This is a genomic window from Chryseobacterium sp. SIMBA_029 (genome assembly GCF_046535275.1).
Lineage (GTDB): Bacteria > Bacteroidota > Bacteroidia > Flavobacteriales > Weeksellaceae > Chryseobacterium.
The window spans coordinates 57,672-173,014 of the sequence record NZ_JAWRXA010000011.1 but is presented as its reverse complement, the minus strand read 5'-3'; the positions used below and the strand labels follow the sequence as shown (position 1 = coordinate 173,014).

The window sequence follows — 115,343 nt, the reverse complement described above, 5'->3', positions numbered from 1 at the left end:
TAATTATAACGTCACGCAATTGCTTAACAATTGTCTGTTTTCTCTTCAGAAATATGTAGAAGTAGACCATGAGGTCATTATTGTTGATAATGCCTCGCCAGACGTTTCGTGGAAAAGCCTTATCACCAAGTTCCCTGAATTTCATTTTATAGCATCTACAGCGAATGAGGGATTTGCAAAAGCCAATAATAAAGCTGTCAAAAAAGCAAAAGGAGAATACCTTTTATTATTAAATCCTGATACAGAACTGGAAGGGATTTATATGAAAGATATCCTGGACTTTGCGGATGCCAAAGAGAATTTCGGATGTCTGGGTGTAAGGATGCATGATGCAAAGGGAAATTTCCTGCCGGAAAGCAAGCGTTCGGTTCCTGATATGTTCAATTCTTTTGAAAAACTGTTTACCAACTTCAAAAAGAATAATTCAAAATCTTATTATAGAAATGATATTGGCGAGTATGAAACGACATCAATTGATGTGGTTACAGGAGCATTTTTATTGATCAAAAAAGAGGTTTACGAAAAAACAGGTGCTCTTGATGAAACCTACTTTATGTATGGTGAAGATATCGACATCTGTTATACACTACTGAAAAAAGGATACAAGAACTATTATTACGGAAAAGCTTCCATTCTGCATCATAAAGGGGAGAGTACAATAAAGGATGAGGTGTATCTGGAGCGGTTCTACGGTGCTATGCAGGTCTTCATTAATAAATATTACAGGGATGCTAAACCGGTGCAGTATTCATTTTTGAAAGCAGGGTTAAGCTTAAGACATAAAATCGAGAAGATCAAACTAAAATAGAAAATAAAAAAGCAGTTCAATTTGAACTGCTTTTATTTTGTATGTAAATGAGCTATTTGCTTATTTAGCAGGTGCCGTTGCTGGCGCCTGAGCTGGTGTAGAAGAAGCAGGAGCGGATTGCTGTGCCGGAGCTTCTTTCTTAACGGGTTGTTTTGCAGCAGCTACTTGTGAAGGCTTACCTGTAATCACAACGCTTAAAAGAATAAGAACAATGATTGTTCCGCCTAGAGTCCATGTAGATTTTTCCATGAAATCATTTGTTCTCTGTACTCCAAACTGTGCAGGTGAAGCACCTCCGAAAGTACTTGATAGGCCGCCTCCTTTCGGGTTTTGAGCCATAACAACAATTACCAGTAAAACACTAGCAATCATAATAAGAACCATCAATAGTATAAATATAGTATCCATTAATTTTGATATCTTTTTGAATGGGCAAATTTAATCTTTTTTTATCGAATGACAAAAAAAAGCCCGTAAATATTACTAAAAATAAAAAACGGCAGCATTTGCTACCGTTTTTCTATCTATTAAGGTGTTCTTATTTGAAATCAGAATCCTTAGCCTGGTTTACCACATAAGATTTTACTGCAAGGTTGATATCCATTCCACCCATATTCTGGATGATCGTGAATGGTAATTTTACTCCAGATACATCTTTGTAATCAGCATAGCTTGTCGGAACTGAACCTTCTTCGCTGCCTTTTACTTCACCGGTTTTTAAGCCAGTTTTTACGCTGTAGTAGTAGGTATCTTTTGCTCCTTTTACTACGTAAGAATCTTCATTGTTATATTTTTCGATTCCGGCTAATTTATATTCTGCTGATTTAGCAAAAGTCAATTCCGGGAAAAGTTCAGGATCAGACATTTCAGCTTTCTGCTTATCGTTAAGCGGAACTTTCTGTCCTTGTGCTTCTACATATCCGTTTTTACCGTCGAAAATGATTTTTTGAACAGTGTTACCCATCATTTTCATTTCCATAGCCATTTTTCCACCTTTAGCCTGGATCAACTTCATGGTCATATCCATTCCCTGTACTTTCGTAGTGGCATCAGTGGAAATAGAAGTTACTTTCTGTACTGCGGCCAATCCTCCGATTGCGTTGATGTATTTATCAGCAACAGATCCTAAGGTAACGCTGGCGTCCACTTTTTGAGCAGCAGCTTTAGCTACAGGATTAGCATCTTTATCAAAATACTTTACCGGGTAGCCTAGTTTTTCCAGTCCTTCAGAAATATCAGATGCTTTACCAGCAATGAAAATTCTGCTTTGGTTAGGAAGGATCGTAGCTTTTACAGCATTGGTAATATCTGCAGTCGTTACTTTATCGATAGATTTCAGGTAATTTGTATAGAAATCAGAAGGAAGATCCTGAACTTTTTGATTTAGAGCAAATCTTGCAATCGTTTCAGGTTTTTCTAAAGACATAATGAAAGATCCTTTCAATTTAGCTTTAGCATTTTCCAGTTCTTCAGGTTTTACCGTAGAGATAGCGTTAAGTTCATTCATGAATTCTTTAACCGCTTTGTCTGTTACTTCGTTTCTTACGCTTGATTCAGCAGAGAATTCCGGAGAATACTTGCTTGCTGTCATACTTGAGTAGGCACCGTAAGTAAATCCGTTCTTTTCACGAAGATTCATGAAAAGTCTTGCTTCACCACCGCCACCTAGGATATAGTTGGCCATTGTTGCAGGGAAGTAATTAGGATCTTTCATTTTCAGGTTGTTCAGGTTGCTTACTGAAACCACAGACTGTACAGCGGAAGGAACGTCAACAACGTTGATCTCTGTTTTTGCTACGTTAGAAGCCGGTTCCAAAGGAGCAAAAGTTGTATTGGCTTTTTTCCAGCTGCTGAATGCTTTTTCAACCATAGTTTTTACCTGATCGAATTTCACATCTCCCACAATTACTAAATAAGCATTGTCCGGAGCGTAATATTTTTTATAAACGTTTTGTACGTCTGCCAATTGAATTTTACCGATAGATTCTACCGTTTCGAATTCTCCTCTTGAAGTGTTTTTCCCATACATCAAAGCATTGGAAACTCTTGCTGCAATAGATGAAGCATTCTTCTCATCAGATTTTAAGCCTTCAATTGTTCTTTCTTTAGAATTTTGAATTTCTTCAGCAGAGAATTTTGGATTCACGATAGCATCAGCCATTAAGCCTAATACTTCCGGGAAATATTTTGAAAGAGAGCTTGCAGAAGCACCTCCGGAAGAGAAATTTAAGTTAGCTCCTAAAAAGTCTACCTTTTTATTAAACTCATCCTTGCTCATATTGGTAGTTCCGTTTTCAAGCTGTTCTGCCATGATTTCGCTTACCCCTGTGATATTTCCTTCATAGTAAGGAGGTCTGTCCATAGAAAGGCTAGCGCTTACTCTTGGAAGTTTGTTGTTTTCAACAACCATTACTGTAAGACCGTTGTTCAGTTGGAAAGTCTTTGGTTTCGCAATGTTGATCGCTGGAGTAGGTCCCGGCTTCGGCATTGCATTAAGGTCTATTTTTTGTGCTGAAAGCATTCCTGCGAATAAAAATGCTACCGCTATATATGTTAATTGCTTTTTCATTTGTAAAAAATTGTTTTTTAATCCTGTTTTAAATAATTGATAATATGTAAGAATGACCGACTGTACGTCTTATATCTTGAATATTATATCTGTATCTATTTAGGGATTATTTCTTTTCAGGAACGTAATTAATGATTATTCTTTGGTTAGAATTCAAATACTTCTTAGCCGCATTCTGCAGATCTTGTCTGGTGATAGATCTGTAAATGTCAATTTCTTTATTGATAAGGTTGGTATTTCCCATCAATACGTGGTTGGTTGCCAATGAAGCGGCAATTCCCTGAATGCTTGAATTTTGATTTACAAACTGGTTTTCAAACTGGTTCTGAAGTTTCTGATAATCTTCCTCAGAAATTAAAGTTGTCTGAAGCTTTTTGATTTCAGCATCGATGTCAGCCTGCAGCGTTTGCTTGGTAGTCTGTCCCATTGGGATGGCGAAGAATGCGAAAATACTGTAATCTTCAAGACCCTGGTTGAAAGCAGCTACCTGAAGTGCTTTTTTCTCCTGATCTACTAATTTTTTGTATAAAACGGAAGATTTACCGCTGCTTAAATAAGAAGAAAGCATATCAAGGATGTACGCATCTTTGTCTTTATTTCCCGGTGTTCTGTAAGCAAAAACATAAGCTGGAAGCTGGATGTTCGGGTCAGTTGCTGTTACTTCTTTTTCCTGAGTGATAGGAGTGTCTTTAGGATAGTCTTTAGGGTAAAGAGTTCCTTTAGGGATTCCTCCGTAATAGTCTTCGATCCATTTTTTAGTTTCTCCAATTTTAATATCTCCAGCCACTACCAATGTAGCATTGTTTGGAACATAATATTTTTTATAGAATGCCTGGAATTCTTCTAATTTAGCAGAATTTAAATCATCCATAGAACCAATCGTCGGCCAGTTGTATGGGTGATTGGTAAACAGGTTTTTCTGAATGGTTGGGAAAAGATTTCCGTAAGGCTGGTTGTCCATTCTTAATCTTTTCTCTTCTTTCACTACCTCTCTCTGAGTATCTACCCCAATCTGGTTGATCACTGCATGACGCATTCTTTCAGCTTCCATCCAAAGACCTAACTGTTCGTTGTTAGACGGGAAAGTTTCATAGTAATACGTTCTGTCATTCGTTGTATTGGCATTGTTTTGTCCTCCGTTTGAAGAAACAATTTTAAACCAGTCGCCTCTTTTGATATTAGGGGTACCCTCGAATAAAAGGTGCTCGAAAAAGTGTGCAAAACCCGTTCTCCCTTTTACTTCATCCTTAGCACCTACGTGGTACATTACACCCGTTGTAACTACCGGTGCAGAATTGTCCTGATGAAGAATTACGTGAAGACCGTTTGGAAGGTCGTACTCTTCGAATTTAATTTGTTGCGCGTTCAGCATCATTCCGAAGAAAGCCACAGCAGCAACAGAAAGAAGTCGTTTTTTCATAAAAGTAGAAATTGTTTTAGCAATAAGTCCCCAAAATATTCTAATTGTTACAATTATGTGAATATTTTTTTAACGACTTTTGTCTATAGAAAATAATCCTGAAAACTCAATGATGAATACCTATGTACCTCTTTTTTTATTTATCTCTTTGATAGGAATAACGGCACAGGAAATTAAAGTGAAAGATCATTTTGATAAAAAGCCGTCAGTGAGCAAGAATTTTAGTAAGAATATGATATCGAAAGATTCTCTGGAGTTGCAGCAGGATCAAGGGTTGTTTTTGCAGTTCTCGGCAAATAATATATTGTATTGTAAAGATATAGAGCCGCCACTGAGTAACCCTCACAGTGCTATTGAAGCTTTTTATAAACTTTTGAAATGGAACCGAAGCAATTGCTATAATAAAAACGGAAAACTTGTGAAAAAGAAAATAGTTTTTGGTAGGAATGAAGATAATTTGCAGGAAACGTACTACCTCAATACTGGAAATACGATTGAAAAAGGCCCTTCAATAGGGGATGTTTTATTCACCTCTTCTGTGGAAGAGATATTTCATGTGCTGGAGAGTGTAGGACTTAATCCCAATGTATTGATCTCTCCGACACGGGCTCCAAGATTTTTATTTAGAAAGTTGGTTACTCCTTCCGGAGAATTTTGGGAATTTGTGGAGAAAAGTCCACTTCCATCAAGAATAGCTATTTTAATAGATGATAAAACTAAAAAAGTTATTGCTAAAACATTTGATACGTACCCATATTCGGCAGGTGATGTTCTAACAGAAGAGTATGATAATAGAAGACACAGATTGTATTATCCGGCAGGATTTCACTTTAAAATGTCAGAATCAGACGTTCGTCAGGCGGCAGTTTTGCTTGCTGAAGGGGATCGCATTATTCAGTTATATCCTCTTTCTAAAAAATTTTGGATGCTAAATTACTGGAAAGAAGAACCATCGAACTCCAGAGGCGTGATGGTACTCATTGATGATGAGACAGGCAAGATCGTTATCAATTCCGAAGAGTATTCCAGAGATTATCTTGGAGAGGAAAAATTAAAAAAAGAGGTCAATCAATTATTATCAAAACCCAAAAACGATCAGTAACAGATGCATTAGTTTTTATAAATGGATCTCATAATTTGAATTCTCCTTTTAATACATTAATTTTGTATTCCCAAATTTTTTTTGCCGTATGGATTATCTGAAAGGACTCAATGAACCACAACATGAAGCTGTTACTACGATACAAGGCCCTTTGATGGTACTTGCCGGTGCCGGTTCCGGAAAAACGCGTGTGCTTACCATGCGTATCGCCCATCTGATCCATAATGGAATAGACCCTTTCAACATTCTGGCGCTTACCTTTACCAATAAAGCGGCCCGTGAAATGAAAGACCGTATCGCAAAAGTGGTAGGGATGAGCAATGCAAGAAGCCTTTGGATGGGAACCTTTCACTCTGTTTTTGCAAGAATTCTGAGAAGTGAAGCCCATCTTCTGGGATATCCTTCCAATTTTACGATCTATGACCAGCAGGATGCCCTGAACGTCATCAGAAAAGTATTGAAAGACATGAATATCGATGCTGATCTTTATAAACCTAAAAAAGTTCAGTCAAGAATTTCTACCTATAAAAACAACCTGATTACGGTAAAAGCGTATTTCAACAACCCGGAATTGATTGAAGCAGATGAAAAAGCCAACATGAAATTCATCGGGCAGATCTATCAGAAATATGTAGATGCCTGCTACAGGAACGGAGCCATGGATTTTGATGACCTGTTGCTAAAAACCAATGAATTACTGACCCGTTTTCCTGAGGTGTTAGCAAAATATCAGGACCGTTTCAGATATATCATGGTGGATGAGTACCAGGATACCAACCATTCTCAGTATCTTATTGTAAAAGCGCTGTCTTCAAAATTTGAAAATATCTGCGTGGTGGGAGACGATGCACAGTCGATTTATTCCTTCCGTGGAGCGAACATTTACAATATCCTGAACTTTAAAAAAGATTATCCTGATGCGGTTACGGTTTCTCTGGAGCAAAATTACCGTTCTACACAGAATATCGTGAATGCTGCGAATGTTGTAATCGCTAAAAACTTACAGCAGTTCAAAAAAAATGTATTCAGTGATAATGAAGAAGGTGATAAAATTAAAGTATACCGATCACTTTCCGATGCTGATGAAGCCAATTTCGTTGCCGGAAATATCTGGGAACTTAGAAACCGTGACCAGAGAAAATACAGCGATTTCGCTATTTTATACCGAACTAACTCTCAAACGCGAGCCTTTGAAGAGGCTTTAAGACGTAAAAATATTCCGTACAAAGTATACGGCGGACTTTCTTTCTACCAAAGGAAAGAAGTAAAAGATCTTGTCGGTTATCTGCGTCTTCTGATCAATGAAAATGATTCGGAAGCACTGATGAGAATTATCAATTATCCTACAAGAGGAATTGGCGAGACCACCCAGAATAAACTGATTGTTTTTGCAGATGCGCAAAACGTTTCTGTTTCCAAAGTGCTGGATAATCTTCCAATGTATGCCCCTCAGCTGGGATTCAATAATGGAGTTCTTAATAAACTGAATGATTTCTGGTCTATGATCAAAGCATTTCAGGTCTTATTAAAAACCGAAACCGCTTATGATGTGGCTATGGAAGTGGCTAAACGAAGCGGTTTGATTAAGTTTTTGAAAGATGATCAGACTCCTGAAGGGATTTCCCGTGTAGAAAACATTCAGGAATTAATGAACTCGATGCAGGGATTCATTGAAGAGCAGATTCAGTTGGAAGACGGAGATCCAAGTCTATCCAATTTCCTTGAAAATATTGCCCTTTCTGCAGATACCCAAAATAAAGGGGATGAAGAAGATATGGTTTCTCTGATGACCATTCACCTTTCCAAAGGACTGGAATTCCCGGTGGTTCACCTGGTAGGTCTTGAAGAAAATCTGTTCCCGAGTTTTATGAGTTCTGCCACCAGAGAAGATCTGGAAGAAGAAAGACGACTATTTTATGTTGCTTTAACAAGAGCTGAAAAACAGGCGTTCTTTTCCTATGCCGTTTCCCGTTTTCAATGGGGTAAAATTACCGATGCCGAACCATCAAGATTCCTTAGTGAAGTTGATGAGCAATATATAGAATTCGTTAATCCGGTGATGGAAAAAAGATTTATCAATAATTCAGGCGTTAAATCCAATATTTTTGATGAATATCCTACGGAGGCCAGAAGTTTCAAGAAAGTGGAAAAGAAAACCATTGAAAAGAACGAAAGCTCAAAACCTATTGCCGAACCAAGAAAACTGAAACCGGTAAGCACTGCTAAAATTATTAACCCAAGTGGATCTTCCTCTCAGGATATCGAAGTTGGAGATAAAGTGAGACATGACCGTTTCGGGGTTGGACAAGTCACGTTCCTGGACGGTACAGATCCACAAAATATAAAAGCGAAAGTCGTATTTATGCATGAAGGCGAAAAGAACCTCATCCTGAAATATGCTAAACTGACAAAAATTTAATTAAAGTGAAATTTTAACTTTAATACAGAAATAATTTAGAAACGGATTCACACGAATCCGTTTTTTTTGTGATGTATATTAACAGATCAGGGTCGGTTTTAGGATCTATTATAAAAGATATGAAATAGATGATAGTGATTTTCTATCAGTTATTAGTCTATTGGTTTTGTAGACTTATAAATATGTTTTACATTTGCTCCTTCAAAAAAAACATAAATTATAATAAATTATTAGAAAGCTATGATAAATAGAAAGACTTTTTTTTCCGCATCTGTTTTATTTTTCCTGGGATCTTATGCCTACGGACAGGAGAAACAAGAGAAAAAGGATACGGTGAAATCTACTAATGTGGAGGAAGTGGTTATTTTAGGATCAAGAAGCGGAGCGAGATCAAAAGTAGACAGTCCGGTTCCTGTAGATGTGTTCAATATAAAAGAATCTTCCGTTGTTTTACCTCAATCTACGATCGGGCAGATCCTGAATGCGATTGCGCCGTCTTTTACTTCTACCATTCAGACTAATTCGGATGGAACAGATCACCTGGATCCTGCTCAGTTAAGAGGGCTTGGTCCGGATCAGGTATTGGTGTTGGTGAATGGAAAAAGAAGACATACCTCAGCATTAGTGAATGTAAACGGAACACCCGGAAGAGGAACGGTAGGAACGGATCTTAACTCGATTCCTTCTTTTGCTTTAACCCGAATTGAGGTACTTCGTGATGGTGCTTCAGCCCAATACGGTTCAGACGCAATTGCTGGAGTGATCAATCTTGAATTAAAAAGAGATACCGGAAAACTGACCGGGCAGTTGAGCTACGGTGGAAATCTAACGCCTACAGCCAATGATCATACCGGAGATTTTGACGGCCAGAATATTCAGGTTGATCTTAATTATGGAAATAAAATAGGAAAAAGAGGTGGTTTTTATAACATCACCTGGTCTTCACAATTCAGAAATCCTACTTACAGAGCAGGAACAGAAAGCGGAGCCATTTACAATGCTTATAACGCGATTGAGAAGAGAGCATTAAATGATGGAGTGAATCTTTCGTCACTGTTTAATAATATAGGAAATGCACCCAATTCCCAGCAGATCGTTAATTATATCCATCAATATGCCCAAAATGTAAATTATTTTTCTCCTACTTTGCAAGGTCAGATTCAGGGGGCGGGCACCATTGGAGCGCTTCAGAAAATTTTAGGAACGGATGTAACGGATCAGGAACTGGCGTACAGAGGCTTGAACAGAAAAGATTTTAATATGCAGGTGGGACAGTCTAAACTGAATAATCACCAGCTTTTTGCCAATATTGAAGTTCCTTTGAATGACGACTGGAAGGTTTATACTTTTGGAGGGTATAGTTTCAGACATGGAAGTTCAGGAGGTTTTTACAGAAGACCGAATCAGAGTCGAACATTTACAGGATTGTATGCAGATGGTTATCTGCCACAGATCGGAACGGATATCCAGGATCTTTCTCTTTCAGCGGGAATTAAAGGAAATTGGAATGGCTGGAATGTGGATTTGAGTAATACTTTCGGACAGAATTCTTTCACTTATACTATTCAGAATACCGGAAATACTTCTTTAAGATTTGCTTCACCGAGTGAATTTAATGCCGGAGGATTGAGGTTTTCCCAAAATACCATCAATTTAGATCTGGCTAAAAAATATGATGTATGGAGCGGGATTAATATCGCTTTCGGGGCGGAGCACCGCTATGAAAACTTTAAAATAACAGCAGGAGATGAAGCTTCGTATGCAACCTACGATGTTTCAGGAAATGTATGGACCGGAAATTCTCTGAGACCAACAGATTTCTTTGGAAATGCACTTCCGGGTGGTTCACAGGTATTCAGTGGGTTTAGACCAGGGAATGCAGTGGATAAAAACAGGCAGTCAGTAGCGGGATATGCAGATTTTGAATTTAATTTCACCGATTGGCTGTTAGTGGATGCGGCAGCGAGATATGAGAACTATTCAGATTTCGGGTCTACATTTAACTATAAACTGGCTTCAAGAATTAAAGTTGATAAGAATCTGAATTTCAGGCTGGCCGGTTCTACGGGGTTCAGAGCGCCTTCCATCCATCAGATCTACTATAATGTGACGTCTACTTTATTTACCAATGGTCAATTGTTGGACGTAGGAACTTTCAGTAATGATTCCGAGATCGCAGGGCTCTTACAAATGCCAAAATTAAAGCAGGAAACGTCTCAATCAGCAAGTGTAGGATTTACCTATAAAATTCCTTCTGTCAATCTAACCTTTACAGCAGATGGATATTTTACTAAAATTAAAAACAGAATCATCCTTACCGATCAGTTTTTGAGGGCAGATGTCCCTGTTGCTGCACAGATAGCTTATGATAAAGCACAAGTGAATGCAGCTCAATTCTTCACCAATGCCATCGATACGGAAACCAAAGGATTGGATATCGTTATTTCACATAATACAAGATTCTCCGGCTTTAAACTGGATAATAATTTTGCTGTTAACCTTAACGAAACCAGAAAAGTAGGAAATATCCATTCTTCAGGGCTGCTGCAGTCTCCGAATCTGGAGAAAATTTATTTTTCAGAGAAATCAAGAGTATATCTGGAAGAAGCTGTACCAAAAGTAAAAGCCAGTTTATCCCATACGCTTTCCTGGAAAAGTGCAAGTTTCTATCTTAGAAATACATACTTCGGAAAAGTAACCGGTGCAGATATCATTGATGTAAATGGTGACGGTATTATTGGTTTTAACGAGCATCAGCAAATTGCAGATAAGATCATTACAGATGTATCTTTTGCTTACCAGTTTACCAAAAATGTAGGCCTGACGATTGGAGTAAATAACCTTTTTGATATTTATCCTACCAAAAACCTTACGGCATCCACGAATAATGACCAGTTCATCTATTCCCGTTCAACGTCTCAGTTTGGGCAGAACGGAAGATATGTGTTTTCAAGACTTAATTTCAATTTTTAAAGGTTAAATAAAGTCAGAGATCTAATTGTAACTAACTTTCATACTTTCTAGGTACAGTCTTCTGCCTGTATCAATTCAATAACCCTTGAGATAACCTGCTGTTCTGCAACACAGTGTTTTCCCAGGGGTATTTTTTATGCCAGAAGCGGGGTAACTTCAGAAGTAGTCATTGACGTTTCTAATGAGCTTAAAACGTCATGTTTGGTCTGTTTCCATAATTTTTCACTATCAACAAGAACGCAAACCCTATAAAAATGAGTCTTTTTTTCATGTAGAAACTATTTCCATATTTTCAATTCATATGCTGCTTCCCAGAAATCATATTCCATCCGTGAAGCCATAACAAATGCTTCCGTCATTCTTTTTTGTGTTTCCTGGGTACTGTTTTCAGCAAGGGTATCACAGATAGCTATGGCCTGTTTAACAGCAACGGCAAATTCATCACCGCCATACGTGTCAATCCATTTTTGATAAGGATTATTGACCGCATTTTGATGGGTGTAAATATAATCGCCGACTTTTTTATAAATCCAAAAGCAGGGTAGAACTGCAGCTGCTGCAATTTCAACAGATTCCAGGGCTGCTGTGCTTCTTAAAAAATGAATATAATGATGACATGCCGGCTCTAATATTCCTTTATCCGTAACTCCGAAATCCTGGAAATAAAATTCATGCAGGGCGTTTTCTACTACAATAGCATTTTCGGCAAATCTTATAAAAGCAAGGACATCCCTGATATCATGAATTTTTGCTGCAATCACGGAAAGCGTTCTCCCAAAATGTTCCAGATATAAAGAATCCTGCATCATGTAAAAACGGAATTTTTCCTGAGGAAGATTTCCTGCTGATAATTCTTTGATAAATGGCATTTCCAGGATCGACTGATACCGTTCTTCTATAACTTGCCATGTGTATTCAGACCATTTCATTTTTAATAAGTTTTTGAGGATTAAAAAAGTGATTCAACGGACCATTTCCAAGTCCTGTTTGTACATCTTTTCCGCTTTCTATCGCTTGAAAAACATACTGCTGTCCAAGAGATACGGATTCATATAACGTTTTTCCCTGGGCGAGATAGGAGGCGATTGCGGAGGATAAAGTACATCCTGAACCATGGGTATTGTTGGTACTGAATTTCACGGTTTCAAAAGAATGGTAATTGTCCTCTTCATCATAAAATAATGAAGTAATGGTTGAGGTTTCCTGATGTCCTCCCTTGAGAAGAATACTGCTGCAGCCCAGTTTTTTAATATGTTTTCCGGCAGTATACATATCTTCCAGGGTTTGTACGGGCATATTGGCTAAAATAGCAGCTTCATCCATATTAGGAGTAATAATATCTGCAATAGGAAAGAGTTTTTCTGTAATAGCGGCAATGGTTTCCTCTTCGATCAGGCGATGTCCGCTGGTTGCTACCATCACGGGATCAAATACAAGAGGGATCTTTTTATATTTACCTAATGTCTCAACAATCGTTTCAACAAGTTGCGGAGTATGGACCATTCCGATTTTGATGGCATCAGGAACAATGTCATCCAGAATCGCTTCAATCTGATCTGCAACTGCTTCTACCGGGATAGGATATATTTTCCGTACTCCCTGTGTATTTTGTATCGGTAAAGCAGTTAATACCGATGTAGAAAAGCATCCTAAAGCGGAAGCTGTTTTAATATCTGCCTGAATTCCTGCGCCTCCGCTTCCGTCGAATCCCGCAATAGTTAATACTGATGGATATTTGTATTTTTTCATTGTACTATTTCATTTTTAAGTTCATAGGCTGCTTTTTGAGGATCTTTAGCACCACAAATCGCAGATACGACTGCAATGCAGTTAGCTCCGGCTCTGATGATCTCCCTGGCATTTTTCAAATGAATATTACCGATGGCCACCAATGGTTTATCTGTAAGTTTTCTGATAGTTCTGATGCCTTCAAGGCCCCATTCTGTTACCGTATCTTTTTTGGTATCGGTTTTAAAAACAGGACTTATTCCCAGATAGTCTGCCGCAGCGGTTTGTTCATTTTCAAGCTGAGAAAGATATTCAATAGAGTAGCCAATAATCCGGTCCTGCATGAAGGGCATTTTTCTCAGATCAACAGGTTTTGCATCTTGATTTCCAACGTGAATGCCTGCTGCCTGTATGTGTTGAGCCACCTCAAGATTATCGTTAATAATCAGTGGAATGTTATATTGATCCGTTATATCTTTCAGTTGTCTTGCTTTATGAATAAATTCAGCTGTAGAATCATTTTTTTCTCTCAGCTGAATACAGTCTACGCCTCCAAGAATGGCTAGTTCTGCAACTTCCAGAAAGTTTCGTCCTTTGCAGTCTGCTTCAGAAATAACAAGGTAGAGCTGGTAAGGGAAAGGGTTCAGACTCATCGTCTTTCGATTTTTAAATGGCTCATAAACTCTTCTTCAGAGATCGTATACAATTTATCGATAAGATTAACCTGCAGGCTGCCTGGTCCGTTACTATGCTGAACCGCGATTTCGCCTGCTATCCCTATTAATGCCATAGCTGCTGCTATTGCTTCAATGATATTGTCTGTATTTCCTATGAAGGCTCCGACTAATGCTGATGCAGAACAGCCAAGACCTGTTACTTTGGTCATTAAAGGATGTCCGTTTTTAAGGAAAATAGTTTGGCTGCCATCCATAATGACATCTGTTTCACCGGAAATGCAGACTATAGTATGGTATTGATGGATAAGAGTTTTTGCTGCTTCTATAGCCTCAGTACTTTGTGCAGTGCTGTCGACTCCTTTTGTCATAGTTATATTAGCCTTGGCCAGCGCAATGATTTCAGAGGCATTCCCTCTGATGACGGTAGGCTGATAGGACAGAAGCTGGCTTGCCACACGATCACGGAATGAAGTTGCCCCGGCGCCTACAGGATCCAGTACCCATGGTTTTTTTGTTGAATGGGCTGTTTCTGCCGCCATCAACATCGATTCTACCCAGTATTCATCAAGGGTACCCATATTGATGACAAGTGAATGGGCAATGTTGACCATCTCCTGAATTTCGGATTTTGCGTGGGCCATGATCGGAGAAGCTCCTGCAGCTAACAGTGCGTTAGCCGTAGTATTCATGACTACATAATTTGTGATATTGTGTATGAGAGGAGCATTTTGTTTAACAAGCTGTACTTGCTTCCAGAGGTTTTTTTCCATTGTTATTGATTAAAATAAAAATAGCTTTAGGAAAAAATCCGAAACAAAAGTCCATTGCAAAAGAATGTCTTTTTGCTTTTCCCTACGTCGGTGTAAGCCGTATCAGGTTCAAAGGGACTCTCTCAATTCTTTTTCAGAATACCCCTAAAGCAAAACAAATGTATAAAAATTATCCTCGTAAACAAAACTGGCAGCATTGATGCTGGAATACTTCCGTTTTAAAAGGTTTAACGGTTTATTTACGCTGTGAAACAATAAAATCAACCATCTTATCGGTAAGTTCGTCCAGATAGGTTTTATCTGTCGTTCCAAAACCATGAATTCCATCTTTCACAATGATGAGGGAATTCTGTATGTTCGCTTTTGTCAATTTTTTACTGAGCTTTTTCGACTGCTGTAAAGGAACGATTTTATCTTTGTCTCCCTGTACAATCAAAGTAGGAACACCAGTTTCAGCATAGGTAACAGGAGATACTGTTTTAAAATACTGAACTACTTTTCTCTTGTCTTTATTAATATCATACCCGGAAATTCCATCGATGAGGTTTTCTCTTAACGTTATTATTTTCTTTGTAAAAATCAATCCAATGAAAAAAACCGGAATTTTGCCGGTACGGGTATGAAGAAGGGTATTAAGATCTGCCGGTCCAAAATTATCTACAACATAATTTACTTTTGAAGAATAGGACGAAAGCTCCGGGCTTCCGATGAATTCATTATCCGGAGTATATGCTGCCATCATAGAAAGATGCGCACCTGATGAAGCTCCGAAGAATCCAATATTATTGGTGTCAAAATTATATTTTTCCGCATTTTTTCTTACCCATCGTACTGCATCTTTGGTATCCTGCAAAGGAAGAGGGAAATGAGTGTCTTTATTCAATAAGGTATAATTAATAGCGACAACGGCATATTTCTTTTCTATCAGTTTTAGAATCATCTCTTCAATATAAGTTTCAGAGCGGATCATTTTATCGCCTTTTACCCATCCGCCGCCATACACATAGATTACAACCGGAAGTTTTTCGGAGGAGATATCTTTTGGCCGGTAAATATCCAGTGCTAGCGAACTCCCATGTTCACCCGTCTTGTATACTATATTTTCAGATACCGTTGCCTTTTCAGGAAGCAATATGCTTTTAGGTGTTTTCGGCTCAATGATGTTTTGAGAAAAACTTAAATTAAATAAGCTTAGAAATAAAACAAAAAACAGGTTTATGGAAAACCTGTAGATTGATATGCTGTTTGATGATGATTTCATATGATATTTTTTTAAAGAGTAGCTATTTTACTAACTCCTCAAAAAGTTTACCAAACGTTTTTTCAAGATCTTTAGATTTTCCCGGATGAGGTCTTGAAGTTTGTACGACGGAACTTCTTACAGCCGTCAGCCAGCGGAAACGTTCCGGAATTTCCAGTTGGGCGATCGGTCCGCCGTCTTTGGCACCGTGTGCAATTTTTTGAAAGCTTTCCAGGTTTTGAATGATATCTTCATAATCCAGTTTGCTGTGCATCAGCCTGAATTTATCCGGACATAAATAATAATCTACCCGGATGAATTTTTCTTTTTTGGAAAACATTACCAGCCCGATATTGAAAAATTCTTCTCTCTCAACTTTAGGCACCAGGCGTATTACGGCATATTCGTATATTTTATCCTCTTGCATTTTTGGCTTCGTTTACAAAGATTTGAGAATTTTCTAATCGTGTTTTCAAAAACTGGAAATAGATCTCGCGGATCTGCTCAGGCGTTTCATCGGCATCATTCCAGTGTAGCCAGTCTTCAGGAATCAAATTAACGATTTCCCTGAAAATAGTGTCATTCAATACTTTTTTAGCGAACTGATCTGCTTCATCAAGCATCTTAGCCTGCGGAAGGAGAACGTGGTCTTTTACATATTTAAAAGGCGTTTTAGCCGCCGTATCAAAGTTCTGCCAGGAGTGGTGGAAATAAAAAGACGCACCATTATCGATTACCCATAACTCTTTATGCCACATCAGAAGATTAGTGTTTTTAAAAGTACGGTCGATGTTGGTGATAAAGGCATCCAGCCAAACGATTTTTGAAGCTAAAAGCGGATCTATTGCTACACTCGGATCATAGGCAATAGAGCCGGAAAGATAATGCAGTCCTAAATTCAGTCCTTCTGAAAATTTCAGTAAATCCTGAATTTCCTCATCAGCTTCTGTTCTTCCGAAATCAACATCAAGATTCACAAAAACCAGCTCGGGAATCTGCAGTCCTAAAGCTTCTGTGATCTTTCCGCCAAGAAGTTCCGAGATCAGCATTTTTACGCCATGACCCGCACCGCGGAATTTCAGGACATATTTAAAATCGTCATCAGCTTCTGCCAACGCGGGAAGTGAGCCTCCCTCGCGAAGTGGCAGAATATAACGTATTACGGTTACCGTTCTTAAATCCAACATACTGCAAAATTAAGATTTTACTTTGTGTTTAGTTTAACTTTTAATATTTTTAAATGAAAATTGGTTGGTAATCGCAAAGGCGCAAATAATTTTTCAGCAGGACGTTTTAAGATGCAAGGATTTTATCTTCGATAAAATTGTTTGAGTTTGCATATAAAAGGTTAAAATAAAACGGCTAAAATGAAAATCTGTGATTTTCTTGCGCCTTAATAACATAATTAAAATAAAAACTTAGCGTCTTGGCGATTAGCCAAAATTAAAATAATAGAAAAATAAAAATATGAATATCACTAAAAATAAAAACATCCTCATTTCAAATCCTGAAACTAAAGATTTTCTTGCCGATGCCTATTATCCGGAAGCAGGCGAAAAATTACCTCTGGTCATATTTGTTCATGGGTATAAAGGGTACAAAGATTGGGGTGCCTGGGATCTGATGGCGGAAAAATTTGCCCGTGCAGGTTTTTTCTTTGTAAAGTTTAATTTTTCCCATAACGGAACCACGGTTGAAAACCCTCATGATTTTGCCGACCTGGAAGCTTTCGGAAACAATAATTATTCTAAAGAAATGTCTGATCTTAAAGTGGTGATTGACCATTTTTATCAGGATCCTAAAGTTGATGGCCAAAAGATAGTTCTGATCGGTCACAGCAGGGGAGGAGGAATTTCTATTATTACCACTGCCGAAGATGAAAGGATTAATGGCTTAATTACATTGGCAAGCGTTGATACTTTAGAACGTTTCCCGAAGGATGAAGCACTGGAAAGCTGGAAACAAAAAGGAGTGTATTATGTAGTGAACGGAAGAACCAAGCAGGAAATGCCTCATTATTATCAGTTCTATGAGGATTTTGAAAAAGATACTCACAAGTTTGATGTCGAAAGGGCTACTGAAATGGCAAAAGCCCATGTTTTGATTATTCATGGAACCAATGATGAAAGTGTAAGCGTTAAAAGTGCAGAACACCTTCATTTACTGCACCCCAATTCAGAATTGTTTTTAGTGGAAAATGCCAATCATACTTTTGGAGCAAAAGAACCCTGGAAAGAACATGAATTACCAAAAGATCTGAATATAGTTACAGAAAAGTGTATTGAATTTATTAAAGCAAAAATGTAATTATTTTCTTTTAATGTATTGAATTTTAAGTATTTTGTTTTGATTTTGTTTATTTTTCCTATATTAGTGAAAACTAATAATACCAAAAAATCAAATTATTATGAAAAATTCAAACGTAAAAAATGGTCAGAAATTAAGCAGAGAAGAGCAAAAGCAAATTGCAGGAGGAGACAAGGTTTTAATATGTGCAAGCGGCTGCTACAGTAATTATCTGAGCGATGGCTCAGGAAGATGTATTGTACCACCGTGTGCTGCTCCTAATTTTGGTACAGAAAGTAAGAATGCTAATGGACGTTGGCAATGCTGTTACTAAATGTTTTCTATTAAGAAATAAAAAAGGAGTGAAAAATTTTCACTCCTTTTATGTTGATTGCAACTTGAAATTTTTATTTAATTAAAATCTTCCAGGCTTCTTCAATCTTACTTTCCAGTAATAATTTCTGAGCATTCTGATGAGTATTTTCATCTTCATGACAATGTTCGGAAGGTAAAATTTCTACGTTCGCAAGCATTCCCAGATCGTTTCCTGTAAAAACTTTGCTGTATTTGATTGCATCCGGAAGAAGATCAAAGCCAATTCCTTTTGTTACCAATGGTTTTGGAACTTCAAAAAGATTGTTTTCATTATTTCTTGAATACCAGTTGCTTCCTAAACGGGCAACCATATCCAGTTTTTTCTGATCCAGATTTCCTGTTTCATCCAGATATTCTTCTCTGATGTGGATTTTCTGAACTTCACAAATAACTAAATTTCCTGCTCCGCCCTGATCTCCCAAAGGTTTTATTTCCAATACTTTGCATTCGAAATTAACGGGGCATTCTTCTATTAGTTTTGGGGTAACCAGATCTGCATCTTTCATGGTTAAGCCGGCTTTAATAAATTCATTTACTCCGCCTTCATATTCAGTAGAGGCAAGGGAAATCTGCTGTACAATCGGGAAATTAACGGTTCCGATAACAACTTCCTGAACTTCCTGAATATTTTCCAGCGTATGTTTAGTCGTGTTATCCCGAACTCTTCTCGCTGGAGAAAAGATCAAAATTGGGGGAACCGTACTGAACATATTAAAGAAACTGAACGGGGATAAATTAGGATTACCGTCTTTATCTATCGTAGAAGCTAAAGCAATCGGTCGTGGTGACACGGCAGTCTGCATGATCGTTTGAAGCTGTACGGCTGATATTTCGGATGGAATTACTGTTTTCATATTTTCTTGTTAACCACAAAAGTTACTTTAATGTTTTTAAGACTAAAGTGACTTTATTTTTCATTATTATTTAACTTAATCAACTTAAGTGGTTAAAGATTATTTTGTAGGAATAATTTTACCGGAAACTTCACCAAAACCAACTCTCACTCCATCTTTTTCAGCCCAGGCTTTCATGGTAACAGTATCGTTATCATCAATGAATTTTCTTTCCTGACCGTTGCTTAATGATAAAGGATTTTGACCCCTCCAAGTCAATTCCAGCATAGAACCGAAAGATTTTGGATCGGTTCCGGAGATGGTACCGCTTGCATACAGGTCACCCACTTCTACATTACAGCCGTTTACCGTGTGATGTGCCAGTTGTTGAGCCATATTCCAGTACATGAATTTATAATTACTTTCAGAAATCAGATTTTCTTCACCGTTTTCAGGCTGTAAGTATACTTCTAAATTGATGTCATAATTTTTATCTCCATCAAATTTAAGATAGTCTAATACTTCAGGATCCTGAACAGGAGAAGCGGTTCTGAAAGGTTCTAATGCTTCAATAGTCACCACCCACGGTGAAATTGATGAACCGAAATTTTTACCTAAAAATGGTCCTAGCGGAACATATTCCCAAGATTGGATATCTCTTGCAGACCAGTCGTTGAAAACCACCATTCCGAAAATAGCATCTTCAGCTTCCTGGGTAGAAATACTTTCTCCCATGTCTGTATTTTTGTTGATGATGAATGCCATTTCCAATTCAAAATCCAGTTGTTTTGAAGGGCCAAAAATTGGTTTTTCAGCATCTGCAGGTTTTGTCTGACCTTTCGGACGGTTGATGTCTGTTCCGGAAACTACGATAGAGGATGCTCTTCCGTGATATCCTACCGGTAAATGTTTCCAGTTAGGTAATAACGCGTTGGCCGGATCGCGGAACATTTTTCCAACATTCGTTGCATGTTCAATACTGCTGTAAAAATCCGTGTAATTCGGGATGTGTACAGGCATCATCATTTTCACTTTATCCAAATCATAGAAAGCATCTTCGATGGTTTTCTGATCTTTAGACAAGATGGAACCTTCCTGTAATAATTCCTGAATTTTAGCACGCACGGCATTGGTTATTGGTTTTCCCAGTTCAATAAATTCGTTCAGGGTATACGCCTCAAAAATATTGTCATCTAATCCTTCAATATCTTCAAAATAACTAAGATCATACAAGGTCGCAAGATCAATAATCTGATCGCCGATTCTTGTACAGCATCCGATATATTCTTTATTAAAAACGGCTACTCCGAAAGGAATATTATGTATAGAAAAATCTGAATTCGAGGAATACTCTACAAATGATTTCATAAGATTGTAATTTAGTTAAGATTTAAAAATATAAATCTGTTAAGTTTTACTGTTCAATGCCTGAAATTTACTTCGTCTTTCAGTCCAAAGACTGAAGATTTGGGACAGCGTTCACTATACAGGAAATGACAAGTATTTTCTTACCCTTATTTTTTAGAATTAGAATAAGATGCTTCATCAATCCACCGGTCTTTGGTGTTGACATCAATGAGATACAAAATATCTTTTTGTTTGGTGAGCAGTAAAGTTTTGGTGACCGGAAGGGGAACTTTTTTATTTTCAAGCATATCAGCCCGTAAAGAAACAATATTCTTTTTTCTGATAATATCGCCTGTGAAAACATTGGAACTGCTTTCCCCGGTGGCTTTATCATCAAAAACTTCTACATAGGTGGCATTTTTTCCTTTAATAATAATAAAATCCCTTTCTGTATGGTCATCTGAATCTTTAATGAAAACAAACTTTTTGTTGTCAATATCTACATTTTCCAGATGTTGATTAATGCCTTTTTTTTCTTCCAGAATAGTGAGAATTTCATTTATTGATCCGTATTGTGCTTTTACACCCAATGCTCCAAAAAATAAAATTCCGATAAATAATTTTTTCATATCATGTGTTTTATAAAAAAAGTTTTGTCAGAACTTATTATCCTGACAAAACCCAATAGTTATATTGTAAATTAGAGATTACCTCTTTTCTCTTGCTCTCTCTCTAATGCTTCAAATAATGCTTTGAAGTTTCCTGCTCCGAAGCTTTGAGCTCCATGTCTTTCAATGATTTCAAAGAAAAGGGTAGGACGGTCTTCTACAGGCTTTGTAAAGATCTGTAAAAGGTAACCTTCTTCATCATGATCAATTAGGATGCCAAGATCCTGTAGCTTCTTAAGGTCTTCATCGATGTGGCCTACTCTTTCCGGAACCATGTTGTAATAAGCTTCAGGTGGCGCTGAAAGGAATTCCACCCCACGTTTTTTTAATTCCGTTACGGTATGGATGATATCTTTTGTTGCTACAGCGATGTGCTGTACACCTTCTCCTTCATAGAAATCAAGGTATTCTTCTACCTGAGATTTCTTTTTACCTTCTGCAGGTTCATTGATAGGGAATTTTGCAAAACCGTTTCCATTCGACATCACTTTCGACATCAAAGCAGAATATTCTGTGTTGATCTGTTTGTCGTCAAAAGAAAGGATGTTTACAAACCCCATTACTTTTTCATACCATTCTACAGTAGGGATCATTCTGTCCCAGCCTACATTTCCTACACAGTGGTCTACATACAATAAACCTGTTTCTTCAGGCTGATACGTACTTTCCGACTTCTGATACCCAGGCATAAAAGGACCTGTGTAATTTTTTCTTTCAATAAACATGTGAACGGTTTCCCCGTAGGTGTAGATTCCGGACATTTTTACTTCACCATGCTCATCGGTTAATGTTACAGGCTCCAAATAAGGCTTTCCGCCTCTCTTTGTTGTTTCTTCGAAAGCCTGGTAAGCATCATCTACCCAAAGTGCCAAAACTTTTACTCCATCACCGTGTTTTTTTACGTGTTCACTGATTGGGGATTCGGAAGTAAGACCAGTGGTTAAGATCAATCTTATTTTTCCTTGTTGAAGAACATAAGATGCGCGGTCTCTTACTCCTGTTTCAGGACCGGCGTATGCTACAGACTGAAAACCGAAAGCGGTTTTGTAAAAATGAGCAGACTGTTTAGCATTTCCTACATAAAACTCAATGTAATCTGTACCATTAATTGGCAAAAAATTCTCTGCTTGAGCAATTTTTTCGGCAAATGTAAGTGTTGACATATTTTCTCTTTACTTTTATTTTAATGGTATGCAAATTACAAAAATCTTAGAGATGACGAAAATATTACTAGCCAATCCTTGAATTATAGTTAACATAAAACAGAGAAGAGTTCGTTTAAGTGTGTTTAAGTTCCTTATCTCACAAAGTAGTTATATATATTTGTTTAACAAAAGACAAGTGGGGAAACATTTCGAAATTTTGAAAGCCGTAGATTTCTACGGCTTTCAATTTTTATATCGATTAATTTTTCTTATTTAACCTTCCGGCATCAGGGTTGTAATTATCCCATATTTTCCAGACGTTATCTATTTTCCGGATAAAATATATCTGAGTGTTCAATTGATTGACAAAATGTTCTTCACCCGTTTCACCTACTTTAAACAGCAGATTCCAGAATTCCTGGGATTCTAATACTTTTTTATCGGGTTCATCGGTAACCAGATGAATGTCAAATACTTCATAGTTGGATCGATTGTTTTTCGTCACCAGTTGAAAATCCCTGTCACATAATTCTTTGCTGAACTGTGAAGCTCTTTCTAAAAAGGGAGAATCATTAAATACCAGGTCTTTGAAAAGGGTAGTTTTATGATTGGGAAATTCTTTATAAAACTCAAAAACGGTAGCACAATAATTATAAACGATCTGGGTAAGAAATTCATGCTCACTTTCCTGAGTGTTATCCTTTCGTAGTTCTTTTACAGACTGTATATAGGAATTGAGATCTTTATATCCCAAAAATATGCATATTTTATCCAGCGTTTTTAAAAAACGTAGATCATTATGGGTTTTATCCTGATAGTCATTTTCAAAAAAACGCTGCAGGGTAACATGAGATATAGTGTTGCCTATTTCAAATTTTCTTTTCCCTTTGAGTTCTTCAGACTCAGATAATTCTTCTTTGATGATTTCGGAAAGAATAATATAATGGCTCCTTTTCCATTCCTTAACATTTCCCAAAACCGAATTCCTTACCTTTGAATGTTTTGCGACCTCCTCTCGTATCGAATTATATATCGTCTTCAATTTCCAAATTTTAGAAAGGGTTTTATCAAAAATACTGCCAAAATTTTAAGACTTTTTCATGATTCCTTTCTGCTAAGTTAAAAATACGTTTTTTTTCAATGAAATAGAAGATATTCATTAAAAACTTCATTCTCATTGGCTTAATGCCTGAATCTTTCAAATGCTGCTTTTTCCAACATTTCCCTGTCATCAGGATGCGCGATACTGATCAGTTCCTGTGCCCTCTGACGCAGGTTTTTTCCATACAGATAAGCTGTTCCGTATTCCGTAACCACATAATGAATATGTCCTCTGGTAGTTACAACACCTGCACCTTGTTTAAGGAAAGGGACAATCCTTGAAATTCCTTTTTTGGTTCTGGAGGTAATGGCAATGATAGGTTTTCCATCTTCACTTAAAGCAGCACCTCTCATAAAATCCATTTGTCCCCCAATACCACTATACTGCATAGTCCCGATGGAATCTGCACAAACCTGTCCTGTAAGGTCAATTTCAATCGCAGAATTAATCGCTACCATTTTTTTATTCTTCATAATATTGATCGGGAAGTTGACATCACTTACATCCTTGAAGGCAAAAACAGTATTATCATCCACATAATCATACAGTTTTTTTGTCCCGAAACAGAAGCTGGTGATCGTTTTATTATCGTTGTAGCCTTTATATTTATTGTTGATAACGTCATTTTGTATCAGATCAATCACTCCGTCGCTCAACATTTCTGTGTGGACGCCAAGATCTTTGTGATTGGTAAGGCATTTTAAAACAGCATCGGGAATCGTTCCGATTCCCATCTGTAAGGTTGACCGGTCTTCAATAAGCTCTGCTACGTTTTTCCCTACCAGCATTTCCTCAGGACCTACTTTAGCCCCGTAATCTACGGTCTGCAGTTCCTCTTCATGCCATACCAGCTTATGGATCTTGCTGATATGGATCATTCCGTCTCCGTGAGTTCTTGGCATCAAAGGATTGACAATGGCCACAACAATTTTTGCAGTATCTACTGCTGCTCTGGCAACATCTACAGAAGTTCCCAGTGTACAAAATCCATGTTTATCCGGAGGAGAAACGGTAACTAATGCAACATCCAGCGGCAAAATATTTTTTCTGAAAAGAATTGGAATTTCACTTAAAAAAATAGGAACATAATCTCCATTTTCGGAATTAACTGCATTTCTTACCGGTGTGGAAACAAATAACGAGTTAACAAAAAAACTATCTTTATATTCTGGTTTTGCAATTTCTACAGCGCCTTGTTGTGTAATGGAAACCATTTCGACATTTTGTAGTCTGTGAGATTGTCTTGCCAATTCATCAATTAAGTAATTCGGGGTACATGCGCTTCCATGAAAAAACACACGGTTTCCGCTCTTTACAGTGTATACAGCTTCTTCTGCACTTATATAATCGTACATATTGAAATTTTTTGATACTATTTTTTATGAAATTTTCTTACGGTATGGTGCTTTATCTTATTCCAGCCATGAAGTTTTGTAGGTAGGATCTTCCACTTTCATCGCTTCTTCTGTAATTTTCAGAGGGCGGAAAGGGTCAACCATTACGGCATATTCTTCTGTGAGTTTTTTACCGATACTTCTTTCCATTGCTCCCGGATGAGGTCCGTGAACGATACCGCCCGGGTGCAGGCTGAAGTCCATCAGGTCAACGTGATTACGACTCATGAAATCTCCTTCCGTATAGAACAGCACTTCATCAGAGTCGATATTAGAGTGGTTATAAGGAGCCGGAATAGCCAGCGGATGGTAGTCATACATCCTTGCACAGAATGAGCACACCACAAAGTTATGTCCTTCAAAATTCTGATGAACTGGAGGCGGTTGGTGAATTCTTCCGGTAATCGGTTCAAAATTTTTAATATTGAATTTATAAGGATAAAAATATCCGTCCCATCCCACGACATCGAATGGATGCGTGGCATAGATGAAATCGGTGATCTGATTTTCTTTTTTTACTTTAATTAAGAATTCTCCTTTTTCATCTTTCGGTTCAAAAAAGGTAGGTGCAACGATATCTCTTTCGCAGAATGGCGAATGTTCAAGCAACTGCCCGAATTCGTTTCTGTATCTCTTCGGAGTATAGATGGGAGAGTGGCTTTCTAATACAAAAAATACGGTGCCTTCAGATTTTAGCTCAACCTGATAAATTGTACCTCTTGGAATAATAAGATAATCTCCGGTAGAAAATTCCAGGTTTCCGACAAATGTTTTTAGCACTCCGCTTCCTTCATGAACAAATAAAAGCTCATCGCATTCAGCATTTTTGTAGAAATAATCCATAGAATGCCTTGGTTTAGCTAATCCCATTTTCAGGTCGCTGTTCATCAGAAGAATTTTTCTGCTGTCCAGAAAGTCGTCTTCCGGCGTTACATTCATGCCCTTAAACATTCTTGGAGTAACATTTTTTTCAACGGCAATTTTCGGTGTTACATCTTTAGGTTCTCCAATGGATTTTATCTGTGTAGGACGGTGAATATGATAGAGTAAAGAAGAAATACCATGAAAGCCTTCTGTGCCGAAAAGCTGCTCATAGTAGAACTTATCTTCGGGAGATTTAAAAATCGTATGTCTTTTTGGTGGGATATTCCCGGATTGATTATATCGCATGATTACCTTTATATGTTTCTCAAATTTAATAATTTTTGGCGAATAATTTTCAAGGACATTTATCATGGTGTTTTGTAATTCGAAAATAATTGTTAGTTTTGTCTAACAATTATTATTTCATGAAACAAATATATTTATTTTTTATTTTTATATCCTGCTGGTGTTTCTCACAGGAAGCAGACAGTTTACAAACAGAGACTACCAAAAAAGATGATTCTACAGCTTTTGTACAGAAAAAGGTAACCACCAATGATATTGATGATATTGTCATGACGGGAACAATAAAACCGGTCAGCAGATCCAAAAGCCCGGTGGCTGTAGAAATTTACAGCCAAAAGTTTTTCCAGAAAAATCCGACGCCGAATATCTTTGAAGCTATTGCGATGGTGAACGGAGTAAAACCTCAGCTGAACTGTTCAGTCTGTAATACCGGAGATATCCACATCAACGGATTGGAAGGGCCTTATACGATGATCTTAATTGACGGAATGCCGATTGTAAGCTCACTTTCCACCGTATATGGATTAAGTGGAATCCCTAATAGTCTGGTAGACAGAATTGAAGTAGTAAAAGGACCTGCATCTTCACTGTACGGTTCTGAAGCAATGGGAGGAGTGATTAATATTATTACGAAAAATGCGCTCACAGCTCCCAGATTCAGTGTAGACCTAATGACGACGTCCTGGGGTGAAAATAACCTGGATGTATCCACCAAGTTTAAGGCTGGCAACCATGCAGCTTCTCTGCTAAGTGTAAATTATTTTAATTACAGTCAAAAGATAGATCAGAACAAAGACAATTTTACCGACGCTGCCCTGCAGAAAAGAATCTCTGTCTTCAATAAATGGAATTTTAAAAGGAAAGAAAACCGGCAGGCGAGTTTTGCACTGAGGTATTTATATGAAGACCGTTTTGGTGGTGAAATGCAGTGGAATAAAAGCTACCGTGGAAGCAATGAGGTATATGGTGAAAGCATCTATACGAACAGGACAGAGGCGTTCGGAGTCTATCAATGGCCTTTGAAAGAACAAATTGTGACCCAGTTTTCCTATAATTACCATGACCAGAATTCATTTTATGGTGCAAATCCGTTTGATGCGACCCAAAAAGTGACTTTTACACAGACATACTGGAATAAAAAGTTTGGAAAGCACGATCTGATAGCGGGAATTACCTTCAAAAGAACATTTTATGATGACAATACGCCGGGAACAATGACTGCAGACGGAATTACCAATGAACCGATGAAATCTCCGATCTGGGGCGCCTTTATCCAGGATCAGTGGGAAATTAATGATAAAAACACTTTGTTGCTGGGATACAGATTTGATTACGATAAGATCCATCATTCCGTTCATTCACCGAGGCTGGCATGGAAATTTTCTCCAAATCCGTTTCACACGCTGCGTTTTAATTTCGGAACAGGTTTCCGGGTGGTGAATTTATTTACGGAAGACCATGCTGCTTTAACGGGTTCCCGCGAAGTAGTCATTCAATCTAATTTAAAGCCTGAAAGATCGGTCAATGGAAATTTAAATTATATCTGGAAAATTCCTGTGGGCGGGCAGATGGTGAATCTGGATGCTTCGGCATTCTATACTTATTTCAGTAATAAAATTGTAGGTGATTTTGATACGGATCCTGATAAGATCATTTACGATAACCTGCATGGATATGGAATTTCAAAGGGAGCTTCTATGAATATTGATTTCAGTTTCGGGTTTCCTTTAAGCGTCAATATGGGAGTCACCTACCTAGATGTATATCAGAAATTAGAGGGTGAAAATGAAAAAATCTGCCAGCTGCATGCCCCCAAATGGAGTGGAACTTACAGTATGACCTATAAATTCCCGAATGCATTCACCGTGGATTTTACAGGTCAGTTCTATGGTCCGATGAGATTGCCTGTATTGCCCAATGATTTCCGTCCGGAATATTCTCCCTGGTATTCCCTGGCCAATATTCAGGTTTCTAAAAGTTTCAACTCTGGGTTTGAAGTATACTGCGGGATTAAAAACCTGTTCAACTTCACGCCTAAAGATCCGTTGATGAGACCTTTTGATCCATTTGACAAAAACGTTGATGATCCTGTAAATAATCCCAATCATTATACTTTCGATACGACATACGGCTATGCACCGATGCAAAGAATCCGAGGATTTTTGGGTGTAAAATATACTCTGAAATGAGAATCTTAATTTTATTTTTAATGTGGGTGCCCTGTCTTTGTCTGTCACAGATGAAGACAGGCACTTTTTCTGAGCTTGAAACGATACAAAATAAAAAACCTGTCATCATCCATGTGTATACAGATTGGTGTGGGATCTGCAAGATTGAAAAACATGCGATAGAGAAAGATAAAGACCTGATCAACATGATTAACGAAAATTTTTATGTCATTCAATTTGAAGCAGAAAAGACTAAAAATACGATCCATTTTCAAGGGAAATATTTTCATTATCTGCCTAATGGAAATTCCGGAATTCATGAACTGGCTTTAACATTATCTCAGCATAGAAACCAACCCGTTTATCCGCTGTGGATATTTTTGGATAAGAATCAGCAGCTATTGTATTATCATGAAGGTATTTTTACCCCTGAAAAAATGAAGCAGAAACTGTTGGAAATTTCTGCTTCAAATCAATAGCTATTGATCTGCTTAATTTGCTCAATCCGCGAGAGAATAATTAATAGCACGCAGATCTTGGAGATGACGCAGGTTTTTATAATGTAAATATTTTCAGCGTAATCTTTCTAAATAATGAGCTATTGATCTGCTAAATTTGTTCAATCCGCTAGAGAATAATCAATAGCACGCAGATCTTGGAGATAGAGCAGATTTATTTTATGGTTAAATCTTTTAACGTTTCAATCTTTCAATCTTTGAATTTTCAGCCTCAGCAGCATCTATTAAAACAGCCAGCTGAATACAAGGCTCATCAGACCGGTTGCTCCACGCATGGTTGGTTCCTCTTTGAATAACGATATCTCCGGGCTTCAACAGGGTTTCACCTTCTTCCATGATTAAATACAACTCTCCCGAAAGAATGATAATATAATCTAATGTGGGTGTCTGATGCATCATCGGGTGAGGCTCACCCGCTTTGAATTCAACGCCCAGATCTTTATCAGGCGGGATAGAAACATACCGGAAATAGGTTCCGTTCTTTGGAGTCTGCGGAAATCCGGTATTGGGAATTCGTTGTTCCAAATCTAGACTGGCGGGCGTTTGCTGAGTATTCCAGACGTCAGAAATGATCAGTCCTTTTAAGTGTTCCACCGCATTTTCTACTTGCTGATCTTCAATAATGGTGGATTTTCCGTTTTGAATTCCGGTGATGATGCGTCTTGGTATTTTATTCATGAGTCATAATTAATTTGTTTCCTTGAGTTTGGTTGTTTTTAAGCATAGATTGTGCTTTAAGAACGGTTTCCAATGAAAGGTTTCCTATTGTTTTGTACTTTGGAGGAGCAATGATATTATTTTCAATGAGCCTTGAAATCTCGTTCAGACTGTTTTTATAATACGCGTAATTTTTAGATAAGCTATGGGCATAATTGGAAATGTTGACAATCACATTTCCTTTATTGAACAGCATTTCACGGGATTCGGGATTGGTTAGAGCGGTGACATCGAAGTAGAAACCATTAATTTTCAATACTTCTGCCGTAATTTCAGACATATAATTTCCTACGAGGTCAACTCCAATATCAAAGGGCAGGTTGTTATTTGCTTTCAGAAGGTTTTCAGCGAGATTATCTTCTTTATAGTTGACGATCTGATGGTTGTTGAGTCCCATTTTTAATAGAATATTTCTGTTTTCTTCAGTGCCGACGGTTGCCATTATCTTGTTGTAATGATTCGCTAATAGAAGTTTAATTAAAAAAGATCCCACGCCTCCGGTGGCTCCGGTAATTAGAAGATTCGTATTTATATCTAATGACAGTCGGTTAAAAATCTGAAGGGCTGTCATCCCTACCGATGGAATCGCTGCGGCCTGTTCAAAGGAAATATTGCTGGGTTTTAAGGCAACGATAGATTCGGGAACGGCAATGTATTCGGCATAAGAGCCGTTGCTTCCCATAGAACCGGAACCACAGTATACTTCATCACCAACGGTAAAATGGGTGACTTTATCACCGGTTTCCACAATGATTCCGGATAATTCACGTCCTAGAATAGGTGAGCTTATCAGCTTACGTTCGAGTTCATTTTCAAGCATCTGATAATCGATGGGATTAAAACCGCTGGCTTTTATCTGAATGAGAACTTCATTGCTTTTGGGATGAGGCTTTTCGGTAAAACCGTTTTCCAGTTGAAAATTTGTATTGAGAATAACTGCTTTCATAATGGTAATTTGAAGTACAAATGTAAAAACTGAATGGTTTATATTTGCTACTAGTTAACTCTTGGTAACTGGTTACTTTAATGAAACTATTATGACAAAAATTATAGAAAACGGACAGGAAAGAGAAGCGACGTGCACTGAAGAATTGTTTGCTATGCGTGACAGTCTTGATGTATTAGGCGGAAAATGGAAACTGATGATTTTGCGTTATCTGACGAACCGCACGGACCAGCATATTCATTTTAAAAAACTCCAGCGGGGAATTGACCCGATTTCGGCAAAAATGCTCAGTAAAGAATTAAAGGAATTAGAAATAAACCTGCTCATTACCCGAACCATTCAGGATACAAAACCGATTACCGTAACCTATGCCGTCACGGAATACGGTAAATCGGTTTTTCCGGTGACGGAAACCTTGGTGAAATGGGGATTGCTTCACCGTGAAAAGATTAAAGAATCGATGAGTTCATCTGAATCATAGATTGATCAATAAAAAACCTCAGACTGTTAAGGACTGAGGTTAGTTATATAGTTAAGATCTCTCGCAGATTGAGCAAATTCAGCAGATTTTTTTTAAAAAAGTATGATCTGCAAAATCAGCATAATCTGCGAGAGAATTATTGACATTACTTTTTATCCAACCATGATTTAATCAATAAAGAATGATCTTTCACCCATTTCTTGGCGGTGGCTTCTTTGTTTTTACTGTCTTCCATTTTCGTTACAAGATCAGTCATTGTTTGATCATCAAAATGCATGTTGGAAAAGAATGTGACCAGCTCTGGATGATCTTTACCGAAACTTTTTCTGCTGTAGGTTTTAATTTGTTCTGCCTCCCCAAATACTTTTTTGGGATCTTTCAGAAACCGCAATTTCATTTTGCCAAACATCCAGTGGGGCTGCCATCCAGCGACCACAATCCATTGTTTACGCTGCATTGCATTTTGCAGTTCGGTAATCATGGCAATGGTAGAGGAGTTGATCTGCTGATAATTAAGCTTATAATCAATAATCGCTTTATCTGTGGCAGATGTCAGTCCTGCTCCTTTCTCAATTCCAATGATTCTATGACTGAATTGTTCCTGATGCTGATTTAATTCATCTATTGATGTAATGGGCAGGTAATCTGGAACTACCAGACCGATACGGCCGCTTTCATAATTGGTTCCGATATGAACTAATCCCGGAAATTTGGCTACTTTTTTAGCATGGGTATACGGAAGCCATACTCCCATAAAAAGGTCGGTATCTTCGTTATTCATAGAAGCCAGAATCATATCTGTTGAAGCTTTCTGAATAATGACATGATAGCCTTGTTCGTCCAAAATTGCTTTGGCAACGTGGGTCATGGCAACATCTTCGGCCCAGCCGTCCACCATTCCGATGGTTATATATTTAGAATTTTTGATATTTCCACATGAATTCAACAGCGCAAACATGACGATTACCATGGGAAATAATAGGTATTTTATTTGTTTCATTTTACTGTTTTTTCTTTACAAATCCCTGAGTAATCCTGTCCAGAACAATCGCTAAAATCACGACAGATAAACCACTTTCAAACCCAAGTCCGATATCTAGATTATTAATTCCTTCCAATACTTTTTCACCCAATCCACCAGCGGCAATCATTCCGGCAATTACGACCATGGATAATGATAACAGTATCGTTTGATTAATCCCTGCTAAAATAGTTTTCATGGCTAAAGGAAGTTCTACTTTGAATAAAATCTGACGGTTGGTGGCTCCAAAGGCACGTGCTGCTTCTACAATATCTTTCGGAACAGCCTCAATTCCGAGAGTTGTTAACCGCACTGCCGGCGGCATTGCAAAAATAATCGTTGCAAAAGCACCCGGTACTTTACCAATGCTGAAAAATAATACAGCAGGAATAAGGTAAACAAAGGCAGGCATGGTCTGCATTAAATCCAGTAACGGACGGATGATTTTAGCGGCCAATTTGCTTTTAGCTGCCCAGATCCCTAAAGGGACAGAAATGAGAAGCGCTGTAAGTGTTGCCACAAAAATAAGGGCCAGCGTTTCCATGGTTTCTCTCCATAGTCCCATTAAAAATATTAAAGTAAGTCCGGTTACCGTCATGATAGCAGTCCCTTTTCCGGCTTTCCACCAGGCAAGTAAGGTAAAAAGAAGAATGATAATATAAAAAGGAGTATGGGTTAAAGCCCATTCAATCCCCATAATAGAAGAGTTTCCTACATTTTTTATGACATCAAATAAAGGTTTTGCGTTTTCTGTCAGCCAATTGATTGCAGTTTCTACATACTGACCTATATCTATAGTTTTATCCATTTTATTGATTGTTTGCGATTTCTTTTAATTCAATAATCTCTTCTTCGTTAAACTTGGTAGCTTCTATAATCAGAGATAACTGTGTGACAAGACCTAAAAATTTATTGTTTTCATCTACGACGGCGATAGAAGATTTACTTCCGGAAATTAACGGAAGCATTTCTTCTACGGTAGCATCTTTGTACACTGAAGGAACATTGCTGTTGATAACCGATTCCACCGTAGGTTCTTTCTGCTTTGCAATGTGTACGACATCATTAAGGGTTACAAAACCAAGAAATTTATTTTGAAAGTCTACTACCGGTAATGTTTCAAAACCTGTTGCTCTCATTTTTCGAAGAGCACCTTCCGGACCGTCTTTTCTGAAACGCACTACGGTAGGTTTGTCGAACATCAGAGATTTGGCAGTGATGATGGTTTTACGGTCCACTTTTTCCACAAAAGCTTTCACATAATCACTTGCAGGGTTGGTTAAGATATCTTCAGCAGTACCCATCTGTTCTATCACGCCATCTTTCATGATGACGATACGGTCGCCAATTTTAATGGCTTCATCCAGGTCATGAGTAATGAAGACAATGGTTTTTTGAAGGGTAGCCTGTAATTCAAGCATCTGATCCTGCATTTCAGATTTTATAAGAGGATCCAGTGCAGAGAACGCTTCATCCATAAGCAGAACTTCAGGGTCGTTGGCTAATGCTCTTGCCAATCCGACTCTTTGCTGCATCCCTCCCGAAAGTTGTGAAGGAAACTGATTTTCAAAACCATTTAGGCCAACAATATCCAGGGCTTTTTGTGCTTTTTCTTCACGGGATTTTTTATCTTCTCCCCGGATTTCCAGTCCGAAAGCGGCATTGCTTAAAACGGTATGATGGGGGAGTAATCCAAAATTTTGAAATACCATACTCATCTCCGTTCTTCTTACTTCCAGCAGGTCTTTATTATTTTTAACGGTAATATTATCATCATTGATGTATACTTTTCCTGAGGTGGGCTCATTCAATCTGTTAAGACATCGCAGTAATGTAGATTTTCCACTTCCGGATAATCCCATAATCACAAAGAATTCTCCTTCATAGATTTCAAAATTAGCTTTGTTGATTCCCACTGTACAACCTGTTTTTTCGAGAATTTCCTTTTTGGAAAAGCCCTGGTCCAGAAGTTCCTGTGCTTTTTCTTTATGCTTCCCGAAAATAATAGTCAGATCTTCAACTTTAAGTTTTACTTTTCTACTGTTTTCAATTATATCCATATTAAGATTTTTCAATTAATAAATACCTTGATTATACGTTTAATCTAAGGTGTTCTGCTGAATACAGTACAACATAACCGATAAGAGTTTTAATGATTAAAACCCCATTACAAAAAATAAAAACAGATACAAAAGACCTGATGTCTGATGTCTATATTTTTAAATATTCTGATAGATTATACTCTAGAAAAAGAGTGCATCATGCAAAAAACAAATGAATATTTTTTACAGATTTAAAAAATTAAATTACTGATGAAGTAATTAAAAGTATGTGTACTGAACAACTTGAATTTCTACATTGCATCAAAATGCAGACCAGCTTAAAAAAGCTGTACATCAATTTCTTATGATGGTGGAAATTTACGAATTTTATATTAAATGGATTTTTAGGGCATAAGAAGCTGGTCTTAAGCCGGATCATAGAACAGAATATTCAGGTCAATATTTCTTATAGAAAGATATAAGAAATAGGTGTGTAGGTAATAAATTTTAAGTGGCGAGAAATTTATTTTAACAGTACTGCAATAATCGCTAAAATAGCAGGCAGAGCCTGAACAAAAAATATCTTTTTTGCAGCCGAAGCAGCACCATAAATTCCGGCAATTGCAACACAGCTTAAGAAAAATAAAGCCACATTGGTTTGCCATTTCGGATCTTCAATGAGGAAAGACCAGACTAATCCGGCAGCAAGAAATCCATTGTAAAGTCCCTGATTAGCCGCTAATCCTTTAGTCGGTTTGAACATTTCTGCGGGTAAAGCCGCCTTAAAAACTTCCTTTCCTTTTGTTTCCCAGGCAAACATTTCCATCCAGAGAATGTAAAGATGTTCCAGTGCAACTACTGCGATCAGAATTTTGGCAACGATTTCCATTATTTTATTGTTTTTGACATTGTAAAACTAAAAAAATAAAGTTAAGTTTGAGTACTAAATTGCAAAATGGATACTTTCAAAGCACATCTCGATAAATTTATTACCGTAAGTGAGGAAGAATATGCTTCTATCTTTTCTTTTTTTGAGGTTATGGATGTCAGGAAAAAGCAGAATCTTATGAATCAGGGAGAAATCTGCGGATCGATGTATTTTGTATCGAAAGGCTGTCTCCGGAAGTTCTTTATCAATCAAAAAGGAGTAGAGCAGACCACTGAATTCGCCATTGAAAACTGGTGGATTACAGATACCTTTGCCTATGAAAGACAAATCCCTTCAGATTTTAATATCCAGGCGGTAGAACATTCTTCAATTTTAGTTATTGATCTTCAGACCCAGGAGCTGTTGCTGCAAAAGCATCCGGTGATGGAGCGGTATTTCAGGATGATTTACCAGAGAGCTTATGCGGCTTCGGAGAAAAGAATCAGATATTTATATGAAATGACCAGGGAAGAATTGTATGTTCACTTCAGTACATTGTATCCTTGGTTTATTCAAAGAATTCCACAATATCTCATTGCTTCGTTTTTAGGGTTTACTCCGGAATATCTAAGTGAAATAAGGGCGAAATTACGTTCTTAAACCAGTTTAAGATTTTTACCGTTTATAATGCTAAACTTTGTCATGTAATTCAATACCAATATCATGGCATATCAGAAAATTCAGTTTCCACAGTTGTTTTTAAGGCTTGCCATTGCGGTAACCATGCTTTCAGCGGTTGCTGACCGTTTTGGGTGCTGGGGAAAAAATTCAGCCTGGGGAAACTGGGAGAATTTTGAGAAGTATACCCGACAGCTCACTTTCTTTTTACCGGAAAGTCTCAGCAGGATTTCTGCATATGGGGCTACTTTCCTAGAAATACTTTTTCCTGTATTGCTTTTAATAGGATACAAAACTAAAATTGCAGCCTATGGTACCGGTTTTCTGTTATTAACTTTTGCCTTATCCATGACGGTTGCTTTAGGAATTAAAGTACCTCTTGATTATTCAGTATGGATGGGAAGTGCCGGTGCATTTTTACTGGCAGTACAGCCAAGATATTCAACAAGTATCGATCAACTAATTAAAAAATAATATATCATTATGAGCGCAAGATTTAATATGGCAACCACAGATGCTGCCGCTTACAAAGCAATGTTGGGATTAGAAGGATATCTTCAGACGATTTCTTTAAACCCTATCCAAAAAGAATTAATCAAGATCAGAGCTTCGCAGATCAACGGTTGTGCATTCTGTCTGGATATGCACACGAAGGATGCTGTGAAATATGGAGAAACTCCACAGCGTATTTTTCTTTTAAATGCATGGAGAGAGGCTGCAGACTTCTATACTGCGGAAGAACAGGTACTTTTGGCAATGACTGAAGAGATTACTTTGATCAGCCAAAAAGGATTGACTGAAGAAACTTACCAAAAAGCAACACAATTCTTTGATGAAAGCCAGATTGCACAGATTATCATGGCGATTGTAGCCATCAATGCATGGAACAGAATTGGGATAAGCACCCATCTGCAGGTACCTAAAAATTAATACAACTGAATATAAAAAGGCTCTTCAACATTGAAGAGCCCTTTTTCCTTACTTAGAAAATGTTAAATATAAATTGTTGATAAGTGTTGAGTTTTGGAATTAAATTCCTTTCAATGCTGTATTGATGAGATTCATTTCTTCCCCGGAAAGATCGAAAGACATAGCTTTTGCATTTTCAATAGCCTGTTGGGCGTTTCTTGCTCCTGCCAATACTACGGTAATTGCCGGTTGTAAGGTAGTCCATCGTAATACCAGCTGGGATAGGGTAGAACCTTTTTCCTGAGCAATAGGTTCAATTTTTTCTAAGAATGTTTTTACTTTTTGTAGATCAAACTGGGAAAAATAACCGTTCCTATGATCGTTATCCTTTAGTTGGGTTTCTTTAAAATATTTACCGGTTAAAAGTCCCCTTTCCATGGGGCTGTAAACGATAATTCCTGAATTATTTTCCAATGAATAAGGAACCAGATCCTGTTCGATGGCACGGTTCAGCATACTGTAAGAAACCTGATTGCTTGCTATTTTCAACGTTCTGTTAGCTTCCTGCATTTGTTCAATGCTGTAGTTGCTTACTCCTGCAGCACGGATTTTCCCTTGCTGAATCAATAGCTCCATCGCTTCCATCGTTTCGCTGATTGGAGTTGTACTGTCCGGCCAGTGAATCTGTAAAAGGTCAATATAATCTGTTCCCAGTCTTTGGAGACTTTCCTCCACTTCTTTGATGATGCTTTGTCGGGAAGCATATTTGTAAATCGGAATTTTTTGTCCATTCTCTTCTGCATCGAAGAAAAATTCACCTTTTCCCTGATTACTTCCGTCCCAGACCAAACCGAATTTAGTCAGTATCTGTATTTTTGAACGGTCTCTGCCTTTAATGGCTTCACCGATCATTTCTTCGCTCAATCCAAATCCATAGAATGGAGCGGTATCGATTGAGGTTACCCCGTGATCAAGAGAGGCATGAATTGAGTTTATAGAATCTTGTTTTTCATTTCCACCCCACATATTTCCACCGATCGCGAATGCTCCGTGTGTAATCACTGAAACTTCCAGATCAGTGTTTCCTAATGTTCTATATTCCATTTTTTAACTTAATTTTTTTGAAATTATTTATTCTTTAATTCTTTTAAAATCGCCTCGCCAACACTTTTTGCCGACTGTGGATTTTGACCCGTGATCACTCGCTGATCACTTACTACATGATTCTGCCAAAGCCCTGATTTTTCAAATTTTGCTCCTCTTTCTTTTAGTTTATTTTCTAAAAGGAAAGGCACAATATTCGTTAACTTCACTTCAGCTTCTTCTTCATTGGTAAATGCATTGATCTTTTTGCCGTCTACCAGATACTGGCCGTTGCTAAGTTTAATATTAACTAAACCAGCCGGTCCGTGACAAACTGCAGCAACAATACCACCGTTCTCATAAATTTTTGAAGCAATTCCTGCCAGTTCCGTATTGTCTGCGAAATCCCACATAGCTCCGTGTCCGCCCGCATAGAAAATAGCACTGTAATTTGCTGGATTTACCTGTGATGGCTGCAGCGAGTGGTCTATTTTATTTTTATATTCTGTGTTCTCCCAGAATTCTTTGTTCACAGGATCTTTAAGATCAAAGCCATCTACCGGAGGGGTACCGCCTTTAGGACTGGTGAAATCTATTTCATAACCTGCGTTATGCAGCACTTCCCATGGATGAGAAACTTCTCCCAGATAATAACCGGTGCTTTCCCCTGTATCGCCTTTCTTGTCGTGACTGGTAACGACGAATAAAATTTTCTTTTTCATAGTGGTATTTTTTTGTGCCTGAACATATCCTATTGTAAAGAGAGTAAGCAGTACAAATGCTAATTTTTTCATATGGATAGTTTATTAGTCATATAGAGTTGAGGTTTTTCCTGTAGTTTTTCGTCAATCAAAGCTCCAAAAGCCTGAATATAGGGTTGCTGGTTGTGCAGGGCTAATCCTTCTTCGTTTTTCCAGATTTCATAAAAGATAAACTGGTTTTTATTATCAATTCCCTGATGAAGACTGTAGAGTTCACATGCTTCTTCTTTTTGGGTTTCTTTCACCATATTCTGGAGAACTTCTAATACTTCAGTCTGGTGTTCTGCTTTGGCCTTGATTATTGCTGTAAGGTAAATTTTCATAGTAAGTATGTATAATTTAAATAAATTTTTCAATAGAATCATATCTAGGAGTCCATCCTAATTCTATTTTTGCTTTGTCGGAACTGCACAAGCTATTTGATGCAAATCCAAAATATCCGCCAGCCGGACCGAATGTATTCACGGCTTCCTGTATGCTTACAGATTGTGGAGGAAGTAAATTATATTGCCGGCTTATATTTTCCGCTAAATTCCTAATCGATGAAGAACCGTTTTCCGCGTAGTACAATGAACCGGGTTTTGCCTTTTCTAATGCTAGTATGTACATATCAGCCAGATCCTCAATGTGGAGATTAGACCATATATTTTCTCCTTTGCCAAAATATACACCGAAACCCTTTTCCTTTGAATAATTGATTAAGGCAGGAAGCTGGATACTGTCTTTTTTCAAGCCTAAACCAGTTCCGTATACCATGGTAGGCACAATAACGATGCTTCTTATATTTTTTTCAGCAGATTGAAGGACGTATTGGTTGATTAGTACTCTTGAAGCCATTTCTAATCTTGGATTCAGAGGGATATCTTCAGTGAAAACAAAATCATTTTTCTCTCCGTTTTCCTTTCCTCCAAAAATAGCTGAACCAGAAGTGAAAATAAAAGTTTTACCACTCCCTTCCAGCAGCCTTATAAAACTGTCTGCAGCATAAGCATCATCTGCCGAATCTGCAGTGTGAATAACGGCATCTGCATTAGAGACAGCAGCTTTTAAAACGGTTTCGTCATGGATACTGCCTATAATGCTTTCAATTCCTGACTGCTCTAATTTCTTTACATCGGTTTCGTTACGAACTAATCCTGTAACGCTGTAGTTTTTCTCTAATAGCTTCTTTGCGATTGTTCCACCGATGTATCCGGTAATTCCTGTTATTAATATTTTTTTCATTACACCAGCTGTGGTTTAAATTCTTTTTCGAAAATATTCATTAGGTGCTCTCTGTAAAGCTTCATGTCACGTTCTATATTGGCGTTTTTCTCTACATCGTGGAAATGAAAACTTTCCATTTTTTGTAAAGAAACAAAGGCATTCATTCTATGGAACCCGAATAAAGGTCCGTTGTCTACACTTGTTTCGTTAAAAAATTCTCCGGGGAGCGTAAAAGCCGTTTCGGGAGCATTCCAGCTTGTGGTTACCATATATTTTCTTCCGCCCAGCATTCCTCCTGTTCCGTAGTTGATTTTCGGATTATCTGCTGATCGTCCGTCGCTCATATAAATTCCTTTAGCATGTCCTGCGGTGAAAACTTCATCAATATATTTTTTGAAGCCATTCGGAAGCTGGAACCACCAGATCGGCGTATGGTAAATGATAACATCTGCCCAAACAAATTTCTGAACTTCTTCATTTTTATCATATCCTTCGTTGATATTAGTGATTTTTACTTCTACATTATCAAATTGTTTTAATACTTCCAAGGTATTGTCTGCAATGGTTTGATTATATTTTCCCCCGGAATGTCCGAAGTTTTGTCCGCCGTTGATGATTAATACTTTTTTCATTGTTGTATGATTGTTTATATTTAACTCTGCAAAGTTACCTTCAGTTTTTATATAATAAAAATAATATAAATTATACTCAAGTATCAGAATTATGATAGTATTAATTTAATGAAAATGGTTAAATATCATATTGATGCTGAGCCCTTTTATCATCGCTCTCCTGTAACTTTGTGTAGAAATTTTTAATGGAGTATGATAAAAATTGCGATTTTCAGTGATGTACACGGAAATCTTCCCGCTTTGGAAGCAGTGCTGGAAGATATTAAACAAAGAGGAATCAAACAAAAGTTCTGTTTAGGCGATCTGGTGGATTTTGCTCCTTGGGGCAATGAAGTGATCGAACGGATAAGAAATTTGAACATTCCCTGTATTATGGGAAACCATGATGAAAGAATTGCTTTTGATCTTCCTGTAATTCCTTTAAGCAAACACTCTGAAGAAGAAACTCAAGCGAGATTCATAGCAATTGACCATTCTAAAAAGTTTATCACGTCTGATAACAAAAAATATCTGGCTGAGCTTCCTTTTCATTTAAAATTAAACTATAAAATTGGAAGAAAACACTGGAATATTCAATTAGTCCATTCCGGACTGGAAAGCAATGAAACGTATTTGTACGAATCTGAAGATGATGAGGTTTTTACAGACATTTTGCAGCAATCTCAATCGGATCTTGTGATGATGGGACATACTCATTTATCTTTTAAAAAAAGGTTTGATAACGGCAGATGGGCGGTAAATTGCGGATCAGTAGGACGGTCTAAAGAAGAGAACCGTTTAGCGTCTTATGTTATTATAACAATGGATGAAGAAAAAATAATTCCCGAAATTGTTCAGATTGAATATCCCCTTGAGGAAACAGCACAGCAGATTGAGCTGAGCGGTATTCCAGATTATTATGCTTCTTTTTTACGAAATGAAAAGGTATCAGTATTCTGATTATTTTGTATTTTTGTAAAATAATACTAATATGTAAGAGATGGTTAATTTAGAATGGTACCGAACTTTTAAAGCGATCTACAAGACCGGAACCTTAACGGGGGCTGCAGATACACTGTTTATTTCTCAGCCGGGCGTTAGTCTCCATTTAAGCTCTCTGGAAGCTTATGTGGGGTATAAATTGTTTGACAGAACAGGAAGGAAAATGATTCCTACGGAAAGAGGGAAGGTTTTGTTTAATGCGGTTTCCGAACCGTTGACAAAGCTGGAAGATGTAGAGAAAAATTTCCAGAAATCTACGGAAAAGCATACGCCGACCATAAGCATAGGAATGTGCTTTGAAACTTTTCAGACCACGTTGGAGCAGTATGTTTCCACTTTACCTTTTAACCTGATTATTAGTTTTGGAGAGTATCCTGAGATGCTGGATCAGCTGGATAAAGGGATTCTTGATCTCATCATTACTCCTAAGAAAGGGGTTTCTCCCAATATTCTGCATGAAGCTTTTTCATCCGAGCAAATTATTTTGGTGGGTGGAAAAGATGTGGATGTAGCCAGTTTTAAAAAAGCAGTAAAAACCAAAGACAGCAACCAGATTGAAGAGTGGCTGAAACAAGAGAAATGGTATGGAACTACCGGCGATATGGAGCATCTTTTTCAGTTCTGGATCCTTAATTTCGGGCATAAACCCAATTTCCGTCCCAATTACATTGTTCCTAACATGAATTCTATCATCCGCTGCCTTAAAGGAGGAACCGGACTGGCCGTTGTTCCTGACTTTTTATGTAAAGATGAAATAGAAAAAGGAGACATCCAACTGATCTGGAAAGGAAATAAAATGCTAGAAAATACCCTGTATTTCGGGTGCCGTAAGAATACCAGCTATCAATCTGAAATCGGGCATATTAAGGGATTATTCAGACAGATGATGGGTAAAGCTGATGATGCTAACGTTCACGTCTAATCAAAAACTCTAATATCACCATATCCCGCATCTGCACTCCATTTTCATATATCGGAAAGGGATAGTTTTCAATGAAAAAATCTTTGCGGATTCCTTTTCTGATGAATCCGTTTTTTTCGTAAAATCTGATCTGTTGGAGCCCAGTATCTGAAGTCCCGACCAAAAGAGAAGTGTAATGTCTTTCTGTTGCCAGTTCTTTTGCTTTATCGATCAGAATACTTCCGATTCCTTTATTTCGGCAGCTTTCGGTAACGGCGATATTTTTTAATTCTATTTCTGTGGCGCTGTTTTCATGAAGAGCCATAACAGCGATGTCCTGATCTTCGTTGTTCAATAAGTATACTTCAGATTCGAAAATGTATTGATTGATGGCTTCTACCGTTTCGTCAGCCAGCAGAAGCAATTCGTAAGGAATTTGATCATCTGGCCCGATTCTTCTGAATGTTAGATGATCCATATTACAAGCTCATATGAATGATAGGATACTCTTTCCCGGAACCATCTTTTTCTGATCTTCCAATCTTCCTGAATCCCATTTTTTCGTAAAACCCGATTGCCTGAGGATTCTGTTCATTAACATCCACTTTCGTTAAACCCGTTTTTTCTTTCATGAAGGTATATAACTCTTTGCCGTAGCCTTTTCCCCGGGTATTATTATGGATGAACAGCATTTCTAAATTACCTTCTGCCACAGCGGCAAAACCTTTCACCTCCTGATCATCTTCTATCAGATACACTTCCAGATTGGGAAGATAATCTCTGGGAATAACTTCTTTAAAATATATAAAATCTTCTTCAGCAAGAAAACCGTGGGTGGCGAGTACAGCAGATTCCCAAACTTCCATAATTTTTGGGTAGTCTTCTGCATGAGCTACCCTGATATAATGAGACATAATTCACATTTTTTACAAAAATAAGGGATAAAGCTGTTTTAAAAAAATGGGAACCGTATATTAACATAGAAAAAGAATATCTAGTGATAAAGCCTTATCGTAATGGTTAAAAACTATGATGACGATCTGTTTTTTAATTCCATAATTAATGATTAATTTCAATTTATTATTGGAAATTTGTTTACATTGTATTATATAATTTAAATAAAAAAATATGCATCAAAAAACGTATACAGGACAACCAGTGGTACAGTTAAATAATGGAATTGATATTCCTGCATTAGGTTTTGGAGTATGGCAGATTGAGGATCAGAAAGTATGTGAGGATACGGTAGTAAAGGCCATCCAAACGGGATACAGAATGATAGATACTGCCGCTATTTATCAAAATGAAGTAGGAGTGGGAAAAGCGATTCAAAACAGTGGAGTAAACAGAGATGATCTGTTTATTACTTCTAAAGTTTGGGTTCAGGACAGCGGATATGAAAAAACAAAGGCAGCATTCCAGAAAACATTGGACAGATTGCAACTTGATTATCTGGATATGTATCTTATTCACTGGCCTTACGGAGATTTCTTAGGATCATGGAAAGCGATGGAAGAATTATATCATGAAGGGAAAATCAAAGCGATTGGCGTATGTAATTTTCCGGTGGAAAAATTAGAGGAATTAAAAGCCAATTCAACGGTTTCGCCTGTCATCAACCAGATTGAACTGCATCCTGTTTTTCAGCAAAAAGAACTTCAGGTGTATAACAGGGAACATAATATCATCACTCAGCCGTGGAGCCCGCTTGGAAACGGGAATGAAGAACTTCTAAATAATACAGCATTAAAAGCTATTGCAGAAAAGTACCATAAAACAGTGCCGCAGGTTATTTTAAGATGGCATCTGCAGGAAGGATTTGTTGTGATTCCAAAATCGGTAACGCCTTCCAGAATTGAGGAAAATTTCAATGTCTTTGATTTTGAATTATCAGAAGATGAAATGAATACCGTACGCTCTTTAGATACAGGAAAAAGATTATTCTTTGATCCGAAAGATCCTGAATGGGAAGAGAAAATGCTGAATGTTGTGGCAGATATTTAAGATATAAATTCATTACATTAAGCTGATCTTACAGGCTTAAAATAAAAAAACACCTTCAAATGAAGGTGTTTTTTATGTATATACAATATTATTTCGTTAAATCCAGACCGCCGAAGTTCCCTGAACTCATCATCAGGAAGACACCTTGGGTCTTATCTAAAGTTTCCCAATAGGCATGAAGTTCTTCAGCATTGGTAAAGACTTTTAAATTTTCATTTTTGAACTTTTCTTTAATCAGCTCAGGAGAAATAGGATCCATTCTTTTGATCTTTAAAGCATCTTCAGAATAGAAAACGACAGCTTCATCCAGGCCATCCATAGCATGGTCATATTGCTCTAAAAATACCGGATTCAAACTTGAATAGGTATGAAGCTCCAGGAAACCATATTTCTTTTCCTTTTTAAACTGCTCACAAAAAGCTTTTACAGCTGCTTTTACCTTGCTTGGTGCATGGGCAAAATCTTTGTAAAGCGTTCCCTTATCTTCTCTTTCCACTTTTTCCAGACGTTTTGAAGCGCCTTTAAAACTCATAATGGCATCATAGAAATCTTCATCCATAATCCCCAACTGACGGCATATATGACGGGCACCTTCCAAGTTGAGTAAGTTATGAGCTCCAAAAACAGAAAGCGGAATATCACCCATTTCTGTTTTTAAGAAAACTTTTCCATTGGTGATTTCGTATTCAGGGGTTTTGTATGGTATTTTTCTGAAATAATTTTCAGCACTTTCCACTACTTTTACGACCTCAGCATCTTCTTCATTATAGACCAGGACACCACCGGGAGTAATGCTGGCTGTGAATTTTCTGAACTGCTCAATATAATCATCAAATGTCTTGAAAACATTGATATGATCCCATGCAATACCGCTCATCAACGCAATATTGGGCTGGTACAGTAAAAATTTAGAACGAAGATCAATAGGAGAAGAAAGATATTCATCTCCTTCCAGTACCATAAAATCATTATCCTGGGTAAGCTTTACCATGCAGTCAAAACCTTCCAGCTGTGCACCCACCATATAATCTACATCTTTTTGATGGAAATTAAGAACGTGCAGAATCATGGAAGTAATGGTAGTTTTACCATGAGACCCGGCAATGACAACACGGGTTTTTGTTTTAGACTGTTCATAAAGAAACTCTGGGTAAGAATATATTTTCAGCCCCATTTCCTTGGCTTTTGCTAATTCAGGATTGTCCTGATGAGCATGCATACCAAGTATGACAGCATCAATATCAGAAGTTATTTTTTCAGGGAACCAGCCCATTTCGGCGGGAAGGATTCCTTTCTTTTCGAGTCTGGATTTAGAAGGTTCAAAAATTGCATCATCTGAACCTGTAACCTGATATCCTTTGTCTTTTAACGCAATAGCAAGATTATGCATGGCGCTTCCGCCGATTGCAATAAAATGGGTTTTCAACTTATTTACTGTTTTTTAACATTGTTATTAATAATCTCCTGAAAAGCAGTGAGTATATTGTTCCAGTTGGTCTTGAAATTGGGCATAATCATACTGGCATCTGTCTTGCTGCCTTCATTAGTCCCTTTCTTTATATTGATAGAAGTGGATACGTTGTCATACAACTTTTTATGATCTTCCTGTATTCTTCTGAAATTATTTTGAGAAAGCACATGATCCAGTTTTTTTAAATCTTCATCAGAAACTTTAAAATCCTGTTTGTATTTTTTGCCCTGTCCTTCAAACGAATAATGTGCATCATTACCCTTTATCAATAAGTTTTCATAAATGGGTGCGATACCTCCGCTTTTTGCATAACTAATATCAAAATCTGAATATACTTTCTGGCTGTTACATGAAACTAATACGATGACTGCGAATAAAATTCCTATTATTCCTTTCATACTTTAAATGCTTTAATTATCTGAATCTTTTTTTTCTAATTTTTTAGCCTTTAATTCTTCATCATATTGGTGTAATAGGTTGAAATCTTCAGTCTGCTCAATAGCTGTCATGATTTTCAACAAAATCTCTGGTGCTTTTTCATTGTCATAATCGATATCCAGAGGTGCTTTAAACTCCATGGTAGGTTTTACGCCTGTTACCTTTACACGGAGCCCTTTTTTGTCAAACGCTCTCCGGAAACCATTGATCTTAATGGGAATCACGATCGGACGCTGGTTTTTGACTAATTTGGCAGTTCCTCTTCTTCCTTGTGCAAACGCTGATGTAGTTCCTTGAGGGAAAGTAGCTACCCAGCCATTGTCTAAGGCTTTCATAATATTGTCTACCTCGGTAAGGTCTACCATTCTGTTCACATTCTGTCCTTCCGCTCTCCAGGTTCTTTTTACGGTTACAGCACCTGCAATTTTAAAAATCTTTGGAAGAATCCCTTTGTTCATGGTTTCTTCAGCTGCAACATAATAAAAATCAATCTTAGGGTTGAGGAGGTAGATCGGGTTTTTAATGGTATTTAAATAGCCGTTGTTTACCGCGCAAAATGCATGATACATAGCGGCTACGTCAGCAAAATAGGTTTGATGGTTACATACAAAAAGGACATTGGAATCCGGAAGATCCACCAGGTGTTCCGTACCGGTTATCTTCAATTTATTAAAACCATTGAACCTTCTATAGGATACAATTCCTAAAATAAAAATTATTAACCTTTTTAATAAATAAGGTGTTCCGAATGCATCGGTGAAAATATTTTTCTTCGCCATTTTTCAATTAAACACGGTTGCGCAAAGTTACATTTTTTTCAGCAACTGGCTGAATTCGCTCAATATCATTGCTGTAGCCCCCCAGATGATGTATCCGTTGAAATTAATCACCGGTACTTCATGCCCGCCGGCGCTTGGAAGTGCCATAATTTCGGGATTATCAGGGAGATTCAAAAAAGAAGTGATAGGGAACTCAATCGTATCTACCGCTTCACTTTCCTGCAAAACGAAAAGTGGGTTCTTTTTAGTATATGAAATGTAAGGATATACATAAAAATTACTTGGAGGAACATAAATTGGAGACATCTCCCGGATTACTCTCAGGTAATATTTCTCTATTCCGATTTCTTCTGAAGTTTCCCGAACTGCGGTTTCAGCAAAGTCTCTGTCCATTTCCTCACGTTTACCGCCCGGAAGGGATATCTGTCCGCTGTGTCTGTCATGCTCGTTGATGGTGCGTTGGATCAGTGGGAAATACCATTCGTTGTCTTTTAAATATAAAACAATATTCACCGCAGCAAACTTTGGATTTTTTGCCAAAACCTCATCATAACTGAAAACAGGACGTGAAGGCGGAGAAAATACGCCATGGGCATTAGTCCCGGGCAACTCTACGTTTTTTATTTTTCTCAATAAATCTTTTCCAAAACTTTCCATAGCTCAAATTTAGCAATATATATTGAAGAAAAGAATACCCCTTAACATTAATTAACCATCATTGTGAGGGATTGGTAAGATCATCTCATTCCGTATTTATACGTAACTGAAGCCGGTGATTTGCAGCCACCGGGAAATAATGACTTTACCAACTGTAAATAATGATTTTTAAAATTTACACTTTTGCAGTGGTTTTTCACTTTGCTTTAGAATATACCTTTGTAAGACTATTAACCAATTAATTTATACTAAGATGAAAAACTTTATCACAGGTGTGTTTACACTAATGGCTATGAGTTTCGGTTTCGCACAATCAAACATTGATATGACTGCCCAGCTTGGAAACTTAAACGTTGCTACAGTAGACCAAACAGGTCTTTTGAACATTAATTCTTTAACACAGGATGGAAATCGCAACACTGCAGACATTGACCAGGTAGGAATCCTGAATGTTAATACTGCTGAAAGTGTTGGAAACAGAAACTCTATTGATGTAGATCAAACAGGATTGGCAAACTCTAATAACGTAAGCCAGCAGGGAAACAGAAACTCTGCAGTAACCTGGCAGTTGGGAACCTTCAACACTACAGACCAAACTCAGATAGGAAGAAGAAATGATGTATCATCCTTACAGTTGGGTAACAGCAACGCAGTGGTTCAATACCAGGATGGCAGAAGAAATGATGCATCAGCGATCCAATGGGGCGACAATAATACTGCAGCTCAGATACAATTAGGAAGAAGAAATACAGCAAGCGGCCTTCAGGCTGGAAATTCAAACTTTCTGGTACAATATCAGGATGGAAATGATAACAGTGCATCCAATGATCAGGTGGGTGATGGCAACATAGCTGCCGCCGTTCAAATTGGTGATGATAATACATCTATGGGAGCACAAGCTGGAAATAATAACCAATTATATCAAATTCAGTTAGGAGATTCCAATACGGCAATAGATGTTCAGATGGGTAACAGTAATTTTACCTGGGTGGCCCAAACCGGTGATGCCCACGTTCATGTAGGAACTCAGATTGGTAACGGAAATTCTATGATTGTCAATCAATCAAACTAATAGAGACATAGCCGTATTACGAATGTCAGTATTAAAAGGAGAGGCTGTTTTTTAGTTTCTCCTTTTTAGGCTTACCACGCAGAATATACCCGGAAACCATGATTTTATATGTATACTGTCTGGGTGTGTTTTTTCCAATTCTCTATTGATATACCTTTATGTAAAATTAATGCCATGTTTAAGTTAGGACTGAGTGTTTGTACACTTTTCATACTGCAGTCTTTCAAATCACAGCAGGTTGATTGGGAGCATATCAACAGTAATAATGCACTTGCAGCGATTGCGATCCAAAATAATGGATCTGATGCTTTCTACTCCAACATTATTCAGGTGGGGGATTTCAATAAAGCAGCTCTTTCTCTTAATGAAAAAACGGATATTTCAGTACGGCAGCTTGGAGATTACAACACTCTTTTTTTTATTAATTCTTTTACGGATACAGAAACCAAAACAGCCGTTACCACTCAGGGAAATAACAATATTATTGATATTACCGGAAGCAACAGCGTATCAGACGGCATGCAGGTAACTGTAAAAGGAGATAATAAAACCATTTTCATGAGGAATTATTAAAAAACATGAATGATGAAAAATCTGTATTTGAATCCGTGTACCTTTTTTATCTTCCTGTTTGTAATGAGTTACGGACAGGAAGACAAGAAGGTCATTGCTAAAATTGAACACAGTACGGTAGAAAATCAGATAAAGCTTAAAGCTACTGTTACCAACAATACGACCATTTACAAAGAACTTAATTATCTTTTGGTTTCCATTAAAAAAGGAGGGGAGGGTAATCTTTCTAATAACCGTCAGAGCGGGAAATTTTCAATCAATCCCAATGAAGTAAAAGTACTGTCGGAAATCAGTGTAAACCTTGACAAGAAAGATGCCTTGAAAGCCTTTCTGTATATCAAAGACGAAGAAACCCAAAAGCTTGTTGCTAAAGACAGCCTTGAATTTAATAATGACTGGTTTAAAAAGAAAGCGGGCAGAGTAGAAGAAGATGCTGTATTTGAATTAAAAGGTCTGACGATTGATGAAACTAAAAGTAAAGTAGGAAAAGATTTTTATGATCTGTTTTATATGCAGTACAGCCAGCTTCCGGACAAATCGAATGCTTCGGTTACCATTTCGGAACTTCCTGTTCGTGGGACCAGCAGCCAGATCAATGTTGAAATAGAAGATAAAGTGATTTACAGCTTTATGACCAATCCCAGCGAAGACTATCTGAAAGAACAGCTTGCCAGCAGCCTGAAATATATCAAAGAATTTAATGCCAGAAAAAACCTTATAAAAAATGAATTCATCTACTAAAAACGTCCGTTATGAAAACTTTTATAATCATTTTCACCTTTATTGCGGGCATATTCTGTGGAAAAGCCCAGCAGTTGGTTTATAAACCTGTAAATCCTGCATTTGGAGGAGATACCTTCAATTATCAGTGGCTTTTAAGCTCAGCAAATGCCCAAAATCAGTTTGATGAAAAAAAAGATTACAGCAATCTATTGGGGAATGCAAACTCCCTGGACAGTTTCAGCCAAAGCATCAATCGTCAGGTGCTAAGCGAGCTGTCGAGAAAGCTGTTTGAAGATCAGTTTGGAGAAGGCAGTGTACAACCCGGAAATTACCTTTTTGGATCACTATACCTGCAGATTACCACAACTGCCCAAGGACTTTTAATTAATATTTTGGATACCAGCACTGGCGATCAGTCCGAGATCGTAATTCCAAAATAAAAAAAGTAACTAAAAAACTAAACTTACCATGAGAGCTTACATTTACACCAGAATTTTTTTCTGTGCCGCCTTGTTATGCGTCATGCAGGCGTGCAGCTCATTGTTGGGATTACCTTCAGATCCCCAAAAATCTACGATGGGAGAGAACACATCCTATACCACAGAATTAAAAAATCTCCCTCTTCCCAAAGAAAAAGTAGTAATAGGGGTTTATAAATTCCGGGATCAAACCGGCCAGTACAAGCCCTCTGAAAACGGCAATAACTGGAGTACAGCCGTACCGCAGGGAACCACCACGATTCTGATCAAAGCATTAGAAGACAGCAGGTGGTTTGTTCCTATTGAAAGAGAAAATATAGCAAACCTTTTGAATGAAAGACAGATTATTCGCTCTACACGACAGGAATATTTAAAAGATGCCGATAAAACCAGCCAGTCGCTGCCACCGCTTTTATATGCCGGAATTCTTCTGGAAGGAGGCGTTATTTCTTATGACAGTAATGTCATGACTGGTGGGCTGGGAGCAAGATATTTTGGCATCGGTGCCTCTACACAATACCGTCAGGACAGGATTACCATCTATCTTCGTGCGGTTTCTACCTTAAACGGTGAAATTCTGAAAACCGTTTACACCTCCAAAACAATACTTTCAACGAGCGTTAACGGAAGTTTTTTCAGGTATATAGATACCGAAAGACTTTTGGAAGCAGAGATTGGGCTTACCCAGAATGAACCTGTACAGCTTGCCGTAACCGAAGCTATAGAAAAAGCAGTAAAATCTTTGATTGTAGAAGGGATTCAGGATAAGATCTGGGGAAAAGCAGTGGAAGGTACCACCGATTATCAATCTCTTATCGATGAATATACCCGGGAGCAGGATAAAAATATGAACAGAACCATAGGAGATAGGATGCCGGAAAATTACAGACAAAAACTCTCTGTATTTGCGAATGTGGAAGCACAAAAAGTAAAAGATGATTATGTGGGGCCTACCATGAATGTAGGTGGAAAAGTAGGCGTTAAATATTTTTTAAGCCCAAGTTTTAATCTTGAATTGAACGGCAACTATTTTACTTTAGAAAATAAGAATATTGTAAAAAGGAGTTACTATGTTCCGGAGATCAATCTGGAATACCTTCTTTTTCCGAGATATAAATTCAGTCCATACCTGTATGGAGGTTTCGGAGCCATGTTTTCAAAAGTGAGTCCCCAATATAAAGGTCAGGTAGGAGGCGGCCTGGAGTATATGATCGACAACAATATCGCTCTGAGGGCTTCTTCTCAGTATGATATCGGTTTTAAAGACGATTGGGAAGGATTGATAAAAGGAAAACATAAAGATCAGTCGTTACGTTTTGCGTTGGGGGTCAACTTTTATATTGGAAAAAAATAAAAACAAACACTATGAAAACTTTACTAAAAATTATCAGCATATTCATTCTTTATTTTTGCCTGTTTTCATGTAATGAAGAACTTACAGATCAGGCTCAGACAGGAATATTGAAAGGAAAAGTAGTGAAAAGAGGCACCAATGTGCCGATTCCCAATGTGAAAATTTTTACAGCACCCACTACCCAGACTGTTTTCAGTGGGACTGACGGAACATTTGAAATTTCTAATATGCCTGTTGGAAACTATTCTGTAAAAGCAGAATTATCAGGCTATATCACCACTTTTCAAGGGGTTAATCTGCAAAATCAAAATCAGCTGGTCACCGTGGTTTTTGAGATGGATGACGATACGTCGTTAAACTCTCCGCCCACAGCGCCGCAATTGCTGAGTCCGGTAGATAATGCAGTAAACCAGCCTTTGAATGTAGAGCTTACCTGGACGGCCACCGATCCGGATACAGCAGATGTATTAAAATATAGTTTAACAATTAAAAATAACCTTGACATTAATGTAATTCAGGTTAATGATTTGAAAGTGAATCATTATACACTCTCAAATTTGAAGTTTGGTGTTAGTTACTTCTGGCAGGTGTCTGTTTCGGACGACATTCACCCGCCAGTTTTAAGTGCTGTTGGTAAATTTACGACCAATACGGTTCCTACAAATCGGTATCACTATGTACAGAAACAGAACGGTAATTTTGTGATCATTTCAAGTGATGCACAGGGAAATAATTTTCAGTTTACCAATTCGTCCTACAACAGCTGGCGACCAAGGAAAAATAACAATGCCGGCTTAATTGCCTTCCTGAGAACCGAAGGCGGAAGCACACATCTTTATACCGCAAATCCTGACGGTTCAAATCCTTTTAAAGTGACGACCGTACCTGCTGCCGGATTTAATAATTATGAGATGGATTTTGCGTGGAGTACCAACGGACAGGAACTTTTATATTCTAATTTCAATAAATTATACAGAATCAATAAAGACGGAAGCGGCCTCAGTCTTGTGTATACGACACCAGACGGAAGTATGATCTCAGAATGTGACTGGAGTTACGATGGAAGTAAAATCGCTTTAAAAACCAATGATTTCAGTGGATACAATACGAAGATCTATGTTATTGATATGATCGGGACAGTCTTAAAAACAGTGGTAACAGGCGTTTCCGGAGCAAGCGGAGGATTAAATTTTTCTGTTGATGGGCAGCTTCTTCTCTATACCCGGGATATGTCCGGTTATCAGGATAGCAGTGGCAATTACCGCCAGCTCGATTCCCATATTTTTGTCTATAATCTGGTGAGTAATGCAGTCTATGATATTTCTTTGGAAAGTGAAAAACCATTGGGAACAAATGACCTGGATCCCAGATTTTCACCCAATAATGCACAGGTTATTTTCATGAATACTTCAAATGATAATATTTCTCAGAAAAACGTGATGACCATAGATCTCAACAGTTCTATGACAGACCTTTCCAGAGCAGTGCTCTTCAATAATGCAGAAATGCCGGATTATGAATAAGAGGAATGGTTGGCGGCTGTTGGTTTATGGTTGACGGTGTATAGTGTATAGTGTATGGTGTATGGTGTATGGTGTATGGTGTATGAGGGGTGACGGTTTATAGTTTATAGTGGTGATTTTGAAAAATACTACTTTAAATATTAGAAGATTTGTTACCCCAACCATTATTATCATGAATACATTTTACTTTTTACATAGTACAAAAAAATCCAAACCTGAAGGTTTGGATTTTTTCTTAGTCAATAATATGATTTTCAAGTGCGTATTTCACGACGCCTACGGAGTTTTTTACATTGAGTTTTAAAAGGATCCTTTTACGGTGGGTTTCTACAGTGTTGATGCTTATAAAAAGTTTTTCTGAGATGTCTTTGCTGCTTAGCCCGTCGCATATCAGCCTCAGTATTTCCATTTCCCGTCGCGTGAGCGGATCTTTGATATGAGAACTTGCTTTTCCCGGTTCATTGCTTAAAAAATGAATCATACTCTCTTTGGCGTGATTGCAGATATAGATTTCATTTAAAAGCAAAGCCTGGATGGATTTCATGAACTCATCATACCGGCTGTTTTTATCGAGGTAACTCTTTATTCCTTTATTAAAAAGCTTTCTGATATCAATCACATCATAACTGTTGCCGATAATAATGATTTTAATGTCTTTGTTTTCAGCAGTAATGTTTTCTATGGATTTGTAAATATCTGTAAGCATCAGCATATTAGAGCTTATCATCAGGATTTCCGGAGCCTCTTCTTTTAACTGTTGGGAAAGTGTTTCGAAAGAATTACAAATATTGATTGTGTTGAAAATTTTACTTTGAGAAAGCAGTTTTGATAATCCTTCTGTATACAGCATGGGCTCATCAAAAATAGTTAATCTTGGTTTCATCATGGTTAGTTTTGGTTATATAAAAATATAAAAAAAACTTTACATTTTGAATATAATTAGCAATTAATTACGAATTATATAATATAAATGACTAATAAAATGTATTTTTTATTGATTATTTTGTAAATAATTCTCTTTTTGTGGAGTTTTGTTTAAATGTTTTAGAGTTATTTATGTTAAAGTCTATTATTTAAGAGGGTTATACGGTTTTTATTCCTAATGCGCAAATTATTTAACTAACACAGTAGGGATATGTTGTACCGGAAAATTCACGGAGTTGGCAATAAAACAAAATTGATTGGCTTTATGATGAAGCTCCTTGGCTTTTTCCACCATGGATTCTTCTGTTACTGTAACTGTAGGATGTAATACAGCTTGAGTGAAATGCCCACTTCCATTGGGTGTTTCTGTCATAATCCCTGTTGCAGTATCCTGATAATCTATGACAATAACACCTGCTTCAGAACAAAAATGAAGATACCAGAGCATGTGGCAGGAGGATAGGGAGGATAAGAATAAATCTTCAGGATTGTGTTTCGTCTTGTCACCACGAAAGGCCGGATCGGAAGAACCTTCCATGACAGGTTTATGATCGACAGCAATGGTGTGGCTTCTCTCGTAATCTCTGTACCCGCTGGTTCCAGTGCCTTTATTTCCGGTCCATTGGATGGTAGTTTTGTAATGGTGCTCTTTGCTCATTTTAATTGAAATAATTTAGATATAAAAAGTTTTGGTTAAAAATAGGGAAATCTTTTCTACAGGAATAGAAAAAGCCTCCAGAAAACTAGAGGCTTACAATTTTGTTTTAATTAGAATATCCTGATACTTCTTCTTTTTTAGAATTGTAAATTTTGTATTCTAAGTATTTAAAAGAATCCCTTGGGATAATGGTTACCCATTTTTTATACTTGATAAACCATTTCATCTGGATGCTTTTAATTCCCTTAGTAAGGTAAGCTTCCACGAATGGGTGTACATGCAGGTAAATTTTTCCTTTATCCTTTTGCATGATATTTCTGATGGTTTCTTCCATCCTTTCCACGATAACAATGGGAGCTACAATTTCTCCATCTTTGTTCGGGTTTTCTTCTTTGGTTTCGATCTGTTTTTCCGGACGGTTTCTTTGTCTGGTAATCTGGATCAGGCCAAATTTACTTGGAGGCAGAATCTTATGGCGAGCTTTGTCGCGACTCATTTCCTCTTTTAGATGTTCGAACAGATTTCTCCTGTGATCCGGGTTGGTCATGTCGATAAAATCGATCACGATGATTCCTCCCATATCGCGGAGACGCAGCTGTCTGGCGATTTCTGTGGCTGCCATTTTGTTCACATTCAGAGCGTGTTCTTTATTGGCAGTATTTCCGGTAGTGATATTATTACCAGAATTCACATCGACTACGTGTAGTGCTTCTGTGTGTTCAATAACAAGGTAGGCACCTTTTGAGCTTGGAATGTTAACGTGTTTTCCAAAACTCTGTTTAAGCTGTTTTTCGACGTTGTAATATTCCAGAAGTGGAATATGGGAATCGTAAAACTGGACAATATTCTTTCTTTCCGGGGCAATTACTTCTACATAATTCTTCATTTCAGTTACCATCTGCTCGTCGTCGCAGAAGATATTCACGAAATCCTGGTTGAAATTGTCTCTTAAAATAGCTGAAGCTTTATCTTCTTCGCTTAAAACTTTAGACGGAACTTTATTTCTCTGGATATTGTTAAAAGTAGTTTCCCATTTCTGAATCAGCTGATTCATATCATTGTGCAGGTCTGCAACTTTTTTTCCTTCGGCAACCGTTCTTATGATCACACCAAATCCCTCGGGTTTGATGCTTTCAATAAGGGTTTTCAGTCTTTCTTTTTCCTCAGAAGTTCTGATTTTTTTAGAAATTGAAACCTTATTGTCGAAAGGAATTAAAACCAAAAAACGTCCTGTTAAAGAAACCTGAGTTGAAATCCTCGGTCCTTTCGTAGAAATCGGCTCTTTGGTAATTTGTAGTAGAACCAGATCATCTTTTACGATCACCTTTTCTACCGTTCCGTTTTTGTCTATTTCGGGTTGTATCTCGAAATTTTTTAAGCTTGAAGTGCTTTGTTTTTTAGAAATAGTGTCTTTTAAAAACTTCTTGTATGTAAGATATTGCGGGCCCAGGTCCTGGTAATGTAGAAATGCATCCTTGTCATATCCGATATTAACGAATGCAGCATTCAGGTTGGGTGCCAGTTTTTTTACTCTTCCTATAAACAGATCTCCAACTATAAAATCGCTTTTGTCCTCTTGCTCATGAAGTTCACATAGTCTTCCGTCTTCCAGCAGTGCAATCTTTGTAAGATCATCTTCATGCGAAACTATTAGTTCTTTCTTCATTTTGTTATTAAGATAAAATTGTTAAGATTATAGGGAATTGGTATGTTTTTTATCAAATTAAAAATATTTTAAATGTAAGGATTTAGAATTAAAGCCATCATATTTTATTAATAATAAATTAAAAACATGTTATTATTTTCCGCGAAATCTTATAGTTGCAAACAAAAATATAGTCGGTAAACTTTAAAAAAATAAAGCTACCAACTATATTATTATATTGTAAATCTCGAGAAAAAGAGATTACTTTTTCTTATGTCTGTTCGCTCTTCTTCTTTTCTTTCTCTTGTGTGTTGCAACCTTGTGTCTTTTTCTTTTCTTTCCGCTTGGCATAATTTTAAATTTTTTAGTAACTAGTTAATATTCAGTTAATGTTTTATTTTACTGCGACCTTTGTTTTTACTTTCTCTACAAATGATTTTGAAGGTTTGAAAGCAGGAATGTTGTGAGCAGGAATCTCAATTGCAGTGTTCTTAGAAATATTTCTTCCTGTTTTAGCAGCACGTGTTTTAATGATAAAAGATCCAAAACCTCTTAGATAAACGTTATCCCCATTATACATAGAAGTCCTGATCTCCTGCATAAAAGCTTCTACAACTTTCTGTGTTTCATTCTTTTCTGTTCCCAACTTATTTGAGATGGTGTTTACCAATTCTGCCTTTGTCATTTCCTTTTTTAATTTTAAATTTTAGGTGTGCAAATTTAGTTAAAAAAATTGAATACTAGCAAATTAGTCGCAAAAAATTTTTGTTTAAACAGTTGAGATTTTAGTATTTAATCTATATTAAGATTACATTACGATAGGGTTACATGCTGGAATTATAATAGCCATTTTCTACACAGAAGCGGATGAGGTGGAGTTTTGTCTTTAGTCCCAGCTTTTCTGTAAGTCTGTTGATATAGGTATCAATTGTTCGTGTGCTTAGACTCAGTTTTTCTCCGATCTCCTTGTTACTGAAGCCTTCATAGCAGAATTTCATCAGCTGGATTTCAGTTGGCGACAGCTCTTCCTGGCTTTTTTTCTGTCTGTCCATATACTCCATAACGGCAAGCGGCTGCTGCTCCCATTCTTTGGAATACGCTTCATAATCAAAAGTGTCGGCAGCTATTTTACCCTTAATAAGATCTTTAATAATGCTGCTTTTTTTCTCGCAATAATAGGTGTTGGGAATTTTTGAAAGAATTTCGGCCATATCTTCCTGATACGTTCCGGAATACGTAACGATTGGGGTTTCCGTATTGCTTTGTCTGATGTATTTTATTGCTTCAATTCCACTTAATACTGGCATAAAGAGTTCAATAACGAAGACATCTTCCTGTCTTCTGTAAATTCTGTTAACGAGCTCATGCCCGTTGTTACAGTCATTAAGAAGCATATAAAAAGGATTTTCCAACAGCGTCTTGACCATGATCTTTTTAAAATAAAAATCACTGTCTGCAATCGAAAACCGCACAGTATTAGTTAATATCTTATTCATTTTTAATATCGATTTGGTGTAGGATATTATAAAATTTAGAGGCCTAATTTATGAAAAACTTATGAATGTGAAAGTTAATCTTAAATTAATTAATAATACAACTATATTTCCCGGATAAATACAGGGGGAAAATACGTATTGTACATAAAATTTTTTTTTTATATTTTCACTGGCCAAACAAATCACAAAAATATGTCTTCAAACAGGGAGAAAAAATTAAACAAGTCTGACGTCAGAGTAGGCATTTGGAAGTTTATCTTGTCTTTTGCCGTTTTATCGGTAGTAACCTTTGTGTGTGTATTGTTCTTTTTTAAAAGCTATGATACCCAGCGGGAAGGAATCAGGAGAGAATCCGAAGCTTATAAAGATCTCATCGATCGGAGCGATGCTCTGAAGCAGCATGTGGATAATATCTATGAACGGATGAACCAACTTAGTACCGATAAGGTGGATAACGAAATTTTCCTCAGAACCAATATTATAGATAATTTAAGAGATGCTAATAACATTATGGGCAAAGACAGTTCCGGAAGTTTTAAGCATTATGCTGTTTTGATGAAGCAGATTGAAACGATGCTTACCCTGAAAAGTAATATAAGTAGTGTGGAATACAGGAAAAATATTGCCAAAAGGGATCTTAATGAATGCATGAACAAATCAAACGTTGTGAATAAGGAACTTAAGATTGATCCTACAAGAAAATTTACAGGAGGCCGAAGAAAATAAAAAACATATGCAGGGACACGTTACACTATCTAAAAAAGAAAAGCATTATCAGTTTTTTTATTTAATACTGATGCTTTTTGCCGCAATGATATTTTTAGGAATACTCTTTTTGAAAGGGTATGATTCACCGTTTTCCGATGAAGATGTACGGGGAATTCAAAATCTGGAGCAGAAATCAAAATTTGAACAGCATCAGAAGCTTGTTCTGCCTATTATGGATAGTACCTATTCCATGATCACCAGGATTACAGATGTGACTCCTGAGCCATTTGTAGAAGATAATATCGAACTTGGTATCAATGATCTGCAGAATTATTTTAATGCAAAAAATGATATTACTGATGTCCGAAAAGATGCTTATCCGCAGATTGCTAAATTCTATAAAATGTATTTTGATGACAAGAAGGTCATTTCTTCAACAACAGAAGATATTAAAAAGTTTGAAAAGCAGGTGGAAGATTGCAGGATTGGATTTAAAGATAAGCAAAACCGTCTTTTTCAGCGGGAAAATGTATTAAAATCAAGAACGCAGTAATCAAATCAGAATATAAGAAAACAAAACACATCACAATTATTAACTATGAATTATTTTCAAAAGAACAAAAAAAACATTATTATTGGTGTTATTGCAGCTCTGCTGATAGCGGCGCTTGTAGCATTGTGGCTTCAAAAAAAGGTGATCCATTCTGCTGATGATATTGTTGGGGTTGTTTACCCGTCTACGCTGTTAGTTGGAGATACGCTTTTATTTGAAGATAAAACCCAATTTGCAAAGACAAAAAGATGGAATTTCGGGGATGGCAGAATCTCTGATAAAAACAGCGGTATCCACTTTTATGACAAGCCTGGTTACTATCAGGTAAGCTTAATTGTTGATAACAAATACACAAAATCCTTCCCGGTAATGGTATCCGCAAGAGGACTTCCGAAGGCAAAAGATTCTGCAAAAATTACAACAACCATTGATGCTCAGACGCAGGCGATGCAGAATGAAAACGTACAGTTCCGTGCGATTTCCGATGCAACAAAGTTTTCATGGAAGTTCGGGGAAACTGGAAATACAGATTCCAAAGATAAAATGGCAATTTATTCTTATAAAAAGCCCGGAGATTATTTAGTGACATTATATACTGAAGAAAGTCAGGATCCTGTTTATCACCGCATCAAAATTCTTCCCGCTTACGATGCTTTGCAGGAAGAAGAAGTATCTGTAGAAGATTCTTATGCAAGAATTGATAATGATTTTAAATATCGTTTGCAGCAGATTGCTAACGGTAATAATTTCAATATGAATTATAATTATCTGTTAAGAACCTATCTCTGTAACAACGAAAATACAGTTGTAAAAGTGAACGATAGCAAAACAAACAACTTTTACATGTATTGCGCAGGACTTCAGTTTGACAAGAATACGGTCATCCAGACTGTAAAAGTGAATTTTGATGACAAACAAAACTGTGTCACCAAAGTTGATATAAACCAAAGCAAATAATATCATTCAGTACCTCTGGATGCACACCACTCATAAAAGAAAATAGGATGAAAAATAAATTTCCTCTAGCAGCATATTATATTGGCCTTTCAGTTTTACTGATGAGCTGTCAGGTAAAACTACCGTCGAAAAGAACACCTGAACCTGCACAGTACGGTCAAGTGGATAATTCACCTGTCGTAAATGGATATCCGAAAAAAGCCACTCCTTGGATTGTGGTTTCGGACCGCTCAAGAAATACAGCTTACCTTGATAAAAATGATGAGAAATCATACAAAGAAGTTAAGTTTCTGGAACCTTTAATGGTTTTAAAACATAGAGACGGAATGGTAAAAGTTGCCGAATATATTCCGGATGCCTTAATGAAAAAGGTTTCATCAAAATCTATTAAAACATACGGCTGGATTCCCGAATCAGATCTTCTTCTATGGAATAATTCTTTAAAAAGCGAAAAGACAGGATTTCCTGTAAGAGTAGCTGTCGTTCCGAGTAACAGTGAAGTGATCAAAAGCTCAGACCGGTATTACAAAAATGATTCTATCATGGTGTTTAATTCACCAAGTCTCATAGAAACGGCCAACGTTAAGATTCCGAACGGCCAGATGGTATACGTCTACAAACAGGCCGAAAACAACAAAAGATTTCTGGTAGGTAAGAAACCATCGATTGATATGGATAGCATCAGTACGAGTCTGTATGGCTGGGTGAGCTCCAATGTAGTCTCTGCCTGGGGCGAGCGTTCTGCCATAAAATTGAAAAATAACACAGGAGTTACAGAAACAGCATTAGGGATACATGAAGGATATCCGGGAGGAGCCGATGCAGAAAATAAAATAGCGATTCTCCTTACTGATGTTAATAAAAGAACACCGCTAGAAAATATTTATCCGGTAAATTTAGCTTTAAATGAAGCTCAGACACCGGATTCCAAAACAAAATATTTTACGAATATATTAGACTACAGCAATAATTATATATTCAATGTTTTAGGAGAGAAAATCAAGTTTGACCGCTATAGAGAGATCACCGAAAAAGATAAAGCGATTAATATTGTTTTCGCACTCGATGTAAGTGCACAAAATGCACCATATGCTCCTATTGTAAAGTCTTTATTGCAGGATCTTCAGCTTAGATTTGAAAAGCCTTCCTATTTTAATAATGTGAAATATGGAGTGGTATTGTATAAAAATAATTCATGTGGTAGTAATGTTTCCGTTTCTAATTTAAGTGCGGATTACAGTAAGATCACCAAATTTATAGACGAAAAAACCAATGAGATGAACTGTCCAAGCAACAATGGGTATCAGCCGGTAGGCGAGGCCCTTGCCGCAGCAGGAAATCTTCTTTCTAATGTTCCGGACGAAACAAATATCGTGATCACCGTAGGAACATCAGCCAATCAAAGCGGAAACATGTACAGTGTGATCAGTTCACTTACCCAGGCACAAGCCAGGTTAATCATGTTCCAGACCAGTGCAAGATCATCAGATACCTACAATGATTTTGTCTTGATGGCAGAAAATATTGTGACCAACACCGCTAAAAACATTGCTGAACTTAAGAAACAAAAGATCATCAACCAGAGTGATGTTCTTACAAAAAACAATTTCAGCCTGATAGAAGGAGATGCAGGATTCTTCTCATTAGATTATCCAAAGCAAAGTATGTCTCAGGGATTTGTAATATTCCCTAAAAAAGGGGATATCGCAACACCAGGATATCTGAAAAAATCTGTGGACAGCCTGATTGCTCAGGTGACTTTAGATAATCAGACCATTGATAAATCATTAAATGAATATTTCCATTCTTCAGTAGGAGCGGGAAGAACAGATGTAGATATGAAATACAAATATCTGTATCCGGGTCTTACCAACCCTGTTCCGGCAGGAATTGCTGCCCAATTGATTAACTATGGAAACCCATTCCTGGTAAAAGGATATATTCCAAAAGATTTGAAAGATTATAAACCGGGTATTGAAAAAGGAATCCTGATTTCTGAAGTGGAATACGATAATCTTAAAGCGTTCTATACTGAGATTTATCAAAAAACCGATGCTGAAAAAGTAAGCTTCAGCCAGTCAGCAGCGATTAAGGAATATGTAAGCATTTTGAAAAAATACAATCCTACGATCAAATTCCTGGATAAATCAGAATTATATGAGCTGCCAATGTCATATTCGGTAGGAATGAGTACCGGTTTTGATAATTCCGAAGAGGAAACCATGTCTAAATACAAGCTGAAAGGCTGGAAAAAGTCTAAAATTGTTAATAAAGAAACCGTAAGAACGTATTTCAAATATTACAAAGTGTTAGCAGACAGAATGCTTAATCATAGAAACGATCCAGCAGTGAAAATCCAGCAGAATGGACAGACATTCTATTGGCTGAATGAGTACTTTATGCCAACCATGATGCCTGTTGAAGAACCGGAATATACTAAACATTAATAACTTATAATAATAGAAAGCAGAAATTTATTTCTGCTTTTTTTATGTATTACAGGAAATTTTTTATCTTTGATACTACCCAAATCATGAAGTATGTCAAATCAATCCTCATCTCAGGACGGCAAATATTTTGTCGTTCAAAAAGGTAAGTCCCAATGTAATCAGGGCGACCAGTTTCCCATGCATAAAGTAACGGCACATCAGCAGCACTACTGGAATGATGCGGAAGGCAGTGCGGAATATCTTGCCGTAACAGAAGATGATCTGCAGTTTGATCCTCCGGGCCCTAGTTTCGGAAAATGTAAGCTTAAGCCAACGGCCGGCGGGTATCTGCCGTGTGCCTATGCTCCGGCAGGAAAGTGGCAGAAAACCTATGAAAAAGTAAAAGTCATGGGGAAAAGCTGTGTGACGGAAGCTTCCGAACTTCAATGTACAACAGGCGGGAAAATTACGATAAAGGATCACGGGCAGCGCGGACAAATGGGCAAGAAAAATGTGCAGAATGCCGACAGCAAAACGGTACAGCATATCAATCCTCTGGTAAAAATGGATGACTTTAAAGAATCTGTAGAGGAAAGTGAAATCGACGCTTATTAACGGCTAAAATTTTCTACGATGCCAACAAAACAAGGAGTTTCAAAAATATCAGGAAATTCTTCTCCCAAAGTAGGAGAGAAGGTAGTTTACAGCGTTACAGAATGGTATCCAGGTACCCCTGAGGACAAAAAAAATCCCGCAATGGTTACCTGGGAATTATTTAAAAAGCGTTCTAACGGAAGCTTTACTACCACCAATATCAAGAAAAAAGGCGACGGAACATTTACCTTTGGTGAAGTTTCTTATAAGCATACCTATCGTTTGGAAGCTTATCTTAATGAACCTGAAGGAGAAGGGTTAACCACGATAGATATTACTCCTCAGCCAACCGCTGTTCCGAAAATTAATAGAGTAGAACTGCTATATGTAGACGATACAAAAGGAACCGTTTTCAGCTACATGGAAAAACTCGTAGCCAAGGCTCAATGTATAAACCTTGCCGGTGAAAAACTGCTGTTTACCCTTTGGGAAGATGATGCCAAAGGGGAAGGACACAATGCCAGCAATCTTTTTGTTGATAAAAAAGAAGGGACAGTAGGTACAAATGGTGTGGCGAGTGTAGAATTTCTGCTGACAAAAGCTTTGGTACAAAAAGCGGCCAAAGGAGAAATGGATAAAGAACTTGAATTTTACGTCACCGTAGAATACTATACAGATAAAAAACATGCATCAGACAACGTAAACGTTCAAAATCCAGAATATAAACCTCCTGTACAGCCTAAAACTCCAGCATCACCATCTCCAGCCCCAGGAAAAACCCCTCCGAAAGCTAAAGACTCTCCTGCAGCACAAAAACAGCCTTCCAACAAAGAAAAAGGAATGGTAGATCAGGCAGTCGATTGGTTCAAGGAACTTTGGGATTGGGGAGAATCCACCGGAACGGTAAAACCTAAACAAACCCCAACTCCTCAAAAACCAGACGGAAAAGCAACTACTAAAGTAAACGACCAGGAGAATACAGTAGACTGTGGCGGGAAATACTGCATTAAAAAAGGTGATAAAAGCGAACTCATCAGAGAAGTCAATATCCGTCTTTCCGGTTTTGGAGGGAATGTTCCTACAGACGTATTTACGGACAGAACGGAAAAAATGATCAAACAATTCCAGAAAGATTATATGAAAGTCCCGGAAACAGGGAAAATCTGCGGAAATGTTCTGCGGGCTATTGATGATTTTTCTACAAAATTTGATATCAGCAGCACCTTTTGGGGACAGATTAAATGCTCTTGCGGCACAAAAGGAAAAGAAGCAACCAGTAAGCTAAGAGGAACGAAAGAAACTAATAACTGCAAAGGCTTTGGTGACGGTACTGGAAAAGGAACCTATAAATCGACTACGAAAACGGAAGCTTTCCATAAATATGAATATCCGGGATTGCACAGGTCGCTTTTATTTGGATTCAAAGCACTGCAGTATTATTTCAGCCTACAGAAAACCTACTCAATTGATTCCTTCAGCTCCGGATACCGATGCCGTTTTAAGAACTATACTACGACCAATCACCAGGGTAAAGCAATAGACATGCAGTTCAGCAAAGGAACCTGGGCGATAAGAGGTGCACAGGATAAAAACCTTAAAGAATTGAGAGATATGAGGGATAACATCTTCGTTAAATATCTTGGAGCTCAAAAAGAATGGCCCGATAAAGATAAATTCTCGATAGAGCCTATTGATCTGCTGTATGATAAAAACAAAAATCCGAGGTATGACCATACATTCAGCTGGATCCATATGGATGTAAGGGAATTCAGTACAGAATACCTAGACGATAAATATTTCTGCAAAAGTGCTACAGAACTTAATGGAAAAAGCATTGTACAACTCGCCAAAGAACTTGGACAAACAAAAGTATGCGAATGTTTAAGCGGATTCCAGGCACAAAAGCCGGTGGCGAATAAACCCGGAACCTGCTACTGTACAAAAGATCTTACAGAAGAAGTGCTTGTATCGATTGGAGTGGCTAAAGATAAAGCCAAAACGTATCTTGAAGCATTGAATAAAACCATGACGGATTATAAAATCAATACCTGTCTCAGAAAATCCCATTTCCTGGCCCAGCTGATCCACGAATCCGGAAACTTTAAATATACGGCTGAGCTAAATGTCGCAGATACTGCATATGGAGGCTATAAAGGGCGTGGGCTTATCCAGCTGACGGGTGCCGGCAATTACAAAAGATATGGAGATTATGAAAACCAGGATTTCACCTCATCATTAGACAATAAAAAGAAACTTGAAGCCCTGCCTTACAGTGTAAGATCAGCAGGATGGTACTGGACGGAACTTAAAAAAATCAATGAAAATGCAGATGTTAATGATTTAATTTACATCACAAGGATCATCAATGGTGGATTAAACGGCTATAACGACCGTCTGAAGTATTTCAAAAAAGCCTATGAAAACCTCTATGCGTCCTGTAAAGATAAAGATGATAAAAAAACAGATGATTTCATCTTTAAAGACAGCAAGGCTTATAATGATAAAAGAGGTTCCTTTGCCTGGGGATTGTGGCATGATCCTGATCTGGATAAATCAGGCTGTACCAAAGATAAAGCCAAGGCAATTGAAGGTTATACAAGATTTATAGCCCTTGCCGGCGATACATTTGATGAAACCAACTGGTATAATGTTCAAAAAATGAGCGGATTAAGCAGTATCCGATATTATGTCAAAAAGAAACAAGGAAATAAGATGGTGGATGTTGCCTATGTCAAAGTGCTAAAAGCCGCTGAGACAAGACTTAAAGCCTTACAGGGGAAATAAAATATCTTGTTAATAAATGTAAACGGTTAAAAACCAAATATCAGAATTCATGTATTATAAAACCCATTTTATATTCATTTTTGCTTTCCTGATCTGCTGTACGGAAAGGTCTAAGACAACACCTGTTTTAGCAGGAACTGCAGCGGGAAGCGAGACTGTAACCAACATGGTATCTTTAGGCGAAAAAACCAGTACAGGTCTCGTTGCCCTGCCTTTCGATTTTGAGAAATACACCACTTTATGCATCCAAAAAGGAGCTTCCGAATGTGCTGAAAGATATCCGCTTCTGAACGAAGAAAGTTCCAGAGAGCTGATGACTCAACTGTCTTCAAAGCTGGAAGGAACTCCCGAAAGGATTTTTCAGTTACATTCCCGTTTAAAAGATAATCTTAAAATCTATATTATTTGTTTCGAAGGAGATTCCAGTTCCGAAGAAATGGTTGTGATGAAAGAAAATCAGATCGTATCACAGGAATCAGTAGGCTATGCAATGCCGGAAAATAAGACCTATCAGTCGTTTTCCGTGAATGAAGACCTTTCCGTGGATATCTATGAGGTGAATTACAGTGATTTCAAAAAGAAAACCATCAGAAAATATAAAATACTTGCAGATGGCAGCATCTCCAAAATCTAAAAAAGATGAGCTGGACAACCCTTATTCGTCCGGCTTTTTTGAGTATATTTAAAATGAAAAATAAAGCGTTTATGAGTAGAAAAAATATTCTCAGTCTGGTAATTGTATCGGCAGTTTGCCTGATGTCATGCAAGAAAAATACAAACGCCCAGCCGGAAAAAAGCACAAACATTGCTGCTGTCCAGAATAATGCACCAAAAGATTCCGTAAATAATACTGCATCTTTTCAACAAAGTAAAACGGAAACACCGGTTGCCGAGAAGGAAATCGCACCTTCTAAAGCTGATGGTATACGTCAGGATATCAACAAGATAGAAGGCCGGTTTGTAGCGGAAAACTGCGAAAATGGAAGATTTTCCATTGTCATTGCTGAAGTTAGCCATAAACTGACTTTCAAAATCTATGATAAAGCCAAAATAATTCTTTCAGGAAAAGCAGAAACCTCCATCAATGATGACGGCAGTACCACCATCGGAATGGGAAAGATGGGCGGGATGTTTGCTGATGATAAAATTACTGTGCAGAACTACGGAAATTCTATGAATGAATATGAAAATTTCACACAATGTGAAGATAAATATTTAGAATTCACAAGAAAGTAGTTTACTATAGATTTTTATGCCAAATAAAAAGATTAATAGTGAAAATTAATCTAAATTAATTGCTTCCCAAACTAACACTGAACTATGATCATCCATTTCATCATTTCCGGAGAAACGCTGGAAAGCATTGCTGAAGAAATACATCTTGATAATCCCGAATATTTGAAAGAATACCACAATCGGTATTGTGCAAAAGAAGATTATATCTATGATCAATTAATTCCAAGGAAAAAACTGCTTATCCCCGAAATGGATAAGATCCAGGAATACAACAGCAGAAATGATGCGCCTTTCAAAAAAGTCGTGTTGAATCCCGAGCTTACTTTTGCTCCGGAACATAAGGAAAGGAAATACCGGGTTACCATCACAGAAACTCACGAAAAAGAAAAAGGCGACAGTAAAAGCAGTGATATTGCGTACAGTGTCACTTTGCAATGGGTGAAAAAAGATCTCGATACCCACACTTTTCATCTCTCCAAAGAAGATTTTTACACTGAAAATGAAAGCAAGATGTTCGGTCTGGCCATCGAATGCATTCAGTCCTTACATCCTTTTCAGATCACAACGGATTCAAAAGGTGAAATTCTTAACATCAGCCTTTTACCGGGAGTCATTAAAAATTTTGGAAAAGCTAAAGAAAGACTTACCGATCTTTTCCCCGACCCATATGCAGCGAGGTATATCGAGGATTTTGAATATGTCTTATCCAATCAAAAACTATTTGACGAACGGATGAAACAGGATACCTTCCTGAGGATTTATTTTTCGGGTTTAAGAAATGGCTTTAAAAATGGAAAATCCTACTTCCGGCAATCAATTTCTGATGAAAATGTCCCGGTAATCATCCAACAGACTATCGAAGATGAAGACTATACGGATGAGGTGGATCTTCTATTGAATTTGTCAAAATCAGAAACTCAGGATCCTGTAGAATATGACGGAACTTATACTGTAACTATAGAAGATGGAATGATAAAAACGGCCTGGATAAAATATTCTATTTCCCGGTTTGGGGTAAAATACACTACAAGAATTGCGGTTGATGAACTGTTTTAAGTTGTTTGTATTGAGTGTTTTATATTATCTATGAAAATCAATAGTCGTAGAACTACGACATCAAATCGTAGAATTACGACAAATTTTAAAATTTATATTCAAAAGTTTTTGAGAAAAAAAAACACGTTTTATATTTGCTATAGAAATCACCAAATAACAAAATAATAATAACGATTAAAATTTATTATCATGGCAGCAAATTCAAGAGGAATTTTAAAATTCAACGGAAACGAGGGACAAAAATTATTAAAGCTGAACTACAGCGTATCAAGATCTACTGACGTATCAGGACGTGTAGCATCAGATCCTTCTAACGCACTCATCAAGCTTACCATAGAAGCTACAGAAAAATCAGACATTCTCGAAAGTTTACTAAACGGAAAGTATAAACCTACTAAAGGTGAAATTACTTTCAACAAATCTCACGAAGAAGGAACATTAATCACTCTTAGCTGGGAGAACGGATATGTAATTCAGCACGAGGTGGAATTCGATGCTGTAGATGAAAACAGTATGCTGATCAGTTTTGTTGTAAGTGCAGAAAAAATTACCTATGGAACAGCCCCTTATGAAGGGATGTGGCCAAAGTAGTATGACACATCATCAACATTCATAAAAAAGACTGTCACCTAAAAAGACGGTCTTTTTTTACCATTAGGAAAAAATATATCTGTTTTTGATTCACTTTTTTATGCCAAAAAAGAGACTATGTCACATTTGAAAGACATACTTTACATTATTGGAAAAAAACTAATATCTTAGTATACATAAAATCTTATATGATTATAGATCATCATGTTGTTTAAGATATAGCAAAACAGAATTCTGAAAATACACCAACATCAGATATATTATTAATTTTTGAGAAAAATTTTAAAATGGGAGTACTAGTAACCAACGAGACCGTAAAACAATTATTTCACATTGCTCAGTCGATCGCTAAGGAAAATTATAATGCCGCGTATGGCGGTCCGCATATTCTGCAGGCTTTAATGCATAAAGATATCGGGCTTAATGAATTTCTGAAAAATATAGATAAAGATCCCGGATATTTCTACGAATGGGCCGATGTCCGCATTGAAGATTATCCTAAAACTACCCATCTTCCGGATGATATTAAAGAAGATGATGCGGTGGATGACATTATAGAAGAAGCCGATGATATCCGGTTAAAATTGGGGTTGGATGAGATTACTCCAATCTGTATCCTGACAGCTATTGTAAAACCGCAGGTTGCTTTCTCATTGCAGCAGCTGAAATCCCTGCCGCTCAGAGAACACGAGATATTTAATTTATATAGAAAAGATACTCCGTTCAATGCATCTGAAGATGGTGAATTTGCTTCACTCTTTTCAAATGGGTCTGATTTCTCGGATTCATCATTTCCATCGATTAAAAGCTATTGTGTAGACAGAACTGCGCAGGCCAGAAAAGGCGATCTGGAAAATATTATAGGACGTGACAAAGAACTCAGAATGCTCGTTGAAATCTTGTGTCGAAGAAGCAAACCGAATGTCATTATCATTGGCGAGCCCGGTGTTGGGAAAACAGCATTGGTAGAAGGCTTTGCTACTGAAATTATAAAAGGGAACGTGCCTGATATGCTTAAAAATGGCACCCTTTTAGAACTCGACACGGGCGCTTTACTTGCCGGAACTTCTTATAAAGGAGAAATTGAAGACCGTCTGAAAAAGGTCATCAACGAATGCAAAAAAATTGAAAAAGCCATTCTTTTTATAGATGAAATTCACACCCTGCTGGATCCAAAAGGAAGCATCGGAAACGTTGCCAATCTTTTAAAACCTGAATTGGCGAGAGGTGAAATCACCGTAATCGGTGCAACAACTCAGGAAGAATACAGAAAAATCATCGAACCAGAACAGGCTTTCAACAGACGTTTCGAAGTCTTAACCGTTCATGAGCCGGATGAAAAAACATGTGTTAAAATGATCGATGTTCTTTTAGACGGTTATAAAAAACACCATGGCATTGAAGTGGAAAAAACTGCGCTTCCGGAATGTGTGCGTTTAGCAAAAAGATATGCAAAAGGTAAAAAATTACCGGATGCGGCGATTGATTTATTAGACAGAACAATGGCAGCGATCAAAATGCTGGACGAACTCTCTGAAAAAGAACTCGAAAGCTGGAAAGAAATCTATGAAACCATTCTCAAAGAAGAATATTTAGATGAAAAAGACAAAGCCGACGAACTGATCTGGAATTATAATCTATTAAGAGATAAAATCAGTCCGATTTTATGGGGTTCACTGAGTGAGCAGCCACAGATCGACAATTCAATGCCGGTTGAGGAAATTCAGAAAATAATCGAAGAAACCTATGCAGAGCTTGTACAGCATGCCTCAAAAAAAAGAGAAAAAGTAGACCGTCTGGAACTGGCAGCAGTGATGGCCGCAAAAACCAATATCCCTATCGGTAAGATCCAGGCTCAGGAAAAAGAAAAGCTCCTGAATATGGAAACCCTTCTCCTGAATAGAGTAGTGGGCCAGGATCACGCTTTAAAAATCCTTTCCGATGCCATTGTTGAAAACCGGAGTGGTCTTAACAAACCCGGACAGCCTATCGGATCATTCTTTCTTCTGGGACCTACCGGTACCGGAAAAACAGAATTAGCCAAATCAATGGCAGAGCTTCTTTTCAATGATGAAAAAGCGATGGTACGATTTGATATGTCGGAATTTAAAGAAGAACATTCTGCTGCATTGTTATACGGAGCGCCTCCGGGATACGTAGGCTATGAAGAAGGGGGAATGCTGGTCAACAAAATAAGACAGCAGCCTTATACCGTAGTTTTATTTGATGAAATTGAAAAAGCACACCATTCTGTTTTTGATGTTTTCCTGCAGATCATGGATGAAGGAAAAGTACATGATAAACTTGGTAAAGAAGGAGATTTTAGCAATGCATTGATATTATTCACCTCCAATATCGGAAGTGAGGAAATTGTAAAACAGTTTGAAGAAGGAAAAGTACCCGTATCTTCTTCACTGATGCAGATTATGTCTAATTCAGGAAGATTCAGACCTGAATTTTTAGCCAGAATCACGGAAATTATTCCTTTTGCACCCATTACAGAATCCATTGCAGAAAGAATCTTTAATATCCAATTGAAATCACTTCACACTTCACTGACGAGATTGGGGATTGTCCTTAAAATCACTGATGAAGCGGTTAAAAACCTTGCATTGGGAGGATTCAGCAGTAAATATGGGGCAAGACAGATTTCGGGAGTTATCCGTGCACAGCTTGCGAGACCGATTTCCAAAATGATTGTGAGAGAAGAAGTAAAAGCCGGACAGACCATTTCGGTAGACTGGAATACAGAAGAAGAACAGCTAAGCTGGAAAGTAGATTAATATAAAAGTGAAAAGTGAATTGGCCACCCGGCGAATGTGCTTTCACTGTTAAATATAAACCAATGGAAATTAAAATTATTTTCAAAAATATCCTGACAGGATTATTGTTGATGGGAACTGTCACTTTTGCGAATGCCCAGTTTCTTGAAGCTTCGGATACCTCAGAAGGAAGTGTCCGGAAATACAAAAGTATCATTAATGCCAATAAAGATATCGTTGATTTTATAGAATACAGCCTTGTTCAAAAAGGGCTGCCGAGACATCTGAGAAATCTGGCTTTAATCGAATCTCATTTTAACAGAAACATCACTTCCGGAGCAGGAGCAGTAGGGGTTTGGCAGTTTATGACCGCACATGCCAATCAATATGGACTTTCAGAACAAAACCGTAATGATTTGTATAAAAGTACAAAAACAGCGGTAATTTCTCTGGCCAATCTCTATAAGAAATACAATAACTGGGTGACTGTAGTAGCCGCTTATAATTGCGGAGAAGGAAATATTGCCAAAGCTATGCAGGCCGCAGGTTCGTCTCAGTATCATGAATTTTACAAATACCTTCCTGCAGAAACGATAAATCATGTAAAAAAATACCTGAACGCCTGTTATGCTACAGGAGAACTGCCTAGTGTTCTGAGCAATTATAACAGTTCTCGTATGAATACCGTTTTCTTTACCGAAGGCGGAAACCGGAAAAATGATGAATCACTTTCTGAAACGGATATCAATGCAGGATTTAACCTCAATATCATTGCCGATGAACTTAAAGTAGATGTAGATAAAATACTGGCATGGAATCCCGGTATTGAGCAGGAGCTTGAGAAAAAAGGAGAAAGTACCTTCTACCTACCGATGGATTTGATGCCTGATTTTCTTTTAAGAAAAAATAAAATACTCTCCCGCTCGATAAAACAAGGGAGATAACACCACAAAAAACACCACACACCACACTAAGAGATTTTTTAACCTATCCAAACACAGAGAATATGAAAACAGAATCACAAAATATACCGAAAACCCCTTCGTTTCGTCCGGCACAAAATGCTGACGGCGTTTCAGAAAGCCATCATACCGGAATCAACCGTCTGGTGAAACTTTCTTTAGTAGTAGAAGGAAAAGTAATCAAATATTACAAGCATTTTAAACTCAAACAGAGCGCACAGCGTCACCATGAATTTACGCTTACACTGGCGCATGATGCCTTGGGAGACCGGCAGACCCACACCCTGGAAGAAGCCAATAAATTTCTGGGAAAACGCCTTACCGCGGTTATTTCCTATAAAGATGTTGAAAACAGTCCGGAGAGAAATTTTGTAGGTATCATCACCAAAGTAGGTTTCAGTCAGGAAAAAATGAGTCTTGGAAATATTGTGCTTTCCGGGTATAGCCCGACTATTCTACTGGATGGGGCACCACATGTTCAAAGTTTTGGAGGTACCCAGCCTGTCAATATGGGAATAATTGCAGAAGAAGTCATTAAACAAGGTATTGACAACAGTCGGTTTGATGTAAGAATTGATACCAATGACTATTCGCAGATCATCTACAGCAGCCAGTATGATGAGACCCATTACAATTATTTGGCAAGAATGGCAGAAGCTTATGGGGAACAGTTTTATTATGATGGTGAAGTACTTCACTTCGGCAAGCTTCCCCCACAGAACAAACCCATACGGCTGATTTATGGAAGTAATGCCAACGACATTAGAGTTGAACTGAAAGCAGTACATACCAAACCGCAGTTTTACGGCTACAATAGCAGTAAAAATGAAAAGCTGACTTCAGGAGCAACGCCGATTAGTCATGTAAGTGATCTTGCAAAAACGGCTTATGGGCATAATGATAAGATTTTTAAAACACCGGCATTACAGGTTGCACCAATCAAAGGAGCTACCCATCTCGATATAGAACATTCGCAGCGAAGTGTGGCAGGAAGTGCTGCCGTTAATGTGTTTTCAGTGGAAGGTTCTACTACCGTTCCTTTTCTGCATCCGGGATGTATTGTTGATATCCAGATGAGAAAACAGGATTCCAATGAAACGTCTTATTTTACTCGAATCATGGTAACGGAAACTACTCACGAAATCGATACAATAGGACATTATTCAGGAACATTTGAAGCTATTGCTGCTGATACCGGATTTCTTCCGAGACCTGATTTCACAATGCCTAAGGCCGAATCTCAGATGGCAACTGTAGTTTCCAATGCTGATCCGGAAGGACAGGGAAGAGTACAGGTGAGATTTGACTGGCAGACGAATGATATGACACATTATGTTCGTGTGATGAGCCCTGACGCCGGAGGTACCGATCAAATCACCCAAAACAGAGGGTATGTAGCAGTTCCTGAAGTAGGAGATCAGGTGATGGTGAATTTTGTACACAGTCATCCGGACAGACCTTTTGTTATGGGCGGAATGTTCCATGGTGGAGTAGGCCTGGGAGGCGGTGCAGACAACAGAGTGAAATCCATCCAAACCAGAAGCGGGCACCGAATTGTTTTTACGGAAGATGAAAGTATTATCATCACCGATAAATCCGGAAACGAGATCCACCTGGATACTACGGGAAGCAATATTAATATTACAGCTCCGGAGACGATCAATATCAATGCTAAAAATATCAATATTACGGCTGTCGAAAATATTACGTCCAACGCAGGAATGAATATTACAGAAGGTGCCGGAATGAACCATACCAGTGTAGCAGGAGGAATGATGACGCAGAATGCCGTATTAGATTACAGTCTGATGGCGGCCAACATTATGGAAGTAGCACAGGGTGAGAGAAAATCCAGGGCAAAAGAAATGAAAGAAAATGCCCAGACTAAAGAAGTAGCAGTACAGGGAAATAACAACTGGCATACTCAGGGAGAATTTAATAACAACAGCGGACAAAACTCTAAATCCCATTAATTATGGCTGGAGGAACAATTACAAGAATAGCTCTAGGCGGTTCTTCCACCCTGGTAGAAGGAGACTTTACCGGATTTTATAATAATCTGGGTATGAGCGCCGGAGACAACAATGCTTTTAAAGCAAAAGTGACCAATCATGGGAAACCTGAAAAAGCGCCTAAAGCCGGAAAGTTTTTTGTAAAAGGATGGTGGACGAATCATAAGGATGAACCTATAAAAAGAGCTATATATGGGCAGGTACTTCGTTTTCATATCGAAATGGATAAAGAATTTACCAAAGCAGGTGACATTGTCTATTTTGGAATGTATGACAGCGATATGCGCTCTTTTGGAAATGATGCCATTAAAGCAGATGATCCTATTGCTTTGGAACATAAAGATGGAAGCCATACTGCATACACCTATGAAAAAGTAAATAATGAACTTAAAGTTATTATTGAATTTTCTACCACTGATGCTCTGGAACAATGGACCCGGCAGCTGGATGAAGATATGGTATTTGAGCTGTATTTCAGATGTTCGTATGTGAACAGAGGAGAGACGGAGCATGTTGAAATGCCCTATAATTTTCACGATTATCTGAATTTGGGTGCCATTGTTATTGACCGTTACAAAATGCCTGGACTAAATCTTGAAGGCACTGATATTGCTGAAGACATGGCTTATGGAACAGGAAATCCATACAAAAAACCCATTTACAATAGCGACGATATTATTCAGTATAAAAAGGATTATGCCCTGTTTGGATTTAATAGCAATTTACATTCAGATTTTGCGAATAAAGAGCTTGTTGCCACTCAATTGGAAGAAGTAACCGTTACAGCTAAAAGGATAGAGCCAAAACCTCAGGCTAATTTGAATACTACTATAGCACAACCGAGAGATCATACGTATGTTGCGCCAGCCCCGTCTTTCACACTGGAAGAAATAAATGCACGCCTGCAAAAACAAAATGAAAAGAATACCAAAGCGGTTTACTCTCGTGAAGAAATAAAAAAACTGGGAACATTAATGAATCTTACAGCAAGTTCGGATAATGAAAGCGGAATGTGGTTTGATTTTAAAGCGATGTCACGAGGAATTCTTTCCAGAGGGAAATTAAATGATAATATTGGATTGATGATCAGTAAGATGCAGCGTAATGAAGGAGGGATCTTTGAAAATCCCGATTTAACGGCAGCACTCCTGGAAAATCCAGCTACACGGAATTATCTGATGAAAGTGGAAGATTATATTGCAGAACAGCTGAAATCCAAATTTTCCAAGCTTGAAGACGTAGAAGATAAAGAACCCTATTTTGCAGTGATGAAGAAAAAAGAGATTGTCTTCTTCAAAAATAGCAAAGGAAAAAGGGTAAAACAATTCAGAAGTCCTGCATATACATGGAGTGAAAACTGGAATGTTCTGCGTGGAGAGACCATTGCATTAAACGATATCTGGGCTGCAGAAGTGATACTGAAAGAAGTAAAAATGAACGGCGAAGATTATACGGCAAAATATGAGGTAACCTTGTGGGATCATTTTGGTCTTGACAGGCCTGATATGGAGAAGTTTTATTCCTATGGAGCAGGATTTAGAGCTTGGTTTGTCCTTCAACATATTTTTGGATATAAGCCCTTCCTTACCAGAATAAAATTTACCAAAGAACTCAAAAATAATTTAAATACCGGAGCTTCTGAAAGGCAAGCACAACGGGCCAAAGAGAAGAAAGAAGCTGAGGAGGCAGAAAAGATCCGTATGATGCAGGAGCTCATGAGTGGTCCAAAATTTTAAGATATGAAAAAAATTGTAGTGATCATGATACTGGCTCTATGGTCTGTTTCCTGTAGTGAAAAAAAAACAGAATTTGTACAGTCAGAAGTGTATAAAAATCTTTATTTGATTAAAAACATGCCTGAGGAAAGTGCTTTAGGCAAAAAATGTATTGAAGATTTTGTCACCAGGAATGCATTGAAAGAGGATGCTGAATTTTATAACTATTCAAATAATACAAAATATTTTTTAGATCATAAAGAAGACCCGGGAGGTTTTTCCAGTGAGGAGATCAGCAGATATCAGGATAAAGAAGGAATTGCTTCTTTAGGTTTTATAAAATGTGAAAAAGATTCCTTAAAAAAAGCTGGAATTGTAAGATATTATAATTGGAAATATGGTGACTTTTATAGGCCGGATACCATTATAAAATGTTCCCAATAATAGTGAATCAGAATAATAAAATGTAATACCAAATTGTATTAAATATGGCTGGCGGAACCATCACAAGAATAGCATTAGGAGGTTCTTCTACATTAGTGGAAGAGAACTTTACGGGTTTCTATGATACTTTAGCGATGAGTGCCGGAGAAAATAACGCATTCAAGGCCAGTACGACCAATCATGGAAAGCCCGATCAGCCCCCGGCTGGAAAATTTTTTGTAAAAGGTTGGTGGACGGACGCCAAAGATAAACCTATTAAAGAAGCGGTGATCGGTGATACCATTCGGTTTCATATTCAGACCCAGAACATCAAGGATGATGAAAAAGTAAACTTCACCGTTTACGAATGGGATAATCTGAAATGGATGAATGATAAACTGGAGCTTACCGATAAAGATACCGGAAAAGAATCCACTACCATAACGATAAAGGGCGGAAAAGGATATGTAGAATGGACGACGGGAGAAGCAAGCCGGGCATTGCTTAACGAATCTCTCGAGGGAAATGAATTAGAAATGTTTGTGGAATGCACCTACAAAGACGAGCAGCTGGATCTTCCGGTAAATACATGGGATTATCTTATTTTATATGAGAAAGAAGTGTTGATAACGGTAATCGTTGAACTTCCGCATTCACATTATACATTTGGCAAGGCTGCAAAAGCTGCTTGGGAAAAACAGTGGGATGAAGCACAAACAATGGCCGTAAATAGTTTGGGATTAGCTGGACATTCTGCAATGTCTATTGGAGAACGTTATTTTGATTATGGACCCGATAATAGACCAGGAACATATTCTGAAAAAGACTATGATGTAGATTTTAATAAAGATGGAGATAAAGATGATGACGTTTATTTAGCTAGTCCGTCATACATGGATTCTCCTGGTCGTCCTTGGTGGGGCGAAAATGTGGCGAAAAAATTAGGAATTAAACCAACTGATGTTAAATTAAATCAGGTTTTGGATTATATTAAATTAAAATGGCAATTAACAGGAATTTATGGAGAAGTACATACAATAGAATTTTATGTTAAAGAAAGTGAAGCTCATAAAATGATTATTTGGTGGGAGGAAAGATACAAACACTTAAAAGTATATAGTGTATTTCCTTGGACCGGGGAACAATGTACAACTGCTGTTAAAACAGCAATTCAGCAGGCTTTTCCTTTTAAGATAACTCAGCTTTTAGGAGGTAAAAATTGGATTCCTGATACAACGCAAGCTCCTGCGGGCTTATTAGAAGATTTAAAATCATTTGTAAGTACTTCTAAAAAGCATGCAAGTGCACTTGCTAAAAATAAAATTATAAAAGAAGAATCAAAAGATTTTAAAGGATAGAATATGAATATACGGATATTATTTTTGGTAACTTTTTTAATTGTTTCATGTAAAGAGAAAAAACAAAAAGATATGAGAATTTTTGAGAATACAAAAGAATTTATGGAAGTGCAGAATTCATCAGAAGTAACGTTTGAACAAGCGAAAATGTTATTTCTCAAATATCATAATGAAAATGAATTTAAAGAATTAGATATACTTTTTTACTATTTTGAGAATGGGTACTATTATTTTGGGTACAAAACAGATCCTACACATGATAAACAAAACAGGTCGTGGTATTTCTTAGAAGCAAAAGTGAATGCAAAAACAGGAGAAATCGTTAAGGAAGATAAACAAATTGAATGGACAGAAATAGAAAATGAAAAATAGGAAAATTTATTATTAAGAGAATAAGATTTCTGCTGGTTTTCTCACATTTTAATTAATAAAAAGTTGCTGAAACCTATTGGGTAGTTTTCATAAAAAACTTTACCGTTAAGGAAGATCCACGTCATAAAAATCATTTTATCGGGTGACATACTAGGGATAAAAATTTTTATTAAATTGGATTTGCAGGTAAAAATGATAAAAAAGATATGAAAACTGCTCATTTATATTTTTTAGCTAAAATAAATTCCGAAACAGATGAGATTACTATTATACAATAAAAAGAAGAATATTGATAATAAAGATAATAACTGCAAATAATCTTATAAAATTATGCATCATTGTGGCATATTTATTTTTAATAGGTTGTAAAGGTAAGAAGCAAGAATTTCTAGACAATCATAAAGTAATTCTTTATCATACTAAAGAGGCGGAAAATTTTATTAATACGGCAAAAATCAAACCTAAGGAAGCAAAAATAATACAGGCAAATTTTGCAATAAAAAATAATGAGAAACCGGAAATGTATAATTTTTTTATAATTGATGGTAATTATATTTTCACCTCGTATTTTCAACCTAAAATTCCAGAAGCATCAACCAATGGTATATGGGTTAATGCTACAACAGGAAGTGCAAGAAGGGTAAATCCTGAAATATCGCTAAAAGCCTATAAGCCCTATCTTGAAAATGGTGAATTTTATCCATTTTAGATGATAAGAAATCTAAAGTAGTAGAATTACTACACGAAATAGTAGAACTACTACAAAAACTGAGAATTGTACCCTGAAACTTTTACAGGACAGTTAAGGCGTCTATATTTGCTAAACAATAAATCACTAAACTACAAATAGTAACGATTAAAATTTACAATTATGGCAGCAAATTCAAGAGGAATCTTAAAATTCAATGGCGGTGAAGGACAGAAATTATTAAAGCTGAACTACAGCGTTTCAAGATCTACTGACGTATCAGGAAGAGTAGCATCAGACCCTTCCAATGCAATCATTAAACTTACCGTAGAAGCTACTGAGAAATCAGATATTCTGGAAAGTTTATTAAATGGAAAATATAAGCCTACAAAAGGAGAAGTAACATTTAATAAATCTCACGAAGAAGGAACATTGATTACTTTGAACTGGGAAAACGGATATGTTATTCAACACGAAGTAGATTTTGATGCGATCGACAGCAACAATATGCTGATCAGTTTTATCATAAGCGCTGAAAAGATCAATTATGGTACTGCTCCTTATGAAGGATTGTGGCCTACAGCGTAATGACTATGTAATCCCTTAGTAAAATAAATGAAATAGTGCGTCCGTTAAGATGCACTATTTTTTTGTGAACATATTTCAGAAAAATAAGAAGTTGAAATTTTTTGAATACATGTTTCGAAAATTATACAATCCAAAATAAAAAAAGCTGAAATATCTTAGTATTTCTCAGTCTGGTGTAAAAACGGAGTATTTTAAATGTGTATTAATTATGATTAAGATGTTGGTTTTTAATTAATTGTGTGTGTTTTTTATGTCTATAGTCGTAGAATTACTACAACAAATCGTAGAACTACTACAAAAACTCAGAATTGTGTGATAAAATTTTTACAGGACAAATAAGGGGTCTATATTTGCTAAAGAATCAATCACCAAATCACAAAATATTAACGATTAAAATTTACCATTATGGCAGCAAATTCAAGAGGAATCTTAAAATTCAATGGCGGAGAAGGACAGAAATTATTAAAGCTGAACTACAGCGTTTCAAGATCTACTGATGTATCAGGCAGAGTAGCATCCGATCCTTCCAATGCAATCATTAAACTTACCGTAGAAGCGACTGAAAAATCAGATATCCTGGAAAGCTTACTGAATGGAAAATACAAACCTACAAAAGGAGAAGTAACATTCAATAAATCTCACGAAGAAGGTACATTGATTACTTTAGACTGGGAAAACGGATATGTTATTCAGCATGAAGTAGACTTTGATGCAATCGACAGCAATAATATGCTGATCAGCTTTATCATAAGCGCAGAAAAAATTACCTATGGAACAGCCCCTTATGAAGGGATGTGGCCGGGGGTATAAATATCGAAGTCATCATCTTAGTAAAAATAAATTGGTACAGAATAGTATACCCACCGGTACACTATTCTGTTTTTTTTTTGATTAAAATTGCCCATTGATTAGTTATTGAATTCTTCTGTTTGATGATGCAAGATCAGCTCAAATATAATAACTTCATCCGAACCCATTTTTGTAGTTTTATAAAATAATTAACCGCAATGATGAAAATACCTTTAAGAGATACAATTTCAACAGTCTTAGCTACTACTTTTTTATTCATGGCTGCAGGCCATATTGATGCCCAAAAGAGAAGCACTGAACCTGAATATCTTTTTCATGGACCCGTAAAGACAATTATCATTACCAAAACCGATTATAGCGACCCTAAAAAAGAACTGAAAACTGTTTTTGAATATAATAAAAACGGAAGGAAAATAAAGGAAATTTCTCCCTATCAATCCAGTACAGAATATTATTATTCCAATGAAAAGAATACGGAACCTATTCTTCATAAATGGTACCGTACTGATGCTTCCAACGAACAGAAAATAAGTGTAGAAGAAAGAAATACGGCAGATAAAATTCTATTGAAAGGCGATATTGAAGCCGGAAAATGGGACTATTATTATATTTACGATTACGATAAAAACCTTGATGCAATAAGATGGTTTTCAGACGGTGAAATATACAACCGCGAAACACTGGAACCTATAAATCTTGAAAAATATACAATTCCCGGAGGATTTGTTCCATTTGAATGGGATAAAACCTTATCTACCGGGAAGATCAGTAAGAAAACAACATTCTCGGATAATGATTACAGCCATACCATTTCTTTTGAATATGTTCAGAAAGGCAAACCGGATAATAAAATCATCTTTTATTATAATGGTGATGATGTTAATGATCCTGGAAAAGGCAGCTGGCATCAATATCAGGGTGACAGACTACTGGAAGAACGTTATGTGTATAATCAATCAGAGCTTTCGGATTTTGGACATCGGTATATGTATGATTCAGAGGGAAAACGTACCGCTGATTATTATGGATATTTCAGCAAAATGCCCGATGTTTTTATGCAGCGCACCCTTTACAAATATAATGATAAGGGCGACTGCATCAAGGAAATAAAAGATGCGGAAAATGCAAAAACATACACCATCAAAAAAAGTTATACGTATGATGACCAAGGTAATTGGATAAGTCAGAAAGAACTATATGAAGATGGTTCTGGCGGGTTGATCAAACGAATTTTTACCTATTATCAGCCTAACGATACTCCGTTAAAAAATACCCTTTCTCTGGCTGAATATAACGAGTATGTAGAACAGTTGAGGAGTTACAAACCTACTGCAGAAGCACTTTACAAAAATTATTTTGCGGCAAAAAAACAAAAAGAAGATCAGCCTGGAAAGGTAGTAGAATATCAGAAGCTGCGTTCGGCAAAGTGGCAGGATTTTCTTCCCGAAGGACAAAAACTCGATAGTGTTGTCACTGGCGATCTCAACAAAGACGGACTCGAAGATGCAGTCATTGTATACGAAGCTGAAAAACTGCTCAAACATGAAAGAAATGAAAAACGCATTTTGAGAATTCTATTAAAACAGCAAGACGGTAAGTATGAACTGGCTGCAGAAAGCAGTGGTGCCGTAGCCGGAGAAAATATGAACAACGTTTTTTTTACGGGAATAGAAATTGTAAAAGGGATATTAATCGTCAGCCATGATTTTCTTAGAGGAGGAAGTACCCATAAATACAGATATCAAAACGGAGGATTTTATCTTATCGGCGCGGAGTCACATACAGGAAATGCTGCTGAATATTCATCAGTTGATTATAACCTCAGTACCGGAAAATACGTTTCAGTATATGAAAATGAGGATCAGCTCCCCGAACTTCCAAAATCTTATAAAAAAGAAGGCGTAAAAAAAATATCTCCACTACCGAATATAGAAACATTTGAATTGTTTTCTTTAGAGGTTGAAGGAGGAGTTCTTTAAAAGAATATCTTTAAGTAATAACTCGCAGATAATGCAAATTTTGCAGATCTGAGATAATAAAAAAATAAACTTTGGTAAGAATATACCATTTTACACCAGACTGTAGGATCTGCATATTTCTGCTGTCATTCAGAATGTAACGAAGTGAAGTGAAGAATCTAATCTATTAAAAAGATTCCTCCTCCGTCGGAATGATTATAGAGGTGAAATTGTATATAACAACCTAAAGTTTTATAGAGCATGGTAATGAGGAAGGTCTATTTTCCATGATGTTGGAAAAAATGACTACTGCTGGCAAAGAACTGTAGCCTTCTGTTAATGGCTTTTTATAATTAATTACATTTCGTTATAATTCTCAACCTAAAATGTAGAATAGAAATATTCCTATTTTCTTATCTTTGTTCATTATAGAAAATATGGACGCAACACAAGACAAAAGGCTGTTTCTCATCGATGCTTATGCGATGATCTTTAGAGGATATTATGCATTGATCAGAAACCCTAGACTTACCAGCAAAGGATTGGATACTTCTGCTATTTTTGGTTTTACCAATTCTTTGATCGAATTGATCAGGAGAGAAAAGCCCTCCCATCTGGCAGTAGTCTTTGATGTTGGAAAAGCAAGTGTAAGAACAGATGATTTCGCAGACTATAAAGCCAATAGAAGTGAAACTCCGGAAGCCATCAAAATTGCCATTCCCTATATTCATAAGATTTTGGAAGCCATGCATATTCCTATTTTAGGAGTAGAGGGTTATGAAGCAGATGACGTGATAGGAACCATTGCCTGTAAAGCAGAAAAAGAAGGATATACCACATTCATGGTTACGCCGGATAAAGATTTTGCACAATTGGTGACCGAGCATATTAAAATCTATAAACCAGGATTAAAAGGAGGGGATATAGAAATTCTCGGCGTAGAAGAAGTAAAAGCGAAGTACGAGATTGAAGATCCTAAACAGGTGATCGATTACCTGGCTATGATGGGGGATGCAGTAGACAATATTCCGGGGTTGGACGGTGTTGGAGAAAAAACAGCAATGAAATTCCTGAAAGAATACGGAAGTATTGAAAACCTGTTAGCCAATACACATCAGTTAAAAGGAAAACTGAAAGAAAAAATAGAAGCCTCAGCAGAGCGTGGTATTTTATCTAAAAAATTAGCAACCATTATTTGTGATGCTCCTGTAGAATTTCATCAGGAACAATATGATCTTGAAACTCCGGATTTCCAGAAAGCAAAAGAAGTTTTTGACGAAATAGAATTCAACAGATTATACGAAAACCTTTACAGAGCCTTTGCGGTGACAAAAGAAACGATCGTAGTGAGTGAAGTGGAAGTCACCCAAACTCCAACCGCAACGGAGATCAAAGGAAAAACCATGCAGCTGGATCTTTTTGCCAATTTCGAAGAACTGGATCAGGCAACTTCTACAAAATCAACGATTGAACAGAACGACCATCTGTATCAGTTTGTAGATAATCCTAGGGCTCAGAAGATGTTGGTTAATAATTTGCTGAAGCAAAAAGCAGTCTGTTTTGATACCGAAACCACTTCCCTAAATGAATTGGAAGCTGAGCTGGTAGGAATGAGTTTTTCTTACAAAAAAGGACTCGCGTACTATATTCCTCTTTCAGAAGATAAAGGCGAAGTTTTGCAGACACTTGAAATTTTCAGACCGTTTTTCGAAAAAGAAGACCTGCTGAAAATTGCCCACAATTTAAAATTCGATTATAAAATCCTGAAACAATATGACATTACCGTAAAAGGAGCAATGTTTGATACCATGATTGCCCACTACCTGTTGAATCCGGACGGAAGACACGGAATGGATTATCTTTCAGAAGTGTATTTAAATTATAAACCGGTTTCTATTGAGACCATCATCGGGAAAAAAGGGAAAAATCAAGGGACTTTCAGAGATGCTGATCTAAGGACACAGACCGATTACGCAGCAGAAGACGCTGATATCACTTTTCAGCTGTACGAATTATTTGCCCCGCAACTAAAAATAGAAAATTTAGAAGACCTCTTCTTCAATATAGAAATGCCTCTGATGGAGGTATTGGCTAAAATGGAGCTGGAAGGAATTTCTCTTGATGAAAAATGGCTTGCCCAGGAAAGTATTGATCTTGAAAACGATCTCAGACAGCTGGAATCAAAAATATTTGAAATTTCCGGAGAAGAATTCAATATGAATTCACCCAAGCAGTTAGGTGAAATTCTGTTTGAAAAAATGCAGCTGGATCCTAAAGCTAAAAAAACCAAAACCGGACAATATGCTACTTCAGAAGATGTTCTTCAGAAGCTGTCGTCCAAACATGAAATCATTAAGCATATCCTCGAATACAGAACCTATCAGAAGCTGAAATCAACGTATGTAGATGCATTACCTTCACAGATTGAAAAGACGGATAGCAGGGTGCATACCAATTTCTCACAGACAACTGCGGCAACAGGCCGTTTGGCGAGTGTGAATCCCAATCTGCAGAACATTCCGATCAGAACACTGAGAGGCCAGCAGATCCGTGGAGCTTTTGTTTCGGGAGAAGGTAAAAAGATCATTTCTGCCGATTATTCGCAGATCGAACTTCGTCTGATTGCTGAAATTTCAGGAGAAGAAAATATGATCAAAGCTTTCCAGGATGGTGAAGATATTCATGCTTCTACTGCTGCAAAATTGTTTAAAATTCCGTTGGAAGAAGTTTCCAAAACCCAGAGAGGGCAGGCTAAAACGGTTAACTTCGGAATCATTTATGGTCAGGGAGCTTTTGCCTTGGCAGAACAAACCGGAATGTCCAGAACAGAAGCCAAACAGATGATCGAAGCTTATTTCGAAACCTATCCGAAATTAAAAGAATACATGGCTGCCCAGGTGAGCAAAGCCCGTGAACAAGGCTATGTAGAAACTATCTTAGGAAGAAAGCGTCATTTAAAAGATATCAATTCCAATAATTTCGTAGTACGGGGACATGCAGAGAGAAATGCTGTAAATGCTCCTGTTCAGGGAAGTGCTGCGGATGTTGTGAAGCTGGCGATGATTAAAATTGATAAAGAGCTGGATGCACAGAATCTTAAAACAAAAATGCTCCTTCAGGTACATGACGAATTGATTTTTGAAGCTCCCGCTGATGAGGTGGAAGCTGCTTCAAAATTGATTAAAACCGAAATGGAAAGAGCACTCGAAACACAGGTACCATTACTGGTAGAAGTTGGAGTAGGGAAGAACTGGCTGGAAGCACATTAATATTGGTTTCCTATATTTCTTATGTTAAAATATAAACTTCCGCCCTTGGGCGGAAGTTTTTTTATTATCGTCTTCTGGAAGGGGCGCTTCTTGTATGAGCACTTACACGAGTTCCATCCTTTCTGGTATATCCCTTTACACTTACCGAACCTCCTGAACTCGAGCTGCTAGAATTGTAACGATAAGAAGAACTGGATGATTTTGTTGAAGGGACATAATTACTGTATGAGGTATAGGATGGATTATATGCCCATCCAGAATAATCTCCCCATTTTATTTTTCTATAATTCTTTTTGTTAGTGGTTGATGAAAGATACACCTGTGTATTTTGGGGTATTATTGTCACCAAATTAATAGAATCTGTTGAACTATACATTTTTGCATCTTCAGATAGCAATACGGTATAATAATTTGTTGAACATGATGTAGTCGCTACACAAATCATAAAAAGGCAGAATAAATTAAAAATATATTTCATGGTTTTATTTTATATTTTCAAATGTATGCTGTCATCGTTAGATTTCATTATGGGAAACCATAAATGAAAAATGTATAAAATAAAAAGGCCAAAAATTCAGCCTTTTTATTGTCATCATCTGTAGAGTAATTACTGGTTATTAACTGGTTGTTTTTACCTTCGTCTTTTTATACAATCACTTAAATTCATCATGAATACATGACAAAAATGATAAAATATAAGCTTTCAGTCAATTACCCTTTTGTGTAATTTTCAAAGGCTTAAAAACGGGATAAAACGATTATTCAACATCTACTAAACTGTAAACCTTCCGTATAATGTTGTCCGGAGAAACACTTTCAAACCGGTAATTTTCTTTTTTCAAGTGGAAAGTTTTGGAATTTGTAGGAGTATCCTCTTCCATGGTATTGGTAACTTCCTGCACTAATTTACCTTTCATAGGTTCATAATATAAAGCCTGATGACTTCCTGCGCCCATATTGTAGGTTTCAATATAAGTAAGGACAAGGGCATTGTTGAGGTATTTAAATGTACTGAACAGATTTCCGTTAGGTCCGATATCATATAAATTGATACTGAGTTCTCCTTTTTCGATACTGATGTCTTCCGGATCATGCATTTTGTAGCCATCACTGTTGTATTCATCAGGAAATACCATTGTTGAAACTTTATCCAGTTTGTAGGTGGAACCGGGATTTTTTAAAATTACTAAAACCGTACGGCCAGCCAGGGTATCAGCTTTTTTTCTTACTACCAGTGCCAGATCGGGAAGTCCGTCCTGGTTAAGATCTCCTTCCGCTTCGTATTGTATTTCATAACTACCAGAAATAAAATCAGAAGCTTTTTTACCCGTCGCCGGGAATCCGGAAATCTGTTCCGCAGTTTCATGAGTCGATACATTCTCTGGAATGTTTGTATTCGTAATTGTATCAGTTTTTGGATGCGATCCACTTGCTTCATTTTTATGACATGAATAGGCTGTAAGAAGGCATACAAGGAGTAAAGGAATAATTTTTTTCAAGGGTATTTATATGGTGGTTTTTACAAATTTAGTTTTTATTTCGTGGAAATAGAGAAGGAAAATAGAGATACAGCCCAGGATAATAACCGGTAAAAAAGATAAGTAAGCTGTAATATAAAGTTCTTCCCTGAAAACATACGTGCTCCAGGAAGATTCTCTTTCAACAAAAAGGCTATAGTTCCAGAAAAACCATACGGAAGCCATCATGATGAAACTTGCAGATGCTTTAATGAAAAGGTTTTTAATCAAAGAAAGCAGAGAAAATAACAACGTTAAAAATACCCCGCTCATCAATGCTATTACAAAAGCATCCTCAAAAAAACTGCATTCTAAACAGTTGCTGGAAGTGTAGTCCGACAATTGTCCCATCGACCAGTAGAGTTCCATAAAAGTAGCCGTGAATAGAATGAGTAAGGTTATCAGGCTTCTTTTTAACCACCTGGAAATAGATTGTATGGAAGGAAATTGTGTTTTTTTCAAAGGATTTACTATTATTAATACTGAATGTTAGTTTTGCTCTTTAATGATTCTTATAATCGCAAGATCATCGGTAGGCTTTACGCCATAATGATATTCCAGTCGCTTTAATTTTTTATTGAGCATTTCTTCGGTATCAAGATAAGATCGATCAAGGAGAAGATAGTTTGCAAAGTCTATATTTTCTTCTGTTTCAGTTTTTTTAACCTTCGAAAAAGTAAGAATTCCATCTGTTGCAATCGAAACATCATTGAGCTCATTAAAAAATACTTTTTGTTGCTGGCCGACATACCATTGTTCAAAATCTTCAGCCAGATGATATGCCATGTAATCAGGTTTATTATCACGTTCAAATTCAATGATTTCACCATTGACACAAATTACGCCATCGCCTATAACCAGAATAATACCATTATTTTCTTTTTCGTTATAAAGGAGAATTGTAAGTGTAGTTAAAAGCTCTTTTTCATCAAGCATGAGCTGATTCTTTACTGAAATAAGTTCCTGAAATACAGTTTTTATAATTTCTTTAAGATCATCTTCAATATTGACAGCCTTGTCTGATTTTTCATATAATTCTTTGTAACCGACTTCAATAGATACCTTTCGTAAGAGTTTCCCAATTAATGTTGAAGCAAAATGGCTGTCCATTGCTGTTGAACATCCATCCATTACAGCACATAATATGGTATTATTGCCAATTTTCTTAGTTATGAGGTAATCTTCACAATGATTGATATGGTAGTCACCGATTTGTATAGCGGAATAAATGTTCATGAATTTTAAGATAACTTATTTTTAAAGATTGAATGGAGAAAACTATTTATAAGGATAAGATTTTTTGATGTTTGAGATTTCTTTTTTCATTTTAATTTCCCAACCAGTGCCGTTTCTTTTTTCGAGATAGGGTTTCACTGTTTCTTCATATTTCTTTTGAGCTTCATTATCAACTAAATCTATTATGCAGCCCGTATTTTTATACATAATACCATATTTTTTGTAGATACTGTCAATTTTCCGGGTTGTTTTTTGGTCATATTGCGGAAGAGAAAAACCTCCGGAATATTTGATGATTACCGAGTCGTTTTTAATATCTTTTTCTGCCTGCTTAATGTATTCATGCTCTGCTTGTGAAATTTCTTTTTGGGTAGTCATAAAAGTACGTACAGAATGGTAAACAATAACCATAAGGATGATAGAATTGAGAATCAGAAATATCCTTATAAACTTCCTTTTGAAGGACAGATTTTTTATAAGTATATTGCTGATCAGGTAAGTAATAAGAGCTGTCCCAGCCAGTATTGCCCCAAGATATTTCACCTGGGATTCTTTAATCATAGACCAGAAAGAAAACCTCATCGGATAGTTGATCAAATAATACGACCCAATATGAGCTCCAGCGAGAAGCAGTACTACAAAAATATTTAAATAGATCGGTTTTTTATTCATACTGAGAACGATAATGAATGATCAGATTTTTGATCCAGTGGTTGATTTCAGCTTCATGGGTTACTATAATTTGATTCCACCTAACGTGCATTTGCAGTGAACATTCATACATTTTGACACCTTCCCGGGATAGATGGATGTTCTTTTTAAGACTGTTCATCCTTTCATCCAGCCATGTCGTATTTTTATATTTTACAAAAACAGGATTAAGATAATAACTGATCTTTTTTTCACTCTGAAGGATTCTGTCAATGACAGCCGTCAGTTCAGGTTTAGCTAAAAAATCTAATGATTCAGGAAGATTAATAGAAATGAGATGTTCAAATTCATGATTCGACAGCAAAGGATAGATAAGATCCATCATTTCCGGAATAGAAATAGATTCGATGTTTTCAGTCGTGATAAAAACTGCGGGAACATCTATTCCAAGGGCAGTATAGGCTTCTATTTTATGATGTCCGTCCAATACATAGTGACGCAAACTTTTGGGATTGCTCAAAATAATAGCTTTTGGCCGTGCACCATCCTGTATCATTTTCTTATAAAAGTCCACGCGCTCCGTATTAATCTGGTTATAATGAAGGGTGTAAAATATTTCATATTCACTATAAGGATAAAGACTGCCATAGAATACTTTTTTTGAAGGATCCCCATCATAGTGAGAGATATGGTATTTGTGAAATTCTGTTTTCTGCAGGTCGATATCACCAAAACGGATTTCATAGTCGCCATTGGCAAAAAGATCCATAAAATCAGGGATACTGCTTAGAATTTGATCTTCGCTGCCCTGCAGCAGAAAGTGATCAATGGTATTGGTGAAGTTTTTTTTCTCTTCCTGGGTATGAGCCGAAACCGAAAAATATTCACCGATACTTCCCTGAAAATCAGGCCAGATTGCCAAAGCAGGTCTTCGTATCATTAAACATTCAACCATACCGGATGCAATGATTCTGATAATACCTTGTCCGTTGTTTACTTTAATGTTCATGGAATAGAAGTGATGTTTTTATTTAAAATGATCTTGAGAAGATATGTTACACAGTGGGCAGCCGTTATTGCTTTGGGGGCCCGGGACCATAGGGCAGGAGTCATCTTTATCCAGAAGTCCGTCATGATCATAATCAGGCCATGGACATCCATTGTTTTCCAGAGCTCCCATTACGGTTGGACATTCGTCATACTTATCAATAAGGCTGTCTCCATCACTGTCAGACCATGGACATCCTAAATTATCCTTTTCTCCAGCTTCTTTTGGACACTGATCTAGATAAAACAGAAATCCATCGCCATCCTCATCAGAAAGACATGTCTTTTTAGAAAAATCCTTTCTGCATTTTTTGAATGCTTCTTTATTTTCAATGACCTGGGCCTGAAAATAAACGGATAAGAATTGGAAAAGTAAAAGAAAGATTCTGTTCATGGATTTCTATAGTACATCTAATATAATTAAATTTTCCATAGCAAAAGAACAAAATTATATCGGTCATGACAGCTTTTAAAGTATTAAATCTTATTCTGTTTTTATTGTAGTAATTAAGATGATTATTTTAATAAGGAGAATTTTGTTTAATAACTTCAAGTTGATTACTTAAATTGGGTTTTAATTGTTCATTTATGGTATTCCATTTGTGATGATTTTCAAACTTAAAATCTTTGTAAATACTAAGAAATTCATTAAAATAGGTAGTAAAATGACGGAATGTTTCAGAATTATCCCTGCTTTTGAAATCTAAATAGTCCCAATAACCGTAGAGTAGGTATTGTTCTTCACTTGTAAGAAGCTGTTCATAGGACATATGAGTAGTAATCTGAAATGCCGTTTTTAACCCAACTTTTTCTTCTTTGAGCATAGTACCCAAAATTCCGATAACGGCTCTGGATACGATTTCCGGTGAAGCATTTTCGCAATTTTTGAGAAGAATCTGTATCACACTTTGAGCATTCTTATCGATTGTAGAAAGCTCAATAAATGCATATTCAGATTCTTCTTCAGAGGCTAATATGGTATCCACCCAATCAATGACAAGCTGTGTCCTGATGGCACCGAATTCCAGCAAAATGGCAAAAACTTTTAATAAATTTTGATAGTCTTTAATAGAAGTTTTCATTGCGAAAATTGTTAGATTTCATATTCAAATTCACCGAGATACAATAATGAAAAGAAATCATCTTCCACTGTAACAGGATGTTGCACTGCTTTTTTACCTACAAAAACAACAGTATTAATATCAACGCTCAGACCAAGTTCATTGATTCTTCTCTGCGCAGCCGGAATCCACTGATCAGCAAACGAATAATCGGAAAACTTTTCGTACAGGCTTCTGTTTCCATCCTCAAAACCTGCTTCCAGAAAATCATAATCGATCCATGGAGTGTCCTGAGATTCCGCAAATTTTGAAACATAGATACCATCATCCTCTTCTTCCATATAATAGCTTTCGTCCTCTTCGATGAAATCATCAAAATCCTCTTCGTTTCTAAAATTTCCTATCCATAAATGTAAAATTTCTTTCTCCATGCTAAAACTGTATTGATATTATTTTTTTAATTTTTTTATTGATTTCTATAGGGGTAATCTTTTTTCTGACGCACTTTCGCTAATAGCTTTTTCAAGCCTTGATACCCTGGTTTTTTCCTGTTTGGCACTCACAATCCAATGGATCACCACCTTTTTGTAGGAAGGAGTCTGCTTTTCAAAAAAATTCCAGGCTTTATGATCTGCTTTAAACTGCTCTTCATAAACAGGATCAAGAATAATGGTTTCTTTTTCGTGTGAATAGATACCAGTTTTTTCCTTTTTTCTCAGGTCAAATGCTTTTTGGCCTTCAGGTCTCATTAATCCCGCTTCCATAAGATCTTCAACTTTCTTAATGTTGATGGCACTCCAGATGCTGGAGGATTTTCGCGGGGTGAACCGGTTAGAATAGCTTTCATCATCAATAGAATGCCTTATGCTGTCTATCCACCCAAAACACAACGCCTGATCTACAGATTCTGACCAGTTCATCGATGGTTTTCCACTTCCTTTTTTATAGAAACCTACCACCACTTCTTTTTCAGTAAGGTGATTGTGTTCCAGCCACTCCCGGAACTTTTCCTTTGTCGCAAAAAATAGAGGGACCATCTTAATTATGCTTTATGCGGTTTAGACTGTAATATTACGAAAGTTTTTTGATTCGTTAAAAGCAGAATAGGTAGGCTTAATAAAGGTTTTTGGAGAAGTTGATGATCCATTTTGACAAATTAGAGGGTTACAAGATCTTGAAGGAAAAAAATATCATTTTTTGTTGTAATTTTATTTCAAGATTAAAATGTATATAATGGATTTTTTACAGGATCATTACGCTGTTCAGAACGAACTTTTGTTGATCGTTATTTCCGTGTTCTTAGGCCTGTTAATCGGTGCAGAACGCGAATACCGAAATAAATCTGCAGGGTTGCGTACTTTTATTTTAGTATGTTTTGGATCCTGCCTTTTTACCATTCTTTCTATCAAAATAGGAGTGGCGAATCCGGATCGTTTGGCAGCCAATATCATTACAGGAATAGGTTTCTTAGGCGCCGGAGTAATCTTTAAAGGAGATAATAAAATTGAGGGAATCACCACCGCTACCACTATATGGGCTACCGCATCAATAGGAATGGCTGTAGGTTCAGGGTATGTGTATTTGTCACTGTTGGGAACGGTGCTTGTCCTGCTTATTTTAAGTTCACTTACCTATCTTCAGAGTTTTATAGACAACCACCATAAGATCAGGGAATATAGAATATCCGTATCCAATGCCGAAGATATCAGCCATTGTGAAGCTAAATTTAAAGAACACCACCTCAAATATATGACGATAGGGCAGCAGTATACACAGGGGAGTTTAACCACCCGGTGGAGTCTTACAGGAGAAAATAAGAATCATGAAGCATTAATGAAAAGTCTGATCAGTGATCCGAAAATAACAGCTTATCAGTTTTAAAATGAACAAAAAAATAAAGGCCTGAGCCTTTATTTTTTCTTGAAAACATACAGATCTTTATTAGGCCCGTCGATTTCTCCGCCGTCCATATCAAGCTGTATCAGTTTGTTTTCACCTACTTTATATTTGTACTTGGCACTTTTACCTTTTAAAGTAATGAAGCTGCCTGTGGCATCCCATTCAAAAGTACCTTTATCCTCGTTTTTGGATTTTCTGTCGATATATTCTTCCGTAATACTGAAAGTTTTATCTTTATTCAGAGTCAGGGAAGTCTTGATGCCCGGACAGTCTGCACACGGAACTACCGCTTCATAGGTTCCGTTCCAGTCTAGAGAATTTTCAGAATTATCGCCGGTAGCTACAGTTGTATCCTTGGGTAATGTGTCAGAAGATGCAGTCTGCATTCCTGTAGAATCCGGTTTTGAAACGGAAGTCATGCCGGGAGCTTGTTCTTTGGATGTACATGAAGACAGAAATGCGGCAGCCGCAATTCCTGCAATAAACATTTTGCTTTTTATCATAATCAAATATTTTGTGGTGTTAATTAATTTCAGGCTGACAATTAGGAAACAAAAATTAAGCCAGTGGATTGGTTAGTGGTTGTTAGTTGATAGTTGATGGTTTTTTAGTGTTTAGTGTTTAGTGTTTGGCCTTTGGCGTTTAGCTTATACGCTGTGTTAATAGTCTGATGTCTGAAATCTAGTATCTTGTTTCTTTGCTCTTTATTCTTTGTTCTCTGTTTCTCAAATCGATCTCTCAATTCCCTCTGTTCCGGTACATAATATTGTAAAAACCCGATTTTCGATGGGCTTTCATAAGGACTCATGTTAATATTCTTTGTAAATTGGAGCAAAATTTTGATTATGACAAAAAAGATACTTTTATCTGTATTTCTTTTGCCGGCTGCCATGGCATTTGCACAACAATATGGAGGAATGTGGATCCCTACAGAGCTGAATGAAAAGGAAATGAAGGACCTGGGAATGAAGATTTCTGCCAAAGACATCTATAACACTCAGAAACCAAGCATTAAAGATGCGGTTGTACAGTTTAACGGCGGTTGTACCGCAGAGATCATCTCGCCTAAAGGATTATTATTAACCAACCATCACTGTGGGTACAGCCAGATTCAGGCACATTCAACCGTTCAGAATGACCTTTTATCCAATGGATTTTGGGCTAAAAATCCGGAGGGAGAACTTCCTAATCCGGGGGTAAAAGTAGATTTCATTGTTGATATCAAAGAAGTCAGTAATCAAATTTTAGAAGGAACAGACATCCTTACGGAGCCTGAGTTGACTAAAAAGATCAATAAAAATATTGAGGTTTATAAAAATTCTCAAAAAACAGAACCGTTCCAGTCGATTATTGTAAAGCCGATGTACTATGGAAACAAGTATTATGCATACACTATTGAAACTTACAAAGATATTCGTCTGGTAGGCGCTCCGCCACAGAGTATAGGGAAATTTGGAAGTGATACGGACAACTGGGTTTGGCCGAGACATACCGGAGATTTTTCGATGTTCAGAATTTATGCAGACAAAAACAATAAGCCTGCAGAATATTCAAAAGACAATATTCCGTATGTTCCAAAACATTATCTTCCGGTTTCCATAAAGGATAAAACAGAAAATGATTTCACGTTTGTATTCGGATTTCCGGGGAAAACCACAGAATATCTTCCTGCCGTTGGAGTAGAAAAGATCATGACGGATATTGATCCTGCCAGAATTGCAGTACGTGAGGTAGCCTTAAAGACCCTGGACGAAAAAATGCGTACCGATAGCGAAACACGCATCAAATATGCCTCAAAATACGCATCAGTAGCCAATTACTGGAAAAAATGGATTGGTGAGGTAGAAGGATTAAGGAAATCCAATGCCGTTGAGAAAAAAGTAATGTACGAAGGATCTCTGGTGGCTAAAAATCATGAAATCAAATCTACATTAGATCAGTTATACAAGCTTTATAATGATCAGGCACCCTATGCTTTAAATAATGCATACTTCACCGAAGTCGTTAAAAATGCGGAAACCTTAAAGCTTGCAGGTGATTATTACGATTATATAGCATCTGTAGAAGCCGGAAGAATGGACGAAAAAGAGCTTACAACGTTAAAAACCAAGCTCACGACATTCTATAAAGATTACAGTGCAGAACTGGATGCAAAAGTAACCGCAAAATTACTGGCTTTATATGCTAATAAAACGCTTCCTCAGTTTTTACCTTCAGGATTTGATAAATATAAAAACGAAACTCAGAATATTCCTGTGATAGAAGACATGTCTAAAAACTCTATCATTACAGGAAGAGCCAATGTAAACGGTACTTCTCTGACCGCAGATATCGATAAAGCATTCTCTAATCAGGATAAATTAATCAAAACTTTAAAGAAAGATCCTGTTTACCAGCTGTATGTTTCCATGAAAGAAACATATATGAAGATTGCTGATCCTCAGTTTACCGCTCTTCAGACCAAAATAGATGCTTTACAGAAGAAATTCATGGCACAGCAGATGGAAACGGATAAAGACCGTAAATTCTTTCCGGATGCCAATTCTACCCTTCGTGTAACTTATGGAAAAGTAAAAGGTTCTACTCCTAGAGATGCGGTTTCATATGGGTATCAAACCCATTTAGCCGGAGTTATTGAAAAATATGTTCCGGGAGATTATGAATTTGATGTTCCTAAGAAACTGATCGATCTTTACAACAGGAAAGATTATGGAATCTATAAAGACAAAACAGGTGATGTTCCGGTAGGATTCACCGCTACCAACCATACAACAGGTGGAAACTCCGGAAGCCCGGCACTGGATGCCAACGGAAATTTGGTAGGCCTGAACTTTGACAGACAGTGGGAAGGAACGATGAGTGATATCAATTATGATCCGCGTTTCAGCCGAAACATTATGGTGGATACCAAATATATCCTTTTCATCATTGATAAATTTGCCGATTCAAAATGGCTGATCGATGAGATGAAAATTATAAAGTAATTTTTAAATTATACCTTTTAGAATCTATTTACATTGTTCTTCGGTTCCATGTAAATAGATTCTTTTTTATTTCCTAAAGTCTGTCCTTCACCTTATGTGTTTACATATAGATTATTCAGAATGTTTCAGGTGTATTTCCACAATAAATTAGATATAAAAATCAGAGAAAATTTTCATGGCGTTGTATATAGATGATTTCTATTGGAAAAATAATTTACGGGTGTATTTATCTATGTAATTTTAGATAAAACATTTTTATGAAAAGCAACACTCTTAAAATGTGTACAGAATGCGGTACACAGTATCCTGAAAATTACACTGAAAATAATTGTATCATCTGTGAAGATGAAAGACAGTCTGTTCCTCAGAGCGGACAATCCTGGACTACCCATGAAAAACTCCTGGAAAAGCACAGTGTAAAAATCAATAAAATAAATGATAATCTCTATGAATTTACGGTAAATCCCAGGTTTTCTATAGGACAGCGGGCACTGTTCATCATTTCTGAAAAAGGAAATCTGATGTGGGACTGCATTCCTTTACTTGATGAAGGAGTAATCGAATTTATTAAATCAAAAGGCGGATTAAAGAGCATTGCCATTTCACATCCACATTACTATTCGATCATGAGAATGTGGGCAGAAACCTTCGGATGCAGCATTTTAATCCACGAAAAAGATCAGGAATGGGTAGTGAACGGTGGAAATTCCGTAGAATACTGGAACGGTGATACAAAGAAACTTTGGGACACTTTACAGCTGCACAACATAGGCGGACATTTTGATGGCAGCAGTATCATTGAAATCCCATGGATGGGTGAAAAAGGGACATTGCTCATCGGTGATACCATGTATCTTTCTCCTTCTTTAAAACATTTTGCGGTGATGAGAAGCTATCCCAACAGGATTCCGCTCCCGCTAAGTGAAATCAGAAGAATTCAGGGACGTTTTCAGGACATACCTTTTGATACGATTTATGGCTTTTATTCCTATCAGAATATAGAAAAAAACGCAAAAGACATCCTGAAAGATTCTTTCTCCAGATATCAATAAAAAAATTCGAGAACTTGTTCTCGAATTTTTTATTTTATAAATATAATTTTTCAGTTAATGTCCAAAAATATCTTTCAGGCTTACTTCCGTAAAAGGTCCCATTTTTCGTACAGCATCCATGTCAAGGTTTTCTTTTTTTCCGATAATGGCTGTATTAAAATGTACCGGCTTGATTTCTGTCTGGTAAAACTGTTTGATATCCTCAAAATTCAGACTTTGGATCTGCTCATAGATATCTTTCCTGAAATCATGATAAATACCCAGCTTTTTCAGTCTTAGCGTATTAAAAAATATATTGGTTCTGGTAATTCTGGCTGAAGCAATCTGTTTCAGGGCGGCATATTTGGCATTCTCAAACTGGATAGGTACTTCCGGCATCTCATTCATCAGGTCCGTCATGGTATCAACAGCAATCTGAAGCTTATCAGGCTGGGTTCCGATATACGTCGTTACATAATCCGGGTGTCCCGATTCTGAATTGGCAGCGTAAGAAACATAGGCAGAATATGCAAGACTCTTACTTTCACGGATTTCCTGAAAGACGATAGATGACAATCCTCTTCCGAAATATTCATTAAAGACATTTACTTTTCCAAAATTCCTGGGATCTACTTCATTCCCTTTCCCGATTTTGCTCATTTCCACCTGAACCATGTCGTAGTCTGTAAAATAGACATTTCCTGTAGTATTCGGCTCCGGATATTTTTTCGGTTCCGGGATTTCAAGACTTTCAGTTTCCACGTACTTACCGATATATCCTTTGAAATCTTCAAAATTTCTTCCATAGAAAAACAGTTGGTAAGGATATTTAAACAGGGTTTTCATTCGGTCTGTGAAAACTTCTACGCGGCTGTTGGTGAGTTCTTCCGTAGAAATGATATCAGTGAAACGAGAAAATTTGCCCAATTTCGTATAGTTGGTCAAGGCAGTCATGATGCGGTTTTTGTCTTTTTTCACCGCTTCCCGGTTTTCCAGAATGGTTTCTGCAAACTGATTGTAGATTTCCTGATCAGGCATCACATTGTACATCCAGTGCTGTAGCAGCTCGATTCCCTTTTCAAGATTTTCTTCCAATCCGCTTAATGAGATTAAAAGTTGATTATTCGTTGTTTTAAAATCATTGCTTACCCCAATTTTAAAGAATTCTTGCTTCAAATCCTCAGGAGAAAACTTCTCCGTTCCCAGATACTGCAGAACCTGCGTTGAAAGTCCCAGTTCCCTGTCATGATCACTTCCAAAAGGAAAAATGAAATAAACCTGTGCAAGATTGTTGTATCTGTTTTTAACGAAACTCAGGTGCTTATCTTTAACAATGTCTTTCGTTATTTCTTTGTCATAATCGATAAATTCCGGGATGATGATCTCTTCTGTTATTTCAGACAGGACCTCTTTTAGAAACTCAGACTGCGCATCACGGTTGATTTTAATAGGAGTGATGCCTGGATTCTCTACCCTTAGTAATTTATCATTGATCCCTTTTTCCTTGTAAATAATTACATAATTATCTTTGAAAAAAGTATTTGCAAAATTGACGATATCTTCTTTAGTAAAAGTGGCGTACTCATCCATTTCATTCAATTCCTCTTCCCAGCTTCTTCCTTTGATATACGTATCATAAAGGTTGGTGGCAAGTCCTTCGGCCGTTTCAAGAGCTTTCATTCTCTGAAGTTTGAAATCATTGACAATAGCAGGAAGCATCCAATCCGGAAAATCTCCTTTTTTCACCAGTTCGATTTGCTCCAGAACCATTTCTTTAGCTTCATCCATGGTCTGTGCTTCCTTGGGAACGGCTACAATTGAAAAGTATCCGTATTCTTTTAACCCTACAGAAAAAGCCTGTGCCCAAAGCATTTTTTGAGTCTGGTTAATATGAAGATCCAATAATCCGGCTTCCCCTCTGTTGCTTAAAATATTGGCCGTAATATCGGCTAGTATTGCTTCTTTTGATCCGTAGCTTTCCGTTCGCCATGCCAGCTGAACCCTTGGAGTCGTTGGGCTGTGTACTGTTCTTGCAACGATCTCTGTAATAGGGCTTTCAATAATTGGCGTTTTCTTTGGAAGTTCTTTATAAGGCAGGCTTCCGAAATACTGGTCAATAAGCTGTATGGATTCCTCAAAATCCAGATCTCCCACCAATACCATTGCATAATTATTAGGAACATAATATTCATCAAAATACTTATGAATAGCCTTCATCGAAGGGTTTTTAAGATGTTCAGGCTTGCCGAGTGTAGTCTGCTGCCCGTTAGGATGGGTTGGAAAAAGAGCATCCATCAATTCATAGCTTACCAGTCTGGCATCATTATCCTGCGCTCTGTTGAATTCCTCATACACAGACTCCAATTCCGTATGAAACAGACGTAATACGATCTCTGAAAACCTTTCTTTCTCCACTTTTAGCCATTTTTCAAGCTCATTGTTGGGGATATTGTTTTTGTAAACCGTTTCATCAAACCACGTATGGGCATTGGTTCCGCTGGCTCCTAATGAAGAAATCACTTTATCATATTCATTGGCAATCGCATATTGGCTTGCTTCCTGAGAAATCTCGTCTATTTTTGTGTAAATTTCTTTCTTTTTTTCAGGATCCTGTTCTTCTTTATGCTGCTCATAGAGTGCTTCAATCTGTTCGATCAGTACTTTTTCTTTCTCCCAGTTTTGAGTTCCCATTCTGGAAGTGCCTTTAAACATCATATGTTCAAGATAATGAGCCAAACCTGTATTGTCTGCCGGATCATTATTACTTCCGGTTTTTACGGGAATGAAAGTCTGTATCCTTGGCGCATCAAAATTTTGGGCAAGAAAAACCTTTAAACCGTTTTTTAAGGTGTAAATTCTTACATTATGTTCGTCGTGGGTGATGGTAAAGTATTCGTAATTGTTTTTATCAGTATGTATCGTTTCCTTATATCTTTTGTCAATCATATATAAACTCATTTCATTCTTTACAATCCAGAATGCTATACAAATGTAAGGAATCAAAAAAGAATGTTTTATGATTTTCTTACTATTCAATCTATAGTAACGATTTGTAAAAGTGAATACATATTCAAAGTTATTTCGGATATCTGAGGAGCCATAGCAATTTTGCGCAAGTTTTAGAATTTTTAGTCAAGGCTGCCTTTCTTTTGTGCTTTGAATTTTCAGGACCACAGATTTCTCAGATTTACACAGATGATTATGTTAAAGGACTATATGCAGTGCTCATTAACATATTTTGTTCTCACGATGAATAAATCTTTGATTTTTTAATTTATATGAACTTAACTTATATGTAATCATTTAAACTTAAAAAACATTAGTACTCTTTGCTTCAGGGTAAAAGGACATAAAAAATAAGGGGATAATCATTTTGTTGCAGACGTAAAATGATATAAGTTTGCATCAGGTTTTCCAAAAAAATATACCATGTCCGGAAACATTCTGATCATCGATGATGAGATCAAGCTCCTGAAACTATTAGGAATGATTCTTTCCCAAGAAAATTTTAACGTAAAAGAAGCTTCTACAGCCCGCTCAGCCATGACGATGCTGGAGCAGTATGATTTTGATGTTGTGTTAAGCGATGTCCGTCTTCCCGATGCTTTTGGAGTTGATCTGGTGAAGGCTATCAAAACCAAATATCCTTTGCAGGAAATTATATTGATGACTGCTTTCGGGAATATTACCGATGCTGTTCAGGCTATGAAAAACGGGGCTTATGATTATCTGGTCAAAGGTGATGATAACGAAAAGATCATTCCTCTCGTATACAAAGCGCTGGAAAAAGCAAAAGATAATAAATCAAAGAATATTCAAAAAGGCAGTACTCAGAAAGGTTTCAGCCAGATTATCGGAAACTCTCCAGCCATTCTTCAGGCTAAAAAACTGGCCGAAAAAGTAGCGCTGACAGATGCTACAGTTCTTCTGACAGGTGAAACAGGAACCGGAAAGGAAGTGTTTGCCAATGCGCTTCATGAAGGAAGTGAAAGACGGAAACATCATTTCGTTGCCATCAACTGTTCCGCATTCAGCAAGGAAATTCTGGAAAGTGAACTTTTTGGACATAAGCAGGGATCTTTTACCGGAGCCGTGAAGGATAAAAAAGGATTGGTAGAAGAAGCCGATGGCGGAACCCTATTTTTAGATGAGATCGGAGAGATGCCGATTGAGCTGCAGGCAAAGCTTCTCCGTGTGTTAGAGACCAAAGAATTCATGAAAATGGGGGAGACGAAGGTTTCAAAATCCGATTTCAGATTAATTGCTGCCACCAACAGAAACCTGGAAGAAGAAATCCAGCAGGGTCATTTCAGGGAAGATCTTTACTTCAGACTCAATGTTTTTGAGATTAACCTTCCGCCGCTTAGAGAAAGAAAAGAAGATCTGAAAATGCTGGCTAAAAACTTTATTGATATTTTTTCCCAAAAGCTTCATTTAATCTCTGTTGAGGTAAGTCCGGAGTATTATAAAATATTAGAAAAAAACAACTGGAAAGGCAACATCCGGGAGTTGAGAAATACCATAGAAAGAAGCCTCATTTTAATAGATAATAATACATTAGATGCTAAAAGCCTGCCTGTCTATTCTGAAAAAGCAACAGGTGAAAAAGATTCTTTAAGCATCAAATCTTTGGAAAAAGAGCACATTCAAAAAGTATTGCAATATACGAAAGGCAACAAAGCAGAAGCCGCAAGACTGCTGGAGATCGGCATTGCCACGCTGTACCGCAAACTGGAAGAATATGAACTAAGATAATAAGTACATCTTATCATTTTAATAACGAGCCTATCATTTTGATAGGCTTTTCTGTTTTTATATCCATCATGATAATGTCATAAGTTGTTTATTAATAGCTAGTTGAATTTGTTTTTAACAAAATGGACTTTCTTTTGGCATATAGAGTTTAAATAAAATATTTTAAAATGACAACTTCAAGAAATGCATTCAAAAAACGGAAGCATGCAGGATTCAGCCTGCTGATCGTATCGTATGTCCTGTTTACCCTATTAACCTTAATTGTAAAGATATGATGCTTATATGTTTAATCCTGCTTGTAGCAGTGATGTTTTGGCTTTTATATAAATCTGTTGAATTTTTTGATACAATATAAATTATGTGGAGTTTATTTTTCCTTTCCATCCTTGCCTTTGTGTATATCTGTTATGTTTTAATAAAACCTGAAAAATTTTAAACCCTCATGAATACAGAAATTTTAGGCATCATAGCGATGTTCGTCATCACATTAGTAATCGGTTTATTTTTAGGTAAATATATCGCTAATGTGTACGGGTATAAAAAGACCTTCTTAGATGCGGTTTTTCAGCCTGTTGAAAATATTATTTACAAAATTTCAGGAATCAATCCCAACCGTCAGATGACCTGGAAACAGAATATGTCTGCGATGCTGACGATCAATCTGGTCTGGTTTGTTATCGGATTCTTTATCCTGTTAAAGCAGTCCTGGCTTCCTTTAAATCCTGATGGAAACCCTGATATGTCACCAGACCTTGCTTTTAATACCGCCATATCATTTTTAGTCAACTGTAATCTCCAGCATTATTCCGGAGAGACGGGAGTAAGTTATTTAAGCCAGCTCTACTTAATGTTTCTGCAGTTTGTAACTGCTGCAACGGGAATGGCTGCTATGGCTGTGCTTTTCAAAGCATTTAAAGATAAAACAACCACCGAACTGGGGAATTTTTATGACTTTTTTACTAAATCTATGATCAGAATCCTGGTTCCGATCAGTATTGTGGTCGCTTTTATCCTTTCTGCGAATGGTACTCCAATGACTTTTGAAGGAAAAGATCACATCACGACACTGGAAGGCCATAAATCTGATGTTTCCAGAGGTCCTGTCGCAGCATTCGTTGCGATTAAACATTTAGGAACCAACGGCGGTGGATTTTTCGGAGCCAACTCTGCCCATCCGCTTGAAAATCCAAACTATATGACTAATATGACCGAAATGGTTACCCAAATGATCATTCCGTTTGCTATGGTTTTTGCGTTAGGATTTTATCTGAAAAAAAGAAAACTTTCCTGGACTATATTTACCGTAATGACGATTGGTTTCCTTGCCCTTGCAGTTCCCAATATCATAAATGAGTCCAATGGAAACCCCTTGATTACACAGATGGGAGCGGACAATCATCTGGGCGCCATGGAAGGTAAGGAAATACGGTTTGGAAGCGCTGCCTCAGGATATTGGAGTATTGCAACCACTGTCATCTCTACAGGTTCGGTCAATGCGATGCATGACAGTACAATGCCTCTGTCCGGGATGAACCAGCTTCTTGCGATGATGATCAACTGCTTTTACGGCGGCTGTGGAGTAGGAATCCTGAACTACTTCATCTTCATTATTCTGGCAGTTTTTATCAGCGGGCTGATGGTCGGAAGGACGCCGGAGTTTTTAGGCAAAAAGATCGAAGCCAAAGAGATGAAAATAGCCATGATTGTTGCTTTATTCCATCCTTTTTTAATTCTTGTAGGAACAGCTTTAACGGCTTATATGCCTGAATTGGGAGCTAAAACCTTAAACAATCCGGGATTCCACGGATTCAGTGAAATGCTGTATGAATTTACATCTTCTTCAGCCAACAACGGTTCCGGTTTCGAAGGATTAGGTGATAATACCCCGTGGTGGAATATCTCTACAGGAATTGTCCTTTTATTGTCAAGATTCATCCCGATTATCGGTCCTGTTGCTATTGCAGGTTTACTGGCCCAGAAAAAATATATTCCTGAGAGCTCAGGAACGCTGAAAACGGATACGGCAACTTTTGGATTTATGACACTGGCTGTTATTCTCCTCATTGCGGCCCTCTCTTTCTTCCCGGCGCTTACCTTAGGTCCGATTGCAGAACAGCTTCAATATTTTTCTAAATAACTCATAAAAATTGCTTAAACCAGTAGAGGAAGAAGTGAAGCTATTCACGGATTCCTTCCAAGTTTAAAAAATTAAAAATTAAACTCATTCAAAAAATGAAAAATCAGTCACAGACATTATTTCAAAGAGATTTGGTCAACGAAGCTGTCAAACAGTCTTTTGTAAAGCTGAATCCGAAAATTATGTTTAAAAATCCCGTCATGTTTCTGGTAGAAGTAGGAACTGTGGTGATGTTAATAGTAAGTCTTTTCAGTCTGTCCGGTGATACGTCGCAGGGAAGCTTTGCCTATAACTTTTTAGTATTTATCATTTTATTTTTCACGGTTTTGTTTGCCAATTTTGCAGAAGCTATTGCAGAAGCAAGAGGAAAAGCGCAGGCAGATACTCTGAGAAAAACGAGGGAAGAAACTCCTGCCAAATTAGTGGTGGATAATAAACCGGGATTTCAGGTAGAAACCACATTAAAAATGTCTGCCGAAATGAAACTGGGTGATATCTTCCTTTGTGAAACCGGAGATCAGATCCCGATGGACGGAGAGATCATTGAAGGACTGGCAACCATTGATGAATCTGCCATTACCGGAGAAAGTGCTCCTGTCATCAGAGAGTCGGGTGGGGATAAAAGTTCTGTAACCGGCGGTACCAAAGTGCTTTCCGACAGAATAAAAGTAAAAGTAACTACAAAACCCGGAGAATCTTTTCTGGATAAAATGATTGCCCTTGTAGAAGGAGCTTCAAGACAGAAAACACCGAATGAGATTGCTTTAACGATACTATTGGCAGGGTTTACCCTTACGTTTGTGATCGTTACCGTTACCTTAAAACCTTTTGCAGATTATGCGCAGACCCCCATCACTATTGCGTCGTTTATATCACTTTTCGTTTGTTTGATCCCGACAACGATTGGAGGTTTGCTTTCTGCAATCGGAATTGCGGGAATGGACAGAGCATTGAGAGCCAATGTCATCACTAAAAGCGGGAAAGCCGTTGAAACTGCCGGAGATATTGATGTATTGCTTTTGGATAAAACCGGAACAATTACGATCGGAAACCGTAAAGCAACACAGTTCCACCCTTCGGAAAATATCAAAATGGATGATTTCATTAGAGCTTCTGCACTAAGTTCAGTTGCGGATGAAACTCCGGAAGGAAAATCCATTATAGAACTCCGTCAGCTTAAATCAGAAGATCTGCTTGTTCCCAATCCTGTATACATTGATTTTTCAGCTGAAACCAGAACGTCAGGAATCGATTTTGAAGACACAAGGATCAGAAAAGGAGCTTATGACACCATTAAAAAATTAACGGAGAAAGCCGGAAATATTTTCCCGCCGGAAACTCAGGAGGCTGTAACCCAGATATCCCAAAATGGAGGAACTCCGTTGGTGGTTTCTGTGAATGAGAAAGTATGGGGTGTTATTGAACTTCAGGATATCATAAAAACAGGAATCCAGGAGCGTTTCCAAAGATTGAGAAAAATGGGTGTTAAAACCGTAATGGTAACGGGTGACAACCCTTTAACTGCCAAATTTATCGCTGAAAAAGCAGGAGTAGATGATTTTATTGCGGAAGCCAAACCCGAAGATAAAATGAATTACATCAAGAAAGAACAGCAGGAAGGAAAGCTTGTGGCGATGATGGGTGATGGGACCAATGATGCCCCGGCTCTTGCACAGGCCGATGTAGGCGTAGCGATGAACAGCGGAACGCAGGCTGCCAAAGAAGCAGGAAACATGGTGGATCTGGATAATGATCCTACGAAGCTTATTGAAATCGTTGAGATTGGAAAACAATTGCTGATGACCCGCGGAACGCTTACTACATTCAGTATTGCGAATGATGTTGCCAAATATTTCGCCATTATTCCGGCACTTTTTATCACGTTTGTTCCTGCTCTTCAGAAACTGAATATCATGAATCTTCACAGTCCGGAATCGGCCATCTTATCAGCTATTATTTTTAATGCGATTATTATTCCTTTCCTGATTCCACTGGCGCTAAAAGGGGTTGCTTACAAGCCAATTGGTGCAAGTGCACTGTTGAGAAGAAACCTGTTGATCTATGGTTTAGGAGGTGTTATTGTTCCTTTCATTGGAATAAAACTCATCGATTTATTCATCAGTTTATTCTTTTAAAATTTAAAAAATGAAAAATTATATTGTATCAGCATTCAGGCTGACCCTTGTTATGCTGGCTGTTGTAGGCGTTTATCTGTTCATTGTTTATGCCGGATCAAAAGTATTACCAACCCAGGGAAATGCTGAAATCATTACGCATAACGGGCAGAAATTTTATGCCAATATCGGCCAGGAATTTACATCTTCGAAATATTTCCACGGCAGACCATCTAATGTGGGTTATAATGCTGCAGGAAGCGGAGGAAGCAACAAAGGACCCAGCAATAAAGAATACCTAGACCTCGTACAAAAGAGAATGGATACCTTGAAAATGCAGCATCCGGAAATGAGCGGTACCGAAGTTCCCGTAGAATTGGTCACCGCAAGCGGAAGCGGCTTAGATCCGGATATTTCTGAGGCAGGGGCTTTGTATCAGGCAAAAAGAATTGCAAAAGAGAGAAACTTTTCGGAAGAAAAAGTAGAACAACTTATTGCAAACCATACTTCAAAGCCTCTTATAGGACTTTTTGGCCCTGCCAAAGTGAATGTATTACAATTGAACATAGCGCTGGACCAGTTAAAATAACCGAAATTTATTATGAAAAAATACATCATTGTTGGGATCATGTTGGGGATTTTTTTTCCAAAAGCTCAGTCTTCAGATTCATTAAAAACAAATCATAAATTTACTTTTTCTGCGTATGCAGAGCTTTTTTACACCTATGATTTTGATGAGCCGGGTAATCATCTCCGTCAAAATTTTTTATACTCTTATAACAGACATAATGAAGTGAATCTAAACCTTGGTTTGGTAAAAGCAGCCTACCAAGATGAAAACCTCCGGGCGAATTTTGCTCTAATGGCCGGAGCGTATGCCCAGGATAATATGTCTGCGGAACAAAATGGATTACAAAATGTAAATGAGGCGAATATAGGAATTAAGATCTCCAAAACTAAAAATCTATGGATTGATGCGGGGATCATGCCTTCTCATATCGGCTGGGAAAGTGCCATTGGAAAAGATAATTATAATCTTACCAGAAGTTTCGCAGCAGAAAATTCTCCTTATTTTGAAACAGGTGCTAAAATTTCCTACACTTCAGATAATGGAAAATGGTTTGTGAGTGGACTCCTCCTGAACGGATGGCAGCGGATCGCCAAAACTGAAGGAAATCAGAGTATGTCTTTCGGACATCAGCTAACCTATAAACCGAATGACAAAATTACCCTGAATAGCAGTTCTTTTATAGGGAATGATAAAACAAAAGACGAAAAGAGAATGCGGTATTTCCATGATTTATACGGGACTTTTCAACTGACGGATCGATTTTCCACCATTGTAGGTTTCGATATTGGAGCGGAACAGAAATTAAAAGGCAGCAACCAGTATAATATCTGGTACAGCCCGAATGTTTTGATGAAATATCAAGTAGACAGCCGATGGGCTTTAGCAGGAAGACTGGAATATTACGATGATAAAAACGGTGTGATCATCAATACAAAAACCCCGAATGGGTTCCAGACTTTTGGGTATTCTTTCAATGTTGATTATGCTGTAATGAAAAATGTGGTATTCCGTACAGAGGCGAGAGGATTTACTTCTAAGGATGCCATTTTCGTGAAAAATGATCAACCGAAGCAGGGAAACTTTTTTATAACGACCAGCCTGGCTGCGTGGTTTTAGAATATCATTTAAAAAGTATATTTATAAACCACAAAAGGCACAAAGTTTTTAACACATAAGTTGAATACATCTGTGAATAGAAGTTCATTAAAGATTAAATAAGTTTTTAAAAATAAAAGATTTTTATTCATCATGACAGCAGACTACACGATATATAGGCGAATATAACATAATCATCTGTGTAAATCTGATAAATCTGTGGTTGCAGAATTGTAAATCAAAAGGTCACAAATTTTTTAACCCATAAGTTGAATAGATCTGTGAATAGAAGTTCATTAAAGATCAAATAAGTATTTAAAAATTAAAGATTTTTATCCATCATGACAGCAGGCTACACGAGATGTAGGCAAGTATAACATAATCATCTGTGTAAATCTGAGAAATCTGTGGTTGCAGAAATAAACTTAACCTTCAAAGTTTTAAAAATCTGAAATGTTTCAGGGTAAAATACAATTAAAAAGAATAAAACCAATGTCGTCAGCAAAGCATTTTTTAGAACTGATCCAGAAATCCCGGAAAGGAAAATTTAAAATCTATATCGGGATGAGTGCCGGTGTCGGAAAAACGTTCCGTATGCTTCAGGAAGCTCATGCTTTGCTGCGAAACGGCATTGATGTAAAGATAGGCTATATCGAAACCCACGGAAGGGAAGAAACAGTGGTATTAGTGGACGGACTTCCTGAGATTGCCAGAAGATCCGTTTTTTATAAAGGGAAAAACCTTGAAGAAATGGATGTTCAGAGCATTATCAATGAACATCCGGAAGTCGTTTTGGTGGATGAGCTTGCCCATACCAATGTGGAAGGCTCAAAAAACAAAAAAAGATGGCAGGATGTGCTGGAAATTCTGGATAATGGAATCAATGTCATCAGTGCTATGAATATTCAGCATATTGAAAGTCTGAATGAAGAAGTAAAAAAAATCACTGGGATTGAAGTTACAGAACGCGTACCAGATAAAATCCTGGCTCTTGCTGATGAGGTGGTAAATATAGATTTAACAGCTGATGAGCTTCTAACCAGGCTGAAAGAGGGGAAAATTTATAAAAAAGAAAAAATCCAGACCGCATTGGCAAATTTTTTCCAGAGCGGACATATTCTGCAGCTCCGTGAGCTGGCTTTAAAAGAAGTGGCAACTCATGTTGAAAAAAAGGTAGAAACAGAGATTAAAACCGAAAATTTTAAACCTGTAAAATTCCTGGCCTGCATCAGCAGCAATGAGAAAATAGCAAAAAATATCATCCGTAAAACTGCCCGTCTGGCAAGCTATTATAACAGTCCGTGGACGGTGCTGTACATTCAGAGGTCTTCCGAGAATCCTGAAAAAATAGCGCTTGATAAACAGCGGTATTTGATTAATAATTTTAATTTAGCACAGGAATTGGGAGCGAAAGTCGTGCGGATCAAAGAAAACAGCGTCCACAAAGGAATTCTGGACTATGTCGTTGAGCATAATATAACAACGGTCTGTATAGGAAAACCACATTCCAAATTCTGGCAGCGGATTTCCGGGTACAGCTGGATTTATACCTTAATGAACCGGTTGAACGAAAGACAGATTGATATTATTATTTTATCTTAAAAGTGATGAAACTTAAAACAAAACTCACCTTAGGCGTAGGCCTCTTATTTTTCCTGATTGTGTTGCTTTCAGTAATAGGCTCTGTCTATATCAATAAACTGAAATCAGATACAGAGAAGATTCTTACCGCCAACTACAACAGTTTGGAGTTTTCTAAAAATATGCTGCTTGCCTTAGATAAAATAGAAACAGACAGTACGGTTGCGATCGCAGATTTTAGAAAAAATAATGTGCTTCAGGAAAAAAATCTCACGGAATTTGGTGAAAAAGAGGTCACTCAGAATTTAACCCTGCATTTTAACAGCTATATTCAGGAGCCTACACATGAAAAAGAAAAACTGATTCGTGAAGATCTCGTAAGAATCATGTCACTGAATATGAAGGGGATTGAAAGAAAAAGTGATATTGCGATCATTACTGCGGAAAATGCCACATTTTGGATTGTAAGCTTAGGAACGGTCTGTTTTTTAATAGCTTTTATTTTGCTGTTCAATTTGCCGCAGACGATTGCTGAACCAATCAATCAGTTGACATTCAGTATTAAACAAATTGCAGATAAGAATTATAATCAAAGGGTTCATTTCAAAGGCAGTGAGGAATTTAATGATCTTGCTTCTTCTTTCAATGTGATGGCAGAAAAACTTCAGGAATACGAAAGCAGCACTCTTTCTACCCAGCTGATGGATAAAAAAAGGATCGAAACACTGGTCAACAACATGCATGATGCTGTGATTGGCCTTGATGAAAATCATTTTATCTACATGATCAACGATGAAGCCTTGAAGATCACCAATCTCCGGAAGGAAGAAATCATTGGGAAAACCGCTCATGAAGTGGCTGTTAATAATGATTTGGTAAGAGAACTGCTTAAAAACATTGATCATCCGGTAAAAGAACCGATTAAAATTGTAAGCGATAACAAAGAGAATTATTTTGAACAGGAAATTGTTCCCATCAACATCACAAAAACGGGTGAGAAGGAAAAAAAATATATTGGAAAAGTAATTCTTTTACGGAATATCACTCCTTTTAAAGAGCTGGATTTTGCAAAAACTAATTTTATTGCCACCATTTCCCATGAACTGAAAACTCCGATTTCTGCTATAAAAATGGGTGTCCAGTTACTAGGAAATCAAAAATTCGGAGCACTGAACGATCAGCAGAAAGAATTGCTGAAAAGTATTAATGAAGATGGACAGCGATTGTTAGATATTACGGGAGAATTGCTGAACCTTTCACAGGTTGAAACAGGAAATATCCGTCTCAATATTGAAAGGTGCTCTCCCAAAGACATCGTGCAGACTGCGATAAAAAATGTGGAAAAATTAGCAGAACAGAAGAATATTTCTATCCAGGCAGATTATCAATTGGAAGATGGGGATTATATAGCAGCTGATTTTGACAAAACAGTCTGGGTGATGAATAATTTCCTGAGCAACGCTGTCAAACATTCTTTTCAGGATGAAAAAATCAGGATTGTAGTTGAAAAAAAGGATTCATTTGTGAAATTCAGTATTTCAGACACAGGAAGCGGAATTGATGAAAAATACCACCGTCAGATCTTCGATCGTTATTTTCAGGTTCCCGGGGAGCACCAGAACGGGACAGGACTTGGGCTGGCGATTTCAAAAAACTTTATTGAAAAGCAGCACGGAGAAATTGGGGTTGAGAGTTCCTTAAATCAAGGAAGTACTTTTTATTTTATACTGCCTTTAGTTGAAAATAATGAAAAAAAGGTGTTTCTTAAGTGATTTGAATTAATAAATTTAACTTCCGAATATAATAACTACTTTTAGATTCTTTAAAAATAATGACTTTATGAAAAGAATTCTAATAACTATAATATTCAGTGTATTTCTTTTTACAGGCAGACTTCTTTCACAGGAAACGCCTGTTTCCTATGTTGAAAAAGCCATTCAGCTGATGGAGCAAAATTCCGTGAATAAAAAAACAATCGACTGGACGGCAATACGAAAAAAATATCTGAAGCAGGCCAGCGAAAAAAAGACGGTAAGGGAAACTTATCCCATCATCAGGGATATTCTTGGGAACTTAGGAGATCATCATTCCAAACTGTACGAGCCTGAAGTTATTGTGGATTATTTGAAAAGATTTAAAGAGGTAGGAGCTCCGTTTCCTTATCCAAAAGACAGCCTGATTGATCATACAATGGCATACATAACGGTACCTCCCATCGGAAATCTTAACCAGGATGACTGGAATGAATATGTACAGACATTTTATGATAAAGTAAAAAAACTGGATCAAAGTAATCCCAAATTGTGGATTATCGATCTTAGAAATAATGAAGGAGGAATGTTTTCGCCCATGCTAAAAGCAATCCGGCCTTTTTTAGATCGTGATAATACCTCTGGCTCCAGCGATAGTGCAGGAGATATAAGCTTTTTTAACAGCAAAAAAGATGGAATCTATTTCGGAAAACGGAAAATAGATGCGATCCCCGTTCCGGATATTGTCATTAAAAATAAAAACAAACCAATCTATATTTTAACCAACAAGGTAACAGCAAGTTCCGGAGAGTTTGTGGTGGCAAGTTTCAGAGGACAGAAAAACGTTAAAATTGTTGGGTGCAATACGACAGGATTAACGTCTGACAATTCTGATTTCAGGCTGCCGGATAATGCTTTTCTGGTACTTACCACTGGAACATTAATCGACCGTACCAAATTTCTCTACAAGGAAGTGGGAAAAGGAATCCCTGCGGATATTGAAATTAAAAGTGATCAGTTAACCGATTATATCAGTAAAATAAAGGAAATGCAGAAACTGTAAAAAATTATTTATAGTATTTCAGCGGTAAAATTAAGCTGATTTCCAATACAATTTTCTATATTTAGAATAAATTCACCCACGATGAAAACATCAGAATTAAAAACTGATTTATTAAACCGAATTACTCAATTGCAGGATCCCAGGATTATTGCGGAAATCCATAACTTTTTAGATGTTGAAATGCCTCAGAATCAACAGGATTCTGTTTCCGGTACTTCTTATGATGAGCGGATTTTCCAGGCTGGAGAAGACTGCAAAAATGCAGTGTACCTTACAGAAGATAAAGCCAATCAGGATATTGAAGAATGGCTGAACGAAAAGTGATTTGGATTTTCCAGAGTCACCACAATTCACAAAGACAAATATAATATCCATGATGAGGTTTAGATTATTTTTAACGGTTTTATTAAGTAGTACATTGTATGTGATGTGTTTCGGACAGCATTTCAAAATTGAAGAGCTTCAGAAATTCAATACGGTTGATATGCCCACTTTTAAACAGGAAATTAAAAAGCAGGATTACACTTTTTATGATAAAACAGAGAGTAATGAATTCCTTCTGAATGAATACGACAGTCCGGATTTTCAATATAAAATCGGAAAGTTCGAATATAAAAATGATCCTTCCCAAAATATGATCCAGTTGGAGTTTAAGGATAAAAAGGAATACGACCAATATGAGGAAACCGTAAAAAAGTTAGGGTATAAACAATCCGGAACCGGAAAAATATTCGGCGGCGAAACCTATATCGATTATGTGAAACAAAAATCCAGAATCAGACTGGTTTCCCCGAAAAAAGACCTGCCTAACGAGCCTTATACAATATTGGTTTTCAAATAAAATTATTGTGGAGCATCTTATGTATAGGAGCGAGCAATCGAAACCTTCTCTTTCAGACTTTATCGAAAGTTTCTGGATGCTGGACAATCCTTCAGGTGATAAAGAAGTGGTATTGCTTCCCGACGGAAGGATAGATGTAATTTTTTCACAGTCTGCTAAAGATCCGTTTCATATTGTTTTATTAGGAATTGGTACCCATCCCGAACAAATTGTTATTGCTGAAAAGACTAAGATTTTTGCGATAAGTTTCAATTTACTGGCTGCAGAATATATCCTCCAAGAGTCGGTTTCAGATCTTATAGATGGAGCGAAGAATCTACCTTCCGACTTCTGGGATTTTTCTATTGAGGATTTCAATGATTTTGATAAATTTTGTCAAAAAGCATCAGAAAAAATTCAGGAACAGCTTCTGATTCAAAAAATGGATGAAAGAAAACGTAAGCTTTTTCAATTGATTTATTCATCAAAAGGATCGTTCAGTGTAAAAGAATTATCTGAAAAAGTCATCTGGAGCGAAAGACAGATCAACCGTTATTTCAATAAACAGTTTGGGATTTCCTTAAAATCCTATTGTGGAATTCTCCGTTTCAGAGCTTCCTTCGTACATATTAAAGAAGGAAAACTATTTCCGGAACAAAACTTCAGCGACCAGTCCCATTTTATTAAAGAAATAAAAAAACTCTCAGGTTTTCTGCCTAAAGAACTCAGCCAAAATAAAAACGACCGATTTATACAATTTTCCGTACTGCCTGAAAAGTAATTTTGTGCCATAATTTTAACGTTATGGTCATACAACATAAAAAAATAGCAATTATTGGCGGCGGGCCCGGTGGACTTACACTTGCAAGATTACTGCAGATGAAAGGCGGTGATGTGAAAGTATATGAAAGAGATGCTCATAAAAATGTAAGAGTTCAGGGAGCGACATTGGATCTTCATAAAGAATCCGGACTTGAAGCATTGAGAAGAGCAGGTCTGATGGAAGGATTTACCGCTAATTATCGTCCCGATGCAGGAAAGCTGAAGATTCTGGATAAAGATTTTAAGGTGTATTTAGATGAACATTCTTTACTAAATTCTCATTCCGAAGACCGTCCGGAAATTGACAGAGCTCCGCTTCGGAAAATACTTTTGGAATCTTTACAACCTAACACTGTGGTGTGGGACAGTCATTTTATTTCCATGGAAAAGAAAGATAACGGCTGGCTCTTGCATTGTAAAAACAATACATCTTATTATGCAGATCTCGTGATTGGAGCAGACGGAGCACGTTCAAAAATACGTCCTTATCTTACCGTGATACAACCCATATATTCCGGAGTAACGATGGTGGAGGGTAATATTGAGAATGCAGAAATCAATGCTCCGGACATTTTTAAATGGGTTAACGGAGGTAAAATATTTGCATTGGATGAGAGTAAATCATTATTGCTCAGTATAAAAGGAGACGGAACGCTCACTTTTTATACGGGTTGTAATGTAGATGAAAACTGGGTGCGGGAATCAGGAATTGATTTTAGCAAAAAAGAACAGGTTTTTGAATGGTTTAAAAATGAATTTCATACTTGGGACAAACGGTGGAATGAATTATTTGAAAGTGAAAACGTTGTAATCATTCCACGGCCTCAATACTATTATCCTCTCAATCAGGCTTGGGAAACACAACCGGATCTTACGCTGCTTGGGGATGCAGCCCATGTAATGCCTCCCTATGCAGGAGAAGGCGTAAATATGGCCATGCAGGATGCCTTTGAGCTTGCAGAATGTTTAACAGATCAAAATTTAAGTACCATCAAAGAAGCCCTTGAACAGTATGAAAAGAATATGCTTGTGCGAGCTTCAGAAATGACGGCGGCTACGCTGGATAATACCAAACTGATGCACTCTGAAGGTGCAGTGGAAAATCTTTTGAAAATGTTTAGTGATGAACATTATTAGTAACAGTATTTAACTCGGTAATCTAGGTGTTTTTCAGGATTAAAATCTGATCGGATATTTCTTTCAAATCTTCCAAATAATGACTGATAATAAAAATAATTTTTTCAGATTTTAGTTTCTCAATCAGATGATAAATAAATGTTCTGTTTTCATGATCCAAAGATGAAGTAGGCTCATCGAGAATAAGTACCTGTGGATTATGATACAAAGCACGCATCCAGCCAAGGAGTTGTTTTTGTCCTCCTGAAAGATTGATACCTTCTTCCCCGACTAGTGTTAAAAACCCTTGAGGAAGAGAATCTATAAATCTGTCAAACCCGAGTGCTATCACCTTTTCAAGTTTTTCTTCGTCTATATTCTCATCCAGAATAATGTTTTCTAAAACAGTACCGTTGAAGAGGGAAATATTCTGTGGAACAGTACTGCATACACTTCGCCAGTTGTTAATGGAAATGTCTTTTAGATTGGTATGTTTATTAACGATAATTTCTCCTTTTTCGGGAAAATAATTT

At 37.2% G+C, this 115,343-nt stretch carries 111 protein-coding genes and 1 riboswitch (2 of these 112 cut by a window edge); of the genes, 59 read left to right on the top strand and 52 right to left on the bottom strand.

The window, feature by feature from the left end:
* A protein-coding gene (locus tag SB679_RS19470) for a glycosyltransferase family 2 protein (protein WP_410704020.1) crosses the window boundary here: on the top strand, positions 1–808 show its 3' portion. It extends 29 nt beyond the left edge of the window; only the last 808 of its 837 coding nucleotides appear in the window; its start codon lies off the left edge, out of view; the stop codon is at positions 806–808.
* Between the two features lie 60 nt (positions 809–868).
* Here the strand turns inward: SB679_RS19470 and secG are convergent, their stop codons facing one another.
* From secG to SB679_RS19455, 3 genes are all read right to left on the bottom strand, one after another.
* Complete coding sequence (gene secG / locus SB679_RS19465; protein ID WP_034710519.1) at positions 869–1,216, bottom strand: preprotein translocase subunit SecG; 348 nt, start codon at positions 1,214–1,216, stop codon at positions 869–871.
* Between the two features lie 130 nt (positions 1,217–1,346).
* Positions 1,347–3,377 (bottom strand): M16 family metallopeptidase, encoded by a 2,031-nt coding sequence (locus SB679_RS19460; RefSeq protein ID WP_410703993.1) that lies wholly within the window; start codon positions 3,375–3,377, stop codon positions 1,347–1,349.
* 106 nt (positions 3,378–3,483) lie between these two features.
* Positions 3,484–4,797 carry a M16 family metallopeptidase gene (locus SB679_RS19455; RefSeq protein ID WP_410703992.1) on the bottom strand — a complete coding sequence of 438 codons (1,314 nt, stop codon included), beginning with the start codon at positions 4,795–4,797 and terminating at the stop codon, positions 3,484–3,486.
* A 109-nt stretch (positions 4,798–4,906) separates the two neighbouring features.
* On the opposite strand from SB679_RS19455, the gene SB679_RS19450 reads away from it, so the two are divergent.
* The 3 genes from SB679_RS19450 (at position 4,907) to SB679_RS19440 (ending at position 11,291) form a co-directional block, all read left to right on the top strand.
* Positions 4,907–5,899: a hypothetical protein gene (locus SB679_RS19450; RefSeq protein WP_410703991.1), complete on the top strand. Its 993-nt coding sequence runs from the start codon at positions 4,907–4,909 to the stop codon at positions 5,897–5,899.
* Between the two features lie 88 nt (positions 5,900–5,987).
* Positions 5,988–8,318 carry an ATP-dependent helicase gene (locus tag SB679_RS19445; protein WP_410703990.1) on the top strand — a complete coding sequence of 777 codons (2,331 nt, stop codon included), beginning with the start codon at positions 5,988–5,990 and terminating at the stop codon, positions 8,316–8,318.
* Positions 8,319–8,558: 240 nt separating this feature from the next.
* Positions 8,559–11,291 (top strand): TonB-dependent receptor plug domain-containing protein, encoded by a 2,733-nt coding sequence (locus SB679_RS19440; protein ID WP_410703989.1) that lies wholly within the window; start codon positions 8,559–8,561, stop codon positions 11,289–11,291.
* A 278-nt stretch (positions 11,292–11,569) separates the two neighbouring features.
* Here the strand turns inward: SB679_RS19440 and tenA are convergent, their stop codons facing one another.
* The 7 genes from tenA to SB679_RS19405 all read right to left on the bottom strand — a co-directional run bounded on the left by tenA (position 11,570) and on the right by SB679_RS19405 (position 16,893).
* Positions 11,570–12,220 carry a thiaminase II gene (gene tenA / locus SB679_RS19435; protein WP_410703988.1) on the bottom strand — a complete coding sequence of 217 codons (651 nt, stop codon included), beginning with the start codon at positions 12,218–12,220 and terminating at the stop codon, positions 11,570–11,572.
* The gene (gene thiD / locus SB679_RS19430) at positions 12,207–13,040 is read right to left on the bottom strand and encodes a bifunctional hydroxymethylpyrimidine kinase/phosphomethylpyrimidine kinase (protein ID WP_410703987.1); all 834 of its coding nucleotides are present in this window, start codon (positions 13,038–13,040) and stop codon (positions 12,207–12,209) included. Before thiD ends, tenA begins: the two co-directional genes overlap by 14 nt.
* The gene (gene thiE / locus SB679_RS19425) at positions 13,037–13,672 is read right to left on the bottom strand and encodes a thiamine phosphate synthase (RefSeq protein WP_410703986.1); all 636 of its coding nucleotides are present in this window, start codon (positions 13,670–13,672) and stop codon (positions 13,037–13,039) included. Before thiE ends, thiD begins: the two co-directional genes overlap by 4 nt.
* On the bottom strand, positions 13,669–14,466 hold the full coding sequence (gene thiM / locus SB679_RS19420; RefSeq protein ID WP_410703985.1) for a hydroxyethylthiazole kinase: 798 nt from the start codon (positions 14,464–14,466) through the stop codon (positions 13,669–13,671). Before thiM ends, thiE begins: the two co-directional genes overlap by 4 nt.
* A gap of 62 nt (positions 14,467–14,528) precedes the next feature.
* Positions 14,529–14,622: riboswitch (TPP riboswitch) on the bottom strand.
* A 79-nt stretch (positions 14,623–14,701) separates the two neighbouring features.
* The gene (locus tag SB679_RS19415) at positions 14,702–15,727 is read right to left on the bottom strand and encodes a prolyl oligopeptidase family serine peptidase (RefSeq protein ID WP_410703984.1); all 1,026 of its coding nucleotides are present in this window, start codon (positions 15,725–15,727) and stop codon (positions 14,702–14,704) included.
* A gap of 22 nt (positions 15,728–15,749) precedes the next feature.
* Positions 15,750–16,133 carry a DUF3037 domain-containing protein gene (locus SB679_RS19410; protein WP_410703983.1) on the bottom strand — a complete coding sequence of 128 codons (384 nt, stop codon included), beginning with the start codon at positions 16,131–16,133 and terminating at the stop codon, positions 15,750–15,752.
* Positions 16,120–16,893, bottom strand: coding sequence for a HipA family kinase (locus SB679_RS19405; RefSeq protein WP_410703982.1), 774 nt, complete (start codon positions 16,891–16,893; stop codon positions 16,120–16,122). Before SB679_RS19405 ends, SB679_RS19410 begins: the two co-directional genes overlap by 14 nt.
* 280 nt (positions 16,894–17,173) lie before the next feature.
* Between SB679_RS19405 and SB679_RS19400 the strand changes: the two genes are divergently transcribed.
* Both SB679_RS19400 and SB679_RS19395 read left to right on the top strand, forming a co-directional pair.
* Complete coding sequence (locus tag SB679_RS19400) at positions 17,174–18,013, top strand: alpha/beta hydrolase family protein (RefSeq protein ID WP_410703981.1); 840 nt, start codon at positions 17,174–17,176, stop codon at positions 18,011–18,013.
* Between the two features lie 100 nt (positions 18,014–18,113).
* The gene (locus SB679_RS19395; protein WP_410703980.1) at positions 18,114–18,326 is read left to right on the top strand and encodes a hypothetical protein; all 213 of its coding nucleotides are present in this window, start codon (positions 18,114–18,116) and stop codon (positions 18,324–18,326) included.
* Positions 18,327–18,399: 73 nt separating this feature from the next.
* On the opposite strand, the gene SB679_RS19390 is transcribed toward SB679_RS19395, so the two are convergent.
* The 7 genes from SB679_RS19390 to SB679_RS19360 form a co-directional block, all read right to left on the bottom strand.
* Positions 18,400–19,221: a flavin reductase family protein gene (locus tag SB679_RS19390; RefSeq protein ID WP_410703979.1), complete on the bottom strand. Its 822-nt coding sequence runs from the start codon at positions 19,219–19,221 to the stop codon at positions 18,400–18,402.
* A 99-nt stretch (positions 19,222–19,320) separates the two neighbouring features.
* On the bottom strand, positions 19,321–20,568 hold the full coding sequence (fahA, locus tag SB679_RS19385; protein WP_410703978.1) for a fumarylacetoacetase: 1,248 nt from the start codon (positions 20,566–20,568) through the stop codon (positions 19,321–19,323).
* A 146-nt stretch (positions 20,569–20,714) separates the two neighbouring features.
* Positions 20,715–21,176, bottom strand: a complete 462-nt coding sequence (locus SB679_RS19380) for a hypothetical protein (protein WP_410703977.1) — start codon at positions 21,174–21,176, stop codon at positions 20,715–20,717.
* A gap of 71 nt (positions 21,177–21,247) precedes the next feature.
* Positions 21,248–22,378: a 4-hydroxyphenylpyruvate dioxygenase gene (gene hppD, locus SB679_RS19375; RefSeq protein WP_034710537.1), complete on the bottom strand. Its 1,131-nt coding sequence runs from the start codon at positions 22,376–22,378 to the stop codon at positions 21,248–21,250.
* 241 nt (positions 22,379–22,619) lie between these two features.
* Complete coding sequence (locus SB679_RS19370; RefSeq protein ID WP_410703976.1) at positions 22,620–23,402, bottom strand: hypothetical protein; 783 nt, start codon at positions 23,400–23,402, stop codon at positions 22,620–22,622.
* A gap of 140 nt (positions 23,403–23,542) precedes the next feature.
* Complete coding sequence (locus tag SB679_RS19365; protein WP_410703975.1) at positions 23,543–24,817, bottom strand: acetyl-CoA hydrolase/transferase family protein; 1,275 nt, start codon at positions 24,815–24,817, stop codon at positions 23,543–23,545.
* A gap of 57 nt (positions 24,818–24,874) precedes the next feature.
* Positions 24,875–26,026, bottom strand: a complete 1,152-nt coding sequence (locus SB679_RS19360) for a homogentisate 1,2-dioxygenase (RefSeq protein WP_410703974.1) — start codon at positions 26,024–26,026, stop codon at positions 24,875–24,877.
* Positions 26,027–26,145: 119 nt separating this feature from the next.
* Between SB679_RS19360 and SB679_RS19355 the strand changes: the two genes are divergently transcribed.
* Together SB679_RS19355 and SB679_RS19350 are read left to right on the top strand one after the other, a co-directional pair.
* Entirely contained in the window at positions 26,146–28,215 is a 2,070-nt protein-coding gene (locus SB679_RS19355; protein WP_410703973.1) for a TonB-dependent receptor plug domain-containing protein, read from the top strand.
* Entirely contained in the window at positions 28,212–28,673 is a 462-nt protein-coding gene (locus SB679_RS19350; RefSeq protein ID WP_410703972.1) for a thioredoxin fold domain-containing protein, read from the top strand. The genes SB679_RS19355 and SB679_RS19350 overlap by 4 nt, the downstream gene beginning before the upstream one ends.
* Positions 28,674–28,886: 213 nt before the next feature.
* Here SB679_RS19350 and SB679_RS19345 read toward each other — a convergent pair whose 3' ends face one another.
* Together SB679_RS19345 and SB679_RS19340 are read right to left on the bottom strand one after the other, a co-directional pair.
* Positions 28,887–29,390 (bottom strand): cupin domain-containing protein, encoded by a 504-nt coding sequence (locus tag SB679_RS19345; protein ID WP_410703971.1) that lies wholly within the window; start codon positions 29,388–29,390, stop codon positions 28,887–28,889.
* Positions 29,383–30,375, bottom strand: a complete 993-nt coding sequence (locus tag SB679_RS19340) for an NADP-dependent oxidoreductase (RefSeq protein ID WP_410703970.1) — start codon at positions 30,373–30,375, stop codon at positions 29,383–29,385. Before SB679_RS19340 ends, SB679_RS19345 begins: the two co-directional genes overlap by 8 nt.
* Positions 30,376–30,466: 91 nt before the next feature.
* Here SB679_RS19340 and SB679_RS19335 point away from each other — a divergent pair, with 91 nt between their 5' ends.
* The gene (locus SB679_RS19335) at positions 30,467–30,856 is read left to right on the top strand and encodes a winged helix-turn-helix transcriptional regulator (RefSeq protein WP_410703969.1); all 390 of its coding nucleotides are present in this window, start codon (positions 30,467–30,469) and stop codon (positions 30,854–30,856) included.
* Positions 30,857–31,001: 145 nt separating this feature from the next.
* Here the strand turns inward: SB679_RS19335 and SB679_RS19330 are convergent, their stop codons facing one another.
* From SB679_RS19330 to SB679_RS19315, 4 genes are all read right to left on the bottom strand, one after another.
* A complete protein-coding gene (locus SB679_RS19330; protein WP_410703968.1) occupies positions 31,002–31,856 on the bottom strand; it encodes a glycine betaine ABC transporter substrate-binding protein in 855 nt (284 codons plus the stop codon).
* Between the two features lies 1 nt (position 31,857).
* The gene (locus SB679_RS19325; RefSeq protein WP_317741248.1) at positions 31,858–32,685 is read right to left on the bottom strand and encodes a proline/glycine betaine ABC transporter permease; all 828 of its coding nucleotides are present in this window, start codon (positions 32,683–32,685) and stop codon (positions 31,858–31,860) included.
* Position 32,686: 1 nt separating this feature from the next.
* Positions 32,687–33,937: a quaternary amine ABC transporter ATP-binding protein gene (locus SB679_RS19320; RefSeq protein ID WP_410703967.1), complete on the bottom strand. Its 1,251-nt coding sequence runs from the start codon at positions 33,935–33,937 to the stop codon at positions 32,687–32,689.
* 505 nt (positions 33,938–34,442) lie between these two features.
* On the bottom strand, positions 34,443–34,808 hold the full coding sequence (locus tag SB679_RS19315) for a DUF1304 domain-containing protein (RefSeq protein WP_410703966.1): 366 nt from the start codon (positions 34,806–34,808) through the stop codon (positions 34,443–34,445).
* A gap of 66 nt (positions 34,809–34,874) precedes the next feature.
* Here SB679_RS19315 and SB679_RS19310 point away from each other — a divergent pair, with 66 nt between their 5' ends.
* From SB679_RS19310 to SB679_RS19300, 3 genes are all read left to right on the top strand, one after another.
* Positions 34,875–35,447 carry a Crp/Fnr family transcriptional regulator gene (locus tag SB679_RS19310; protein ID WP_410703965.1) on the top strand — a complete coding sequence of 191 codons (573 nt, stop codon included), beginning with the start codon at positions 34,875–34,877 and terminating at the stop codon, positions 35,445–35,447.
* 63 nt (positions 35,448–35,510) lie between these two features.
* On the top strand, positions 35,511–35,939 hold the full coding sequence (locus SB679_RS19305; RefSeq protein ID WP_410703964.1) for a MauE/DoxX family redox-associated membrane protein: 429 nt from the start codon (positions 35,511–35,513) through the stop codon (positions 35,937–35,939).
* Positions 35,940–35,948: 9 nt separating this feature from the next.
* Complete coding sequence (locus SB679_RS19300) at positions 35,949–36,395, top strand: carboxymuconolactone decarboxylase family protein (protein ID WP_410703963.1); 447 nt, start codon at positions 35,949–35,951, stop codon at positions 36,393–36,395.
* Positions 36,396–36,494: 99 nt separating this feature from the next.
* On the opposite strand, the gene SB679_RS19295 is transcribed toward SB679_RS19300, so the two are convergent.
* Genes SB679_RS19295 through SB679_RS19275 form a run of 5 tightly spaced genes read right to left on the bottom strand, consistent with a single transcriptional unit; the run spans position 36,495 to position 40,056 of the window.
* The gene (locus SB679_RS19295; RefSeq protein WP_410703962.1) at positions 36,495–37,478 is read right to left on the bottom strand and encodes an aldo/keto reductase; all 984 of its coding nucleotides are present in this window, start codon (positions 37,476–37,478) and stop codon (positions 36,495–36,497) included.
* 23 nt (positions 37,479–37,501) lie between these two features.
* On the bottom strand, positions 37,502–38,251 hold the full coding sequence (locus SB679_RS19290; RefSeq protein WP_410703961.1) for a type 1 glutamine amidotransferase domain-containing protein: 750 nt from the start codon (positions 38,249–38,251) through the stop codon (positions 37,502–37,504).
* Positions 38,248–38,541, bottom strand: a complete 294-nt coding sequence (locus tag SB679_RS19285; protein WP_410703960.1) for a putative quinol monooxygenase — start codon at positions 38,539–38,541, stop codon at positions 38,248–38,250. Before SB679_RS19285 ends, SB679_RS19290 begins: the two co-directional genes overlap by 4 nt.
* Positions 38,542–38,557: 16 nt before the next feature.
* A complete protein-coding gene (locus tag SB679_RS19280; RefSeq protein WP_410703959.1) occupies positions 38,558–39,442 on the bottom strand; it encodes an NAD-dependent epimerase/dehydratase family protein in 885 nt (294 codons plus the stop codon).
* Positions 39,442–40,056, bottom strand: coding sequence for an NAD(P)H-dependent oxidoreductase (locus SB679_RS19275; RefSeq protein ID WP_410703958.1), 615 nt, complete (start codon positions 40,054–40,056; stop codon positions 39,442–39,444). The genes SB679_RS19280 and SB679_RS19275 overlap by 1 nt, the downstream gene beginning before the upstream one ends.
* Positions 40,057–40,248: 192 nt before the next feature.
* On the opposite strand from SB679_RS19275, the gene SB679_RS19270 reads away from it, so the two are divergent.
* On the top strand, positions 40,249–40,995 hold the full coding sequence (locus tag SB679_RS19270; RefSeq protein WP_410703957.1) for a metallophosphoesterase family protein: 747 nt from the start codon (positions 40,249–40,251) through the stop codon (positions 40,993–40,995).
* A gap of 40 nt (positions 40,996–41,035) precedes the next feature.
* Positions 41,036–41,959, top strand: coding sequence for a LysR family transcriptional regulator (locus tag SB679_RS19265; RefSeq protein WP_410703956.1), 924 nt, complete (start codon positions 41,036–41,038; stop codon positions 41,957–41,959).
* Here SB679_RS19265 and SB679_RS19260 read toward each other — a convergent pair.
* Positions 41,943–42,416: a GNAT family N-acetyltransferase gene (locus SB679_RS19260; protein WP_410703955.1), complete on the bottom strand. Its 474-nt coding sequence runs from the start codon at positions 42,414–42,416 to the stop codon at positions 41,943–41,945. The genes SB679_RS19265 and SB679_RS19260 overlap by 17 nt on opposite strands.
* A 1-nt stretch (position 42,417) precedes the next feature.
* On the bottom strand, positions 42,418–42,852 hold the full coding sequence (locus tag SB679_RS19255; protein ID WP_410703954.1) for a GNAT family N-acetyltransferase: 435 nt from the start codon (positions 42,850–42,852) through the stop codon (positions 42,418–42,420).
* Between the two features lie 214 nt (positions 42,853–43,066).
* Here SB679_RS19255 and SB679_RS19250 point away from each other — a divergent pair, with 214 nt between their 5' ends.
* Positions 43,067–43,942, top strand: coding sequence for an aldo/keto reductase (locus SB679_RS19250; protein ID WP_410703953.1), 876 nt, complete (start codon positions 43,067–43,069; stop codon positions 43,940–43,942).
* Between the two features lie 88 nt (positions 43,943–44,030).
* Here the strand turns inward: SB679_RS19250 and SB679_RS19245 are convergent, their stop codons facing one another.
* From SB679_RS19245 to SB679_RS19230, 4 genes are read right to left on the bottom strand one after another with little or no spacing between them, the layout of a single operon-like run.
* The gene (locus SB679_RS19245; RefSeq protein WP_410703952.1) at positions 44,031–45,368 is read right to left on the bottom strand and encodes a UDP-N-acetylmuramate--L-alanine ligase; all 1,338 of its coding nucleotides are present in this window, start codon (positions 45,366–45,368) and stop codon (positions 44,031–44,033) included.
* Between the two features lie 5 nt (positions 45,369–45,373).
* Positions 45,374–45,811 (bottom strand): hypothetical protein, encoded by a 438-nt coding sequence (locus tag SB679_RS19240; RefSeq protein WP_410703951.1) that lies wholly within the window; start codon positions 45,809–45,811, stop codon positions 45,374–45,376.
* Positions 45,812–45,823: 12 nt separating this feature from the next.
* Positions 45,824–46,630, bottom strand: coding sequence for a lysophospholipid acyltransferase family protein (locus tag SB679_RS19235; protein ID WP_034710571.1), 807 nt, complete (start codon positions 46,628–46,630; stop codon positions 45,824–45,826).
* Between the two features lie 27 nt (positions 46,631–46,657).
* Positions 46,658–47,287: an NUDIX hydrolase gene (locus tag SB679_RS19230; protein ID WP_410703950.1), complete on the bottom strand. Its 630-nt coding sequence runs from the start codon at positions 47,285–47,287 to the stop codon at positions 46,658–46,660.
* Between the two features lie 253 nt (positions 47,288–47,540).
* On the opposite strand from SB679_RS19230, the gene SB679_RS19225 reads away from it, so the two are divergent.
* The 6 genes from SB679_RS19225 to SB679_RS19200 all read left to right on the top strand — a co-directional run bounded on the left by SB679_RS19225 (position 47,541) and on the right by SB679_RS19200 (position 53,011).
* On the top strand, positions 47,541–48,359 hold the full coding sequence (locus tag SB679_RS19225) for a hypothetical protein (protein ID WP_410703949.1): 819 nt from the start codon (positions 47,541–47,543) through the stop codon (positions 48,357–48,359).
* Positions 48,360–48,533: 174 nt separating this feature from the next.
* A complete protein-coding gene (locus SB679_RS19220) occupies positions 48,534–48,932 on the top strand; it encodes a hypothetical protein (RefSeq protein WP_410703948.1) in 399 nt (132 codons plus the stop codon).
* A gap of 12 nt (positions 48,933–48,944) precedes the next feature.
* Positions 48,945–49,673 (top strand): curli-like amyloid fiber formation chaperone CsgH, encoded by a 729-nt coding sequence (csgH, locus tag SB679_RS19215; protein ID WP_410703947.1) that lies wholly within the window; start codon positions 48,945–48,947, stop codon positions 49,671–49,673.
* A gap of 11 nt (positions 49,674–49,684) precedes the next feature.
* The gene (locus SB679_RS19210; RefSeq protein WP_410703946.1) at positions 49,685–50,095 is read left to right on the top strand and encodes a curli production assembly/transport component CsgF; all 411 of its coding nucleotides are present in this window, start codon (positions 49,685–49,687) and stop codon (positions 50,093–50,095) included.
* Positions 50,096–50,123: 28 nt separating this feature from the next.
* On the top strand, positions 50,124–51,488 hold the full coding sequence (locus tag SB679_RS19205) for a CsgG/HfaB family protein (RefSeq protein WP_410703945.1): 1,365 nt from the start codon (positions 50,124–50,126) through the stop codon (positions 51,486–51,488).
* An 11-nt stretch (positions 51,489–51,499) separates the two neighbouring features.
* The gene (locus tag SB679_RS19200) at positions 51,500–53,011 is read left to right on the top strand and encodes a carboxypeptidase-like regulatory domain-containing protein (RefSeq protein WP_410703944.1); all 1,512 of its coding nucleotides are present in this window, start codon (positions 51,500–51,502) and stop codon (positions 53,009–53,011) included.
* Positions 53,012–53,246: 235 nt separating this feature from the next.
* Here the strand turns inward: SB679_RS19200 and SB679_RS19195 are convergent, their stop codons facing one another.
* The 5 genes from SB679_RS19195 to SB679_RS19175 form a co-directional block, all read right to left on the bottom strand.
* The gene (locus tag SB679_RS19195; RefSeq protein WP_410703943.1) at positions 53,247–53,894 is read right to left on the bottom strand and encodes a response regulator transcription factor; all 648 of its coding nucleotides are present in this window, start codon (positions 53,892–53,894) and stop codon (positions 53,247–53,249) included.
* Positions 53,895–54,122: 228 nt separating this feature from the next.
* Entirely contained in the window at positions 54,123–54,593 is a 471-nt protein-coding gene (locus SB679_RS19190) for an OsmC family protein (protein ID WP_410703942.1), read from the bottom strand.
* Between the two features lie 106 nt (positions 54,594–54,699).
* Positions 54,700–56,259, bottom strand: a complete 1,560-nt coding sequence (locus tag SB679_RS19185) for an Rne/Rng family ribonuclease (protein ID WP_410703941.1) — start codon at positions 56,257–56,259, stop codon at positions 54,700–54,702.
* A 373-nt stretch (positions 56,260–56,632) separates the two neighbouring features.
* Entirely contained in the window at positions 56,633–56,923 is a 291-nt protein-coding gene (locus SB679_RS19180; protein WP_002984212.1) for an HU family DNA-binding protein, read from the bottom strand.
* Between the two features lie 139 nt (positions 56,924–57,062).
* Complete coding sequence (locus tag SB679_RS19175) at positions 57,063–57,734, bottom strand: response regulator transcription factor (RefSeq protein WP_410703940.1); 672 nt, start codon at positions 57,732–57,734, stop codon at positions 57,063–57,065.
* A 192-nt stretch (positions 57,735–57,926) separates the two neighbouring features.
* Here SB679_RS19175 and tssO point away from each other — a divergent pair, with 192 nt between their 5' ends.
* The 22 genes from tssO (at position 57,927) to polA (ending at position 85,559) form a co-directional block, all read left to right on the top strand.
* A complete protein-coding gene (gene tssO / locus SB679_RS19170) occupies positions 57,927–58,460 on the top strand; it encodes a type VI secretion system TssO (RefSeq protein ID WP_410703939.1) in 534 nt (177 codons plus the stop codon).
* A 7-nt stretch (positions 58,461–58,467) separates the two neighbouring features.
* Positions 58,468–58,995 (top strand): type VI secretion system transmembrane protein TssO, encoded by a 528-nt coding sequence (locus SB679_RS19165; RefSeq protein ID WP_410703938.1) that lies wholly within the window; start codon positions 58,468–58,470, stop codon positions 58,993–58,995.
* 45 nt (positions 58,996–59,040) lie between these two features.
* Positions 59,041–59,952 carry a PKD domain-containing protein gene (locus SB679_RS19160; RefSeq protein ID WP_410703937.1) on the top strand — a complete coding sequence of 304 codons (912 nt, stop codon included), beginning with the start codon at positions 59,041–59,043 and terminating at the stop codon, positions 59,950–59,952.
* Positions 59,953–59,999: 47 nt separating this feature from the next.
* Positions 60,000–62,399 carry a type VI secretion system protein TssR domain-containing protein gene (gene tssR, locus SB679_RS19155; RefSeq protein WP_410703936.1) on the top strand — a complete coding sequence of 800 codons (2,400 nt, stop codon included), beginning with the start codon at positions 60,000–60,002 and terminating at the stop codon, positions 62,397–62,399.
* A gap of 93 nt (positions 62,400–62,492) precedes the next feature.
* A complete protein-coding gene (locus SB679_RS19150) occupies positions 62,493–62,996 on the top strand; it encodes a DUF4280 domain-containing protein (protein WP_410703935.1) in 504 nt (167 codons plus the stop codon).
* An 18-nt stretch (positions 62,997–63,014) separates the two neighbouring features.
* Complete coding sequence (locus SB679_RS19145) at positions 63,015–65,759, top strand: hypothetical protein (RefSeq protein WP_410703934.1); 2,745 nt, start codon at positions 63,015–63,017, stop codon at positions 65,757–65,759.
* A 49-nt stretch (positions 65,760–65,808) separates the two neighbouring features.
* Positions 65,809–66,393 carry a hypothetical protein gene (locus SB679_RS19140; RefSeq protein ID WP_410703933.1) on the top strand — a complete coding sequence of 195 codons (585 nt, stop codon included), beginning with the start codon at positions 65,809–65,811 and terminating at the stop codon, positions 66,391–66,393.
* Between the two features lie 71 nt (positions 66,394–66,464).
* Positions 66,465–66,995, top strand: a complete 531-nt coding sequence (locus SB679_RS19135) for a hypothetical protein (protein WP_410703931.1) — start codon at positions 66,465–66,467, stop codon at positions 66,993–66,995.
* A gap of 84 nt (positions 66,996–67,079) precedes the next feature.
* Positions 67,080–68,051 (top strand): hypothetical protein, encoded by a 972-nt coding sequence (locus SB679_RS19130; RefSeq protein ID WP_410703929.1) that lies wholly within the window; start codon positions 67,080–67,082, stop codon positions 68,049–68,051.
* Between the two features lie 189 nt (positions 68,052–68,240).
* A complete protein-coding gene (gene tssD / locus SB679_RS19125; protein ID WP_410703927.1) occupies positions 68,241–68,642 on the top strand; it encodes a type VI secretion system tube protein TssD in 402 nt (133 codons plus the stop codon).
* Positions 68,643–68,929: 287 nt separating this feature from the next.
* Positions 68,930–71,425 (top strand): ATP-dependent Clp protease ATP-binding subunit, encoded by a 2,496-nt coding sequence (locus SB679_RS19120; protein WP_410703926.1) that lies wholly within the window; start codon positions 68,930–68,932, stop codon positions 71,423–71,425.
* A 62-nt stretch (positions 71,426–71,487) separates the two neighbouring features.
* Positions 71,488–72,348 (top strand): lytic transglycosylase domain-containing protein, encoded by an 861-nt coding sequence (locus SB679_RS19115; protein ID WP_410703924.1) that lies wholly within the window; start codon positions 71,488–71,490, stop codon positions 72,346–72,348.
* 62 nt (positions 72,349–72,410) lie between these two features.
* Positions 72,411–74,339, top strand: coding sequence for a type VI secretion system Vgr family protein (locus SB679_RS19110; RefSeq protein WP_410703922.1), 1,929 nt, complete (start codon positions 72,411–72,413; stop codon positions 74,337–74,339).
* Between the two features lie 2 nt (positions 74,340–74,341).
* Positions 74,342–76,114, top strand: coding sequence for a DUF3289 family protein (locus tag SB679_RS19105; RefSeq protein WP_410703920.1), 1,773 nt, complete (start codon positions 74,342–74,344; stop codon positions 76,112–76,114).
* 3 nt (positions 76,115–76,117) lie between these two features.
* Entirely contained in the window at positions 76,118–76,537 is a 420-nt protein-coding gene (locus tag SB679_RS19100; RefSeq protein WP_410703919.1) for a hypothetical protein, read from the top strand.
* A 44-nt stretch (positions 76,538–76,581) separates the two neighbouring features.
* A complete protein-coding gene (locus tag SB679_RS19095; protein WP_410703917.1) occupies positions 76,582–77,874 on the top strand; it encodes a hypothetical protein in 1,293 nt (430 codons plus the stop codon).
* A 72-nt stretch (positions 77,875–77,946) separates the two neighbouring features.
* Complete coding sequence (locus SB679_RS19090; protein ID WP_410703915.1) at positions 77,947–78,246, top strand: hypothetical protein; 300 nt, start codon at positions 77,947–77,949, stop codon at positions 78,244–78,246.
* Positions 78,247–78,586: 340 nt separating this feature from the next.
* Positions 78,587–78,955, top strand: a complete 369-nt coding sequence (locus SB679_RS19085; RefSeq protein ID WP_410703913.1) for a hypothetical protein — start codon at positions 78,587–78,589, stop codon at positions 78,953–78,955.
* Positions 78,956–79,117: 162 nt separating this feature from the next.
* Positions 79,118–79,522, top strand: coding sequence for a type VI secretion system tube protein TssD (tssD, locus tag SB679_RS19080; RefSeq protein ID WP_410703911.1), 405 nt, complete (start codon positions 79,118–79,120; stop codon positions 79,520–79,522).
* Between the two features lie 405 nt (positions 79,523–79,927).
* A complete protein-coding gene (tssD, locus tag SB679_RS19075) occupies positions 79,928–80,332 on the top strand; it encodes a type VI secretion system tube protein TssD (RefSeq protein ID WP_410703909.1) in 405 nt (134 codons plus the stop codon).
* Between the two features lie 197 nt (positions 80,333–80,529).
* Positions 80,530–82,311: a hypothetical protein gene (locus SB679_RS19070; RefSeq protein WP_410703907.1), complete on the top strand. Its 1,782-nt coding sequence runs from the start codon at positions 80,530–80,532 to the stop codon at positions 82,309–82,311.
* A gap of 416 nt (positions 82,312–82,727) precedes the next feature.
* A complete protein-coding gene (gene polA, locus SB679_RS19065) occupies positions 82,728–85,559 on the top strand; it encodes a DNA polymerase I (protein WP_410703906.1) in 2,832 nt (943 codons plus the stop codon).
* Positions 85,560–85,623: 64 nt separating this feature from the next.
* Here the strand turns inward: polA and SB679_RS19060 are convergent, their stop codons facing one another.
* From SB679_RS19060 to SB679_RS19015, 10 genes are all read right to left on the bottom strand, one after another.
* Positions 85,624–86,037, bottom strand: a complete 414-nt coding sequence (locus tag SB679_RS19060) for a hypothetical protein (protein ID WP_410703904.1) — start codon at positions 86,035–86,037, stop codon at positions 85,624–85,626.
* Between the two features lie 280 nt (positions 86,038–86,317).
* On the bottom strand, positions 86,318–87,058 hold the full coding sequence (locus SB679_RS19055; RefSeq protein ID WP_410703902.1) for a hypothetical protein: 741 nt from the start codon (positions 87,056–87,058) through the stop codon (positions 86,318–86,320).
* Positions 87,059–87,064: 6 nt separating this feature from the next.
* Positions 87,065–87,538: a hypothetical protein gene (locus tag SB679_RS19050; protein WP_410703900.1), complete on the bottom strand. Its 474-nt coding sequence runs from the start codon at positions 87,536–87,538 to the stop codon at positions 87,065–87,067.
* Positions 87,539–87,565: 27 nt separating this feature from the next.
* The gene (locus SB679_RS19045; protein ID WP_410703898.1) at positions 87,566–88,312 is read right to left on the bottom strand and encodes a protein phosphatase 2C domain-containing protein; all 747 of its coding nucleotides are present in this window, start codon (positions 88,310–88,312) and stop codon (positions 87,566–87,568) included.
* A gap of 42 nt (positions 88,313–88,354) precedes the next feature.
* Positions 88,355–88,984, bottom strand: a complete 630-nt coding sequence (locus SB679_RS19040; RefSeq protein ID WP_410703897.1) for a hypothetical protein — start codon at positions 88,982–88,984, stop codon at positions 88,355–88,357.
* Positions 88,977–89,972, bottom strand: coding sequence for a hypothetical protein (locus SB679_RS19035; protein WP_410703896.1), 996 nt, complete (start codon positions 89,970–89,972; stop codon positions 88,977–88,979). The genes SB679_RS19040 and SB679_RS19035 overlap by 8 nt, the downstream gene beginning before the upstream one ends.
* An 18-nt stretch (positions 89,973–89,990) precedes the next feature.
* Complete coding sequence (locus SB679_RS19030; protein ID WP_410703894.1) at positions 89,991–90,404, bottom strand: thrombospondin type 3 repeat-containing protein; 414 nt, start codon at positions 90,402–90,404, stop codon at positions 89,991–89,993.
* 127 nt (positions 90,405–90,531) lie between these two features.
* Positions 90,532–91,092, bottom strand: a complete 561-nt coding sequence (locus SB679_RS19025; protein ID WP_410703893.1) for a hypothetical protein — start codon at positions 91,090–91,092, stop codon at positions 90,532–90,534.
* Between the two features lie 11 nt (positions 91,093–91,103).
* A complete protein-coding gene (locus tag SB679_RS19020) occupies positions 91,104–91,502 on the bottom strand; it encodes an immunity 22 family protein (RefSeq protein WP_410703891.1) in 399 nt (132 codons plus the stop codon).
* Positions 91,503–91,547: 45 nt separating this feature from the next.
* A complete protein-coding gene (locus SB679_RS19015; RefSeq protein WP_410703889.1) occupies positions 91,548–92,108 on the bottom strand; it encodes a YdeI/OmpD-associated family protein in 561 nt (186 codons plus the stop codon).
* 196 nt (positions 92,109–92,304) lie between these two features.
* Between SB679_RS19015 and SB679_RS19010 the strand changes: the two genes are divergently transcribed.
* Positions 92,305–92,952: an MgtC/SapB family protein gene (locus tag SB679_RS19010; RefSeq protein ID WP_410703887.1), complete on the top strand. Its 648-nt coding sequence runs from the start codon at positions 92,305–92,307 to the stop codon at positions 92,950–92,952.
* A gap of 29 nt (positions 92,953–92,981) precedes the next feature.
* Here the strand turns inward: SB679_RS19010 and SB679_RS19005 are convergent, their stop codons facing one another.
* Positions 92,982–93,473, bottom strand: a complete 492-nt coding sequence (locus SB679_RS19005; protein WP_410703885.1) for a copper resistance protein NlpE — start codon at positions 93,471–93,473, stop codon at positions 92,982–92,984.
* Positions 93,474–93,815: 342 nt separating this feature from the next.
* Here SB679_RS19005 and SB679_RS19000 point away from each other — a divergent pair, with 342 nt between their 5' ends.
* Positions 93,816–95,954, top strand: a complete 2,139-nt coding sequence (locus SB679_RS19000) for a S46 family peptidase (protein WP_410703884.1) — start codon at positions 93,816–93,818, stop codon at positions 95,952–95,954.
* Between the two features lie 257 nt (positions 95,955–96,211).
* Positions 96,212–97,006, top strand: coding sequence for a hypothetical protein (locus SB679_RS18995; RefSeq protein WP_410703883.1), 795 nt, complete (start codon positions 96,212–96,214; stop codon positions 97,004–97,006).
* A 54-nt stretch (positions 97,007–97,060) separates the two neighbouring features.
* Here the strand turns inward: SB679_RS18995 and SB679_RS18990 are convergent, their stop codons facing one another.
* A complete protein-coding gene (locus SB679_RS18990; RefSeq protein WP_410704019.1) occupies positions 97,061–99,931 on the bottom strand; it encodes a M16 family metallopeptidase in 2,871 nt (956 codons plus the stop codon).
* A 483-nt stretch (positions 99,932–100,414) separates the two neighbouring features.
* Between SB679_RS18990 and SB679_RS18985 the strand changes: the two genes are divergently transcribed.
* The 13 genes from SB679_RS18985 (at position 100,415) to SB679_RS18925 (ending at position 114,831) form a co-directional block, all read left to right on the top strand.
* The gene (locus tag SB679_RS18985; protein WP_410703882.1) at positions 100,415–101,740 is read left to right on the top strand and encodes a sigma-54-dependent transcriptional regulator; all 1,326 of its coding nucleotides are present in this window, start codon (positions 100,415–100,417) and stop codon (positions 101,738–101,740) included.
* A 358-nt stretch (positions 101,741–102,098) separates the two neighbouring features.
* The gene (locus SB679_RS18980) at positions 102,099–102,176 is read left to right on the top strand and encodes a potassium-transporting ATPase subunit F (protein ID WP_077415921.1); all 78 of its coding nucleotides are present in this window, start codon (positions 102,099–102,101) and stop codon (positions 102,174–102,176) included.
* 6 nt (positions 102,177–102,182) lie between these two features.
* Positions 102,183–103,877 (top strand): potassium-transporting ATPase subunit KdpA, encoded by a 1,695-nt coding sequence (gene kdpA / locus SB679_RS18975; protein ID WP_410703881.1) that lies wholly within the window; start codon positions 102,183–102,185, stop codon positions 103,875–103,877.
* Between the two features lie 95 nt (positions 103,878–103,972).
* Entirely contained in the window at positions 103,973–106,012 is a 2,040-nt protein-coding gene (gene kdpB / locus SB679_RS18970; RefSeq protein WP_410703880.1) for a potassium-transporting ATPase subunit KdpB, read from the top strand.
* A 10-nt stretch (positions 106,013–106,022) separates the two neighbouring features.
* Positions 106,023–106,580 carry a potassium-transporting ATPase subunit KdpC gene (kdpC, locus tag SB679_RS18965; protein ID WP_410703878.1) on the top strand — a complete coding sequence of 186 codons (558 nt, stop codon included), beginning with the start codon at positions 106,023–106,025 and terminating at the stop codon, positions 106,578–106,580.
* 12 nt (positions 106,581–106,592) lie between these two features.
* The gene (locus SB679_RS18960; protein ID WP_410703876.1) at positions 106,593–107,678 is read left to right on the top strand and encodes a porin; all 1,086 of its coding nucleotides are present in this window, start codon (positions 106,593–106,595) and stop codon (positions 107,676–107,678) included.
* Between the two features lie 471 nt (positions 107,679–108,149).
* Positions 108,150–109,259 carry a sensor protein KdpD gene (locus SB679_RS18955; protein ID WP_410703875.1) on the top strand — a complete coding sequence of 370 codons (1,110 nt, stop codon included), beginning with the start codon at positions 108,150–108,152 and terminating at the stop codon, positions 109,257–109,259.
* A gap of 5 nt (positions 109,260–109,264) precedes the next feature.
* Positions 109,265–111,010: an ATP-binding protein gene (locus SB679_RS18950; protein ID WP_410703874.1), complete on the top strand. Its 1,746-nt coding sequence runs from the start codon at positions 109,265–109,267 to the stop codon at positions 111,008–111,010.
* A gap of 67 nt (positions 111,011–111,077) precedes the next feature.
* Positions 111,078–112,052 (top strand): S41 family peptidase, encoded by a 975-nt coding sequence (locus SB679_RS18945; RefSeq protein WP_410703873.1) that lies wholly within the window; start codon positions 111,078–111,080, stop codon positions 112,050–112,052.
* Positions 112,053–112,133: 81 nt separating this feature from the next.
* On the top strand, positions 112,134–112,376 hold the full coding sequence (locus tag SB679_RS18940; protein ID WP_410703872.1) for a hypothetical protein: 243 nt from the start codon (positions 112,134–112,136) through the stop codon (positions 112,374–112,376).
* Between the two features lie 49 nt (positions 112,377–112,425).
* Positions 112,426–112,893 carry a hypothetical protein gene (locus SB679_RS18935; protein ID WP_410703870.1) on the top strand — a complete coding sequence of 156 codons (468 nt, stop codon included), beginning with the start codon at positions 112,426–112,428 and terminating at the stop codon, positions 112,891–112,893.
* A 7-nt stretch (positions 112,894–112,900) separates the two neighbouring features.
* Positions 112,901–113,653, top strand: a complete 753-nt coding sequence (locus SB679_RS18930) for a DUF6597 domain-containing transcriptional factor (RefSeq protein WP_410703868.1) — start codon at positions 112,901–112,903, stop codon at positions 113,651–113,653.
* Between the two features lie 23 nt (positions 113,654–113,676).
* Positions 113,677–114,831 carry an FAD-dependent oxidoreductase gene (locus SB679_RS18925; protein ID WP_410703867.1) on the top strand — a complete coding sequence of 385 codons (1,155 nt, stop codon included), beginning with the start codon at positions 113,677–113,679 and terminating at the stop codon, positions 114,829–114,831.
* A 22-nt stretch (positions 114,832–114,853) separates the two neighbouring features.
* On the opposite strand, the gene SB679_RS18920 is transcribed toward SB679_RS18925, so the two are convergent.
* On the bottom strand, positions 114,854–115,343 hold the end of the coding sequence (locus SB679_RS18920) for a peptidase domain-containing ABC transporter (RefSeq protein ID WP_410704018.1). Its footprint extends 1,364 nt past the window's final position; the window shows 490 of its 1,854 coding nt (coding positions 1,365–1,854); its start codon lies beyond the right edge, outside the window; the stop codon is at positions 114,854–114,856.

Coding starts and splice junctions, on each gene's coding strand:
- secG (WP_034710519.1), bottom strand. CDS start 1,216: ATGGATACTATATTTATACTATTGATGGTTCTTATTATGATTGCTAGT.
- SB679_RS19460 (WP_410703993.1), bottom strand. CDS start 3,377: ATGAAAAAGCAATTAACATATATAGCGGTAGCATTTTTATTCGCAGGA.
- SB679_RS19455 (WP_410703992.1), bottom strand. CDS start 4,797: ATGAAAAAACGACTTCTTTCTGTTGCTGCTGTGGCTTTCTTCGGAATG.
- SB679_RS19450 (WP_410703991.1), top strand. CDS start 4,907: ATGATGAATACCTATGTACCTCTTTTTTTATTTATCTCTTTGATAGGA.
- SB679_RS19445 (WP_410703990.1), top strand. CDS start 5,988: ATGGATTATCTGAAAGGACTCAATGAACCACAACATGAAGCTGTTACT.
- SB679_RS19440 (WP_410703989.1), top strand. CDS start 8,559: ATGATAAATAGAAAGACTTTTTTTTCCGCATCTGTTTTATTTTTCCTG.
- tenA (WP_410703988.1), bottom strand. CDS start 12,220: ATGAAATGGTCTGAATACACATGGCAAGTTATAGAAGAACGGTATCAG.
- thiD (WP_410703987.1), bottom strand. CDS start 13,040: ATGAAAAAATACAAATATCCATCAGTATTAACTATTGCGGGATTCGAC.
- thiE (WP_410703986.1), bottom strand. CDS start 13,672: ATGAGTCTGAACCCTTTCCCTTACCAGCTCTACCTTGTTATTTCTGAA.
- thiM (WP_410703985.1), bottom strand. CDS start 14,466: ATGGAAAAAAACCTCTGGAAGCAAGTACAGCTTGTTAAACAAAATGCT.
- SB679_RS19415 (WP_410703984.1), bottom strand. CDS start 15,727: ATGAAATCATCATCAAACAGCATATCAATCTACAGGTTTTCCATAAAC.
- SB679_RS19410 (WP_410703983.1), bottom strand. CDS start 16,133: ATGCAAGAGGATAAAATATACGAATATGCCGTAATACGCCTGGTGCCT.
- SB679_RS19405 (WP_410703982.1), bottom strand. CDS start 16,893: ATGTTGGATTTAAGAACGGTAACCGTAATACGTTATATTCTGCCACTT.
- SB679_RS19400 (WP_410703981.1), top strand. CDS start 17,174: ATGAATATCACTAAAAATAAAAACATCCTCATTTCAAATCCTGAAACT.
- SB679_RS19395 (WP_410703980.1), top strand. CDS start 18,114: ATGAAAAATTCAAACGTAAAAAATGGTCAGAAATTAAGCAGAGAAGAG.
- SB679_RS19390 (WP_410703979.1), bottom strand. CDS start 19,221: ATGAAAACAGTAATTCCATCCGAAATATCAGCCGTACAGCTTCAAACG.
- fahA (WP_410703978.1), bottom strand. CDS start 20,568: ATGAAATCATTTGTAGAGTATTCCTCGAATTCAGATTTTTCTATACAT.
- SB679_RS19380 (WP_410703977.1), bottom strand. CDS start 21,176: ATGAAAAAATTATTTATCGGAATTTTATTTTTTGGAGCATTGGGTGTA.
- hppD (WP_034710537.1), bottom strand. CDS start 22,378: ATGTCAACACTTACATTTGCCGAAAAAATTGCTCAAGCAGAGAATTTT.
- SB679_RS19365 (WP_410703975.1), bottom strand. CDS start 24,817: ATGTACGATTATATAAGTGCAGAAGAAGCTGTATACACTGTAAAGAGC.
- SB679_RS19360 (WP_410703974.1), bottom strand. CDS start 26,026: ATGCGATATAATCAATCCGGGAATATCCCACCAAAAAGACATACGATT.
- SB679_RS19355 (WP_410703973.1), top strand. CDS start 26,146: ATGAAACAAATATATTTATTTTTTATTTTTATATCCTGCTGGTGTTTC.
- SB679_RS19350 (WP_410703972.1), top strand. CDS start 28,212: ATGAGAATCTTAATTTTATTTTTAATGTGGGTGCCCTGTCTTTGTCTG.
- SB679_RS19345 (WP_410703971.1), bottom strand. CDS start 29,390: ATGAATAAAATACCAAGACGCATCATCACCGGAATTCAAAACGGAAAA.
- SB679_RS19340 (WP_410703970.1), bottom strand. CDS start 30,375: ATGAAAGCAGTTATTCTCAATACAAATTTTCAACTGGAAAACGGTTTT.
- SB679_RS19335 (WP_410703969.1), top strand. CDS start 30,467: ATGACAAAAATTATAGAAAACGGACAGGAAAGAGAAGCGACGTGCACT.
- SB679_RS19330 (WP_410703968.1), bottom strand. CDS start 31,856: ATGAAACAAATAAAATACCTATTATTTCCCATGGTAATCGTCATGTTT.
- SB679_RS19325 (WP_317741248.1), bottom strand. CDS start 32,685: ATGGATAAAACTATAGATATAGGTCAGTATGTAGAAACTGCAATCAAT.
- SB679_RS19320 (WP_410703967.1), bottom strand. CDS start 33,937: ATGGATATAATTGAAAACAGTAGAAAAGTAAAACTTAAAGTTGAAGAT.
- SB679_RS19315 (WP_410703966.1), bottom strand. CDS start 34,808: ATGGAAATCGTTGCCAAAATTCTGATCGCAGTAGTTGCACTGGAACAT.
- SB679_RS19310 (WP_410703965.1), top strand. CDS start 34,875: ATGGATACTTTCAAAGCACATCTCGATAAATTTATTACCGTAAGTGAG.
- SB679_RS19305 (WP_410703964.1), top strand. CDS start 35,511: ATGGCATATCAGAAAATTCAGTTTCCACAGTTGTTTTTAAGGCTTGCC.
- SB679_RS19300 (WP_410703963.1), top strand. CDS start 35,949: ATGAGCGCAAGATTTAATATGGCAACCACAGATGCTGCCGCTTACAAA.
- SB679_RS19295 (WP_410703962.1), bottom strand. CDS start 37,478: ATGGAATATAGAACATTAGGAAACACTGATCTGGAAGTTTCAGTGATT.
- SB679_RS19290 (WP_410703961.1), bottom strand. CDS start 38,251: ATGAAAAAATTAGCATTTGTACTGCTTACTCTCTTTACAATAGGATAT.
- SB679_RS19285 (WP_410703960.1), bottom strand. CDS start 38,541: ATGAAAATTTACCTTACAGCAATAATCAAGGCCAAAGCAGAACACCAG.
- SB679_RS19280 (WP_410703959.1), bottom strand. CDS start 39,442: ATGAAAAAAATATTAATAACAGGAATTACCGGATACATCGGTGGAACA.
- SB679_RS19275 (WP_410703958.1), bottom strand. CDS start 40,056: ATGAAAAAAGTATTAATCATCAACGGCGGACAAAACTTCGGACATTCC.
- SB679_RS19270 (WP_410703957.1), top strand. CDS start 40,249: ATGATAAAAATTGCGATTTTCAGTGATGTACACGGAAATCTTCCCGCT.
- SB679_RS19265 (WP_410703956.1), top strand. CDS start 41,036: ATGGTTAATTTAGAATGGTACCGAACTTTTAAAGCGATCTACAAGACC.
- SB679_RS19260 (WP_410703955.1), bottom strand. CDS start 42,416: ATGGATCATCTAACATTCAGAAGAATCGGGCCAGATGATCAAATTCCT.
- SB679_RS19255 (WP_410703954.1), bottom strand. CDS start 42,852: ATGTCTCATTATATCAGGGTAGCTCATGCAGAAGACTACCCAAAAATT.
- SB679_RS19250 (WP_410703953.1), top strand. CDS start 43,067: ATGCATCAAAAAACGTATACAGGACAACCAGTGGTACAGTTAAATAAT.
- SB679_RS19240 (WP_410703951.1), bottom strand. CDS start 45,811: ATGAAAGGAATAATAGGAATTTTATTCGCAGTCATCGTATTAGTTTCA.
- SB679_RS19235 (WP_034710571.1), bottom strand. CDS start 46,630: ATGGCGAAGAAAAATATTTTCACCGATGCATTCGGAACACCTTATTTA.
- SB679_RS19230 (WP_410703950.1), bottom strand. CDS start 47,287: ATGGAAAGTTTTGGAAAAGATTTATTGAGAAAAATAAAAAACGTAGAG.
- SB679_RS19225 (WP_410703949.1), top strand. CDS start 47,541: ATGAAAAACTTTATCACAGGTGTGTTTACACTAATGGCTATGAGTTTC.
- SB679_RS19220 (WP_410703948.1), top strand. CDS start 48,534: ATGTTTAAGTTAGGACTGAGTGTTTGTACACTTTTCATACTGCAGTCT.
- csgH (WP_410703947.1), top strand. CDS start 48,945: ATGAAAAATCTGTATTTGAATCCGTGTACCTTTTTTATCTTCCTGTTT.
- SB679_RS19210 (WP_410703946.1), top strand. CDS start 49,685: ATGAAAACTTTTATAATCATTTTCACCTTTATTGCGGGCATATTCTGT.
- SB679_RS19205 (WP_410703945.1), top strand. CDS start 50,124: ATGAGAGCTTACATTTACACCAGAATTTTTTTCTGTGCCGCCTTGTTA.
- SB679_RS19200 (WP_410703944.1), top strand. CDS start 51,500: ATGAAAACTTTACTAAAAATTATCAGCATATTCATTCTTTATTTTTGC.
- SB679_RS19195 (WP_410703943.1), bottom strand. CDS start 53,894: ATGAAACCAAGATTAACTATTTTTGATGAGCCCATGCTGTATACAGAA.
- SB679_RS19190 (WP_410703942.1), bottom strand. CDS start 54,593: ATGAGCAAAGAGCACCATTACAAAACTACCATCCAATGGACCGGAAAT.
- SB679_RS19185 (WP_410703941.1), bottom strand. CDS start 56,259: ATGAAGAAAGAACTAATAGTTTCGCATGAAGATGATCTTACAAAGATT.
- SB679_RS19180 (WP_002984212.1), bottom strand. CDS start 56,923: ATGACAAAGGCAGAATTGGTAAACACCATCTCAAATAAGTTGGGAACA.
- SB679_RS19175 (WP_410703940.1), bottom strand. CDS start 57,734: ATGAATAAGATATTAACTAATACTGTGCGGTTTTCGATTGCAGACAGT.
- tssO (WP_410703939.1), top strand. CDS start 57,927: ATGTCTTCAAACAGGGAGAAAAAATTAAACAAGTCTGACGTCAGAGTA.
- SB679_RS19165 (WP_410703938.1), top strand. CDS start 58,468: ATGCAGGGACACGTTACACTATCTAAAAAAGAAAAGCATTATCAGTTT.
- SB679_RS19160 (WP_410703937.1), top strand. CDS start 59,041: ATGAATTATTTTCAAAAGAACAAAAAAAACATTATTATTGGTGTTATT.
- tssR (WP_410703936.1), top strand. CDS start 60,000: ATGAAAAATAAATTTCCTCTAGCAGCATATTATATTGGCCTTTCAGTT.
- SB679_RS19150 (WP_410703935.1), top strand. CDS start 62,493: ATGTCAAATCAATCCTCATCTCAGGACGGCAAATATTTTGTCGTTCAA.
- SB679_RS19145 (WP_410703934.1), top strand. CDS start 63,015: ATGCCAACAAAACAAGGAGTTTCAAAAATATCAGGAAATTCTTCTCCC.
- SB679_RS19140 (WP_410703933.1), top strand. CDS start 65,809: ATGTATTATAAAACCCATTTTATATTCATTTTTGCTTTCCTGATCTGC.
- SB679_RS19135 (WP_410703931.1), top strand. CDS start 66,465: ATGAGTAGAAAAAATATTCTCAGTCTGGTAATTGTATCGGCAGTTTGC.
- SB679_RS19130 (WP_410703929.1), top strand. CDS start 67,080: ATGATCATCCATTTCATCATTTCCGGAGAAACGCTGGAAAGCATTGCT.
- tssD (WP_410703927.1), top strand. CDS start 68,241: ATGGCAGCAAATTCAAGAGGAATTTTAAAATTCAACGGAAACGAGGGA.
- SB679_RS19120 (WP_410703926.1), top strand. CDS start 68,930: ATGGGAGTACTAGTAACCAACGAGACCGTAAAACAATTATTTCACATT.
- SB679_RS19115 (WP_410703924.1), top strand. CDS start 71,488: ATGGAAATTAAAATTATTTTCAAAAATATCCTGACAGGATTATTGTTG.
- SB679_RS19110 (WP_410703922.1), top strand. CDS start 72,411: ATGAAAACAGAATCACAAAATATACCGAAAACCCCTTCGTTTCGTCCG.
- SB679_RS19105 (WP_410703920.1), top strand. CDS start 74,342: ATGGCTGGAGGAACAATTACAAGAATAGCTCTAGGCGGTTCTTCCACC.
- SB679_RS19100 (WP_410703919.1), top strand. CDS start 76,118: ATGAAAAAAATTGTAGTGATCATGATACTGGCTCTATGGTCTGTTTCC.
- SB679_RS19095 (WP_410703917.1), top strand. CDS start 76,582: ATGGCTGGCGGAACCATCACAAGAATAGCATTAGGAGGTTCTTCTACA.
- SB679_RS19090 (WP_410703915.1), top strand. CDS start 77,947: ATGAGAATTTTTGAGAATACAAAAGAATTTATGGAAGTGCAGAATTCA.
- tssD (WP_410703911.1), top strand. CDS start 79,118: ATGGCAGCAAATTCAAGAGGAATCTTAAAATTCAATGGCGGTGAAGGA.
- tssD (WP_410703909.1), top strand. CDS start 79,928: ATGGCAGCAAATTCAAGAGGAATCTTAAAATTCAATGGCGGAGAAGGA.
- SB679_RS19070 (WP_410703907.1), top strand. CDS start 80,530: ATGATGAAAATACCTTTAAGAGATACAATTTCAACAGTCTTAGCTACT.
- polA (WP_410703906.1), top strand. CDS start 82,728: ATGGACGCAACACAAGACAAAAGGCTGTTTCTCATCGATGCTTATGCG.
- SB679_RS19060 (WP_410703904.1), bottom strand. CDS start 86,037: ATGAAATATATTTTTAATTTATTCTGCCTTTTTATGATTTGTGTAGCG.
- SB679_RS19045 (WP_410703898.1), bottom strand. CDS start 88,312: ATGAACATTTATTCCGCTATACAAATCGGTGACTACCATATCAATCAT.
- SB679_RS19040 (WP_410703897.1), bottom strand. CDS start 88,984: ATGAATAAAAAACCGATCTATTTAAATATTTTTGTAGTACTGCTTCTC.
- SB679_RS19035 (WP_410703896.1), bottom strand. CDS start 89,972: ATGAACATTAAAGTAAACAACGGACAAGGTATTATCAGAATCATTGCA.
- SB679_RS19030 (WP_410703894.1), bottom strand. CDS start 90,404: ATGAACAGAATCTTTCTTTTACTTTTCCAATTCTTATCCGTTTATTTT.
- SB679_RS19025 (WP_410703893.1), bottom strand. CDS start 91,092: ATGAAAACTTCTATTAAAGACTATCAAAATTTATTAAAAGTTTTTGCC.
- SB679_RS19020 (WP_410703891.1), bottom strand. CDS start 91,502: ATGGAGAAAGAAATTTTACATTTATGGATAGGAAATTTTAGAAACGAA.
- SB679_RS19015 (WP_410703889.1), bottom strand. CDS start 92,108: ATGGTCCCTCTATTTTTTGCGACAAAGGAAAAGTTCCGGGAGTGGCTG.
- SB679_RS19010 (WP_410703887.1), top strand. CDS start 92,305: ATGGATTTTTTACAGGATCATTACGCTGTTCAGAACGAACTTTTGTTG.
- SB679_RS19005 (WP_410703885.1), bottom strand. CDS start 93,473: ATGATAAAAAGCAAAATGTTTATTGCAGGAATTGCGGCTGCCGCATTT.
- SB679_RS19000 (WP_410703884.1), top strand. CDS start 93,816: ATGACAAAAAAGATACTTTTATCTGTATTTCTTTTGCCGGCTGCCATG.
- SB679_RS18995 (WP_410703883.1), top strand. CDS start 96,212: ATGAAAAGCAACACTCTTAAAATGTGTACAGAATGCGGTACACAGTAT.
- SB679_RS18990 (WP_410704019.1), bottom strand. CDS start 99,931: ATGATTGACAAAAGATATAAGGAAACGATACATACTGATAAAAACAAT.
- SB679_RS18985 (WP_410703882.1), top strand. CDS start 100,415: ATGTCCGGAAACATTCTGATCATCGATGATGAGATCAAGCTCCTGAAA.
- SB679_RS18980 (WP_077415921.1), top strand. CDS start 102,099: ATGTGGAGTTTATTTTTCCTTTCCATCCTTGCCTTTGTGTATATCTGT.
- kdpA (WP_410703881.1), top strand. CDS start 102,183: ATGAATACAGAAATTTTAGGCATCATAGCGATGTTCGTCATCACATTA.
- kdpB (WP_410703880.1), top strand. CDS start 103,973: ATGAAAAATCAGTCACAGACATTATTTCAAAGAGATTTGGTCAACGAA.
- kdpC (WP_410703878.1), top strand. CDS start 106,023: ATGAAAAATTATATTGTATCAGCATTCAGGCTGACCCTTGTTATGCTG.
- SB679_RS18960 (WP_410703876.1), top strand. CDS start 106,593: ATGAAAAAATACATCATTGTTGGGATCATGTTGGGGATTTTTTTTCCA.
- SB679_RS18955 (WP_410703875.1), top strand. CDS start 108,150: ATGTCGTCAGCAAAGCATTTTTTAGAACTGATCCAGAAATCCCGGAAA.
- SB679_RS18950 (WP_410703874.1), top strand. CDS start 109,265: ATGAAACTTAAAACAAAACTCACCTTAGGCGTAGGCCTCTTATTTTTC.
- SB679_RS18945 (WP_410703873.1), top strand. CDS start 111,078: ATGAAAAGAATTCTAATAACTATAATATTCAGTGTATTTCTTTTTACA.
- SB679_RS18940 (WP_410703872.1), top strand. CDS start 112,134: ATGAAAACATCAGAATTAAAAACTGATTTATTAAACCGAATTACTCAA.
- SB679_RS18935 (WP_410703870.1), top strand. CDS start 112,426: ATGATGAGGTTTAGATTATTTTTAACGGTTTTATTAAGTAGTACATTG.
- SB679_RS18925 (WP_410703867.1), top strand. CDS start 113,677: ATGGTCATACAACATAAAAAAATAGCAATTATTGGCGGCGGGCCCGGT.